Here is a 115,343-nt window from a genome sequence, read left to right as displayed (position 1 = left end):
ATGCCGAACACATGTTATTGTATGCATCTGCGTAATCGGGTCGAAGTTCAATGGCCTTTTGGCAAAGGACCACACACTCCGAAAACCGACCTGCGTGATAATACTGCAAACTTAATGCAACGTATTTCTCCGCAGCTTCTTGAATGCTTTTTTGTTCTGCCCGCTTGGTCATTTCCGCTTCAAGGGCATCGCGGATTCGTTTAGCGTCACCATGCGAAGGACTGATCTGCAACAACTTTGATATTTGCTGATGCGCCATTTGAAGATCGCCCTGCGCGGCCAACCAGATGGCATAGTGATAATGACATTCCGGAAAATTATCGCCCCCCGTCAAACTGAGTTCAAAATACTGCTTGGCAAGGTCATTCTGTCCCAAAGCAGCATAGCATCGGGCCAAATTTGCAACCAGATACGGATGTGTTCCAAAAGAGGTCTTGCTGGCTTTTTCAAGGTATTTCAACGCGCCTTCATTATCTCCTTTTTGCAGCAGTTGCATGCCGTAAGCCATCAAACCACGCCCATTATTCGGGCTTTTTTCCGCTACATCTTTCCACAGCGATTCTTCGTTGTCCCAAACCTCGTTGCGTTCATAGGTTCCAAAGGCATTTGCACCGATCACAATAAAAACCGTGGTAGCCAATACAGATCGTGCTAAAGCAGAGGGTAGGTTGTCGGTGAGCTTGGCGAAAACCAGACGCACGCTCCAGCCCAACGCAATTGTCAGTCCGAGATAGGGAAAGAATGTGCGATGGTGGTTCATTACATCATCCTGTGGAACAATGCTTGAGGTGGGCGCAAGCGCAATAAAGAACCAAAGAATGCCAAATGAAATCGGCAGGGTTTCTTTTTTCCGTGCGGCAAGGTACCCCACAAGAATTAGCGAAAGGATGATCAGAACACCTACAATGACAGTAGCATCGACCGAATGCAGCAGTTTCATATCAGAATCGGCCGAAAGGCCAGTAGGGATGAGAAATATCCGAAGGTAAAATGCAATAACGGCCATCTGTGTAATGAGGTAATCTGTGGCAGATGCATGAGACATGGATAGAGCCGTTTCGGAGGCCATAGACTGCGTGAAAAAGTACATGCAGATTCCGATCAGAAAATAAACACCTGTCTTCTTGAACGCGTCCGTCTCTTTGGAAACCAAAGTGGTTTTTTCGTTTCGGACCAGAACGGGGGGTTGCTCCATCAACAGTTCGTAAACGAAGAGCAGCGGAGCCAGCATCAGGGCAGTCGGTTTGGCCAAACAGCCAAGCACAAACGGAATCAATCCCAAAGTCTTTTTCCATCTGCTGGCAGAAACGTAAATGAGCATTCCTGCCAGCACCATCAGCGTGCTGAATCCATCGGAGCGGGCAATGATGTAATTGATGGTTTCGGCCGTGGCCGCGTGGAACGCGAAAAAGGCCGTGGAAAGCAACGCCACCAATCGGTGTTTCCTGCCATCGGCCATCGAAAAAAGCTTTACCAGCAAGAAGTAGAACAACATCAATAAGAGAAGAAACTCCAGGAAGATGTGCTGATGGAATACCCTCGGTTCCATCGCGCCAGCAAGCCAAAGATCAATGGCGTTCAAGCAAGTGACCATCGGTCGATATGCCTGATTGGGAGGTAACGTGCTGGTGGTTCGTGCATCTTGAAAAAAGAGCGAAATATTGCTCAAATCTCGAATGTAGCTGTTGCTGATGATGGTATGACTGTCATCAAAATGAAAGCCATTATCGAAATGATTCCAGTAAACGGCCGTCAATGCAACCATCAGCATTGCTGCAGATCCGAGCAGTTGTTTTTGAGGTAGTTCCATTATCGATCGGCCCTTGAAACGCGTTGCAGCAGACCTTTGAGGCTATGCGAATCGAAATATTTGAGATTAGCGTAAAGAGCTGGCAGTCCGATCATGGCAGACCAAAAAACCGATATCAGTCGTGTAATAACTCCGATCATCAGACCTTCTTCCATCTGAAAACCCGCTGTGGCGAAAACCACCCCGATCATCAGTTCCTGCACGCCCAAATTCCCTGGCAGGACGCGAACCAGCAGAATGATTCGAAGGATCAGTACCACCAGAAGCACAGGTGCAAACGCACATGGAAAATCCAATGCCAAAGCCGTTTGCCAAAACCAGAATGCCTGTATGATCACCGAAACCAATGTGGTGATCAACAGTCCGAAGAACAGTCGGATATTCTTGAACTGCTCCATCAACTGCACACGGACGTTGATCAGAAAGTTTAGGAATCGGTTCAGCAGACCTTCTCCCACGATGTTTGCAGACGGAAGAAAACCCATTGAAACCACCATACCGACCAATCCTGCGCCCATTGCCCAAATGATGAGTTTCAGTCGCAATGAATCCACAGGAAGAAGATAGATCATGGCCAGACCAAGGAAAATGGTGAGCAGCAAGCTGTTCAGAAAGACCATCAATCCTAACGAAAAGCCTTTGCTCATATCGAGGTGATACTTGTGTTTGGAATAGAACACTTGGAAAAGCATTCCTCCTTTCATTGGCATGAGATAGAGGAAAAGGTGCATCATCAACGGGAGGGTGAGAATTTCGATGGCTGGCAACCGTAGTTTGTAATGCAGCCAGAACGCCACCCACATGATGACACCGAACGAAAGGTGAAAAATGAGCCCCAGACCGAAAAGTTTGAGCACGTCTGACAAAGCCGTATTCTGTACGAATTGCCCCAGATTCACATCCTTGAACGTGAACCAAACCACCAAAAAGAAGATCGCGGCAGCAAGTGCAAAAATGAATCCCGAACCGAGCTTGTTCATACCGACTTTCGTTCGTGCACAAAATAGGAAGAACACACCGACATTACTGCGGCCGGGGTCTTACATTTGCAGCCCATGAGCAAAGAGCTTCCCGAAGCAGATCTGCCCGAAGAAGGCGAAATGTCGTTTCTCGAACATCTTGAGGTGCTGCGCTGGCATCTCATCCGTTCGGCTGCGGCCATTTTCATTGTGGCCATTGCTGCATTCATTGCCAAAGGCTTCATCTTCGATACGCTGCTGCTCGGTCCAAAAAACCCTGATTTCTGGACCTATCGGATGCTGTGCGAACTGTCTGAGAAATTCAACCTCTCGGATCTGCTCTGCATCACCGAGATCCCGTTCGACCTCATCAATATTTCGATGGCTGGTCAATTCAGCACGCACATCTTCGTGTCCATTATTGCAGGAGTAGTCGTGGCATTCCCATACATCATATTCGAAATGTGGCGGTTCATCAAACCCGGTCTTTATAATAAGGAGCGCAAATATGCTTCTGGAATGGTGTTCTACACATCCGTGCTTTTCATCATGGGCGTGCTGTTCGGTTACTACATCATCGCACCGCTTTCGGTCAACTTCCTCGGCTCTTATCGTGTGAGTGAGGCCATTCATAACCAGATCGATCTGAACAGTTATTTCAGCACCATTGCCACGTTGGTTTTGGCCAGCGGTGGCGTGTTCGAACTGCCTGTACTCATCTATTTCCTCACCAAGATCGGACTGGTAACTCCCGAACTTCTCAGACAATATCGTAGGCATGCCGTAGTTGGTATTCTCATTCTGGCCGCTGTCATCACACCACCGGATGTGTCGAGCCAGATATTGGTATTCGTTCCGCTGATGCTCCTCTACGAGGTCAGCATTTGGGTATCAGCAATTGTACTTAGAAACGAAGCGAAAGCAAATACCGATATTTGACGCCTCAATGACGGGAGGGCAAGCCAGCTTTTGATGACTTACGTGAGATATTACCTTTCTGTCGCCCTGCTTTTCGTTATCGGGTTTACCTACGGTCAGGAAAAGACCAAGGTGAAGGGCACCATTACCGATGCCCAAACGGGCGAGCCATTGCCATTCGTGAATGTGTCGTTTGTGGGGAAGGCCGTTGGAACGACCACTGATTTCAGCGGGAAATACCAACTCGATACCAAGTGGGGCTCCGATCAGCTTCAGGCCTCATTCATGGGTTACGACCCCTTGATAAAATCGGTGATTCAGGGAGAGAATCAGACCATTGACTTTGCATTGGAACCCACGCAGATCAAACTGCAGGAAGTAACGGTAAAAGCCGAAAAAGGTCGCTACAAGAACCGGGAGAATCCGGCCGTTCAGTTGATTCAGAAAGTGGTCGATCACCGCGAGCAGAACCGTAAGGAAGGTTTCGACCATTACGAGTTCGACAAATACGAGAAACTGGAGATCGACCTCAACAACATCACCGATAAGTTCATGGACCGGAAGATGTTCAAGAAGTTCGAGTTCATGTGGCAGTATGTCGATACTTCGGAGGTGAACGGAAAACCTTACCTGCCGCTGTATTTCACCGAAACCAAATCGAAGGTCTATCTGCGGAAATCTCCACAGGATAAAAAAGAGATCATCTACGGCATGAAAACCGTTGGTTTCGAGGATTTCATGGATGAGCAGGGCATCGACTACTTCATGGAGAAGATCTATCAGGACATCGACATCTACGACAATACCATCTTGTTGATGGAGAAGCAGTTCAAGAGTCCGATCTCCAATATTGCGCCCGTCTCTTACAAATACTTCATACTCGACACGGTGGATGTGAGCGGCATTCAGTGTGTGAAGATGGCCTTCCAGCCGCGCAATAGTGCCGACCTCGCTTTCCGTGGCGACCTGTGGGTGGCGCTCGATTCATCCTATGCTGTGAAAAAGGTGAAGATGGGCATCACGCGAAGCGCCAACATCAACTTCGTAAGTGCTTTGGAAATTGAGCAGGAATTCGATTATTCGGATGAGTTGAAATGGCACATAGTGAAGGATCAGATGACCATTGACTACAACCTGCTGACCAACAACATGGGCATGTACGGCACCAAAACGGTCACTTACCGCGATATTGTGGTCAATCAGCCCGCACCCGATTCCATTTGGTCCGACCCGGCACGATTTGTTGTGAATGAGGATGCGAAACTGAAACCGGACACATTCTGGACGGAAACGCGCCACGAGGAACTGACCAAGAACGAACAGGGCGTGTACGACATGACCAAGGAAATGAAGGATCTGCCCGCCTTCAAACGCGCCATGAACATCCTTTTCCTCGTCATTTCTGGATATTACGAGGTCGGTCCGGTTGATATTGGACCGCTTTACCAAATTGTGAGTTTGAATGCCGTGGAGCATTGGCGCTTCCGGATGAGTGTGCGGACCAACAAGAAATTCAGTGAGCGTTGGCGACTTTCAACCTATTTGGCCTACGGCCTGGATGACAGGAAAGACAAACGCTTGAAAGGAGGCGCGGGTGTCACCTTCTTCATAAAGCAGCGGCCGTATCATCAGATCACAGCCGAGTTTCAGCGCGACATCCAAATGCCTGGACAGGCATTACTGTTAGCAAGCGATGACAACATCTTCCTTTCATTCAGACGTGGTCTGGCCAACCTCATGATCTACTACGATTCGTACCGGCTCAACTACCTGAAAGAATGGAATTTCGGGCTTGGTGTTGGGCTTCACCTCGAACACAGAAGACGACAGGCGGCCGGGGCTCTGACCTTCGACCCGATAGACCCATCGGTTAAAGATCCAAGCCATGTGATCACCAACGAGGTGGGTGTTTCGCTCCGCTATTCGCCCAATTTGCGCTACTACGAAGGCCGTTCTTCGCGCGTGCCGATGCTCAACAAGTATCCGATCCTTGATGTGAGTTATTCATACGCCATCCCAAATCTTTTGGGCGCACAGTACCAATATCACAAATTCGGGGTGCGCGTATTCAAGCGTTTCTACATGAGTCCGTTCGGTTTTTCCGACACGCAATGGGAAGGCGGCTACATGCTGGGGCGCGTTCCGTTCCCACTATTGTTCATCCATCGTGGTAACCAAACCTATTTCCACGACCCGAACACATTCAACATGATGAACTGGTTCGAGTTCGTGAGCGACAAGTACATTTCGCTCGACTGGTATCACCATTTCAATGGATTCGTGTTCAATAAGATTCCGTTCCTGAAGAAATTGAAATGGCGTATGACCGCAGGCGCCAAAGCTGTTTGGGGTGGTGTTTCGGTGCAGAACACGCCCGGAATGACCAATGACAGCCGCATTTTCCAGTTCCCTACGCGCAGGTTGCAAGACAAGAACGGAGACCCGATCCTCGATCAGTACGGCAACGAACAATACAAGCAGGTTACCTTTACGCTTGAACGCATGCCTTATGTGGAAGCAAGTGTGGGGATAGAAAATATTTTCAAGATCGTGAGCGTTGACCTCGTCAAACGCTTCACATATCTCGACAATCCAAACGTGTCCAAACTCGGTTCGGCACGCGGATGGGGCTTCCGGGTAAGAGCAGGAATCCGTTTCTGATGAAACTACGCGCAGAACATATCAAGAAGAAATACGGCACCCGAACGGTGGTAAAAGGTGTTTCCATTGAGGTGAGCCAAGGCGAAATTGTGGGACTTCTCGGCCCCAACGGAGCAGGGAAAACCACTTCGTTCTACATGATCGTGGGGCTCATCCGCCCGAACGAAGGCCACATCTATCTTGACAAAAAGGACATTACTGCACTACCGATGTACAAGCGCGCACAGTTGGGCATCGGTTACCTGCCGCAGGAAGCCTCCATTTTCAGAAAATTGAGCGTGGAGGACAACATTCTGGCCGTGCTGGAAATGGTAGGAGCGAACAAGCAGGAACAGCACCGCAAACTCGAATCGCTCTTGGATGAGTTCGGTCTGCAGCACGTGCGTACCAACCGTGGAGACCTGCTTTCGGGCGGAGAAAGAAGACGAACGGAAATTGCCCGTTGCCTGGCCGTGGATCCGCATTTCATTCTACTGGATGAGCCATTTGCCGGTGTTGACCCGATTGCGGTGGAAGACATTCAGGAAATTGTGGCGCGACTCAAAACCAAGAACATCGGCATTCTCATTACCGACCACAACGTTCACGAAACGCTTCGCATCACCGACCGCGCCTACCTGCTTTTTGAAGGCGACATTTTAAAGGCTGGCACAGCCGAAGACCTCGCCAATGACGAGCAAGTGAGAAGGGTTTATCTGGGGCAGAACTTCGAATTAAGAAAGACATCAGGTAAGTCCGCAGATGGAATAGAGGCACAACTTGAAAGATATGAGCCATACGAGCTGGCCATCATGTACCATTACATGTATCCCACTTATTCGTCAGCTACTCAAGAAAAAATCGACCTGTTCCTGAAAAGAAAGAACTTAAATCAATCCGCGTTAGCAGCGATTTACAAGGAGGGTTCTTCAAATCCAATCCCAATATCAGACAAAAACTGTCCTCGTTGTGGTTCAACCAAACTAATAATTGAGAAAGTTCAGTTTTACAGAACCAAGAAATATGACAGCATGGATGGCTATTTATCAGGCGAATTACCGTTAGCTGACAAAGTCATTTGTCAGGTATGTGGCCTAACGATTTCAGACCCTAATGAGTAACCTTTAAGCCTCGCTCAGCTCAAACTCAAAGTTTTCCATGATCTGATTGGAAAGAAGCTCCTTGCAGGCCTTTTCCACTTTGACTTTGGCCGCAGCCTCATCATCCGCTTCCACCTCCAAAGAGATGTGCTTCCCGATACGCACATTGCCGATCTCTGGCAATCCGAGGTTCTTCATGCTCGAACTCACCGCTTTTCCCTGTGGGTCAAGCAGTTCTTTTTTGGGCATCACATCGATCTCAGCTATGTACTTCATTTTTGGATAGAAACAGGTTATTGATGATTGAAATAAGCACGTACAAAGATAGGATGATGGGAATGGCAACCGGCCGCAGAATTATCAACAGAACCGCAGAAATTATCAAGAACACGTAACGCACCCCGTTTCCTTTCCACCCAAAGTGCTTGAACTTCATGGCCATCAGCGGAATATCGCTCACCATTATTACCGAGAGGCCAATGGCCGAAACGATCACAAACCACGGTGCAACGATCACATTGCTTGGATCCCACCAGATATGGTAAGGCATGTATTCGATCATCAGGGGAATGGAAACCACCCACATGGCGCTGGCAGGTGTCGGCAGGCCGCGAAAACTGTCCGTCTGCCGCGTATCCACATTGAATTTGGCCAAGCGTAAGGCCGAAAACACGGGAACAAGAAAAGGGATCAACAGCACAGGGTGCTCCAAGAACGAATTCAATCCGGTGATATGGTTGCCCAAGCCACCTTCCAAGTAATGCAGCAACATCAACCCTGGCACAGCACCAAAGGTGACCATATCGGCCAATGAGTCGAGGTCGCCACCAATGGGAGTTGAGACCTTCAGCATCCGCGCAGCGAAACCATCGAAGAAGTCAAATATTGCAGCAGCAATGACAAGGAATGCGGCCGTTAGCGGGTCGCCTACCGAAAGCATGACAATGGCCAAACAACCGCTGAGCAGATTAAGGCTTGTGAGCGCGTTCGGAATGTGTTTCAATGGATTCATTTGCCGAAGGTAGCAAAGCAGCTTTGATGCATTTTTCGCGAAATGCAATATTTCCTTTCCATTGCTGAAACCTTTTGCCAGCTACTTCATAAAACGTGACCGAAACCGGAATGACAGCAGAGATAAACAGATTGGAACGTTCGCTTGAGGAAGCGAAGGATGATGCCGAACGATTGGAAATTCTTCTCCAATTGCTGAAGCACCACAACAACGATGATTTTGTGGAGGGATGGAAACGTGCCGATGAGGCATTGGAACTTTCCGAAAAACTGAACGACCGGGCCGCCAATGCGCGTACGCGCGAAAGCTTCGCCAACATTCTTTGGAAGCTGGCCGAATACTCGCAGAGCATCGAGTACTTTGAACAGGCCTTGGATAAATACCTCGGGCTGGGCGACCTGTACGGAGTGGCGCGCTGCTACAGCGGTATGGGCATCATTTCGGGAACAATGGAACAATACAGGGTGGCATTGGATCATTTCGATGAGGGACTTTCTGCTGCCAGAAGGGCGGGCAATCACCATCTGGCTGCTACCATCACAGGAAACATCGGACACGTCTACTTCAATCTGGGGCGATACCAAGATGCAATGAGCTGTTTCCAGCACGGCTTGGAATTTTACAGCGAATCCAACGACATGGAAGGCACGGCCAACATGTTGGGTGGCATGGCCGGTGTACACGTTTTTCAAGGCGAGTTCAGTAAAGGGTTGGAGCTGGTGAGGCGCGCCCTTGTATTGCATCGACAGGCCAAGCACAAGCGAGGTGTTGCAACTTCCATGATGAACATCGGAATTTCGTTGCACCGCATGGGAAAATCGGAACAGGCAAAGGCCGAACTGAAAAGCGCCCTGAACTACTCCCGTTCCATTGGACTGAAGTTCATGGAATATGAAATTCTGAAGCATCTGAGCCAAGTTTGTTCCGATCTTGGAGAGGAGGAACAGTCCAGCGAATACCTCAGATTGTATATGGACGGGCAGAAAGAGCAAAATCAGCTGAATGTGAAGCGGAAGAATGAACAGTTCCGCCAGCGGCAGATGATCCGCGAACTGCAACGCAAGTAACTTTTTACTTGGTGTAGAAATACCGCTTCAATCCCAACAGCGGCTTCTCGAAATAATGCCAGCTCAAAGCGGCAAATGGGGCGATCAATGCAAACGCTACCAACGGTTTCAGAATAAGGAACGCCCAAACCTTCTCCTCCAACCCGAAATGCAACAGAAAACGATTGCCTGCCAGCAATCCTATCTCGTGGAAGCAGAAAAGTCCGTAGCTGATCATACCCAAGTAAGTAATGGTCTTCAACCTTCCAAACTTATAGAAGCTGTTCTCGCAGAAATTCTGCTCAAAGATGAAGAAGGAGAGAATCACGGCATAGAACAGCTTTTCTACAATGAGGTTGATGGCACCCGGAAGCATGTCGCTATCGAACAGAAAATGGTAGAACAGCAGCGAAAAAATGAAGCTCGTGTAAATGGCAATGATGGCTTTGCGGCTCAACCTCTGCAAAGAGGAAAATCCCCAATTCCTATTGAAGGAAATGAACGCGAACAGTACTCCGAGTGCGATGTCTCCAAGTAGGAAAAGCGTGTGGAACCACAGGTTCACATCCGTTCCGTAATAATGCCAAGTGGTGATACCGAAAATGAGCAACAGCAGCGCAAACAGCCATTTTTCACTCCTCCTGAAAAGAATGAGCAGAAACGGCCAGAAGATGTAAAACTGTTCCTCCACCGAAACACTCCACAGCACGCTGATGATGGGTGAATGCGTCCAACCGTGTTCGATGAGGTAGAAGTTACCCACGAAAAGAATGAAATACCATGGGTTTCCAACCTCTTGGTATGGTTCGCCCATGCATTGCATGAACAGCGGCAGAAGCACAAACCCAATGAAAAGCACCAGAAAATACAGCGGCCAAATGCGAATGGCGCGCCTCACGTAGTAAAGCCATGGCTTGAAGTGCCCTGCCTGCTGGCGTTCCTCCAAAATGACCCATGTGTTAATGTAACTCGACAGGACGAAGGCAAAGCTGAAACCTGTTTTCCCAAAGATGTAAACGTAATTCTTTACCCAACCATACGCGGCAGATTGGCGGATGATGTCGCTATCCGTATCGAGCGCATGTCCGAGAAAAATGAACAGAAACGCCACGAAACGAAGCGCATCCAGATTTTTGAAGAAAACTTTCTGTCCCATTTTTATTGACCACTAAGTTGTGTACAAATTGGAAACATCTGCCCAATAGCTTTGCTTCGAAGCATTACATTCGACACAATTTTCAGAAACGTCTTCCGTTGGCAGGGTCGGCAAGTATTACAAAAGCCGTTTTTGATAACTTTAACACGCTTGAAACAACATGACCGGATTCCGTCTCGTCTCCTTCCTTTTCATTTCGCTGCTTTTTGTTGGGAATACAGCTCTGGCCCAGGCGCCAAAGTACAGTAACGAATTCCTCTCTATTGGTGTGGGCGCACGCGGCATGGGCATGGCCAATGCCATGGTGGCAAGCGTTAATGATGTAACGGGCGGTTACTGGAACCCTGCCGCGCTTCCGCTGGCCGACCAGAAATGGCAGGTATCGCTGATGCACTCCGAGTATTTTGCAGGAATTGCCAAGTACGATTATGCGGCTGTTTCCGCACCTATTGTGGATCAATACACGCAGGCTGCTGTCAGTTTTATCCGCTTTGGCGTGGATGATATTCCGAACACCACGCAACTCATCGATGACGAAGGCAACATCAATTACGATAAGGTAACCTCATTTACTGCTGCGGATTACGGTTTCCTTTTCAGCGTAGGTCGTAAAAGCCCGAAAATTCCCGGTTTGCGTTATGGTGGAACGGTGAAAGTGGTGTACCGACACGTAGGAAGTTTCGCGCATTCGTGGGGTTTTGGCCTCGATGGTGGTGTGCAGTACGATCGCAAGAACTGGAAATTCGGGTTGATGGCGCGAGATGTGACCTCCACCTTCAATGCGTGGAATTTCACATTGAACGATGAGACCAAAACCGTTTGGCAACAGACAGGTAACGATATTCCAAAAAACTCATTGGAGGTCACACTTCCAAAGGTCATCCTTGCCGCTGGCAGAAAATTCAACGTGTACAAGAAATTCGGTCTCTATACAGAATTCGACTTCGATTTCACGTTCGATGGCAAGCGTTCGGTACTCATAAAAGGAGACCCGATAAGCATTGAGCCGCATTGGGGCTTGGAGCTTTTCTACTCCAATATCGTGTATGTGCGCTTCGGTGTCACCAACATTCAGGATTACACCGATGACAACGGCAAACACATTTGGACATGGCAGCCGAACGTGGGCATCGGTGTCCGCATCAAAGATTTTTACATCGATTATGCGCTGACGGATGTCGGCAACCAATCCGTGGCGCTGTTCAGCAACGTTTTCTCGCTGAAGGTTGACATCTACAAAGACATGTTCAAGAAGAAAGCGAAAACAGATGCGGGAGCAAGCAATTGATAATGACCCGTTAAGTCTTCCAATGGCGGAAATTCCTAACTTATCGTTCTCAATTCCTAACTGAATTCTGAATGGGGAGATTTTTACTTTTCGCGCTTCTTCTCCAAACTTTTACTGCATTCTCGCAGCCGTACGGCAATGAGTGGGTGAGTGCTTCTCAGCCGTATTTCAAATTTCAGATACTTAATGAAGGCATCTACCGCATCAACTATCAGGTACTGAACGATGCGCTGGCCTCGCAGGGCATCAGCCTTGCTACCATCGACCCGCGAAGCCTACAGATCTTTGCCCGAGGGCAGGAACAGTATATCTACGTGGAGGGAGAACTGGACGGCAGTTTCGACCCCACCGATTTCATTGAATTCTATGCGCGCGGCAACGATGGCGAGTTCGATTCGGATGTGTATATCGAGAACCCGCTGGACAATGCCAATCCGTATTACAGTCTGATCAACGACACCATCCGTTACTTCCTTACATGGAACAGTTCCACCACCAACCTGCGGATGGCCTTGGAGACCGATGTCAACTTTTCGGCCTACACCGCATCGCCCTACATTCTTAAAGATGTGGTGAAGGAAGATCACAGCACGTACCGCTATGGCCCCACCTACGTGCAGACCGAAAGCACAAGCCCCATGTATTCGGGTGGAGAAGGGTATTATGGCAACGGCAATGGCGATTTTAGCCCATCGGCCGCCAAGACCTGGAACGTGAATACCCCGAACAGGTATATGAACGGACCCGATGCGGAGGTGGAGATCGCTGTTGTGGGGCAGACCTTTGACGACAAGAACATCAGCATTCAGGGACCCTCCATCAGTTACAGCGATGTAATGTCGGGGCTGAACGGTTACCGCTACAACCTCACCACCCCCACTTCGGCCTTGGGAAACAACAGTTCGAGCTTCACGTTCTCCATGTCGAACACGCCTGCGGCAGGTGCTTACCGGGCAACCATCGGTTTCATCCGCATCCGCTATCCGCAAACACCCACCAGCGGCAATGTGGCGGCTTTCAAATTCCTGTTGGATGATAATCCGGGTTATCCAACGCAGACCAAAAGCCGTATTCAGATGGGTGGTTTTGCTGCTGCCTCACCTCTGCTTTACGATTTGACCAATGGCAAAAGGATAACGGTGGGCGGCTCTTCGGGCAACTACGAATTTCTGGTGCCCGACAACGGCAACGTGAAGGAATGTTACCTCACCAGCGAATCGCAGGTGGCGAGTGTTTCCGAGATCACTCCGGCAGGGCCGAACGGTTCGTTATACTTCACCGATTTCAATGCACTCGACCCGAGCACCGATTATTTCGCCATTGGACCGAAAGCCTTTTACACCGAGGTGCAACAGTACGCTTCGTATCGGAATATTTCGGGTCACAACGCCATCGGAATTGATGTGGATGAGCTCTACAACCAGTTCGGTTGGGGCATTAACAAGCATCCGCTGGCCATTCGCAAGTTTGCCGCTTGGGCGCTGGCCAACCTTGATGCCCCAAAGCATATTTTCCTCATCGGCAAGGCCGTGAATCATGTTTCTGCACGGAACAATCCCGCGCTTTTCGCGGAGATACTGGTGCCATCGTTCGGTTATCCACCAAGCGATAATATGCTAACCGCTTTCCTCGGACAAGGAACCTACTTGGAGGAAACGGGAATTCCTGTTGGGCGCTTGGCCGCTAAAACCCCGCAACAGGTGAGCGGTTACATGCAGAAAGTGCAGGAATTTGAGGCATTGGGCAATGAGTTCTGGATGAAGAAGATCCTGCATTTCTCGGGCGGAAGCCCTGGTGTGGAACTGTTGCAGATCCGAGCGTTCATGGATTCGTACAAGTACATTATTGAAGACACGCTTTACGGTGGAAGCGTGCAGACCTTCCAGAAAACGAGTTCGGAACCGTTCCAGATCACGCAGGTCGATTCCATCACCGAGCTGATCAATTCTGGTGTGCAGCTCATCAATTTCTTCGGTCATGGTTCGGCTGTCGGGTTCGATGTGCAGATCGATCAGCCTTCATTCTTCAGTAACGATAACGGAAAGTATCCGGTAATGATGGCCAACTCGTGCTACGCGGGAGACATCCATCAGCCATCAAGCGTCCCGTCTTCCATTTCGGAGAACTGGGTGCTGGAGCCGCAGGGAGGTGCTTTGGCCTTTTTGGCCACCATCGGTCCTGGCAGCAAGTTCTATCTCAACAATTACTGCACGAATTTCTACCACAGCCTGAGTCATTTGGCTTACGGGAATACGATCGGCTGGCAAATGAAACGGGCCATTCGCGAGAATGCGCAACCGCAGAACGACATCACGCGGATGCACGATCTGGAATACACGCTTCATGGCGACCCTGCCATCAACATCACCAACAGGCCGCTGCCCGATCTGATGGTAAACCAGCAGAGCGTGTGGTTCGAACCCGAGGAGATCACCACCGAGATGAGTGAGTTTGAGATGGACATCCAGATCACCAACCTTGGGGCGGCATTCACCGATACATTCGTGATCGAGATCGCGCGGCAATTGCCCACGGGCGAAATTGATACGACCATCAGCATTTATCATCCGCCCGTGAACTATTTGGACACGGCCGTGGTCTTCATTCCCATCGACCTGATCGATGGACTTGGCATCAACACGCTCTGCATCTCGTTGGACAATACGCAGATCATTGACGAGATGCTGGAAACGAACAACGATGTGTGTGTGGATGTGAATGTGCTTTCGCCCGACATCGTTCCGATATGGCCCTACGAGTTTGCGGTCATCCCCGATCAGGGACCGACCTTGAAATGCTCGACCGGAAACCCGTTTGCGCCTGTAAAAACGTATCGGATCGAAGTGGACACCACCGACCGTTTCAACAGTCCGCTCAAAGAATTTACCACCATTACGCAAGGTGGTGGCGTGGTGAATTGGACTCCGAACCTCCTTGCAAATATGGCCGACAGCACGGTGTATTTCTGGCGGGCAAGTGTGGATTCGGCCACGTACGGCTACTACAAATGGCGCGAAACTTCGTTCCAGTACATCATTGACAAGTACGGCTGGGGGCAGGCGCATTATTTCCAGTACAAGAACGACCGATACACGGACATCATCTACGACCGTCCTGAGCGCGATTGGGATTTCGTGCAGACACTGAAGCAGTTGGAACTCCACACGTTCGGAAACCCGACCACATTGGCCGAGGCCGAGGCCATCAATTACTTCATTGACAACGGGCGTGAGGAATATCTCGGCTGTACGGGCGGAAACGTGTACACGCCACAGTTGCTTACGGCTGTGATGGACGGCTGCACCTTGGAGCCATGGAAAACCCCAGGCTATGATGTGGTAACAGGCGAATTCCTTCCTGGCGGAGGCGCGCAAGGACAACTGGAACCCTGCCGAACCCGACCCGAAGGCTGGTATCAATGGGCCACGCCCAACAGCACATCCATGAGCAACATGGTGACTTTCCTTTCCTCCACCGTTCCCGACAGCAATTATATAGGCGTGGTCACGTGGCTGAATGTGAACCTGGCGGGACTGCCTCAATCTGTCCTTGACGTGTTCCACGACCTCGGTGCCACGGCCATCGACACGCTTTCTGGCGTACCGTACGCCTTCTTCTGCAAGAAAGGCGACCCAAGCACGGCCATCGAAGTGTTCGGTTCGCAGCTCAGCGACCACATTACGCTTACCGCCACCATGACGGGCTGCTACAATCAGGGAACCATTACCACCAAGTACATCGGACCCACTTCGCAATGGAAATCCTTACACGTACGTTCGCATCCGAAAGAAACGCCCACGTTGGACAGCATTGCCATCAACGTGATAGGCATACGCCCAAGCGGTGTGGAAGAAGTGGTGATGAGTGGCATTGATGGCAACAGCACCGACATTCTCGACCTCTACAATTCCATCGATGCTTCCATCTATCCGCGTTTAAAACTCAACGCCTTCTGCCTTGATGACAGCTCGGCCAGCACACCTCCGCAGATGGACCGCTGGCAAGTACTGTTCGCTGGCGTGCCCGAGGCCGCCCTCAACCCGCACATCTCTTATCATTTTGAGAGCGATACCATCCACGATGGCCAACTGCTGAAATTCGTGGTGGCCATTGAGAACGTCTCCGATTTCGATATGGACAGCCTGCTGGTGCATTACTGGATCCAGGACGCGGCCGGAAACAAGAACTACATTCCGTATCCGAGGCAGGCTCCGCTCCTATCGGGAGACATCCTCATCGATACCATCACCACCAACCCCATCGATTTTCTTGGTGGCAACGTATTTTGGGTGGAGGTGAACCCCCGCAGGCCCGACCAGACCTTCGGTTACGACCAGCTGGAACAGTACCACTTCAACAACCTCGCAAGTGTGAAATTCGATGTGAGCGGAGAGAGCGTCAACCCCATCATGGATGTGACCTTCGATGGCATTCATATTCTCGATGGCGACATCGTTTCGGCCAAGCCGATGATCGTTATTGAATTGGATGACGAGAGCCAGTTCCGATTGCTGAACGATACGTCCGATTTCCAGGTGTTCCTCAAAGAACCGAACAGCCAGAACCTCCAACGCATCTGGTTCCAGAACTTCACCAACATGCAGTTCTATCCGGGGCAGGCGCCCACCAATAAGGCGCGCATCGAATGGCCTGCCAAATTCCCGGTCGATGGCATACACGAACTGTGGGTGCAGGGCTACGACAAGTCGAACAACGCGGCCGGGGACCAGTTCTTCCGCATCAGCTTTGAGGTGATCAACGAGGCCACGGTCACCAATGTGCTCAACTATCCGAACCCGTTCTCCACGGCCACGCATTTCGTCTTCACGCTTACAGGAGGCGACCAACCCGATTACTTCAAGATCCAGATCATGACCATCTCAGGCAAGGTGGTGAAGGAGATCACCAGCGATGAACTCGGCCCCATGAACATTGGTCGCAACATGACGCAGTACGCGTGGGATGGCAAAGACACATACGGGGATCAACTGGCCAATGGCGTATACCTCTACCGCGTGGTGGCCAAACTCAATGGCGACTACATCAAACATCGCGATAGCGGAGCCGACAAATGGATCGAAAGCGGCTTTGGGAAGATGATGTTGATCAGGTGATCAATCCCCGCGCCAGCTCTCAACTCTTCCGCTTGTCGTGCTGACGAAGGAAGCATCTCAAAGATTCCTCGCACACTCGGAATGACAAACAGCGATTACAGGTCGATAAAAAACCGTTTCCGTATGGCGTACTAAATGGATTGTAGCAGTGGGTGAGTTCATATCGCCTGCTTCTTGGTGTCTGATAATCTTCCAGCACCTCCCCAAACCAAACCTGCGAGGTTTTGAAAACAGGGGCGTCTGAAAAACAGAATCACACTCGCCATTGATAGACCTGTCTTCAAAACCATTAAAACGGCTGGTGCCTTGCCGTCCATCATAGCCCACGATTTAAATCGTGGGCTATGATGGAATCAACATGTTCGGGAATGGTTTCAACCATTTTCCACATCTTCTTCTTTTTAATAAGAAGCAATGGATTCATTCACAGAACCGGCATTTCAACACCTTGTTTTTTAACCCTTGCAGGTTTTATGGGGCCTTGTCCATGCACCAAGCGGCCTTGTCCATGAATTTCGCGGTCTTGTACGGGAACTGAACCGTCTTGTCCGAGAACCGAGCCGTCTTGTCCGAGAACCAAGCCGTCTTGTCCGAGAACCAAGCCGTCTTGTCCGGGAATTGAACGGGCTTGTCCGAGAATTTCACCGTCTTGTCCATAAATTTCACCGACCGTAACGAGTCGTAGAAGGGAGCTATCGAGCCGTAGAAGGGAGGTAACCTTCCGTAGAAGAGCCGATACGAGCCATAGAAGGAGTGGAAATGACCGTGGAAACAGGCATCGCCTCCCAAGAGCTCTTTGAAATGGTTGACATTGTCCATTCATTAAATTCGTAACCTCCCATGGTAGCAAACCCAGCAATACGAACGGTCGTCTTACTGTGCTCTCAGCTTCTGTTGGGGCTGTTATCGGCACAAGGGCAGACCACGGCCATCAGGGGAACCGTATTGGACGGTGGCAGCGGAGCCCCACTTCCGTTTGCCAACATCTACGCGGCCCGAACCGAGACGGGCACCATTGCCGATGTGGAAGGGCAATTCCGCATTTCGGGAATCGGTTCGGATGAGAAGCTCCAGTTCTCGTTCATAGGGTATGAGACCATCACGCTTACAGCGTATGACAGTATGGTGGTGAACCTGAAACCGAAGCAGAATCTCCTATCTGAAGTGGTGGTGATGGCCAATAACGAACTGCTCTACACCCTGCTTTGGAAGGTGCGGGAAACGGCATCGCGCCAGACCGATACCCTTCCGTCCTATCTCTTTCTCGAAACCTTTGTTGACAGCGTTCGCACCGAACTTCTCGAACTCTATTACAATGGCGTTTACCGAGGCTATGACGTGGCCGAACTGCGTATGAAAACAGGCAGGCTGGGGTTGCAAAAATGGAACAACGGCTACTTCATTTCCACCGACATCTCCAAGGCCATCAACGGGCAATTACTGTTCGTTCCGCAGGCGGCCTTTCCGACCAATCCGTTCCAATTGGGACGCCAGAAATTGAAGCGGTCGTACGATCTGAGTCTCGATGGCATCAATCGGTCTGCTGATGGTGGCAACGTTTACATCATCTCGTTCTCGCCCCGCGACCAACGCAACGACATGTTTGCTGGCAAGGCTTGGATAGATTCGGCCAGCAATGCGCTCATCAAAGTGAAGTTCGAGGTGGAGAATGCCTCGGTGTACCCGTTTGTACCCTTGTGGCCCGATGATGGTCTGGAGAAGGTGAACCTTTCCATTACGCGGACATTCGATGTGCGCGATGGGAATTACAGACTCAATAGCATCGACTTTGCCTACGATTTCAGCTATCTGAGCATTCGCGATTCGGTACAACGCAAACAATCGGTTGTCTCATACGCGGTTCTGAAACCAAGTTGGAAGCGACAACCGTTTCTCATGCCTTTTCCGACCGAAGGGTTGAAGCATCTTTCCGACTATCGCAATCTGAGTGCCTTGCCAAAAAATGAAGGGTTCTGGCAACAATCCAGGCCGTTTTCGTTGGTAGATCAGAATGCGGAACGGTCACGCTTCCTCCAAACGTCTATGAATGAACTGAATGATGTGGCCAAAGACCACCATGCATTTGATGATGGCCGATTCTTCGAAGCATCGCACATGTTCTGGAGCGGAGAAAAACGCATCCGTTTTGCCGAATTCTCGCCTGATAAGCGCAGCCGAAAACTGAGCGAAATGCCCAACGAAAAGTTCCATCTCAATGCCTTCATCCTGATGGATCCATGGCGGATCAATGACTCCATCCAGTTCCGCACATTCGCCATGTTCGACCCCTACGAGAGTTTCTTCCATCTACCTGTTACCTGCAGCGCACAGATTTTCATCAACATGTATTTCGATCTGGTGGAGATTCAAAGGCGGGAACTTGACCAAGAATTGCGCTCGAAAAGATTATCGATGGATGATGCCAGATCGCTCCATCGGCAGCATCAGACCATGCTACAGAAAACACTCCATCAATTTGTAAGTGAAACAGCGCATGGAACAAACAAAGAGGCCATGGTAAGATGGAATCAGTCCGTGCTTGAAAAACTTGGCGTGGATAACCTCGGTTCATTCAATTGCCCAGAGTTGGAACAGCAATAGTCTCCCTCATCACTTCACATCTTCGTAAGCAAAACCTACCTTTGCGGCCGTTCAAAAAAGAAGAGCTATGGCAAAGTATGATGTAACGATTATCGGTTCGGGCCCAGGTGGCTATGTGGCAGCCATCCGATGTGCGCAATTGGGTATGAAAACAGCCATTATTGAGAAGTATCCGACCCTTGGCGGAACGTGTCTCAACGTGGGTTGCATCCCGTCAAAGGCACTGCTCGATTCATCCGAGCATTTTCACAACGCCAAGCATACTTTCAAGACCCACGGCATAGACATCCCGGAACCGAAGGTCAACATCAAACAGATGATCGATCGCAAGGCTGATGTGGTGAAGCAGAATGTGGACGGCATCAGTTTTCTGATGAAGAAGAACAAGATCGAGGTGTATGAAGGCGTGGGAAGTTTCGAGACCAAGAACAAGATCACGGTGACCAAAGCCGATGGCAAGACAGAAAGCATTGACACCGACAAGGTGATCATTGCCACGGGTTCCAAGCCGTCATCATTGCCGTTCATCACCATTGATAAGAAGCGTGTGATCACCTCCACCGAAGCGTTGAACCTTACCGAAGTACCGAAGCACCTGATCGTGGTCGGTGGTGGCGTTATCGGCCTCGAATTGGGTTCGGTGTATGCCCGTTTGGGTGCCGAAGTTTCGGTGGTGGAATACATGGACAGCATCATCCCGACCATGGACAAGACCTTGGGCAAGGAGTTGCTGAAAGTGCTGAAGAAGGAAGGCATGAAGTTCTACCTGAGCCACAAGGTGAAGGAAGTTTCTGCCAAAGGCAAGACCGTAACGCTGAAGGCCGATGACGCTAAGGGCAAGGAGTTGGTGTTGGAAGGCGATTACTGCCTTGTTTCGGTGGGTCGTAAGCCATACACCGAAGGGCTTGGTTTGGATAAGATCGGTCTGAAAACCGATGACCGCGGCCGCATTGAAGTGGACAACCACCTACAGACAAAAGTGCCGGGCATTTACGCCATTGGCGATGTCATTAAAGGCGCGATGCTTGCACACAAAGCCGAGGAAGAAGGCGTTTTCGTTGCTGAGACCATGGCTGGTCAGAAACCGCATGTGGATTACAACCTGATTCCTGGCGTGGTTTACACGTGGCCAGAAGTTGCCGCTGTCGGTAAAACCGAAGAGCAACTGAAGGAAGAAGGTGTTGAATACAAAGTTGGTTCGTTCCCGATGCGCGCGTTGGGCCGTTCTCGCGCCAGTATGGACCTTGATGGATTGGTAAAGGTTCTTGCCGATAAGAACACCGATGAGATTTTGGGTGTACACATGATCGGAGCACGAGCTGCAGATATGATCGCGGAAGCGGTTGTTGCCATGGAATTCCGTGCGTCTGCTGAGGATGTTTCGCGCATCTCGCACGCTCACCCAACATATACAGAAGCCATTAAAGAAGCCTGTTTGGCTGCTACGGACAACCGTTCGTTGCACATGTGATCGGAACAAATGGTCCTGTCCACGGTTTCCTGTCAGTTATTGAGTTATTAGTTATTGGCATATGACGGTTTACTCAATAACCCAATAACCAAGAACCAGTCTCCATGAAGCCAGAAATAGGAGTTCTCCTCATGAATGTCGGAACGCCCGACTCACCCAAAGTGGGTGATGTTCGGAAGTACCTATCCGAGTTCCTCAATGACCCTCGTGTCATTGATATTCCTTGGTTGGCGCGGAAGATTCTGGTGAATGCCATCATCGTTCCTTTTCGCGCACCGAAATCGGCCAAGATCTATCAGCAGATGTGGACGCCTGAAGGTTCTCCGCTGCTCATTCACTCCGAGAATTTCAAGAATGGATTGCAGGCAGATCTTGGCGAGAAGTATCAAGTAGAGATAGCCATGCGTTACCAATCTCCTTCGGTGGAAGAAGGTTTGGAGAAGCTTCGCAAGAATAACCCGAAGAAGATCATTGTGGTGCCGATGTATCCGCAGTATGCGTCTTCATCTACGGGAACGTGCATTGAGGAAGTGATGCGCATCGCCTCCAAATGGTGGGTTATTCCAGAAATGGTTTTTGTGAGCCAGTTCTATGAATTGGATGGATACATTGATGGTTTCGTGAAACGCGCCAAGCAGTTCGACCTCGATTCATACGATCATATTCTGTTCAGTTATCACGGGCTTCCAATCCGACAGTTGGATAAGGTTTATGACGAAGGCCTGTGCGATGACCGCAATTGCGAGCATGGCGTAACGGGCGAAAACCAGTATTGCTACAAGGCCGCGTGCTATGAGTCTACCAAGCGAATTGCTGAGAAACTGGGGCTATCGGAAGACAGATATACAACCTCATTCCAATCCCGTTTGGATGATAAGTGGATCAAGCCTTATTCAGACAAAGTAGTAGCTGAAAAAGCAAAAGGCGGTGCCAAGCGCATGCTCATCTTCTCCCCTGCTTTTGTGGCCGATTGCCTCGAAACACTGATTGAGATCGGTCATGAGTACGATGAGATTTTCAAGGAGCACGGAGGCGAGAAGGTCGATCTGGTTCCAAGCTTGAATGACGACCCAGATTGGGTTGCTTTCTTCGCAAACTACATCCGCACCAAATAAAAAAAGGGAGAACCGAAGTCCTCCCCCATTTACAGCTGCCACCGAGGTGGATTATTTCAGCATTACTCGTTTGCTGAATTTCTTTGTCGAATTTGACAGGTTAATAATATAAATTCCTTGGGAAAGATCTCGTGTTGCAAGATTGACCTTGTTCATACCTTCATAAGCAACACCTGCATGATCCAATACCAAACGTCCACTTCCATCAAACAACTGGATAACGAAATCCTCACCATCAACGGCCGTGAACTGAACCACCACGGATGTATGATCGACATCATACGCATTCACAAAATCGAACTCATTGGCATTCTCACCGCAGGTAACCGCGATGACCTCCGAGTAAGATGATTTTCCTGAAAAATCCGTGTCCTTCAAACGGTAATAGGAAGTCCCACCATTGGCATCCATGTCGGTCACATGATAATTCAGCGGTTCGTTGCTGTTACCGGCACCATCCACAACATCTACCTTCTCGAAATCCGTTCCGTTACTACTGCGTTCCAGCGTAAAGAAATCGTTGTTCGTCTCTGTCCAAGTTGTCCAACTCACTTCCACTTCACCGTTCATACAAGTTCCCGCAAAACGGGTGATCTCGATCGGAAGCGGATCACTGTTATCTACAAGTGTCCAAACCGGATACATGTCCTCTGTCCAAGTACCCGCATCCTGCGCGATCTGTATAGTTGTTTTGTTCGTAGATGTATTGGTAATGGCAGATGGCACACCATAGAGCCAATCGCCCCATTTGTCTAACGTATGATTATAACGCTGTGGCACAAGATTGGCCTCTGTAATGTGGTTTGGAGAAGCAATCTCTGAATCCAGATACTTGAACACATATTCCATTCGAGGCTTAACCGTATAACCGCCTTGTCCTTCACCGATGTTTTCAGCATCAATGATCCAGAATCGGTCAACGGTCCAGTAGTGTGCCGCTTGAATGTAATCATCAGTAAGGTTATTTACGGTATAAGGAAGATCCGTCCATTGAGATGGAAGTGGATTGACCGTAATGTTTGTTCCAGTAAATGAGTTTTGAGGATCCGTTTCGTAGGTAGAGAAGGTCTTGTACATGGATGTTGGACCTCCGGCCGTTGTAATGTTGTATCCGAAAGAAAGGTCTGCCGGACTGGCCACATCTGTACCGAATGGAATGGTGTAATTACCTGTGTTCGTTCCGATCTTCCAACGGAGCACACCATAACCACCTTCCGCTGGGCCGGTCTCAGAAATGATCTTGCCCGTACCTGTAATGGCCGCAGTGGCCGAGTTCTCAATATTCAAGGTATTGGTGTTCAGCCGAAGGCTCTTGCCGGTCAAGGTCAGAACGTCATATACGTTGGCATCAACCCCGTTCAAGGTCTTATGGTCGCTACCTTTTACTGTAAGGTCATGAAAATCGGTAAGTTGGCTACCGGTAATGTCTTGGGCCGCACCGTCAAGTTCAACCACTCCGTCATTGGTATCAAAAACACCTCCGGCATCATTGTTTTCCCAGTCACCTTCCACCTGCATGGTGCCAGCGTTGGTAACGCCTCCGCCACTTTGGTTCGTAAACCCACCATTATCAATGTTGAGGTAGGTGCCAGCGGCAATGTTCATCTTGGCTCCATTGTTGACCACGCCCTGCGCATTTGCATCAATGGTTCCCAAAACCAATGCGGTCGTCAGCAGGAATCCGAACTCAGCGTAGATAAACTTCTTCATTTAAGTCGTGTTTTCAATTTCCGTTTCAAAACTACTTGAAGCGAACCTTAAAGCTAATGCTTTTGCTTTGTAAAGGTCGCTAAAATTCCATTCTCAATTAATTTTCAACCTTGAAGTGCAGCCTTCAAACAGACATATTTACGTCAACTGACGTGCTGCGTTGTGTCGTTTATCGAAATTTGCAACCATGGCCTGGACTGACAGAATACTGCGGAAATTGGACGGAGATGAGCAGCCGAATCGAGTTCCGAGGTACTCCGAATTTCAAATATGCCTTGATTGGCAAGGCGAACTGTCGATCGGTTCAAACAAAGACTCGCTTAAGTTCTCAAGACTTGTTTGCAATGGAAGCCACTCAGAAATAACAGGTCACAATAAAGAAGACATCGTAAAGCTGAGAGCCTGGTTATCGAAACAGAATGACCTTATTGTAGGCTACTTCAGCTATGACACCAAGAACGTGTTGGAGGATGTGACAAGCAGAAATACTGATGTCATCAGGTTTCCAATGTTTCATTTTTTCGTTCCTGACGAGGTTTTTCTATTGACAGAAGACGGTTGGATGAACTATTCACATTCCAATTCCAAATGTGAGACCGAACGTCAAAACAAACCTGCTTGTCTTGGAAACGAGATGCGGCCGATCTCCAAAGAAATGTACTGCCACCAGATAGAGAACCTTCAGCAGCACATTCAGTTCGGAGATATTTACGAAGTGAATTACTGCGTGCAGCACGGATTTGAGAACACGGTTGTGGAACCGTATCGCTTGTATCAGGAACTTCAGGAAAATTCTCCCGCTCCATTCTCGTGCTACGTTGCCGACAACGGTAACTATCTGATTAGTTCGAGCCCTGAGCGTTTTATGAAGAAAGATGGGAATCGCATCGTTTCACAACCGATGAAAGGCACCAACCGAAGAACTTCCGACAATGAGAAACAGAAAGAGGAACTTCGGAACAATGCCAAGGAGATGGCTGAGAACGTAATGATCACCGACCTTGTACGCAATGATCTTTCGCGAAGCGCAAAAAAAGGAACCGTGAAGGTGGACGAACTCTGTGGCGTGTATTCGTTTGAACATGTGAACACGATGATCTCAACGGTTTCGGCTGAGTTGCGCGAAGATGTTCACCCGCTGGATGCATTGCTCAATGCGTTTCCGATGGGTTCGATGACGGGCGCACCGAAGATCCGCGCCATGGAACTTATCGATCAGTTTGAGGATTTTTCGCGCGGACTGTATTCGGGCGCGGTCGGTTATTTCACACCCGATCTGGATTTCGACTTCAACGTGGTCATCCGCAGCATTCTTTACAACGAGGAAAAGAAGGTGGTGACGTTTCCAACAGGCGGTGCCATTACCATTCAGTCCGACCCCGAAAAGGAATACGAAGAATGCATGTTGAAAGCCGAGGCCATGCGAAACGTGCTGCTCAACCATGCAAAATAGATTCTCCGAATCGATGCAGAAATTTGGTTTCCCGAATAGCGGAAACCCGATTCTGGTGGGCGTAAGCGGTGGTGTGGATTCGATGGTTTTGGCCTCCATGCTGTTGGAAAACGGTTACGCCATTGCCGTGGCGCATTGCAATTATCAGTTGCGTGGCGAGGCTTCAGATGCGGATGAGACCTTGGTAAAAAATTGGTGCGCGCAGAGAAATGTCCCATTCCATTCCAAACGAATTGAAACCCAGAAACTGGCAGAGGAATCCAAGGCATCCATTCAGATGGTGGCGCGGGAAGAACGCTACCGTTTTTTCCAGAAATTGACGGATGAGTACGGTTACGCGGCCACGGCTTTGGCGCATCATGCCAACGACCGCGTGGAATCGTTGATCCTGAACGTGTTGCGCGGCACGGGTTTCCGTGGATTGCAAGGCATGCCGTCCAAACGTGTCGGTTACATCCGTCCGTTGCTTGGATTGACGAAGGATGAGATCCGCGATTATGCTAAGGAGAAAGGAGTTCCGTTCCGAGAAGATGCCTCGAACGCCCAAACCTATTATCAGCGCAATTGGGTGCGGCTGCGATTGCTTCCCATGCTTGCGGCAAAGGATGAAACGGCTTTCAGCAAGTTGCTGCAACTCTGCGAACGGGCGGAGAATCAACTTCCGAACTACGAACGGTGGGTTCAAATGAACCTTTCGGAATTGGAATCGGACAACGGAATTTCCATCCACAAGCTGAAAGAATCCAATGCGCCTTTCACATTACTGAAGGAACTGTTGGAGCCAAATGGTTTTTCGTCCGATCAGGTGTTTGAGGTTTTGGATATTCTCAATTCAATGTCGGGTAGTGAGGTTTGTTCCGATACGCATCGTGTACTGAAAGACCGCGAAACGCTGATCATTTCGGAGCTCAACACACACGAAAACCCACCAAAACTTCAGTTCGAGGTTCTGGACAGAAGCGAAGTCAAATCGCTGAATACCGAACCGAATGTGGCGTTGATCGATGCAGCAACCATCAAACAGGAAAACTTTAAACTTCGCCATTGGCAGCAGGGCGACCGCTTCAAACCGCTTGGCATGAAAGGGTGGAAACTGCTGAGCGATTTTTTCATTGATGAAAAACTTTCCGTTACGGAGAAAGGAAATGTTTGGCTCCTCACCCATCGAAACGAAATTGTCTGGGTGGTTGGAATGCGATTGGACGACCGATTTAAGGTCACTGATTCAACACAAAAAATTCTCCGTGTCCACATTTCCGATACGTAGAGACGCGATTCATCGCGTCTCAAAATGACCAGACCGCATCTGACCAGACGCGATGAATCGCGTCTCTACCAACACCAAATCCATCACAGATTCTGAACAAAGGTCGAACAGCTTAGTTACATTTGCCTAAACATCAACTGAAAATGAAACGACTATTCTATTTATTTCTGATTGCGGGCGCGATGAGTTTGCAAAGCTGTCAGTACAACTCCATGGTTGAAAAACAGGAGGCTGTCACCGCGCAATGGTCGCAGGTGGAGAACGTGTATCAGCGCAGAGCGGACCTTATTCCGAACCTCGTTGCCACCGTTAAAGGCTATGCCGACCACGAAGAAGGAACACTCACCGCTGTGGTGGAAGCCCGCGCCAAGGCCACCAGCGTGAATATCGACCCATCCAAACTGGATGCCAGCAGCATTCAGAAGTTTCAGCAGGCACAGGATGGACTGACCTCCGCGCTATCGAAGCTGATGGTGGTTGTGGAAAAATATCCTGACCTGAAGGCAAATCAGAACTTCTTGGAACTTCAGGCGCAGCTGGAAGGAACCGAAAACCGCATTGCCGTGGAGCGCAAGAAGTTCAATGAAGCGGCTCAGGAATACAACACCTACATCCGCAAGTTTCCGAACAACATGATTGCTGGCATGTTCGATTTCGAGAAAATGGACTACTTCGAAGCCAAAGAAGGAGCTGACGAAGCACCAAAAGTGGAATTCTGATTTGAAGGCTTCCGAATACTTTACCGAAGCACGACTGACCGCCATCGGCAGCGCCATCAAAGCAGCCGAGAAAGCGACATCGGGCGAAATACGCCTGTATGTGGAAGACAGATGCAAGGAAGATGTGCTCGACCGCGCGGCTTTCCTGTTCGGTGAACTCGAAATGCACAAGACCGAACTCCGAAATGGCGTGCTGTTCTACCTCGCCATGCAGGATCGGAAATTCGCCATTCTGGGAGATGGCGGCATCAACGCCAAAGTGGAAAAGGATTTCTGGGATGGAATAAAGGCTGAGATGCTCAATTCCTTCAAGCAAGGAGAATTCGCCCAAGGTTTGGAAAAAGGAATTCTGATGGCGGGAAAAGCATTGGCCGAACATTTTCCTTATCAGGATGATGACGTGAACGAACTACCCGATGACATCATTGTGAAATGAGAAATCTGTTGTTCATATGGCTGTTGGCGGTTCCGTTCGTTTCGTTCGCGCAGGATTTTCCTGAAAAACCCGACCGACTTGTAAACGATTACGCTGGAGCGCTTTCCAGTTCTGAGGAAAACGCGCTGGAGACAAAACTGGTCACTTTGGATAACGAGACCTCCATTCAGATCGCGGTCGTTATCCTTAAAACGTTGGACGGTTATCCGATCGATGATTACACCGTTACACTTTTCAATAAATGGAAAGTAGGAGATGCAAAGTATGACAATGGCGTCATGATCCTCATGTCCTACAAGGAGCACAAACTGTGGATCACTTCAGGATATGGCGTTGAAGGCAGTCTGCCTGATGCGATCATCAAGCGGATCATCGAGAATGAGATCGTTCCTCGCTTTAAGCAAGGAGATTATTCTGGTGGACTGGACGCAGGTGTAGACGCGATCATTCAGGCCACACGAGGCGAATATGAAGGGAAAGGCCATGGTGGGAAGCAAGAGGCTCCCGTAGGAAGTTTTTTCATCATCCTGGCCATCTTTGGCATTATCTGGTTTTTCAAAGCCATGCAGGTCAGACGGTACGCTCGCCTCAATAACATGGGTTTTTGGGCAGCTTGGATGCTGCTCAATGCCTCGAGGAGAAGCCATGGGGGCTCGTGGTCAAACTTCTCTGGTGGCGGTGGCTTTGGAGGCGGTGGCGGCTTCGGTGGTTTCGGTGGTGGAAGTTCTGGAGGCGGTGGCGCTGGCGGAAGCTGGTAGGTTACAAATGACATACGAATATGAAAAAGGTGAACTCACTCCCCTTTGGAGATGCCGAAGGTAGAGGGCTTCTGAGCAATAAATCCTCCGCGTAACTTCCCGAAATGCAACTTTCCGCTGAACACCAGAAAAAGGCCGAACGCATCTATTTGATCCTTGCGGGGATCTTCATCGCTTCGTTGGTCTCCTGCAATCTCATCTTCCAGAAGTTCTTCACATGGAGTCCATTCGGTTGGTACACGTTCGAGATCTCTGTCGGAATTCTGCCCTATCCAGTTACTTTTCTGGTTACCGATCTTATCTCCGAGATTTTCGGCAAGAAACGCGCTGACCGTGTGGTAATGGCGGGACTCTTTGCCAGCATTTTCGTGCTGGGTGTGGTCAGCTTGGCCGATATGGTCCCAGCAACTTCGTGGTCGCCCGTACAGAACGAAGAGTTCAGCAAGGTCTTCGGACTCACCTCTGTTTCCGTAGGTGCTTCCATGGCCGCGTACTTGGCAGCACAATACATCGACATCCGTCTGTATCATTTCTGGAAAAGGGTGACCAAAGGCGAACACCTGTGGGTTCGGAACAACTTCTCTACCATGACCTCGCAATTGGCAGACACGGCCTTGGTGGTCGGTCTGCTGTGCTCGGTCGGTGCCATCGACTGGAGCCGTTTTTGGGATCTGCTCATTGCGGGCTGGCTGTTCAAAGTAATAGTGGCTGCATTCGATACACCGTTCATGTATCTTGGCACGTGGGGAATTCGAAAACATCTGGGAATAACTGGCGTTGAAGAAATCGAATTCTGACCTTGGGTCGGTAGTGAGACAGATCACATTCCAACAGATCACAATTTTGTATCCTCGTACTCCGAAATTTGACGCAGACGGAAAGATGATGAGATCAATGATGATGACGGTGCTGATGGCATTGTCAATTTCCAGTTCCATTGCCCAGATATTCGACCCAGTAAAGTGGTCGTTCGAAGCGGAGCGTACCAGTGCGACTGAAGCTGAACTAATCTTTACCGCAGCCATTGAAGATACGTGGCATCTCTACTCGCAGCATTTGGACGAAGGCGGTCCCGTTGCCACATCTTTCACATTCACCGAACTGGAAACAGCGAAGTTGAAAGGCGAGGTTTCGGAAGACAAGGGACACACGGAAATGGATCCGAACTTCCAAATGGAAGTGAAATATTTTGAGAAGAAGGCCAAATTCGTTCAGAAAGTTGCGGTTGATGCTTCGACCACCACGATAAAAGGTGAGTTGGAATTCATGGTCTGCAATAATGAACGCTGTCTGCCACCGAGCTTGGAGGAATTTGAGTTCAAGATTCCTGAATCCAAACCGACAAACACACAAGAGATTGAACCCGTGCCAGCCGAAACAGAGCCGATCGAACAGGGTTCTGATGCGCCACAACTGCTTGAACCTGTAACATGGACATTCTCCAAGAAAGAACTTGGAGACGGAGAATATGAACTTCAGTTCAAAGCGTCCATTGAGGAGCATTGGCATGTCTATTCCATGCATCTGCCCGATGAAACGATGACGCTTCCAACGGAGTTCCAGTTCGATTCGTTGAAGGGAATTGAACTGGTTGGGGGAGTGACAGAACACGAACCGATCATTCAGTTTGACCCTGTGAATGAAGAAGAACTCGCTTGGTTCGAGAATGAGGTGACTTTCACACAAAAAGTGAAGCTGACTGAACCAAGTGGATCAGTGAAAGGTGCGGTCAATTTCATGGCCTGTGATGATAAACAATGCCTTGCACCCGAATGGGTGGAATTCGAGTTCAGTTTGCAGGATGCGTCCGCAGATGCTGCCTTTGATAAATCGTGGATCGGAATTTTCATCGCAGGTTTTCTTGGCGGATTTCTCGCATTGCTCACACCTTGCGTTTTCCCGATGATCCCGTTGACAGTTTCATTCTTCACCAAACGGAGTAAAGACCGCGCAAAGGGAATCAGCAACGCGATTCTTTATGGCCTGTTTATCATCTTCATTTATGTCGTACTTGGTTTTGCCGTAACGGTCACATTCGGTGCCGATGCGCTGAATGCGCTGAGTACCAACGTCTGGTTCAACCTGTTCTTCTTTGTGCTACTCGTGGTGTTCGCCATTTCATTCTTGGGAGCATTTGAGATCACGCTGCCCAGTTCGTGGGTCAACAAGGCCGATCAAGCATCAGACAAAGGCGGGCTCATCGGCATCTTCTTTATGGCGTTCACGCTTTCGTTGGTCTCATTCTCCTGCACAGGACCGATCATCGGAACTCTGCTTGTGGAAGCTGCGGTGAACGGTGGCGTCATGGGGCCGATCATGGGAATGACAGGCTTCTCCTTGGCGCTGGCGCTGCCTTTCGGGCTGTTTGCCGCGTTCCCAGGATGGCTGAATTCCATGCCGAAATCGGGCGGATGGCTGAACTCTGTGAAAGTGGTTCTTGGACTACTGGAATTGGCACTCGCGCTGAAGTTCCTCAGCAATGCCGATCTCGTTGTTCAGGCAGGTTTGCTGAAGCGCGAATTGTTTTTGGCACTTTGGATCGGCATTTTCGGAACACTTGCGCTTTATCTCTTCGGATTTATCCGCTTCCCGCACGATTCTCCATCCGATACCATTTCCATTCCGCGTTATCTGTTCGGGCTGGTGGTACTGGTTTTCACCATCTACCTTGTACCTGGACTTTGGGGCGCACCTTTGAAAATTATTAGCGGTTTCCCGCCTCCGAAATTTTACAGCGAAAGTCCGAACGGCTTTGGTGCCAGTTCATCCGTACCATCAACGGTTGCTCTTTCCGCCAAAGGCGATGTGATCGGTGAGCCAGAGCATTGCCCGCACGGATTGCCTTGTTTCCACGATTATGAAGAAGGGCTTGCTTACGCGAAAGAATCGGACAAACCGATCATGCTCGATTTTACGGGTTGGGCATGTGTCAATTGCAGAAAAATGGAGGAACAGGTTTGGAGCGACCCTGCCGTATTAAAGCGACTTCGGGAAGATTTCGTTCTTATTTCGCTGTATGTGGACGAGAAGCTTGAGCTTCCGAAAGAACAGCAGGTGGACGTGGAGATCGGTGGGAAGACCAAGAAGCTGAAAACCGTTGGCAACAAGTGGAGCTACATGCAGGCCGACCGTTTCGGCACCAACTCTCAACCGTACTATGTCATCCTTGATCACGGAGAGGAACAGCTTGGACCGCATGCCGCGTACGACCCCGACATTGAGAAATTCATCAACTGGCTGGATTCAGGCAAGAAAGCCTTCGAAGCAGGCAAATGATTCGCATCGGCCACTTGTTTTGTTGCCGAGTTCCCCGTTACTTTGCGCTTGTTTAGAATCTGTCTAAATAATGAGCGAGATACGTGTAGGAATAGCTGATGCCCACTTTGTGGTGAGAGAAGGCTTGAAGTACGTTTTCTCACATGATAAGCAGATAAAAGTGGCGGGCGAATGTGCCGATGGAAAGGACATTCCAAAGCTCCTGAAGGAAAAACTGGACGTGCTGGTCTTTGATTACGACCACGCGGATTACATCTCATTCGAGGATCTTCAGAAGGTTTTTCGCGTAGCTCCGGACACCAAGGTCTTGGTTATTTCCGCACACACAGACGCGACCACCATAAACCGCATCATCCGCCAACCTGTTAAAGGACTGCTTTCCAAAGAGTGCAGCGAAGCCGAGATTCTGGATGCGATACATGCCACAGCCAAAGGCGACAAGTTCTACTGCAACCGCATTTTGGATGTGGTCACCGAATCTGAAAAGGAGGGCGCAGGTCAGGATTGTTCCCCTACCTCGCTCTCGCAGCGCGAAATTGAAGTGGTGGAATACATCGCGCAAGGGTTGACCGCTGCCGAAGTGGCCGATAAGATGTGCCTGTCTGTTCACACCATCAACACGCATCGCAAGAACATCTTCAAGAAACTCGGTGTCAATTCCACCACCGAACTGGTGCGTTACGCGCTCAAAACTGCGCTCATCTGAACCGATACCCTATTCTGGGTATTCCTTTCAATTTACATCCAAAGCACTTTCTATACCTCATGTTGGGTATTGACACGAAACAGGTCCGCACCATACGTTTGCGGCACTATTTAAACCAATTCTAAATAAGACGTATGAAACACTTCCTGAAACCATCCATTCTGATAATCACCCTTGCTATGGCCATTGTCGGTTGTAAGAAAGACGATGATACCAATCCGCTGGCAGACCAAAAAGCACAGTTCATAGCCAACTACGCAGACATTGTACTTGCTGGCTACGAAGACAGCCACGCAAAGGCTGCGGAACTTCAAACAGCTGTCAACGATTTCTTGGCAGCACCTTCCGAAGCGGGTTTCACCGCAGCCAAGAACGCCTGGTTGGCCGCTCGCGAGCCTTACGGACAGACCGAAGCGTTCCGTTTTTCGGGTGGCCCGATCGATGATGAGGATGGCCCCGAAGGTGAATTGAACTCTTGGCCGCTGGATGAGAATTACATCGATTACGTGCAGGGCGCGCCCAACTCAGGCATCATCAACGACCCGATAAATTATCCGACCATCACAGCCGAAGTTCTTCGAACACTGAACGAGGTAGGTGGTGAAACCAACATCAGTCTGGGCTACCACGCCATCGAATTTCTGCTTTGGGGACAGGATCTGAGTGCCAGCTCTGCGGGCATGCGCCCATACACCGACTATGTGACAAGCGGTGGCACAGCCGACAATCAGGATAGACGCGGAGATTACCTCGCAGCCTGCGCACAATTACTGGAGGAAGACCTTTCCGGTCTGGTGGACGAGTGGCAGGCGGGTGGTTCCTACCGCACAACTTTTTTGGCCACGGACAATGATGTGGCGATTACGCATATTCTCACCGGACTGGGTACATTGAGTAAGAGTGAGTTGGCCGGAGAGCGCATGTTCACCGCGCTCGACAACCAGGATCAGGAAGATGAGCAGTCTTGCTTCTCTGACAACACCGACCGCGACATTGTAACAGATGCAATGGGAATTCACAATGTGATCCAAGGTACATACACGCGCACCGATGGAAGCGTGGTTTCGGGCTATTCGCTCATCCAATTGCTTGCCGAGAAAGATGCCACGCTGAGTGCTGAATTGGACGCGCTTTCGGATGATGTCATCGCCAAGGTGAACTTGATCTCCGACCCGTTTGATCAGGCCATTATGGCCGAAACGGCCGGTGGTAACGGACCGATCATGCAAGCGATCCGTGCCTTGCAGGACCAAGGCGACCTGATAACGGAAGCGGCAGATGCACTCGGACTGACCGTAAGCACAACGCTGCCCGAATAAATGACACTTTTACAGACCAATTTCAACTGAATTGAAACGGACATTACTCCTCCTTTCGGTCATCGGACTCTTCTCGTCCTGCCGCCCAGACGAAGAAAGCTTTTGGGAATACCTCGATGAGAAAGAGGAACTCTCTGGAGGCGAAGCATCGGTTTACGATGCTTCGCCTTTGGCGTTCTCCAAACCCATACCCGGATTGAGCAATTCCGACCAGCTGCTGTTTGCGGTCGGCAACTCATTTTTCCGTTCCAATTGGGTGGTGGCACCTTCCAGCACCACCGCACGCGATGGTATGGGACCGCTTTTCAATGCACGTTCCTGTTCTGGATGTCACTTCCAAGATGGCCGCGGTCGCGCACCGGAATACACAGGCGAACTTTCCTCCGGTCTCCTCATCCGCTTGAGTGTTGCGGGCGTTGGGCCGCATGGCGAACCGCTGCCGCACCCGACCTACGGAGGCCAGCTACAGGATCAATCCATCCCCAACGTTACCACCGAAGGAAACTTCAGCATCTCCTATACTGAGGTTTCCGGTCAGTTTGCCGATGGCACTTCCTACTCGCTACGGAAACCCGATTACTTCCTTGATCTTTCAGGTTATGGTGATGGTTCAGGCGTGCTGTTCTCGCCACGCGTGGCCAACCAGATAATCGGCCTTGGCCTGTTGGAAGCCCTTTCAGAATCCACTATTCTGGAACGGGTCGATGAGATGGATGCCAACGGAGATGGCATTTCGGGCCGTGCCAATTATGTGTGGGATCAGATCGGTCAAACCAACGAGATTGGCCGTTTCGGCTGGAAAGCCAATCAACCGACCTTGTTGCAGCAATCGGCCGGGGCATTCCATGGCGACATGGGAATCACGTCCTTCATGTTTCCAAGCGAGAACTGTAGCGCAATGGAATTCGATTGCCAAAATGCACCCAATGGCGGCACCCCCGAAATTGAAGATGACGACCTCTACAAGGTGGAACTTTATTCCTCGACATTGGCCGTTCCAACCCGAAGGAATTACAAGGCCGAGAACGTGCTTCGAGGCAAAGAGGTCTTCTTCCAAATAGGTTGCGAGAACTGCCATCGCTCCAAAATGGTGACGGGAAACCACCCGAAGGTGCCAGCACTTTCCAGTCAGACCATTTTCCCGTACACCGACATGCTACTGCACGATATGGGCGATGATCTGGCCGATGGCCGCCCTGATTTTCTGGCAAGTGGAAACGAATGGCGAACCCCTCCGCTTTGGGGCATCGGCCTGTTCCAAACCGTGAACAACCACACGAATTACCTACACGATGGCCGCGCCCGGAACATCGAAGAAGCTGTGCTGTGGCACGGGGGCGAGGCCGAATCATCGCGCGAGCAATACAAACAGCTTTCCTCCACGCAACGTCAGGAACTTCTTGACTTTCTAAACTCACTCTGATGAAACGAATCCTACCCGTTCTGTTCATTCTCTCCATGCTGCTCAACGTGTGCAACGTGGCAGATGAAGACCCGTTCGACCGAAAACTGCTCATGTCGCAGCTGACTGAAAAGGTCATTCTGCCACGCCACCAACAATTGCAGGATACGGCCAACGCATTCTACCAATCTGTTCAGAATTTTCATGCGCAGCCAACGCTTACCAATTTCCAGCAAGTGCGGTCGAAGTGGCTTTCGGCAAAGCAGGCATACAAGCATACTTCGGTGTTCAATTTTGGGCAGATTGCCGAATCGGTCGTTCACAATAAGATGAACAAATGGCCATGCAACACCGATTTTATCGATGGGTTCTTGGCCGATACCGTCACACTTGATCAAGTGTATGTGGATAGCAAAGGTTCCACCTCCAAAGGATTGGCCGCCATGGAATATTTGCTTTTTGATCCCGCACGGGCGGAAAGCGATATGCTGAATGATTTTACCATGGCAACCGATGCCCAGCGCAGGCTCGATCTGTTGCTCGCTTACGCGGAAGACCTCTATTTCAAAGCATATTTCCTCAATGATCTTTGGCTCCCAAGCGGAGATGATTACGCCAACTTTTTGGCCACCACCGAACCCACAAATGGAATTGGAAGTCCTGTAGAGATGCTGCTGAATGAAATGATCGCGCAGACCGAACGCATCGTTCATACCGAACTGGGTGCTCCGCTTGGCGCGGAAGGTTCGGGTGTTGCCAATGTCGAACTGGCCGAAGCATTCCGAAGCCAGCGGTCGTTGCAATGCGTGCGCGAGGGCGTGGCCTCACTTCGCGAAACGTTTGTGGGAAATGTGGAGAATGGCGCAGGAAGTTCATCAGCCTCCTTGGAGAATCACCTCATTTACAACGATGCTGCGGAGGCCGCGCAGAACATCAAAAACGGCTTGGACAATACACTTCAACTTATCGATGCCTTCAACGGAACGCTGGAAGATGGCATCACCTCCCAGCCGCAGCAGTTGGAAGCCATCCGCACAGAACTCCAAACCGTATTGGGCCTGCTGAAAGTAGATGCCATTTACGCGCTTTCCGCCACACTTACCTTCAATGAGAATGATGGGGATTGATTGGACGGTTGCCCTTCGATTTCTGACAAGAGATCTTCAAGGTTTCCACAACCTTGAGGGTCTTATGGTATCAACTGCCTTACTATCACAAGCATTTGATTTCGCAGGTGTCTCTACTCCAATATTCCGGTTAATTCATTCCCCAGGAGTTCTCCACCGTTCAAATACACCGTAATTGTACCTGCCAGCAGTAGCAGCGTTAAAGGTGTCAGAACAACTATTAGGTAAAGTAGAGCTTTATTCAATTTTACTCCCTCGTACCTTTCCAATAACCGGAATATTCGTTCGTATTTAATGTATACCAGATAAACAGATGACAGGATAAAAGCCATGAGTCCGAATACAAGAATCATTATTGTAGACTTTTCATATTCTATTTGTCCATCTAATAATTTCTTGTCGATGAATATTTTAATTGGTAACAGAATCACAAATGACAGGAAGAAGTAAACCACACTGATGTAAATTGTAATACTGTACTTCGGTAAATCATTCTTTCGCCTATATTCCTCGAAAAGTTTTGCAAAAATTAGATTCATACAATTTTGGGCTTCCTTGAATACTTACTGCGGTTTCCGCTAAAGATAATGCGTTAGAAACTGCCGTCCTTTCGCCATGCACGGACAGCGCAGAACAGAACTGAGACCGACTGACGCACCGTCACAAGCATTTGATTTTAGCGGGTGTTGTAAGCAGGTTTTCTTTTATTTCCAGAATTGCCACCATGACTTTGGCTCAATTGGCTTGACCTCCTCATCAATTTTCCAAAAGTCTTGGTCGAAAGGTTGCTTAATGCTATTCTCAGCGAGTTTGTGTCCATACGGATAGATGCCGTCCTCAAGTCCATTTTGAATTCGCTTGATCATTCGTTGCGCAGGCCAGCATGTCGTTCCGTCTCCCAGTTTCACCGCGATGTTTATTTCTCCCATCGGGTCTTTGTCGTCCGTTACCCACTTTGACTTAGGTACGTTTTTAATGAGTGTTTCGCCAACGTAAGCCGACAGGGAAAAAATTATTCCTCCGTAATTCTTGGAAAGTCGTCCACCTTTAACTGGCTGTCCGTCCTTCGTATGCCGCTGAATAAAGCGGTCAATTTCTAAGAGGCTTTCTATTGAGTAGTCCAGTTCATAACCGTCTGCTTCAAAAGCTCTTACAGCCCACTTCGATTGCTGTTTAATGTCTTGTATCAGTGTCCCCATTTTAACTTGCTTACAACTACTGGCTAAAGATACCATTATCGTTATCCAACGCTGTCTTACATTCGTTAATGAACTGAAGTACAATCAATTACACGAACAACAAGGCAGAACCCATAAGCAGTTTGCTACTTTCGTACTAATGGGTGGAAGCGGGTGGGTGACCGAAAGAGTGAAGTGAGGGGTTTGAAGATACTTTTCGATGAAATTGAGTTCATGACATTGAACTTATGTTTATGTTGCAGACAATAGGACAAGTTTGAAACAATTCCAATAAACCAATATGAAACAACAGATTTCACTTTTAGCTTTTCTGCTATCGATTGCCGGCACTACTGACCTTATGGCTCAGAGAGTTCTTGCAGAAGTATCAGGTGTCAAAGTAACGGCAACAGATGTTAAGCCTCGCGAAGCCAAGGAGACCGTGTTCAATATCAGTGACTTAAACAGTTCATCGTTTAACATTTACATTAAATCGGATACAGATTCGAAGGTAGAGACGTACGATGGCAACCTTAAACTGACGAATTCTGAATCGGTTAAACTTGGAACGTCCAAATCTGAAGAACGAAAAGACGCTGACTACTTTCGATACTTGAGTGTTAATGGTCAGAAGTATGCACTGAGTATATATGTAGACAATGGAGAGAACATTTTTACAATTGCCGAAGTGGGAAATGATGGATTGAACAAGTCTGAACCAACTGAATTTCTCAGACTCCCAAAAGAGAATGCATTCAAAGATTTCAAGTACCAAAGGCCTAGCATTCTCATTTCTGATAATGGGTCTTATGCCTTGCTGGCTATGAAATTGCCAGAACCTGATAATTCCGACCCAGCTGTTTTTACCCATCAGTACGTGATGTTTGGGCCAGATATGCAAGTGGTTTGGAACAGGCAGATGAAATATGATCATTCTGAAGGCATTCAAAGGTTAGAGAATGAAATTCCGCTGAATGACGGGGCCATGCTTTCTTTGACAAGAATAGATAAAGGGCGAGGATTCGGAGAAGAACAACGGTTTGAACAACGATTATATCATATTAATGCCGAAAGAATTGAGAAGACGGGATTTCCATCATCGGGGAAAGTTCTGCTTGCACTTGCCGAAAATCAAGAACGGGGAATATTGGCCATCTGCACATATGGCCTTCGGTCTTCAGAGGGTTTACTGATTGTCGATTGGAATCTCGAGCAGGAGCCAAACGTTAAAAAAGTTGCATACGGAATTGACCATTTGACAAAAAAGGTTGTCGAATCAAAGGCAAAAAAACTGAACAAGGACAATGAGAAAGGGAAGCCGCTGGTAATCGATGAACTGAAAATCCGCGGGGTAAAAAAACTACCTGATGGAAGATTGATCATACATGGCCAAGAGCGGTGGTTAGCAGATGATTTCAATGCTGGACCAATTCACTTTTTCTGCTTGGACAAGGACATGAACATGGTCTGGAGTCAAGTAATCCCTGTAAGACAGATTCATGGAGGCACGGATGAGGGATTGGGGTATTTCCTCCAAGTTATTGGAGATGACGTTTATGTTGTCTTCAATGATAACTACAAGAACGTATCCTGGGATGAAAAATCCTCCGATCCGAGTGTATTCTCTGGACCAGACAATCCTGTGGTATTGGTTCATTTTGACATCAATGACCCCGAAGGAACTTATTCACGGAAACAACTTTGGGACTCTAAAGATGTTGGAGGAATGTTCTCTCTATCAAAGTACTTTCACAACGATAACGATCATTTTGGAGTGGCTTACATTCAAGGCGGACACCTAAAGGAATGCCTAATTAAGATTGAATTTGGCGTGAATTAGATAATATTGGAGGGTGCAATCAGCATTTCCAAAACTCATACATCCGATGCTAACGTGCGCCTGAAGGGTCTAGGTCAGGAGTTATGCTGTCCGTTGCATGGAGAGAAGGATGTAGTTGCCTAACGTACATCTTACGCAGAAACCGTTAAACAAAAAAGCCTCGCCACCCTTCGACATGCTTCGGGATCAGCGGGGCTTTCTGTGAAATTGGCATTCTTCAGCCGGTCAATCTTTGAGTTTAACCTCTACCACACGTTCCTTATTTCCGTTGTCGGAAACATACACGTAAAAACTATTTCTCACCTGTACGGTGTGATCCATTGGAGACACGGTACCTCCAACATCCTTCGGGGTCCAGGCCATTTGGCGAATGACGTTTCCATCATCATTCATATCGCAAACAGCTATGGTTGCCACGTGGTCCTTTACGTTGGCAAACTGGTCGAATGTGTAAAGCTTCTCCCGGTTCCAATTGGGGTCGGCATTCTTTTTCTCGTCATTGAAGAGGAAGTAGAGGTAGCGCTCACTCTGGGCCAGGGCAAATCCCATGTACTGGTCTCCAACACCCGTTTGTGCCACGGGCACCTTATTCATCCAGTTCACATTCCCTTCTTTATCAATATTGATGAGCACAATATTGCCAACACTTCTAAAAGGCGAGCTGTTCTGTCCCACCATGGTGAAGCCCCCATCATCATGCATGGCAATATTCTTCATGATCAAGAAGGTAAATCCTGCAGGCTTTCCCATCGCCATTTCCATATCGGACATCTGTATCTCATCAACCGTCCACCAATATTTGATGAACTCATCTGAGAATTGACCTGACCTCAATGTTGTGCTTCCACCATCAAAATTGAGCACACCATAACTGACCCCATTTTGTTTGATCTCTTTGTCGCCCGCATTAGAATCGAAAAAGCCCATTACCATTGGAACTCCCTTTTTTGACAGTGACAGGTATAGATAAGGTGTCAGCATATCCTCCTTAGGTGACTCTATGAAACTGTAATTGATCGTTCCGTTTTCTAAGCGTACTCCATAGTACACTTTTTGCTCTTTCCCATCCGTGGAACTATAGCTTCCTCCAAGACAATAGGCCACCCCTTGATCATCTACCTGTAAATTGACAAGGTCGCTTCCATAAGCACCTGTTAGATTTAGTGAAAGACTATTGCCGTCCACAGTCAGTTGAGGCACACCTTCCCAAAGGAGGTTGAAATTCTGGTCAAAAACTGAAAATTGGTAACCATCGCCATTGTCTGGGGCATCCGTTACCACAAGCAGTTTTGTTCTATTGGGAGAATAGGCAGCCAATACCTGAAACCCTCCACTTTTATAGCTTTTGCCAGACCTCGTGAGAACTTTTGTCTTCTCCTTGGATGGTGTCAACGTTTTTGCGTCCAACTCCCGGTAGTAAAGGGTCTGTTTCTTTTCTCTACCATCAAACACATTGATGTATTCTCTGAAAAACCCACCGATGGCCACGGTTTTCTCAACACTCATTTCCGAGCCGTCAAAATCATGATCCGTCACCTTGTATTCAGTACGTTTCAGGGTATTGTCAAAGGTTCCGTAAACACTTTTCTTGCGGTCAGCCTCGTGATAGGAAAAACCATTTTCGCCCGCACCGAAAATCTGGAACGGTGAACCACCGGATACCATCGAATAGGGGAACTTCTCCTTTTTGTATTCTTCGGAAACGGTAACCGTGAAATACTTGTTGTCAGTGAGTTTGGTCTGTGCCGAAACCAATGATGATATGCCAATAAAAGCGAGGATCAATCTGTACGCCTTGAACATGAAGCAGGTAATTAGTTTAGGCGGACAATATCGCAATTTTTGGTAGTTACAGAGTATAACCTCCTCACACCGACAACACCATATGACTTAGTGTTGAACATCTCTGATGGCACACCCGAAACGACCGTCCTCTGAATGGGATTTTGAAACAAAAAAAGCCCCGCCACCCTTCGAAATGCTCAGGGATCAGCGGGGCCTTCTGTAATCAGTAACGGGGGAGGCTTACATCATGCCGCCCATGCCACCCATTCCTCCCGGAGGCATTCCTGCCATTGGGTTGCCTTCTTCCGGCTCATCAGCCAATACACACTCGGTGGTAAGAAGCATTCCTGCAATAGAGGCTGCGTTCTCCAACGCTACACGTGTAACCTTGGTTGGGTCGATAACTCCGAATTTGTACATGCTTCCGTACTCATCTGTACGTGCGTTGTAACCGAAGTCATCCTTGCCTTCCTTCACTTTCTGCACTACGATGCTGCCTTCCAAACCTGCGTTGGCAACGATCTGACGCAATGGCTCTTCGATCGCTCGTAGAACGATATCGATACCTGTCTTCTCGTCTGCATTCTCTGGCTTGATCTTGCCGATAGCAGCCACAGTACGTAGGTAGGCTACACCACCACCAGGAACGATTCCTTCCTCAACCGCAGCGCGGGTTGCATGAAGCGCATCATCCACACGGTCTTTCTTCTCTTTCATCTCTACCTCAGTTGCAGCACCTACATAAAGTACAGCCACACCTCCGGCCAACTTGGCCAAACGCTCCTGAAGTTTCTCACGGTCGTAATCAGAAGTTGTAGACTCAATTTGCGCCTTGATCTGATTTACACGGGCTTTGATGGCATCAGCCTCGCCAGCACCGTTCACCACAGTGGTGTTGTCTTTATCGATGGTGATCTTCTCAGCAGTACCAAGGTCGGCCAACGTTGCATCTTCCAACTTCAGACCTTTCTCTTCGCTGATCACGGTTCCGCCAGTAAGGATGGCGATGTCTTCCAACATGGCCTTTCTTCTGTCTCCGAAACCCGGAGCCTTCACCGCAGCAATTTTCAGTGAACCACGGATCTTGTTCACAACAAGCGTAGCCAAAGCTTCACCTTCCACCTCTTCAGAAATGATCAACAACGGACGACCGCTCTGTGCCGCTTTCTCCAACACAGGAAGCATATCCTTCATGTTGCTGATCTTCTTATCGTGGATAAGGATGAACGGATTGTCCAATACCGCCTCCATTTTCTCAGCATCGGTAACGAAGTATGGCGACTGATACCCGCGGTCGAACTGCATACCTTCCACAACTTCAACCGTTGTTTCGGTTCCTTTTGCCTCTTCTACCGTGATCACACCTTCCTTACCTACTTTCCCCATCGCCTCAGCGATCAATCTTCCGATAGTGGCATCGCTGTTCGCAGAGATGGCAGCCACCTGCTCAATTTTGGCGATGTCGTCACCTACAGACTTCGATACTTTCTTAAGCTCGGTAACAACAGCCTCAACAGCTTTGTCGATACCTCTCTTAAGGTCCATTGGGTTAGCACCTGCTGCCACGTTCTTCAAGCCAGTAGTTACGATAGCCTGAGCAAGAACAGTAGCGGTAGTGGTTCCGTCTCCGGCCACATCGTTGGTCTTGGAAGCAACTTCCTTCACCATCTGTGCTCCCATGTTCTCGATCGCGTCTTTCAACTCGATCTCTTTCGCTACAGAAACACCATCCTTAGTTACAGTTGGTGCTCCGAACTTCTTATCAATGATCACATTGCGACCTTTTGGTCCCAAGGTCACTTTTACTGCGTTTGCAAGGGCATCAACCCCTTTTTTCAATCTGTCGCGTGCGTCCAGATCGAACTCAATTTGCTTTGCCATTTTGTTTGATTTTTAAAGGTTTGATGATTAAACGATTGCGAAAATGTCAGACTCACGCATGATGAGCACGTCAGTTCCATCAACGTTAACCTCCGTGCCAGAGTACTTACCGTACAGCACGGTGTCTCCTACTTTTACGGTCATCGGTTCGTCTTTCTTTCCGGTTCCTACAGCAACCACGGTTCCTTTCTGTGGCTTTTCCTTTGCCGTGTCTGGAATATAGATTCCTGAAGCTGTCTTCTCTTCGGCCGCAGCAGCCTGAACAACTACTCTATCAGCCAATGGTTTGATGTTTAAAGCTCCCATTTTTGATTATTTATTGATTAGTGAATTTTAGTTTGATGCTTCCCGCCTGTCGAATTCTGTGCCAACGCACGTTTGGCATAACTGTGACTGAAAGGTTGACATTCGGGCAAAAAAAATGTCAGGATGAAGTGACATCCTGACATTTTCTTCAATGCCTTTTCCGAATTACTGTGCTGGCTCCTCCACAGGAAGTGGCTCTCCAACGCTTTCTGCTCCAGGCAGAGCCGCGTTATCGATCTGCTCCTGAATGGCCGATTCCTCTTTGGCAACTTCACCTCTGTTGATGAAGAAGTTGGAACCGAGCGTCAATACGATCAGTCCGATGCTGAGGTACCATGTGGCCTTCTCCAAGAAATCGCCCGTTCTCTGAACACCGATAATTTGGTTCGATGATGAGAAATCGGATGCAAGACCACCACCTTTACTGTTCTGCACCATCACCACAGCAATGAGCAACAGACACACAAGGATGATCAATATGATGATGAGTGTGTAAATCATTTCAGTCTGAATTCAGTTTGTCGTCTATTTCTTTTAAACGGGCGGCAAAGTAAGTGCTTTTCTCTGGATTTTTCAACATCAGCGATTCATACGCCTGCTTAGCCAATTCGTACTTCTCCTGCTGGAAATAAATGCTTGCCAGCGTTTCCGAAACCACCGTAAAATCCTCCTGCGAACTCTTGGCAGCCGCTTTCTGCGGATTGAAGAATTCTGCACGCTTTTTCGGCACTTCCTCGGCCTGCGTCAAAAAGTGGTCGATGAGGTCGATGGTACTGCGCTTTTCCTGCGGTGTCTGCTTTTTCGGTTCGACTGCGGGCTTCTTCTCCAACTTGCCCGATTCGGTAAAGGCCAACCACTCGCTGAAACTCAGTTCCTCAGGTTCGGCAACTTCTTCAGTTTCTTCGACACGCGGTGGAAGTTCTGGCAGATCGGCCGTTTCCAGTTGGTACATGATCGGTTCAGGAATCAATTCATCAGGCAACAGATGCTCGATCTTGGCCGATTGTTCCTGTTCCTGCATTTCTTCCTCAGCAACGGTTTCCTGCGGTGCAATCTCTTCAACAATTGAAGTTTCCTCAACCACTTCTTCAGCCGTTGGTTCTTCTTCCACAACCGCCACTTTCGGTTTACGCCTGTCATGCAAATAATCGTGCAGCACTTTGCGGTCTGGAACCATCACGGCCGCCAGTTGCAATTGCTTCAGTTGATCGATGTGATTCTCCTGCCGAAGATTCTTGGCAAGCATCATCTGTGCCACTTGGAAATACGGGTAGCGCTGAATCACTTCGCGAAGCTGAGACGCGCTTGCAATATCCATGGTTGACGGATCGTCCATCCACGTATGGAATTGGTCGCGCGTCATTACCAATTCACTACGGCTTCGTTGAAAATATCGAGCACCAGCTGGTCATCGATCTCCGAGATCAATCCCTGTTCCACATCCGAAAGGTTCTGCGTGGCATCGAAATCGGCAAATCGGGTAAAACTCTTCTCAAAGCTTTTGGTGTCATCTTTCGTGTCGGTGTAGGTCACGCTCACGGTAATCGTCAAACGGTTTTTGGCGGCCGTCTGGTTTCCTTGAATCGCCACGGGTTTGGTCCCGTAATCCGAAATGTAGCCTTCCAGACGGATGTCCCCATTCTTGGTCAACAGATCAAGGTTGGTACGGGTGATGAACAGTTGACGCAATGTTTCCGTAAACGCCTGCGGCATATTGGCCGGGGCCAACGGTGCATACGATGGAAAGAAATCGATACTCACGGATTTCACCTCAGGCGAGATGCTCGCTCCTGTGAAGGAGTAAACGCCACATCCCGCGAAAAGCGGGAAAATCAGAAATACGAAATACTTTAAACACGAAACACTGGGCCGTGAGAACAAAGCTGGCACATTAATTTTGTTTCGAATTTCGAATTTCATACTTCGAATTTCCATTCTAACCGAGGTTGTACTCCTTGATCTTGCGGTAAAGCGTACGTTCGGAGATTCCCAATTCCTGCGAAGCCGCCTTGCGCTTTCCGCGATGCTTCTCCAACGCCTTTCGGATGAGTTCTATTTCACGGTCTTCCAGAGAAAGTGACTCTTCCACTTCTTCGTGTTCTTCGTACGGTTGTTCACCGGGTCGGTGGATCTGTACTTCGTGAACACCTGAACTGAAATCGGATGCTCCCACAGGGTCCACATCCTGATGCAACCTACGAATGGTAGAAGCGTGATGCTCGCTGATCTCCACGTCATTCTGACCTGAGACCACGTCCAACACCAATTTTTTCAGATCGTTGATGTCGCGCTTCATATCAAACAGCACCTTGTACATCAGCTCGCGCTCCGAAAAATCGGTCTGCGATTCTCCACTTCCTGAACTATTATTTGCAGTTCTGATGGCGGGCAAATTCGGCTTGCCGTGGTCTGGCAGATAATGCCGCAATGCATCTGCACCGATCTCGCGTTCCTGCTCAATAATGGATATCTGCTCGGTCACGTTCCGCAACTGACGAATGTTGCCTGGCCAGCGGTAGTTCATCAAAAGCTCACGTGCACTATCATCCAAACGGACGGTCGGCATGCGGTATTTCTCTGCAAAATCGCCCGCGAATTTTCTGAACAACAACGGAATATCATCGTGTCTTTCACGCAATGGCGGAATGATGATCGGCACCGTATTCAAACGGTAGTAAAGGTCTTCTCGGAACTTGCCTTTGCTGATGGCTTCAGGAATGTTGACGTTGGTGGCGGCAACCGTTCGCACATTCGTTTTCAACGGCTTGGATGAACCCACTTTGATGAATTCGCCTGTTTCCAAAACCCGAAGCAGACGCACCTGCGTTGACATGGGCAATTCGGCCACTTCATCCAAGAAGATGGTTCCGCCATCGGCCACTTCGAAGTAACCTTTTCGCGCTTCATGCGCTCCGGTAAATGACCCTTTCTCGTGACCGAAAAGTTCCGAATCGATGGTACCTTCCGGGATGGCTCCACAGTTCACCGCGATGTATTGTCCGTGCTTGCGCGAACTCAGTTGGTGGATGATCTGCGGAAACACCTCCTTACCTGTTCCACTCTCTCCTGTTACCAGCACCGAAATATCGGTTGGTGCCACCTGCATGGCCGTGTTGATGGCATGGTTGAGCAATGGCGAATGGCCAATGATCCCGAAGCGCTGCTTTATCTGATCGACTGTCATTTATTCTTCCAAATTACAATTCAACGATTTCTGGTCGCGGCCAGATATTCATCTGCCGTCATTTGTTGAATCTTTCCATCCATCATCACAACCAACTTTTGTCCTTTAAGGCGTTTCTCTTCCAATAACTGAGAAGACACAAGCTTCAGTCCTTCTACAACTTTCTTTAAACGGTCATCTGACCACGAATTTTCATTTTTCATCGGCAGTAGTTTTTAGTTGTGACCATTTATCAGGATTCACGATTGCTAAAGGGCGACCCGATACTTTCTCAGCGATTACTTCCATGTTAGGAACGGCATTGTCCACAACCACCAACTGGTCACAAATATCCAGATATATGGTCAGAAGATTCTTTATTCCACGCGTGTATCGTCTTCGTATCACATCTTCAGGTATGTCGTGTCCTCCTTCCAGAACCCGTTCGGCAACCCGCTGAACAGCCAGCTCCTTACTTGGAAGCCAAAGAAAAACCAGCGTTACCATGTAACCGAGCTTCTGGGCCCGTTCAACTCGGTGCCTGTAACTCTTGGTCGAAAGGGTGGTTTCGAACGCAAAATCGACCTTCGTTTCGAGCAGTTCATCAATGCGATGAAGCATGATCCTACCTGCTTCAAACGCCACTTTTTCAGGCCTGAAAGGCGAAAGTCCAGCAGCAATACTATCCGCATTTACAAACTCATCGCAGTCCAGAATCTCTGGCAGCAAGGTCATGGAAGCGGTTGTTTTTCCCGCACCGTTGCAACCTGCAATGATGTAAAGATTCGGTTTCAAGCTATTTGACCGCGGTTCCTATCAGCGTGGCCGAAGTGCAATCTTCCACGAAAACGTTCACATAATCGCCCACTTTGTAGTTCTCACGCGGGAACACGATCACCTTGTTCTGTGGGTTTCTTCCCTGCAATTTCTCTTCGGATTTGCGTGAAGTTCCTTCGACCAACACGCGATGTACTTTCCCAACATCCTTGCGGTTGCTTTCCAGCGAATTGTCCATCTGAATGTCGATGACCTCCGACAAGCGTCTTCCTTTCACTTCCTCTGGAATATCATCCTCAAACTTTCGTGCGGCCAACGTTCCCGGCCGTTCCGAATACTTGAACATGTAGGCAAAATCGTACTTCACCTGCTGCATCAACGTCAATGTATCCTTATGCTCTTCTTCGGTTTCGGTGCAGAAACCAGTGATAATGTCAGTTGAAATGCCACAATCGGGCACGATCTCGCGGATTGTGTCGATGCGCTTCAAGTACCACTCGCGTGAATAGCCACGGTTCATGATGTCCAGCACTCGCGTATTGCCCGATTGTACCGGCAAATGGATGTAACTGCAGATGTTCTCGTACTTGGCCATGGCGTACAGCACTTCGTCTGTCATGTCCTTCGGGTGCGAGGTGGAAAAACGTACGCGCAGATCGGGATTTATCTCCGCCACCATCACCAACAGCTCCGCGAAATTCACGGTTCCTTCAAGGTCGCCTTTGGCAAGAATATCTTTTTTGAGACCACCACCGCCCCATAGGTAGCTGTCCACATTCTGACCGAGAAGCGTTACCTCGCGGTAACCGTTCTCGAACAATTGACGTGCTTCCTCAACGATCGTTTTCGGATCGCGGCTTCTTTCACGGCCACGTGTAAACGGAACCACACAGAAACTGCACATGTTGTCGCAACCACGAGTGATAGAGATGAACGCGGTCACCCCGTTTCCACCCAAACGAACGGGATTAATGTCCGCATACGTTTCTTCTCGCGACAGCAACACATTCACAGCCTTCTGCCCTGTTTCGGCCACTTTCACCAAGTTCGGCAGATCGCGGTAGCTGTCGGGGCCGACCACGATGTCAACGATCTTCTCCTCTTCCAAAAGTTGGGTTTTGAGACGCTCGGCCATGCAGCCCATCACGCCTATCACCATGTCTGGGTTCGCTTTCTTGGCCTGACGGAAAACATCCAATCGGCCGCGCACACGCTGCTCCGCGTTATCGCGAATGGCACAGGTGTTCACGAATACCACATCGGCCTCTTCAAGATTCTTAGTGGTCTCGAAACCCTCATCGATCAGCACGGATGCAATGATCTCGCTGTCCGAAAAGTTCATCTGACAGCCATACGATTCGATGTAAAGCTTCTTGCCTTCACCGCCTTTGGCAGCCATTTCCAACGCCTCGCCCTGGCGGGTTTCGTCTATGTCTTTGGTAAGAATATCCTGATTCTGCATCTCAAAAAATTGGAGCGCAAAGGTACAGAATATATACAGAAACTGTCAGTTTGGCAGCGTTTGCCAACGGAAAACTACCGCACCAAGCTGAACGTACCGCGATACTTGTGCGGTTCGCCAAGAATATCGATGACGCTAATGCTGTAGATGTAAACGCCAAGCGGCACTTTACGCCCGTGGAACGTGCCATCCCAGCCGTTATCGAGACTTGCCGAATAGAAAAGTTCCTGATCCCAACGGTTGTAAATGGTCATCTCAAACGAGCGGATGCTCTCACCCTGCGGGATCCAAACTTCGTTCAGGCCATCATTACCGGGCGTAAACGCATTCGGAATGTAAAATGTGTAGTGCGGATCGACCTCCACCGTACCAGAGATCGTGTCCATGCAACCATGTTCGGTGGTCACGATCTGCGTGATGGAATAAACTCCGGTATCTGGATATTGGAACTGTACTTCCATACCGCTTAGCGTCTGATTGAACGGGTAGAAAGTAAAATCGCTGGTGACAACGCCTTGCGCCAAGTTGGTGAAGGTGATGTTCGGGTCGATGATGTCTGCCACCTGCGGTTCTGCCGCAAAAAGTGCGGTCGGTTTTGCGTAGGATTCGATGTAACTGTTCTTGGTCAAATGGTCGGCACAGCCCTCTGCCGTTACCACATCCAACCGCACTGTGTAAACACCTGCGGCATACACGTGCGAAGGACTCGCGCCATTGGCAGAACCTCCATCTCCGAACGACCATGTTCTGTAAAGCGAACTACCTGCATTGTCGGACTGATCGAGAAAATTGATGCCAAGCGGTTCGCAGCCGGTTAGCGTGTCGGCAACAAACTGCGCATCAGGCATTTCGTAGACATCGATCATACCTACAAACGGTTCGCTAACGCATGAATTATCGGTAATGATCAGCGTTACGGGCTGTAAACCAGGCTCGTTGAAAATAAAGCCGTGCGGTTGCCGGTCAGTTGATGATGCAGGATATCCAACAGGGCCAAAATCCCAGCTGAAGGTTGCATTGGGACCGAAATAGCCGCCCGCCTCCAGATCAAAGGAATTCATGGCAAAACACTTGCCATCGGGAATCTGAAATTCTGCGGTCGGTAGCGGCAAAACAGTGACCTGAACCGTATCGTAGTTCTTACAGCCCTGCTGATCGGCCATCAACACATAATCCAATTGCTGAACAGCATGCGTTGAATTGATCGGTTGGACGATGGTTTGCGATGCTGTGGGATCGGCAACCCCGTTAGATGGAATCCAAGTATAACTGATACCTGCGGCAGAGGAAGAACCAATGACCGCAGAATCGCCCGAACAGAAGGAAACATCGCTTCCCGCATTGACCGCTGGCGGCCCAATGATCTCGATCTGGTTGGTGTCGGTTGTAGAGATGCAACCGCCCCAAGCCACCGTAAGCTGCACATCATAACTACCAGGCTGCATCCATTTGACCGCCAACGGACCGATGCCACTCCCGTTGGTGACAATGCCACCATCAAAATCCCATTGATACTGCGCAGCCGCATTGGCATTGCCCGTGTAATGGACCAGCAATGGCGTACCCGCACAACCGAATGCAGGAAGGTTGAAGTCTGCGGTTGGCGGGGGCGTGATCGTCACATTCACCGTATCATCGTTCGAGCAGCCATCTTGCCGCGTAACTGTCACGATATACTGACGGTCCACCTGTGGCGTGCACAACGGATTGTAGATGTTCGGGTTCGAAAGGTCGATGGCCGGATTCCACTCAAATGTGGAGTTCGGTGCATTGGAAGACGCATTGAGAAGCACACTCCCACCAATACAAACGGAAACGTCATTTCCTGCAAACGGAATCGGGCCGCTATCCTTGATGACCGTCACCGAATCTTCAGCCGCCACAGAGCCGCAATTGTCCGTTACCGAAACATGATATGTGGTTGTCTGGGCGGGGGCTGGCAAAATGGTGTCCGCCACACCAAAACCGCTATCCCATGTATAGGTGTACAGACCTCCTCCACCGGAAGCCTCACACCACGAAATAGCATTTCCCGTACAAATGGTCGTATCGTTGCTGGTAGTGGTTGTGATCGGGGCCAGGTCGCTGATGTAGATCCGGAACGTGTCCGTCAATCCACAGGTAGATGTGATCACAATGAACTCAATGTACTCAACTCCTTCGGGAATATTGTCGTTGATGGGTGTGATGGTAAACGTTGCCGTGTTCTGTCCGGCAGGGATAATGATGCTGCTGTCGGCCAGATTCAACTGCGGGATCGGGTCGTAATCCACGCCCCAATCGGCTGTGGAATTCGATATCCAGATCGGCACCGGGAAATCCTGAGCGATGGGCGGTCCGTTCAATGTCAATGAAACCGTGGCATCATTGCAACCCTCGTAAGCCGTGGAGTCTGCCGCAGCAGTGGCCGTTTCAACGATCACACTTCCCGTTGTCAAACTGTTCTCTTTCACAAAGCAACCTGTATCGTAAGATGAGTCGCCACCATCCGAGATCATGAACCGTAGATGATAGGTCTCGCCACAGATCACCGCCATTTCGGCCCTCAAAAGCGTGGTGAATCCACCGAACACCACGTACTGGCTGTTCTGAACCGTATTGTCTACAAAATAGTTCGGGTTGCCGCAGCCGCCATCATTGATGCTTCCGATAGAAACCGGAGTGCTCGTTCCCGGCACCAGCGTAATGAGTGTTTCTGTAAGTGGAACGGAAACTCCTTGAACCGTAATGGCAAAAATGTCATTGAACGTGGGGTTGCACGAAAACGTTGGATGCTCCTCCGAACCGAACACGTAATCGAATGAGACCCAATCGGCATTCGGTACGAAATCGAATTCCAAGGTCAACGCATCGTACGATGTGATTCCGGCAAGATTGGCCAGGTACGGATTTCCGGGCTGTCCCAGCGGGGAAGATGAAAAACTGGTCTGAGGCTGCGCGAAATCGTTCACGTCACCCGTTCCGAAAACAACTCCCGAAGCAACACCAAGCCCCGTGGTGTTAACACCTGTGGTAAAGGCCCCGATCGCCTGTGGCGAACCTGTAATACTTGCGTTGGAAACAACCACGCCCGGCCCTGCAATGATGTTGGCCAATGCCTGCGCTGTCTGACCCGTGGTCACAACCAATTGGGCGTAACTCTTCTGCGAAAGAAAGGCCACACTCAACAAAATGATTGTAAATAGTTTTCTCAAACTCAAATTTTTCGGGGGCGCAAAATTACCTAATTGCTATCGGAACATAAAGATGCACGAATTCTTACGTTATTGAACTGTTTCGGTTTGTGGTGAAAGACGGCAATCACTCAGCCGAGGTTGCCGCTATCTGTCAAATAACTGACAAACACGTCTTAGGCTGACATCATTTGCCCGGCAACACATACAGCACATCCGATTCTTTGTGCTCGATACCGATGGGTGGCTGCACCCAGACCCGGTAAACGTACATGCCCTGTGGTGCCTTATTGCCGTGTATCGTTCCATCCCAAGCATTCTCGTCCGTAAATCTTCCGCTCAGTATCTTGTTTCCCCAACGGTCAAAAATCTCCAGGTCGTAATACAGATAGCCTTCTCCCATCACCCCGAATGTCTCGTTGATGCCATCTTCATTGGGTGTGAACGCGTTCGGAATGTAAACATGCAATGGTGGGTAAACGGTCACATCCTGAATGACGCTGTCCACGCATCCATTCGTGTTCACCACGACCATAGTGACCGTGTAGGTTCCAGCGGTATCATAATAGTGCGTTATCATTTCCTCATCGGATGTCAGCGTATCACCAAAATCCCAATAGACCGACTGCGTATTGGGGGTTGTGTTGGTAAACTCAATGGCATTATGACGGACCAATTGCTGCGTGAATAAGGCCATGGCATCATCCACCTGAACACTCGCTGTGGTTGAAGTGCTCAACCCACAATCGTCTGTAACAGTTACGGCAACATCTGTGCTTTGCGTGGCCTGAAACGTGTACGTGCCCGACCCGGAGGCACCGTTCCATGTAAACGTTCGGTTTCCTTGGCCACCTTCGACATTTGCCACCAGTTGGGCCAGTTCGCCATCGCATACCACCACATCAGCCACTTCCAATTGCAAGGGTTCATACCCTGATGTGTTCACAACCGTTGTTGCCGTTTCTGAGAAACCACATTCGTCCGTGACCGTGACCGTGTAAGCCGTGGACTCCAGCGGAAAAACCGTGATGGATGAACCTGTTTCTCCCGAAACGGACCAATCATAGGTAAGCGTGCCATACCCTCCGCTGGCCGTTGCATCGATCTGATATTCCTGAGGGCACGTGAATACCACATCGGGTGAGGTCTGGACAGTAAATGGCTCCGCGTCTTCAATTGTTACGGTTACCGAAGCACTTGGATTAGAAGAACATTGACTGTTGAGCACAACTTCTATTGTCAGGTCTTCCGTTCCTTCTGTGAGACCATCTTCCAGAACATCAAAACTGACCGTGACCGTTGAATCTCCAGGAGCAAAGGTCAGGGAGTTGGGGATATTGGAAACATCCACCCCATTGGTTGCTGACCCCGATACGTCCAGTGCAACGGTCAGTGCATTGGAATATGGGGCTGAACGCTCGAAAGTGAGCGACATGGTACTGCATCCTTCGATCAGGTCGAAACCACTTTGGGAATTGGTGTAATTGGTCTGCGGATCGATGCTTACCGTAGGGCTCGAAAAGCTTCTTGCCTCTAAAAAGACCGCGCTATCGTATTCGCCATTTCCACCATCAGCAATTACCAAACGAATGTGATATTGTTGACAGGCAGTGACGATCGCGGTAGCGGTGAACACGGAAGTGAATCCATTGTACTCCACCGAGGTTCCCGGTGGATTCTCATTCGAGATGTAGTACTGTGAATTGGAATTGGCGTTGACGTTATCGATGGTCACGGGAGTACTCGTTCCCGGAATCAAGGCAATGTTCTGCTCTCCTGTTATTGTCGGGCCGCTGATAAAGAAGGCGAACACATCCGTAAATCCCTGCCCTACCCAGTACATGTATTCGTTGGATGCGAAAACGTACCGGAAACTGACGGTATCGGAAGAAGGAATGAAGTCAAACTCCAGATTTGCCGCATCGAATGTGGATGTAGCTGAGATGCTGGTCAACTGAGGGTCCCCGTTGCCATGAAAATCCGTTCCCTCATCTCCAAAGGGACTCTGCCCATTGTTCGGGCCAACTGCGTCAATTGCCTTTCCGGTACAGAGAATCACGCCTTCGCTAATGCCGAGATTGGCGTTGCTTCCATCAAAATATCCCTTGGAGGCATTGTTGCCAGAATACTGAACGTTGCTTACCTGAACTCCCTGACCCACCAGAACGTCCTGAACCAGCTGCTGAGGCGTGTAGTTGGGATCGACCACCAATTGCGCAGTGGCCTGTCCAGATAGCAAGACCGAAAACAGGTATGGGAGAATTCTTCTCATTCGAAATCAGAAACAAAGATAACTACACTCCATTCGGAGTTTGAACTCCATTCTGCCACAGATGTTTCGCAGTTTTTAAAAACTAATTTTGGCCGGATCAAAACGAGAATGATGGATTTACAGACAGTTGACAGCTATATTGAATCGAACAAGGACCGCTTTCTTCAGGAACTCATCGACCTGCTCAGAATTCCCTCGGTAAGTGCCGACCCAGCGTTCAGCAAAGACGTGCATAGTACGGCCAAGTTGCTGGCCGACCGCTTGAGGGAGATCGGTGTGGAGAAGGTGGAGATCTGCCCAACAGCAGGTTTCCCCATTGTTTATGGCGAGAAGATCGTGGATCCGAAGCTGCCAACCGTGCTGGTTTACGGTCATTATGATGTGCAACCGCCCGACCCGTTGGACCTGTGGGATTCTCCCGCATTTGAACCCGTGATAAAAGACGGCAAGATCTACGCGCGCGGTGCCTGCGATGACAAAGGCCAGATGTACATGCACGTGAAAGCGGCCGAACTGATGATGAAAACCGATGGGCTTCCGTGCAACGTCAAGTTTATGATTGAAGGTGAGGAAGAGGTAGGTTCGGACAACCTCGGGATCTTTGTAAAAGCGAACAAGGAACGACTGACGTCTGACCTTGTGCTCATTTCAGACACGGCCATGATCGCCAATGATGTCCCGTCCATTACGGTGGGATTGCGCGGCCTCAGCTACATTGAGGTGGAAGTGACCGGCCCCAAACGCGACCTGCATTCGGGTATTTACGGTGGCGCGGTGGCCAACCCGATCAATGTGCTGTGCGACATGATCGACTCGTTGCACGATGAGAACGGCAAGATCACCATTCCCGGTTTTTACGATGACGTGCTGGAAGTAAGTGCGGCCGACCGGGCCGAAATGGCCAAGGCACCATTTGATGAGAAGGAATACATGGCCGACCTCGACATTGATGCCGTGCAAGGCGAGAAAGGTTATTCCACCATGGAGCGTTGTACCATTCGCCCAACATTGGATGTGAACGGAATTTGGGGCGGTTACATCGGCAAGGGTGCCAAAACGGTCCTTCCGTCCAAGGCTTACGCCAAGATATCGTGCCGATTGGTTCCGGGACAGAACCCCGATAAAGTGACCGATATGCTTTTGAAGCACTTGGTGGCCATTGCGCCCGCTTCGATAAAGGTGAAGGCCACACCGCACCACGGTGGCGACCCATTTCTGACACCGACCGATTTTACAGGATATCAAGCGGCTTACAAAGCCATGGAGACCACTTTTGGCAAGGCACCCATTCCGATGCGTGGCGGTGGCAGCATTCCCATCGTGGCCATGTTTGAAGCGGAGCTTGGCGTAAAATCGGTGCTGATGGGTTTCGGACTGGATTCGGATGCCATCCACTCGCCCAACGAGCATTACGGGGTTTTCAATTACCTCAAAGGCATTCAGACCATCCCATTCTTCTACAAGTATCTGGCGGAGCTGAGCTAAGAAGGCGAGTACGGTTCCTCATTCCATTCTTATTGACCGTTTGTGAAAGGTGCTGCTGCGGTATGCACCTCCACGGACCGTGCGCCATAGACCGCTACAGACCGCAATAAGGAGCAATGTTGCTTTGCAGAGCTTTTAGGTTGCTTTGCAATGCTCTTCCGTTGCTTTGCAATGCCGTTCGGTTGCTTTATCGTTCTGCTTCGTTGCTTTTTCATTCCGCTATATTCCGTAGTAATGCCGTAAGGTTCCGTTGCAGACCGCTTTGTTTCCATGGCAATCCGCTTCGTTTCCATGGCAGACCGCCTTGTTGCCATGGTAGTCCGCTTCGTTTCCATAGAAGTGCCTTTCGGGTCGCCAAAAAATGCTGCCAGAGTTGCTGACCGACCTTCCGATTCTGAAATACATGTGGCAAGAACACCGCCAGCGGCTGCCGGCATTGTGAAACAGGTTTTGACAGAGTCAACGGGTAGCGCTAAAGATAATGCGTTAGAAACTGCTGTCCTACAAACTCACCCCGTCATGTTCGCGATGCAATTGTCCGACACAGTAGGCGCCAAAAATTTTGACTTCGTCATCAAATACTTTCAATGAGGTGTATGCCGTGTCGATGTTTGGAACAAACCCTCGGGACCGATTGGTTTTCAGTCGATCAATGATTTGTTCCCAAGTAAGAAGTGAGTTGTAGGTTTTCATACTTGTTGCCAACGGTTTAGCTGTGAGCAGTAGCGTCCCGCAGGGCGCTATTGCTTATAGGTTTTGTTGGCGGCAGTATTTTTTTTAATTCCATTCTTCCAAGTCTTTGTCATATGTCCTTTCCTTATTCAACAAATTGATAGTCCGTAATTCGTAGTTGTTGTCGTTTACTTCGTATTGCACTCTATTTGCAAAAATCCCTTCTACCAGGTTCAAGTCTGAATTTTCTTTAATTGCGTTGAAGTCAGTTGGATAAGAAGAGTTAACTTTTTTGAAGTGGTCAATTTGCTGTGACAATTTTCTTCCTGCACTTTCGGAAACATAGTCGTAAGTTTTTAAAGTCGCTAAACACAAGACCATATTTACCAAACCAAACCAAGTAATTATTCCTGCATATTTTCTTATTAGAGATTTCTCAGTGCTTCCCCAATACCAACGAGCTGTTATGGCACCTAAACCCATAATTATCATTATTGTCATAAAAGCAGCAATGCCTGTCAAGGACAATAAGAGTAAAGCAACCGAGATTGAGATATAAAGTAGGATTTTGGTAAAACTTTTAAAGGATAAACCACTTTTTCTAATCTTAAACGACTGAAGAATTTTTTTTCTGTCTCCCTTTTCGGCTTTCGCCAAACTTTTAATCAGTTCAGTCAGTTTGTGCTCGTCAATATTGATTTGTCCTAAATGAAGGTTTAGATTTTGAGCACCGATTTCTTTGTTAATCTTAGAAGCCCAGTTGTAGGGCTTTTTCTTAAAAACGAAAGTGTCGTCTGATACTATTGAGATAAATTTCTGTCCAAATATGTCGAGAGGATACGCGTCTATAATCTGTTCCCATTTAATTTGGTCTTGGTTTGTCGTCCTGTCCCAAATCCCGATTTCATTTAGGATAATTTGCGGTCGTCTATCAAATGATTGGAAAATTCCCACTGGTATTCCGAGTCCAAAAAAAGAAGTACAAAGCCAACCCATTATGTAATTCGTTGTCCCTGCTGGCTCTTGTGTTATCATCCAAACCCCGATAACAACAAATGGAATAGAAATCCCGATAATTTTCAGTCCTTTCGTTGTTGTCTTATGTAGTTTAAGTTCTGTCACTTGATGAGAAATACTATCTGTCGTTTTGGTTTTTCATATTGCCGCCAACGGTAGATAAAGATAATGCGTTAGAAACTGCCCTCCTGCCGCCATGCACGGACAGCGCAGAACGAAACTGAGACCGACTGACGCACCGTCACAAGAATTAGATTTAGCGGGTGTTGGCACCAGTTTTTCTTTCTTTTCAGGACGCTGACCATGCCATATGCATTAAGTCGTCAAACCATTCTTTTGGGCTTTCTTCAAGGAAGGACGTGTCCCTTTTTTCAACCTTTACCGACAGTGGTTGAATCGTTTTCCCTGTCAGCAATTTAAAGGCTTCGGAATTGTCAATTTCCAAGGTCATGTCAAGGGTAGGGTTTGTCAGAAAGTTACCAGCAAATCGGATGTCGGTTACCTTTTTGATTTTCAGTATCTCTTTGTTTGAATTCACCTTCAGTTCGTAGTCAGAATGTGGCTTCAGCGTCTCTTTTGGTTTGAGAAGCAAACTTGTCAGCGCAACAAGAACTGTTACACCGATAGCACCAAAACTCAAAATCATCAGAGTTGTCGTCAGGTCATTTCCGTTGTCAGTAACATGAGTGTCGGGAAAATAACGAGCCAAGGCCCCAATGATAGTAGGATACCAATTATCAGAACTGCGTTCAGCTTTTTCCGATTTCATGACAGATAAGTGACGGTCATTTCAAATTGGTGCCAACGGTGCGCCTAAAAGTATGGCGTTTTGAAACTACTTAGTTTTCGAGATACGGTAACGTTACAGAACGAAACTGAGACTGACTGACGTACTGTCGCAAGCATTAGATTTTAGCGGGTGTTGGCGTGTCGTGGTTTCTTTCTTTTTCAATTCGTTCCAGTCGTGTCGTTTCCAGAAAGTCTGTCGATGAGCTTTAAGGCCAGACTTCTCATCACCTTCACAAGTTTCCATATCAAATATGTCAATGCGAGAAGGATAAACGTTCCCGCCATCAGATTCCAATTTCGCGGATAAATTGTCGTGTGCCAACCAGGGATTAGGGATATCCCGAAGTCAGACGTCAAAAACCGAAGAGTTTCCTCAATGATTAGGAAACTAACAGCTATTCCGATAAGGTCGGCTATGAGTTTTCGATGCTTCATTTTCAATGCACGCCAACGGTAGATAAAGATACAATGAAGGGTTACTCCTCCTTTCGGAAAGGATGCATGCGGAAATAGACATCGACCTTGACCAGCTTGGCGATGTTGTCGAACACGGCTCCGGGTACTTTCACTTCGTGATCGGCCAGCACCAGTTCAAAACCTGATGTGAGTTGGGCAATGCTGTCCTGACAGACGATCTTCCCAACGAATGTGTGTGCCCTGTCCAAGCCATGCAAGCTCAACATTCCCGTTGCCTGAACCATGTAAACCGTGTCGATGGAAAGGTCGAGCGAATCGGAAAGTTTCCCACGGAAAGTGGCGTACTGAAATTTCTGCGGCTCCAGATAACCTTCGTTGAAATGCTCCTGCATCAAATGATTCTCAAATTGGAATGCGGCCACAGGAACCTGGATCTTCACCACCTGCGACATCATCTCAATCATGGCCGTGGAGGCATGGTTCACCGCCTTGATGTCTTCCAACGGTGTGTGCGAAAAGAACGAGACCGAACTGCTGTCGCTGCTGTAAACCGTTTGCGCCTCCAACTGTTGCGAAGCTGCGAAACCGAGCAATGCCACAGCACCGAAAAACCAACGTTTTAGAGAGGAAACCAAGCTTGAGGAAGCCATTTGGGTCATGCCGCTAAAAAACAAAAAAGGTGCCGTTAAGCACCTTCTTCGTTTTGCAATTTCTATCACTTATTTCACCATCAGTTTCTTGACGGTGGTGTTGCCGCCTGCTTCCAAACGCATCAGGTAAACACCTGTGTTCAGGCTCTTGGCACGGACATCGATCTTGATGTCAGCAACTCCTTTATGCTTCTCCTCGATCACTTTTCTTCCCTGCACATCATACAAGGTGATCATGATCTCCTCATCCACATCCTTTGCTGCCACATGGATCTCGTCCACTACCGGGTTCGGGTAAACTGAGAGTGCTTCCAGCTGCGCTTCGCTGATGCCAACGGAACTTTCGCTGAAAGTGAACGTCTGCGGCAGAATCACGTCTCCGCTGCTACTCCCGTTACCGTTTGCAAAGTTGAACGAACCGTAGAAGGTCACATCACCTGTTCCGGCCTGTGGTGCGGTCCAATCGAACGTGTAGGTCTTTGTACCTCCAGAACCGAATGTTCCGGTAATGAGCTGGGTAAGATATTTGGAACCACCGTTGAGGGTTGTTCCTGACATGGACGCGGTCAATGTACCCACCAAAGCACCCTGCTGCGTTTGCGGAGAAAGTGAAAACCCGAAAATGCTACCTCCGTTGGACATCGTGATGGTCATGTTGTAGGTCTGCTCGGCCACGTAACCTGTTGTAGGAATACCGGTCAAGGTAACGGTCTGATTTGTTGCAGCCGGTCCACCTGAGTGACATCCACTTCTGGCACAGGTATTTCCACCATCTCCGGGCGAACCGGTATTTCCTGCGGGAGCCGCATTGGGGTTTGTGTGTGCCGATCTGAAACTGTAGTCATAGACCATTCCGGTCATCAACAAGATCGAGAGAGCAAGGGTAAATTTCTTCTTCATGCAATTATGAGGTTTTGATTTTGGGCTAAAATAAATGTCAGCTTTAATTGGAAAGGCCGCATTACGGACAAATCAACCAAAGGTTCACCTGCCAAACAGGTTCAATCGGTAAGGGTTGCCTTCTTATTGACAGATTTTCCCCATCGGCTTTTTCTAATTTTGGCCACCTGATCATAAATAACATGGCTGACGACAGATATCAAGGACACGACTATTATTTGGTGGATGAACTGCTTACAGATGAGCACAAACTCATCCGCGAAACGGTGCGCTCGTGGGTAAAGCAGAACGTTTCTCCCATTATTGAGGAATATGCGCAGAAAGCGGAGTTCCCGCGACATCTGCTTCCCGGTTTGGGAGAGATCGGGGCGTTCGGGCCTTACATCCCGCACGAATATGGTGGCCCTGGATTGGACCAGATCAGCTACGGCATCATTATGCAGGAACTGGAACGCTGCGATAGCGGATTACGCAGCACCGCTTCCGTACAGAGTTCGTTGGTGATGTTCCCTATTTGGAGCTACGCCACCGAAAGCCAGAAGCAGAAATGGCTACCGCGATTGGCCACGGGAGAATTGCTCGGATGTTTCGGATTGACCGAACCGGACCACGGTTCGAACCCGGCAGGAATGGTGACGAATTTCAAGGATGCGGGCGACCACGTGATCCTGAACGGAGCCAAAATGTGGATCAGCAACGCCCCATTTGCCGACATCGCAGTGGTTTGGGCAAAAGATGAGGAAGGAACCATTCGCGGTCTGGTCGTAGAGCGCGGCATGGAAGGTTTCTCAACCCCAACAACCCACGGAAAGTGGAGCTTGCGCGCCTCAGCCACAGGCGAACTGGTGTTCGATAATGTGAAGGTTCCGAAGGAAAATGTGTTCCCAGAGATACGTGGACTGAAAGGTCCGTTGAGCTGCCTGAATTCTGCGCGCTACGGCATTGCATGGGGTGCGTTGGGTGCCGCACTCGATTGCTACGATACGGCCTTGCGCTATTCGAAAGAGCGTATTCAGTTCGGAAAACCGATCGGAAGTTTCCAATTGCAGCAGAAGAAATTGGCCGAGATGATCACCGAGATCACCAAAGCACAACTGTTGGTTTGGCGGTTGGGCGTTCTGAAAAACGAGCATCGCGCTTCGCCACAGCAGATCTCCATGGCCAAACGGAATAACGTGGAAATTGCGTTGCGAACAGCTCGCGAAGCACGCCAAATGCTGGGCGGAATGGGCATCACGGGCGAGTACCCGATCATGCGCCACATGATGAACTTGGAAAGCGTGGTGACCTACGAAGGCACGCACGACATCCATCTGCTCATTACTGGCATGGATGTTACAGGATTCAACGCGTTTGGAGGATGAAAAACCTGCTGCTGGCCATATTGATGCTCGTCCCATTTTGGGGTCGGTCGCAGCACAAGGAAGTTTCGTACGAACTCATCAACGAGATCGGCACCTTCAAACTCACTTCGCTCACGTTCTCGCACGAAAAGGACAACCGCGAAGGAATCACCTTCGTAACCGACAAGACGGGAAAGGATACGCTCTACCATTTGGATGAATTCCTGAACGGTTGGGTGGCAGTGAGCAACGATGGCCGCACGCTTGCGCATCTCATCACCGAGAAAAATGGCAAGCCGCTGGACGGTTGCCAACTTTCGTTTTTCCGTGATGGAAAGCATTTTGACACAGCATCACTTTTCCGATTTCTGAAATATGAACTTGACGATGTAGTGCAGCGTGACCGATTGCCCGAAAGCGGCTGGCTGAGGAACGACAGCCTGCTTCACAAAATGGCCTCGAACCCGTTTTACATCACAGACGACAAGCTCTATATTTCGATGGATGGCCCGAAGCTGATGGTGTTCGATATGAACGCCATGTTCCACATTTACACGGGCAACGGTGCCAACCATTTCTTTCAGAATTACTACTCCATTCCAAACGCTCCACTACGGAAAGAATTCACCTCGGAAGAATATTTCCCGATAGGTTTCCCAAAAACCGAGGATGGAAAAATGGTTGAAACCGCTGTTGCATCCGTCTTGAACGATAAGACCGCCATTCCGGAAGAAGCAAAATTCAGGGCAGAAGTTTCCTTGAAATTGAATGCAGATGGTTCGGCTGACATTCGGAAAGCCGCTGTTTTCAGCACCAAAACGAATGAGGAAGTAGCTTCAGAAAGCGAAAAACTGAAAAAAGGGCTGAACGGCTTGAAATTCGAAACTTCCTTGCTTCCGCCCGATCATCCTGCTTGGATCTTCAGCGACAACTTTTGGTTGAAGTGATCGATTTTTTGAGTTTAAGATGAAAGTCCTGTTAGACATCAAAGATCAAAAGGCTTTGCACCTGTTGGAAGTGCTTAAAAGCCTCCCGTACGTCAAAGTAAAACAGCTTACGGAGGAAAAAGCACTACTTCTGGCAGAGATAAAAGAAGCGGTTGACAACCTGAACCGAGTGAAAAAGGGAAAGTTGAAAGCGCGTTCTGCGAAAGACCTGCTGAATGAGCTTTGAGTATCGCCCCAATGGGGCTTAGACCGTGAGCGTCTACATCGATTCTACCAAAATTCCGTTCCTACAGGAACTGCGCAAATCCCAGCGGGACGATATGATGGTAGCTTGGAACAAGCATATTTAACCAAGCCCCATCGGGGCGATACGAATCACTCGGTACGAATTCGCATCGCTTCCAACCTTCCCAAAATCATCATCAAAGGAATTACCGAAACAAGGATGAAACTTCCGCTGATCACGTACGCCCAAATGATGTTGTTGGAGGCTGAGAAAAACGGTAATGCAAACAAGGTCAGCAGCAACCCGCGACCGGTGATATTGTACACGTAGAAAATGCTGTTGGCGCGGCCGATGATGTTATTCGGCACGTGATTGAAAAGGAATGTGACCCGCGTAATCCGCGTTCCCGCATTGGTGAAGCCGATGAGAGCCGAGAAGAGATAAAAACCAATAATGCTTTTGCTGAAAGCCACCAGCACAAATGAGCTTCCCGCCACCAGCATCATCATCAGAATGGTTTTGGCGGGCGCGAAATTCCGTGTCAGTTTCTGAATAAGAAATCCAGCGGCCAAGCTGCCCAGCGCGAAATACACCTCGCTGCTGGCATACACATCAGCACCCGCTTCCAGTTGGTTGTCTACGAAAATGGGCAGCAGGTACTGCACTTCTACCAACAGCACCACAAAAATGGAGTATGTGGCCAGTCCGAAAATCAGCAATTCCCTGTTCAATAGCAGAAAGCGCCAACCGCGCTTGAAACGTTCTACGACACGTTCCATATCGATGGGCAGCGGGTTCGCATCCACATACTTGATGAACGGAATGATGCACGCAGCGATCGCATAGGTTGAAGCATCCAACAGGAAGATCTCCCAGATGCGCCATCGCGCTATTTCAAACGGAAACACCACTTGAAATCCGAGGATGTCCAAGCTCCCGCCATCCGTTCCGGTAAGCAGAATGGCACCGAGCGCGCCCGAAAGCACATTGGTGCTCTGGCCCAGAACCTCGATCATTGAGTTGACACGACCATAATCGCCACGCGCGGCCAATTGCTGCGAGAACGCGTACAGATTCGGATAATGGATATTGAACCCGAAAAACGTGAAAACAAATACGAAACCGACCAGCCACAGAGGCATTTCCTGCATTTGCTGGCCGTACATTCCCGCACCGCCAAGCACCACAAAACCGACAATGGATGCGATCCAAAAGATGTTCTTGCGTGGGTAACGGTCGATCAACGTTCCAGCAAAAAGGCTCCAGAAAATGCTGATGAAGGTGGCCACGGCCAGCACTTTCCCGAACACCACGGATTCATGAACGATGGTGGCGAAATACCACGGAATGGCCATCATGGTGATACCTTGCGCAAAGCTGCTGATGACATGCGAAGCAAAAAGAAGCGAAAGGGCACGTTTGTTTTCCATTGGAGCGCGGCAAAGCTATGTGTAGTCCATGGTCGATAGACGATAGACCACGGAAAAACACGAAACAATTCTCATCCATTTTATTCTGACCGCATCTTTGAGACCATAACCCGAATGCTATTGACCATGGTCAATGGACTGTGGACCATCGACTAAACTCTACCTTCGAAGCATGGAAACGGAACGTTCTACACTTCTTGAAAAACTGCGCAAATACTGCGCGTATCAGGAGCGTAGCCACGCAGATGTGACACAGAAAATGTGGGATCTGAAAGTTCCGATGGAATGGCGAGACGAGTTCATCTTGTCTTTGATGAAGGAGAATTTCCTGAATGAAGAACGGTTTGCACGAGCCTTCGTGCGTGGTAAGTTCAACATCAAAAAATGGGGGCGCATCAAAATCATTCAAGGACTGAAACAGCATCAGGTCGGCAGCAAGTGTATTCAACTGGCACTGACCGAAATAGATGAAGACCGTTACTTGCAAACACTTCAGGAAACAATTGAACTGAAGAGATCTGATTTGAAAGAAAAGAATCCGTGGAAGCGGAAATCGGCCATTTATCGCTTCGCAACGCAGCGGGGTTTTGAGCCTTCGTTGATCAACGAGATATTGAGTCAATAGTCCACGGTCGACAGTCCATAGCGCTTTACATATCTGTTGACCATGGTCTATCAACCGTGGACTAATTCTCCAATCGTACATTTGCGCCCCCAATCAAACATCCGCATGGTCACAACCGATCAACTGAACGACCTTAAAAAACGCCTTACCGCTCTTCGCGGCTACTTGGACATTGACCGTAAACTACGTGAAATTGAAGAGGAAACGCAGACCACCCTATCGCCTGGTTTTTGGGACGATCCAGCGCAGGCCGAAGCATTGATGAAGAAGATCAACGGTAAAAAGGAGTGGACAAAAGCGTTTGCGGAAGCAGAATCGGCCTTGGAAGATCTGGTTGTACTTTTTGAGTTCAATAAAGAAGGCGAGGCCAGCGAAGAAGAGGTTGAAGCGCAGGAAGAGACGTTTACCGAATTGCTCGAAGACCTGGAATTTCGAAACATGTTGGGTGATGAAGGTGATGAGTTGAGTGCCGTGCTGGAGATCAACTCGGGTGCAGGTGGAACCGAAAGTTGCGACTGGGCCGGCATGCTGATGCGGATGTACATCATGTGGGCCGAGAAGAACGGTTTCAAGGTCACTGAGAATGATATTCAGGAAGACGATATTGCTGGAATTCGTTCATGCTCGCTTCAAATTGAAGGAGAATACGCTTACGGAAACTTGAAAGGCGAGAATGGTGTGCATCGATTGGTGCGTATTTCGCCATTTGACAGCAATGCCCGAAGACATACCTCTTTCGCTTCCGTTTTCGTTTATCCTGTGGTGGATGATTCCATCAATATTGAGATCAATCCCGCAGATATTTCGTGGGACACGTTCCGATCGGGCGGTGCAGGTGGACAGAACGTGAACAAGGTTGAAACGGGAGTGCGCGTTACGCACCATCCGAGTGGTATCATCATCCGAAACACCGAAAGCCGTTCTCAGTTGGCAAACCGAGAAGCTGCGCTGAAACTCCTCAAGTCTCAGCTGTACGACATTGAGCTTAGAAAGCGATTAGCGAAGCGTGCAGAGGTGGAAGGCTCGAAGATGAAAGTGGAGTTCGGAGCACAGATCCGTAACTACGTTTTTCATCCGTACAAATTGGTAAAAGACCTCCGTTCGGGAATTGAAACATCGGACGTACAAGGAGTAATGGACGGTGACCTGAACAAGTTCATTAAAGGGTATCTGCTGCAATTCGGAAACGAGGAAAAGACCTCCTAAATCCCCCAAAGGGGGACTTTTTATGAATATTGCACAGAGAACATCATGAGTTTGAGAGATTCACAGAGAAAAATGCTTGGTGAACTCTGTGCATCTTCTCTGTGTTCTCCGCGGTTAAATTGAATTCGTCATATTATCTCATTTTATTCGATGAGAACGCTTCACTAAGTTCGTAACCCATGAAAATCTACCACAACCCACGCTGTACAAAGTCCAGACAAACGCTTCAATTGATCCGCGAGGCAGGCATTGAACCAGAGATCATTGAGTATCTGAATGATGTACCTACCGAGGCTGAATTGAAGGAATTAATTGAAATGCTCGGCATCAAACCTTACGACCTGCTGAGACGTGGCGAAGCTGATTTCAAAGACAACTTCAAGGGCAAGGAGCTTTCGGATGATGAGTGGATCGCTGCCATGGTGAAATACCCCAAACTGATTGAGCGACCGATCGTTGTAAAACAAAAGAAGGCCGTCCTTGGACGACCTCCCGAAAACGTTAAAACGCTTTTATAAGTCTTAGTCGCGTGGCGCGATAAAAGCCGCCAGCTTCTCGCCCAATTCTGGGCTGAAACGCTCCATGAAAAGCAACGTTGCCATCAACGGAATCCACAGACCCAAGAAGGTCAACATCCAGAATCCAAGAAGCATATAAGCGAAAATTACAACGATACCAACTGTCATTTCTGTAGAATTTGATGGCGAAAGTAATGCTTGCGGTCAATATGCGCAAAATGAATTGATCAATTACGGATCAACTTTTCTGTGAATATCCCGTGGCCCGTTTCGACCTGTAAAAAGTAGATTCCAGAACTTGGCAATTCCAGACGTACAGTTTTCGATCGAGAAGTTTCATTCAGCACCAATTTACCGACCGCATCGAATACGCGGATTTTAGCCGAAACCGTGTTCTTAAATCGCAGCGAGAACTGTCCTTCTGAAGGATTCGGATAGACCGAAAATGGTTGTTCCACATTTGTGGCCTCCTCAACAGAAACCAGTTGATCCAATGTGTACTGACTGAAAAACCTCCAGATCTCCACGGAGGCTGAAAAATCGTGGCTCGTTACACCAATATCAATTGGAGCACCTGGCCACGTATGACCACCACCGTTTACTCTGTAGTGTTCCACGGTTGCACCATTATCACCTCCTGTATATAAGAAATGGTCCGTGGTGCAGCCATCAGTGGTACTTGTATTTGGCACAGCCGTCTGTACCGCTGTAGAATTGCAATTGTTGAAGTTGACCCAGTAGTCTACCACATCCACGATTGGCTGCGAACCAAGCGTTCCACTCCCTGTGTACGGAACCGTGGGGTCGGCCGTCCCATGGATTTCCATGACGGGCATCGGATGGGTCGGTGAGCAGGATGCAATTTGAGTGGTGACCATCGATCCTGTTACCGATGCCATAGCTGCAATTCTGTAGCTCAGATCGCACGCAAGTTTGTAGCTCATAAAACCACCATTGCTCATGCCTGTGGTGTAAACACGGTTCAGATCAATGTTGTATTCCGCGTTCAACGAATCGATCAGCGCAGAGAGAAAACCTACATCATCTACGGTTTCGGTCGGTACATCAAACGCATTCCAGAACGTGGTTCCTGTTCCATCCAACGTGCCGTTGGGATGCACCACCAAGAAATTGGCCGTGTCCGCGATGGCTCTGAAATCTCCATAAAGTTCCTGTTGCATCGCGTTGGATGTATAACCATGAAGGTTGAAGACCAACGGCACCGCTACCGAACCATTGTAACTGGCGGGAACATACAAACGGTAGTTGCGCTCAATATTGTCGTGGATGATGCTATCAACAATTGTGGTCTGCGCAAACAGCCCTGCAACAGGAAGCATCAGCAGTAGGTTAGTTAGAAGTTTCTTCATATTCAATTTCAGTATTTCGAATAAAGGTAAGGATATGTCAAAGCTCATTTGTTCGCGTGGGTTCAGACAATAAATTTGCGGCCGATTCAAACGAAAAAATTCATCATGTCAGATTTCAGAATAGAGAAAGACACCATGGGCGAGGTGCAAGTACCTGCCGATAAATATTGGGGAGCACAGACGGAGCGTTCGCGCAACAATTTCAAGATCGGGCCATCGGCCAGCATGCCGCTGGAAGTGATCTACGGATTCGCTTACCTGAAGAAAGCTGCAGCCCACACCAACTGCGAACTGGGAGTGTTGGATGAGAAGAAACGTGATCTGATCTCTGCCGTTTGTGATGAGATCCTTGAAGGAAAACATGATGACCAATTTCCGTTGGTGATCTGGCAAACAGGTTCTGGAACCCAGAGCAACATGAACTGCAACGAGGTAATTGCCAACCGTGCGCATGTGATCAGCGGTGGGAAATTGGATGACAAGGACAAGGTGCTGAAACCGAACGATGACGTGAACAAGAGTCAGTCATCGAACGACACCTACCCAACTGGCATGCACATCGCGTGTTACAAGATGGTGATGGAAACAACCATTCCAGGAGTGGAAATTCTTCGCGATACGCTGAAAAGGAAATCCGTTGAGTTCAAGGATGTGGTGAAGATCGGTCGTACGCACCTGATGGATGCTACACCATTGACACTTGGACAGGAGTTCAGCGGTTACGTTTCGCAATTGGATCACGGATTGAAAGCGTTGAAGAATACGCTTCCGCATTTGAGCGAATTGGCACTTGGAGGAACTGCTGTCGGAACTGGCATCAACACGCCAAAAGGTTATGCTGAGTTGGTAGCGAAGAAGATCGCAGAATTCTCTGGACTTCCATTCGTTTCTGCCGAGAACAAGTTTGAAGCATTGGCCGCGCACGATGCATTGGTGGAAACCCACGGAGCTTTGAAGCAATTGGCTGTTTCGTTGAACAAGATTGCCAACGACATCCGAATGATGGCGTCTGGTCCGCGTTCAGGAATCGGTGAATTGATCATTCCTGCCAACGAACCCGGTTCTTCCATCATGCCAGGAAAAGTGAACCCAACTCAGGCTGAGGCCATGACCATGGTTTGCGCACAGGTGATCGGTAACGACACAACGGTTTCCGTTGCTGGAACACAAGGACACTACGAGTTGAACGTATTCAAACCCGTAATGGCTTACAACGTGCTTCAATCAGCACGATTGATCGGAGATGCATGTGTTTCTTTCGATGAGCACTGTGCGCAAGGCATTGAACCGAACCACGCTCGCATCACCGAATTGGTGAACAACAGTTTGATGTTGGTAACGGCCCTCAACACCAAAATTGGTTACTACAAGGCTGCTGAAATTGCAGGAAAGGCGCACGCTGAAGGAACAACCTTGAAGGCTGCCGCTCTGGCATTGGGTTATCTTACTTCAGAAGAATACGATGAGTGGGTTGACCCGAAGAAGATGATCGGCAGTTTGGATTGATCCGAACGGAACACTTTGAAAAAGCCGCGTTTCAATGTTGGAACGCGGCTTTTTTGTACCTTCCAACATGGGTTACATGGGAGATGGGTTACCAAAGTGGCACTTTGACCGCCAGCGAAGAGTCAAACTCTTTGAACAACTGAAAAAGTATCAACCTGGCAGAAAACCCAAGAAACCCGATCCGTCCGAGAAAACTGACAGAACCGGTCGGCCCAAAAAGCGATATGATTGGATCATTCCTTTGCTTGGCGCCATCCTCAAGATCATCGCATTTCTGGCTATTTTCTATTCGTTCGCCATGATTCTTTCGCATGGCAAATATTGGCCAGAATAGCTACACGAACTTCTCGCCCTTGGTGGCTTTTACATCGTTGACGATACGCTTGATCTGCTGCTCGTCCTGCTGACGGCACACAAGAAGAATGTCATCATTCTCCACCACGATCATGTCTTTCATTCCCTGAAGCACCACCAATTTGTTCTTCGGAACATTGACAATGCAATTCTTCGAATCGTATGTAAGAACGTTACGTCCTTGGATCACATGACCATCTTCGTCCTTGTCTGAGTAGGAATACAACGAGCCCCACGTACCAAGGTCACTCCAACCGATATCCGCTGCAATGGTGTAAACATTCTTGGCCTTTTCCATCACGGCATAGTCGATGGAAATACTCTTGCATTGCATGTATGCCGTTTCGATGAATTTCTTCTCCTCACGCGTGTTGTACAAACCTTCACCATCTTGAAACAACTGAAATTCTTCGGGAACATGTGCTTCCAACGCTTTCAAGATGCTTTTCACCGACCAGATGAAAATACCCGCATTCCACAGGAACTCTCCGCTTTTCACCAGTTGCTTGGCCATTTCAAGGTCTGGCTTTTCGGTAAAACTCTTCACTTTATGAATGCCGTCATCACCTTCCTTCTCCTCAAACTGAATATAACCGTAACCTGTGTCGGGGCGCGTTGGTGTTATTCCCAATGTCAGCAGCGAATCGCTCGAACACGCCTCGGTCAGCGCTTTATTGATGAGGTCTGCATATTCCTTATCCTTCAGAATCAGATGATCGGAAGGGGCAACCACCATGCACGCATCTGGATTGATGGCCTTGATGCGGAAAGCCGCATAAGCAATGCATGGTGCCGTGTTTCTTCTTGATGGTTCCAGAAGAATCTGCGATGGGCGAATGCCTTTCAATTGCTCTTTCACCAAACCGCGATATTGGGCGTTGGTTACGATGTAAATATTCTTGGCAGGAACAACCTTTTTCGACCGCTCGTACGTCTGTTGCAGCAGCGATTTGCCTGTTCCAAGAATGTCGAGAAATTGTTTGGGGTGCGGTGTTCGGCTCATTGGCCAGAATCGGGAGCCGATTCCGCCTGCCATGATCACCACGTAGTGGTTGGGGTTTTTATTGCTCATTTTCTGAACGGAGCTAAAGCTTCGCGAAGGTTGTCTATCACAACCGAAATGGATTCTGTTTTCAATGTTCCAACGGAGATTCTGAACCAAGGACTTTGGCGCGAATCACCGAAACAGTAGAATGGTACGATGCCCACTTTTGCCTGACTGATGAGGAACATCGTCACGTCCTGCGCATCTGTGAATAACGTTCCATCTGGAGCGGTCTTGCCGATAAGATCGATCTTCACCGTCAGGTACATGGCACCTTCCGCTTGAATGGCATCTACTGGATATCCGACCTCGCGCAACGCGGAAAAGCCATTGTAAAGCTTGTTCACACGCTCCGAGATCATGTCTTTATGCTTCTGGATGGTTGCTTCCACAGCTCCTGTCTGGCCAAGGAATGCGGCCGTTGCGATCTGCTCTGGTTTTGGCGACCAAGCTCCCACGTGGCTCAGAAGCGCGCGCATTTTAGCGATCACTTTTGTTGGGCCGAAAGACCACCCTACACGCACACCTGTTGCGGCAAACGTCTTGGAAATTCCATCAACATAGATGGTGTACTCACGCATTTCTGGCCGAAGCGAAACGGGGTCGTAGTGCTTTGTATTTCCAAGCGTGAGCGCAGAGTAGATCTGATCGTACAACAGGTAAAGTGGCTTCTGCCCTACCCGCTTACGATTCTCCTCGATGATCAGGTCACATATCTCGGTAAGTCCAGCCTTTGTGAAAGACGTTCCTGTAGGGTTCAATGGCGAACACAGCGCGATCAGCGAAGCCCCCGACACATGCGGACGAATATCATCGGCCGTTGGCAAAAACTTATTCTCTGCCGTTGAGTTGACGACAACAGGCTCCGCGAAATTCAGATATGTGTAGTGGTTATTGTTCCAACTCGGAACTGGGAAGATCACCTTCTCACCACGATTCACGATGGCGCGATAGATCGCATAGATCAATGGACGCGCACCACCAGAGATGAGAACATCTTCCTTATCGTATTTCAACCCCTGACGCGACTCGATGAACTCACTCACCGCCTTTCGCAGCACTTCCATTCCGTTTGCCTGTGGGTAATTGGTCTGGCCGTCCTCGTAGGCCTGAATAATCTCATTCAAAAGTGCCTTGGGCAATGAATATATTTTCGGGTCGAAATCACCGATGGTCAAATTGGTGATCTGCTCTCCGTTGGCAATACGCGCATTGATCTCGCTTGCGATCTTGATGATCTCTGAACCGACCAAGTTCTCCGCAAGATCCGATACTGTAGTTGCCGTCTGTGTAAGTGATTCTGACATACTTCGTCTGAAAAGGGACGCGAAGATAACGATTAATCAGGGATCGGGAGTTGGCTCAAACCTCCACCTCCGCAATGGCACTTACAAGATACGTTTTGCCTGTTCCGACCTGCTCGCAGCGGAACCGTTTTCGCATGCGTTCTCCCTTCACGAAGCTGCGGTTACCGAGTTTGAATTCCGTTCCTTCGGGAATGTCCTCCAAAAGCACCGAATCTGTGCGTTCATCATAGCTGCGCAGCACACGCATCAGATCGAGGTCGCGCACGGTGGCTGATTTCGGATTGCGCATGTGCTTGCGAAGCTGCGTGAGGACATCTTTCGGAAACACACCTTCCACAAGAAAAGGTGCCATTTCCTCTTTGAATGCCTCTTTCCATTCCTTTCCGTGCGGCAACACTTTTCTACCATGACGTTCCCAATTGATGAGATGCGCCATTTCATGCACCAACGTGATGAGAAATGCGTACTGATTCAGGCTTCCATTCACCGAAATGCGATGGCCGCTGTTTCCCCACGGATGGCGATAATCGCCCGCTTTGGTCTTGCGGTCGCGAGTAATGGTGAGTTGGCAACGGTATTTTACGATCCGCGCAGCCAACGGAATTTCCGTCCCTTCGGGAACGAACGGACTGATGGCCTTTCTGATGCGCTCTTCGCGATCCATGCGCTAAAGTAAACTCGCCAAGCTGTAAACCGCAAGGCTCGAAACGTAGGCAACGCCCGTCATCATCACCAACTGGATCAGCGGCCATTTCCACGTGCCTGTTTCCGTCTTCACCACGGCCAACGTGCTCATGCACTGCATCGCGAAAGCATAAAATACAAGGAGTGAAAGCCCGAAGGGAAGACCGTAGAGCGGCTCGCCCGTTTTCGGGTCTTTCTGCGCGGCCATTTTCTCTCGGATAGAGGTCATTTCGTCTGCCGAACCCACGCTGTAGATCGTGGCCATCGTTCCTACAAATACTTCGCGCGCAGCGAAAGATGTGATCAGCGCAATCCCGATCTTCCAGTCGTAACCCAATGGAGCAATAACGGGATGAATGGTCTTTCCCAAAATTCCGATGTAGGAATTCTCCAAGAGTTCGGCATTCTTCTGCTGTTCAGCGTGTTCAACGCCCGCGTATTTCTTTTCGATGGTTTCGAAGCGGTCACTCGGACCAAAGGAAGCCCCCAACCACAGCAGCACCGAAACCAACACAATGATGCTTCCCGCACTTTTGACGAACTGCGTCACTTTCCTTGTGATCTCCATCAGCACATTGCTCAATTTGGGAAGCCGATAATCGGGGAGTTCCAAGATGAAATGGCTGTCTTCTGTATTCGGAATAGTGCGTTTCAGAACCAAAGCCGCAACCAGCGCCATGGCAACACCAAGAAGGTACATGAACAGCAGCGCCAAACCCTGAAAACCTATTGGAATGACCAACGCAATAAGCAATGCATAAACGGGTAAACGTGCCGAACAGCTCATAAATGGCGTGACCATAATGGTGATGAGCCTTTCCTTCCTGTTTGAGATAGTGCGTGCCGCCAGAATCGCTGGGACCGCGCAGGCCACGCCACCGATCAGCGGCACAATGGACCTTCCCTGCAACCCGAATTTCCGAAGCCAACCATCTGCAATAAAACTCACACGGGCCATGTAGCCCGTTTCTTCCAACAGGATCACAAACAGGAAAAGGATGGCGATCTGCGGTATGAAGATGATCACACCGCCCAATCCAGCCCAAATTCCTTCAACCAATAATCTTGAGAGAAAATTTTTGGGCAGAACCTCGGAAAGGAAATTCCCACCCACGGCAAACAGGTTCTCGATCCATTCCATGGGATAGGATGCCCAGGAATAGATTCCTTGGAACATCAGTCCCAACATGGAAAGGAAGATAATCAATCCCCAGATAGGATGTGTCAGTACATCATCCAGTTTTTTGGTGATCTCGTGCGCTGCAACAGGACTGTCTGCTTTAGCTCTTCCCAAGATTCGCTTGATGATAAAATGACGTTCTTCCTTCTCGCCATTCCAACCGACAACAGGTGTGTTGAGCGGATGTTGCAGGACCGCAGCTTTCAGTTCATGGATGCCGATCCCTTCCCGCGCGACTGTTTTCAGCACAGGCACTCCAAGTTCGGTGGAAAGCACTTCCAGATCGAGCTCGGCCGCTACGCGAGGCAGTTGATCGGCCATATTTAGAACCAGAATTGCTGGGATTTTCTGCTCAAGCACCTGAAGCGCCAGATACATGCTGGTTTTCAAATGCGAAGCATCGACAACGATCAATACAAGTTCAGGATGGTCTGGATTTGCAGCGTCCAAAAGTGCTTCGGCAGCAACTTTCTCATCCACAGAACGCGGTTGCAAACTGTACGTTCCAGGCAGGTCGACAACCTCCACCAATGTTCCGTTCTGTTTGAACGAACCCGACTTTTTCTCAACCGTTATGCCTGGAAAGTTCCCGACCTTCTGATGAAGACCTGTGAGTTTGTTGAAGAGGGACGTTTTGCCGCTGTTTGGATTGCCGACCAAAGCGACCTTCAACGTCTCTTTCCCTTCTATCATCCGTAAAATGGAGGTTTAGCTCAGAATGATTCTGGCTGAACTTGAATAAACGAAGCCTCTTTCCTTCTCAGGCAAAGTACGTGGTCAGAAACTCTGATCGCGATCGGATCGCCAAATGGAGCAATGCGCTCAATGGACAACCGTTCGCCTGCTACCACACCACGCTCGGCCAAGTACCCAGCCAACGTCTCATCCGAAAAGGAGGAAACGATTGCCTGTTGTCCGAGTGTAAGATCTTTAGCCGTCACGTTATTTAGAATGATTCTTCGCAGGACGAAAGTAGCTACAAAATCAACCGAATGAAGTACCAGAAATCACTTATACCCTAATCAGGGTATTGGGCGAGTGAGCCGTAGAATCGAGTTGCATTTGACCGAAATGCGGGCAATCGCAGTTCTTACCCTGCCTCTTTCGGGCGCAGCCGCCAAAAGCGAGAGCCGTTAACAGCAGGAAAATGAAGATGTGGTGACGTTTCATCGTTCGGCAAAGGTACATCTTGTGTTAACATCAAAACTGGAAACTTATTTCCGTGTGTAGGCAGATTATCTAATTTTAGGCGCGACACATGGGCTTATTCTATCACATCGGGCAGTACGTACTTTGGATGGGTCGCGTATTCAGGAGACCCGAAAAATGGAGCATCTATCGGCAACGGGTCTTTGAAGAAGTTCAAAATGTTGGATATGCTTCGTTGGGATTGGTAGCTATCGTCAGCACTTTCATGGGTGCGGTTCTCACCATTCAGTTGGCCTATAATATCGACAGTCCGCTCATTCCCATGTACACGGTCGGTCTCGGTGTGCGGGATTCACTTATTCTGGAATTCTCTCCTACCATCATCAGTATTATCCTTGCTGGTAAAGTGGGTTCGAGCATTGCTGGAGAGATCGGGACCATGCGCGTAACCGACCAAATTGATGCATTGGACATCATGGGCGTGAACTCAACGGGCTATCTGGTAGGACCAAAAATGGTGGCCGCCATCATCTGCAATCCTTTCATTGTGGTCATTAGTATGATCTTAGGGATGATCGGAGGTTATGCCGCTGGCATTCTTACAGGAGAGGTTGCGGGAAGCACTTTCATCTACGGAATCCAATATTGGTTTCAACCGTTTTACGTGACCTATGCACTTATCAAAACAGTGGTATTTGCAGTTATTATCACCACAGTTCCTGCTTACTTCGGCTATCATGCATCAGGAGGTGCCTTGGAGGTTGGCCGCGCAAGTACGGTATCGGTGGTTTACAGCATCGTTATCGTACTTACATTCAACCTTATTCTCACCCAAATGATCCTTCAATGATAGAAGTAAAGGGGCTGAATAAGAGTTTTGGTGATCACCATGTGCTGAAAGGAATTGATGCTCAGTTCATCAAAGGACAGGTCAACATCATTATCGGACAAAGTGGCTCTGGAAAGACCGTGCTTACCAAATGCATGGTCGGGCTGTTTGATGTAGATTCTGGAACCATCGAATATGATGGACGGGATTTCGCCTCCATGAGTTTTAAGGAAAAGAAGTCCATTAGAAAAGATATTGGGATGCTTTTCCAAGGTGGTGCGCTTTTCGATTCGATGACCGTGGAAGCAAATGTGATGTTCCCTTTGTCGATGTTTACCGATCAATCGATGGCTGAAAGACGTGAACGTGCTCTTTTTTGTCTTGAGAGAGTGAACCTTCCGAATGCCGCCAAATTGTTTCCATCCGAATTGAGCGGTGGTATGAAGAAGCGTGTGGCCATTGCACGTGCCATTGCCACCAATCCGAATTACCTGTTCTGTGATGAACCGAACTCAGGTCTTGACCCCAAGACGGGTCTTGTTATCGATCAGCTGATAAAAGAGATCACAGACGAATACAATATCACAACCATCGTCATCACCCACGATATGAACTCTGTGATCGAGATCGGTGACAACATCCATTTCATTTATAAGGGCGAGAAATGGTGGGAAGGCTCCAAGGAAGAGATCCTGAAAACGAATAATCAGGAAGTTGTGGATTTCGTGTATGCTTCAAAATTTATGAAGCGTGTGCGGGCCGACCTGGCGAAATGATTCCCACACTTTTCAATTCATGCCAAAAGAAAGGGCGGCCAATTGGCCGCCCTTCTATTTTCAGTCAGAGAGTGTTCTTATTTCAGAACCTCCATTCTCTTAGCCATTCTCTTTCCATCAGCATCAATCGTGTAGATGTAAGAACCAGCGCTCAATGTTCCAGCAGGAACATTCAAACGGTAAACTCCGCTGGCCTTAGCACCCTGAGCTGCATTGTAAACCAACTGTCCAGTTGTTGAATAGATGTTCACATCCACACGCTTTGCAGCAGTTTCCAAACCGTACTGGATAGTAATGTTGTCTGACGCCAAAGACGGGTTTGGATAAGTGGTCATTTTCACACCGTTCAAGAAACCTTGCTCTTCAATGCCAGTTCCGCTTTCAGCTACAACGGCAAAGATGGCCAAGTTAACATCCAAACCGCCTTGCAGCATGGCTGTACTTTGAAACCACAATGATTGTGAAGGACCAGCAGTTGGACTCAGCCCAATGCGCGTCCAAGTGTACAGGCCATCAGAATCACCATCGGAGTCAGCAAGAAGAACCAGTGTGTCCGCTGGTGTTCCGTACAAAGGAGAAATATCAAGACCAATTGCAAAATCGGATCCTACCCAAGCCTCAGAATCAAAATTCACCCAGGTCATGGATGGAAAGTTCGTATCTGCATCAGCGAAGGCAACATCAGCACTTGTCAACATAGTGGCAGATGGGCCATCAGCAGTTGCCGAGGTTGCCTGCACATCGTCAAATGCTCTGTTCGCAGCAATATTATAAAGCTTGGCTTTAGCCGCAGCCGGAGAACCACTGACGTCTTCTTTAGAACCGAAAATGAATCCGGCACCGATCACGGTATAAGCACTGTTTGCGAGGAAGCCTCTGGCGTACTCAAGATTGTATTGAACTTGGCTTGGGTTCTGTGGATTGGTAAGTGCATTGGTACCGAATACGTAACCGCTGGCAGAGCTATACTGGATAAGTGAGCCACCCAACTCATCCCAACCCAACGTATCGGTTGCCGTAGCAGCAGCATTTCCGTCAGTGGTTGGCAGTTCGATCTGGCGGGCGACAACTTTTGTCACTTCCTGCTGAACGAATGATTGCGCCATGGCCCCGCCTGTTACAGCAACAGCCAATAAAGACATGTAGATTTTTTTCATTTGTTAAAGATTAAGGTTGTGTTAATAGGGCGCTGAAAGTAAGTAATATCTGAGAACGAAAATGTTAAAATTGCTTATCAATATGCATTTTCTCCCAGAGCACATCTTTCAGTTCCTGTATTCCAGTTTGAGCAACCGATGAGATGTAGACAACGGGGATATCCAAGTTGATGGTGGAAGCCAACTCCTTTTTCAATTCCTCATCCAACATATCGCATTTGGAAACGGCCAGTACCCGCTCCTTGTCCAAAAGCTCTGGATTGTACTGCTCCAGTTCATTCAGTAGCACATGATATTCGCTTACCACATCATCCGCATCTGCGGGTACAAGAAACAGCAGAATTGAGTTACGCTCAATGTGGCGCAGGAAACGCAATCCGAGTCCTTTGCCCTCATGAGCACCTTCAATGATCCCCGGAATGTCTGCCATCACGAACGACTGATGATCGCGATAGCTGACGATACCCAAATTAGGAACCAACGTGGTGAATGCGTAATCCGCAATTTCCGGTTTGGCTGCCGAAACAACCGAAAGCAAGGTCGACTTTCCCGCATTGGGAAAACCTACCAATCCGACATCGGCCAGAATTTTCAATTCGAGAATTCTCCATTCTTCCTGTCCGGGCTCGCCCGGTTGCGCATAACGTGGTGTTTGATTGGTGGATGATTTGAAGTGGACATTTCCTCTTCCACCGCGACCTCCCGCAACAAGGATCTGCTCCTCGCCATCTTCGGTTATTTCAAAGAGGACTTCTCCCGTTTCGGCATCCTTGGCCACTGTTCCCAAAGGAACCTCGATGACCTCATCTTTTCCGCTGGCACCGGTTGCTTCCGATTTGCCGCCATTCTCACCACCCCCTGCAATGATGTGTTTGCGATAACGCAGGTGAAGAAGCGTCCACATTTGCTTGTTGCCGCGCATAATGACATGACCACCGCGGCCGCCATCACCGCCATCGGGCCCGCCCAACGGGTTACCTCGCGAACGGAACAGATGCGATGAACCTGCACCTCCTTTGCCGCTGCGACAACAGATTCGGACGTGGTCTATGAAATTGCTTTTCATAATCGGTAGGGGTTAGTGTAAGGGCGTATGGCCATACGCCCCTACCGCGGTTCAATCAGGCTTTGCAATGGCACTACAGATACGGCCAAAAATCTCCTCAATGGAACCAACGCCATTCACCAATCGGAGTTTTCCTTGCGATTTGTAGAACTCTGCAACCGGAGCGGTCTGTGCATTATAGACGTCAATTCTGTTTTGGATAACGGCTGGGTCGGCATCATCTGCACGGCCCGAAACCTCGGCTCTTTTGAGAAGACGCGTTTTCAATTCCTCTTCCGGCACATCCAACGCTACCATCATGCTTACGGAAGTGTTCTTCCCTTCAAGAAGTTTATCCAATGCAGCTGCTTGGGCAGAGGTTCGTGGGAAACCATCAAAGATGAAACCCTTGGCGTTGGGATTCTTCTCAACCTCAGCACCCAACATATTGATGGTCACTTCATCTGGTACCAACTCGCCTTCGTCCATATAGCTTTTGGCCAATTTTCCGAGGTCAGTTTCATTTTTGATATTGAAACGGAACACGTCTCCGGTTGAAATGTGAACGAGCCCATAGTGGCTGATCAATTTTTCTGACTGGGTTCCCTTTCCAGCTCCCGGAGGGCCGAACAGCACAATATTCAACATGGCTTAATTATTTGGTTTTATCTGGTAAATAGCTGGCAGATTGCGACCAAGACCGTCATAGTCCAACCCGTAACCCACCACAAATCTGTCTGGTATTTCCTGCCCGATGAAATCGATGCGATAGCTTCCTTGAAATGCATCTGGCTTGAACAGAAGCGTGCAAATGCTCACCGAACTGGCTCCAGCATCCAACATCTTCTGTTTGATCTCACCCATGGTTTTTCCCGTGTCCACAATATCTTCTAAAAAGACAACATCTCTTCCAGCAACATCAGTTCCTATCGGCATCATCTCCTTCACTTCTCCCGTGGATGACGTTCCACGATAAGAACTCACGCGTAGAAAGCTCACTTCGCAATTCACCGTGATCTGCTTAATAAGATCAGAACCGAACATGAAGGCTCCATTCAGCACAACAACAAAAAGAGGTGATTTTCCCTGAAACCGCTGATTGACCTTAACGGCCATTTCAGCCACGGTTTTTCGAACCTCATCTTCCGAGAAGTAAGGCACAAATTCGAGGTCGTGAAGTTGAATGGTATCTGCCATGAATAAGACCTGCAAATGTAGCAAACAACAAGGACTGAATGCTGCTTACTTACCGCCTTTGGCTTTCAGGATATTGTCTCGCAGATTCTCCGTTTCTTGAACGTTCTCCCCGCTCGCCTTTCCAACGGCAATGGCGCTGTCTGCCCATTTAAGCGCAGAATTATAGTCGCCCGATCTGTAGAGTAGCGCAGCATACGTGTCGAGATACATGTACTGCGGATCCAAGTCCACCACCTTCGACATCCAGCCGATGGCTTTGGCGATCACTTCCTTGTTCTCCGCGTTCAAGTAAATGGTCCAACTGTAATTGTTGATATCGATGAGGAAATTCTCGAACCCGTAGAAGTCGATCAATTTCTGAACGCACTCGGCAAAGCCGCTCCAATCTCCTTTTCCTTCACAGAATTTCAATTGATACATGGATTTCGAGGCTTCCAGATCGTCTTCAATAAACGTATCAGCGAAATCCAAAACCGTCTGTAGGTCGGATTCATCCTGGCTTTTCATCGCTTTCTGCAGCATTCCGTAAGCAATTCCTGAAACCTTCTCGTCTACCTCTACTTTTCCGTAAAGATCAGTGTATGCTTTTCGGTTTTTCAGGAATTCCTCAACGTACTTTTCTGTCAGCGGGAACTTGTACATCACCGACCATGCAGCTTCGCTCATCCGATCTTTCTGTGCCGAAAGCCACTTTTCCACTTCGCCTTCTTCTGGGTTTTGACGCTTTTCCTCCTTGTCCTTGTTGGTGAATGAATTCACATAGAAATCAGGAAATTCGACCTTGTCCGTGACCTTCGATGGGTAATTCGGTTGGTTCGACTCATCAAGGGCCGCCTTCACCGCATCCACAAAATCACTCGGATTCTCCTTGTAACCGAACATCTTCCCCGCAAGCTTTCCATCGGGCGTGAACATCAGGTAACTCGGATAGCCCAGCACACGATATTTTGCACCGAGCACAACGCCATCGCCACGCTCCATGTCAACCTTCACGGAAATGAAATTCTGGTTCAACACATTTGCAACCACATCTGTTGGAAATGTCTTTTCATCCGCGACTTTGCACCATCCGCACCAATCGGTGTAGCAGTCAATAAACAAGTATTTGTTCTGCTTTTTCGCCTCATCAAACGCTTCTTTCCAAGTTCCCTCAAACCATTTGGTCTGCGCAAATCCAAGCGTGTTCAGAAGTAGAAATCCAGCAATAAGAAATGTCGTTCTCATGAAATTCGATTTGTGTTCAAATGTAGTTGAAATTGGTCTGAGAATTCGGTCTCAACAAGACGTTTAATCAACACCTGATTGCTTGGCGGAAGGTTTTACTTTTGCGGCATGAGTTACCGACCGAAGACAAAGCTGGGTATTTTGGGTGGCGGACAGTTGGGCCGTATGATGATCCAAGAGACCATCAACATTGATGTGGATGTTCATGTTTTGGATCCTGATCCGGATGCGCCTTGCCGCGATATTTCACACTCTTTTACCAACGGAAGTTTCAAGGATTACGATACGGTTCTCGCATTCGGAAAAGACATGGACGTGGTGACCATTGAGATCGAGCACGTGAATGTGGATGCGCTGGAGGAATTGGAGAAGCAAGGCGTAAAAGTTTATCCGCAACCGAATGTGATCCGGCTCATACAGGATAAAGGAGCCCAGAAAGAGTTTTATGCAGAACATGGAATTCCGACTTCGGATTACCGGTTGATAGGAGAAAATGAGGCTGAAAACCACACCGATTTCTTCCCTGTTTTTCAAAAATTGAGAAAAGGCGGTTACGATGGAAAAGGTGTTCAATCGCTGAAATCTGAGGAACATCTTGAAAAAGCATTCTCAGAACCAAGCGTGCTTGAAAAAGCGGTTGATCTTGAAAAGGAACTTTCAGTTATCGTTGCCAGAAACGCTTCAGGCGAAGTGAAAACCTTCCCAACGGTTGAGTTGGAGTTCAACCCAGTTGCCAATTTGGTGGAGTTTCTTTTCAGTCCAGCGAATGTTTCGGACGAAGTCGAAAGAACGGCTCAGGAAATTGCGCGAACCATCGCGGAAAAACTGGAGATCGTTGGTCTTCTGGCAGTAGAACTTTTCCTTGATAAAGAAGGGAATGTGCTGGTAAATGAAATTGCTCCGCGGCCACACAACAGCGGCCATCAGAGCATTGAAGGCAATTACACTTCGCAGTTCATGCAGCACGTTCGGGCCATTCTCAATATCAGTTTGGGAAACACGGAAATAGTGAAACCTTCGGTGATGGTGAATCTCCTTGGCGAAGACGGTTTTTCGGGCGAAGCCCAATACGAAGGCTTGGAAGATGTGCTTGCCCTGAAAGGTGTGAATGTGCATCTTTACGGAAAGCGGTTCACCAAACCGTTCCGCAAAATGGGCCACGTGACCATTATTGCAGATACATTGGAAGAGGCGAAAAGCACCGCCAAAAAAGTGCAACAAACCTTGAAAGTGAAAGCATGAGCAAACCACAAGTAGGCATAATCATGGGCAGCAGCTCGGATCTGAAAGTGATGAAAGACGCTGCCGATGTTCTCAAAGAACTGGGCATTGAATTCGAAATGACGGTTGTTTCGGCCCACCGAACCCCAGACCGAATGTTCGATTACGCCAAAAGTGCTGCAGACCGCGGCCTGAAAGTGATCATCGCTGGTGCTGGTGGTGCTGCACATTTGCCAGGAATGGTGGCTTCGTTGACACCGCTTCCTGTAATCGGTGTTCCTGTGAAAAGTTCCAACTCCATTGACGGTTGGGATAGCATTCTTTCCATCCTTCAAATGCCAAATGGTGTTCCTGTGGCGACTGTTGCCTTGAATGCCGCCAAAAATGCAGGCATTCTTGCTGCTCAGATCATTGGCGCTTCAGACAAAGAAGTGCTTCAGCGCATGGCCGATTACAAAGAAAGCCTGAAAGACAAGGTGATGCAAAGCAAGGACGAGGTTGAGGGGTATTCATCCTAAGTGCCTCATCTCATATAATTGTTGATTATATTTACAATTCATAAATATGATTAGCAATGGCAACCTTCACCACCACTCTCCCGAACGATCTTCTCGATCTTCTTTCTCAGAAGGCAGATGAATATCATCTTGCCAAGAACAAACTCATAGAAAAGGCACTTCGTGTTTATCTCGAACAGCTGACGCGAGCCGAATATGTGAAATCGTATAAGCGTGCGGCCAATGATTCGGATGCGCTGTTGATGGCCGAAGAAGGAATGGCGGATTATCTGCGTCAATTGAATGACGAATGAAACAGCGCGAGATCTGGCAGGCAAATCTGAATCCGACAAAAGGCAGCGAACAGGCTGGTTTCCGACCTGTTGTGATCATTAGCGGAAATCTGATGAACGAGTACTTGAATGTGGTGATCGCCTGTCCGCTCACTTCCAAATTGAAGAACTACAAAGGGCACGTCATCCTGCATCCGTCTGACCAAAATGGATTATCGGAACCTTCAGAGATATTGAATTTCCATGTCCGCTCCATCTCAAAAGACCGCCTCATGAAGCGGCTCGGCACCATCAGCGAAAAAGAACTGGAACTGACCAAGAAGGGTTTGAATGAGATCATGACCTTTTAGTGCCGTCAACTTTGAACAATTGAAGCATCAATTCTCCCCTTTGGGGAGATGCCGAAGGCAGAGGGGTTCACTTAACCCAACTTTAACCTCAGCAGTAAGGCTTTAGTTGTAAATTCGGCAAGGTCAAGTTGCTGCATGAAACAACTTCTACTTTCCATTTTCACCATCTCGTTTGCGTTGAGTTCCATGGCCCAAACGAGCGATTTCCCTGTTGGCGCGCGCTCTGCGGGAATGGCCAACGCCAGCGTTTGTCTTACCGACATTTGGGCAATTCACCATAACCAAGCGGCCATGGTGGGAATGGAGCAGGCAGGCGTTGCAGCGTATTACGAAAACCGCTTCCTTATTTCGAACCTCAATCTGCAAGGAGCAACGGCAGTCCTTCCAACACCCAAATTGGGCGTTTTCGGTCTGAGCTACGAGCGATTCGGAAACAACCTTTTCAACCAAAGCCGAGTTGGTTTGGCCTACGGAAAACGACTTTGGAAATTCCTCTCGGTAGGTTTGCAGATCAGTTACCTGAACACGCACATTGCCGAGAATTATGGCAACCGCCACAGCTTTATTGCCGAGATCGGCATCCTGTCGCAAGTGACCCCGAAGTTGAGAATCGGTTTCCACGCCTTCAACCTGACGAGAACAAAACTGGCGGACGCGTATGACGAGCGCGTGCCGATGAACTTCCGATTGGGCATGCAGTACGATTTCTCGAAAAAAGTGCGCATGGCCGTGGAAGGTGAAAAAGACCTGAATCTGCCGCCCGTTTTCAAAGCAGGTGTAGAGTATTTTCCTGCTGATGTTTTTGCCATACGTGTCGGTGTCGGAACCGCGCCATTTCACGCGGATTTCGGTTTCGGACTCCGCCTGAAATACTTGCATTTTGATATTGCCGGATCGATACATCCAGTACTCGGATTCTCACCAAAAGCCTCGCTGGCCTACCGTTTCAACGCCTTCAACAAGAAGAAGAAAAAGTGAAAAGCGGTCTGAAATACGGTCTGCTGGTGATGCTCCTTTTCGGGAGCATTTTTGCCTATGGGCAGGATACCGAGGCCGAACAGGAACAGCTCATCCAGACACGTATTGAGACCATTGCGGAGCAGTTGAGCGACACCGATCCGAACTTGGATTACAACACACTGCTGGACGACCTCCTCTATTTTGCGGAACATCCGATCAATCTCAATTCGACCAACACAACGGAACTTGAACAGCTTCCGATGTTGGATGATATTGAGGTGGCCAACCTCCTGAGTCACATCGATGCGAATGGCAAGCTGCTGAACATTTACGAGCTACAGGCGGTGGACGGTTTTACCATTCCGCTTATCCGCCAAATTGAGCCGTTTGTGAAAGTTTCGGACGATCCAGATGCCACCAAATTCTCTTTTAAAGAGATGATGAAAGAAGGCACGCACGAACTTGTTCTGCGCTACCAGCAAGTAGTGGAGCAGCAGCAAGGTTACGCGCCCATCGAAGACAGTCTTTTGGAGCAAAGCCCGAACAGTCGCTACCTCGGTTCGCCTCAGAAATACTACGCGAGATACCGTTTCAACTACGGCAATAAAGTGCTTTGGGGACTTACGATGGAGAAAGATCCAGGCGAGCAGTTCTTCAAAGGCAGTATGAAGCAAGGCTTCGATTTCTACAGCGGACACATCTTCATTCGGAATATCGGCAAGGTGAAGGCGGCTGCGTTGGGAGATTTTCAGGCGCAGTTCGGTCAAGGCTTGACGCTTTGGACAGGTCTTGCCTTCGGGAAATCGGCCAGCGGCACCAACATCAAGCGCAGCGCACGCGGACTGCGACCTTACACTTCCGTGGATGAGAACCGATTTCTGCGCGGTGCGGGAGCCACACTTCAGTTCGGGAAGATCGAAGTGACCGCATTCGGTTCGTACAAATTGCTTGATGCGAACATCACCACATCCAACGATACACTTACCGAAACGCAAGAATCTGTCAGTTCCATTTTCAGCAGCGGTTTTCACCGAACCCCGAACGAACTGGTTGACCGACAGTCCATTACGGCAGCCGTTTATGGTGGAAATGTGAGTTACAAAGGACGAAGGCTTTCGGTCGGCCTGACCGCTGTGAGCTACAATTTTTCGAAGCCTGTTCAGCGCAGTGATGACCTTTACAACATCTACGAGTTCTCGGGCAAGCAGAACAGCAACTATGGCCTCGATTACAGTTACGTGTGGAAGAACTTTCACTTTTTCGGTGAGTTCGCGCTGAGCCAGAATTTGGGCTTCGCCACGATAAATGGTGTTTTCATGACGTTGGATCCGCGCGTTACGCTCACCGCCATGGTGCGCCACTTGCAACCGCAGTATCAGGCACTTTACGCCAACGCAGTTACCGAGAATTCGCGGGTGAACAACGAGACGGGCTACTATCTCGGTTTCAGCCTCAACCCGTTCAAAAGCTGGTTTCTGAACGGTTATTTCGACATTTTCAAATTTCCATGGTTGCGTTACCAAGTGAACGGACCTTCGTTCGGGTACGAAACCTTGGCACAGTTGATCTATCGACCATCCAAAACCTTTGAGGTCTATTTCCGATTCCGACAGAAGAACAAACAGCTGAATCAATCATCTGCGTATACCGAAGCACCGATCACGGGAATCGAAAACGGGCTGCGCACCAATTACCGACTCAACCTGCAATTCAGTCTGAGCAAGACGATAAAATTGCGCAACCGACTGGAATACACGCGCTACAAACGAGGCGATCAGGCCGCACAGCAAGGCTTCATCATCTATCAGGATTTCATCTTCTCACCTGTCAATTTTCCTGTGTCGTTCAATGCGCGTTTGGCCTATTTCGATACCGACAGCTACGATTCGCGCATCTACGTTTACGAGAACAACGTTCTTTACGCCTACTCCTTCCCAGCGTACTATTATCGCGGCATGAAAGCCTACCTGACGCTGCATGCACGACTTCAGCGGCACATTGACGCGTGGGTGCGCGTTTCGAACATCTTTTACAACAACCGCGACCACGTTGGATCGGGTTTGGAACAGATCAATGGCAAGCACCGAACGGACGTGACGGTTCAGCTGCGTTTCAAGTTCTGAAAACCTGTCGGGAATCATTCAGAACGGGCAACTCCGAAACCTATATTTACCGCGATTTTCAGACCCACGAATGGTATCATTTGACAATACGGAAACCGCCTTTGCCGATCGAACAGACCGTGAGTTGAACCGCGCGCATCTGCTGTTCAAATTGGTGGGAAGTCCTGCGCTGGTCAAATTCGGAGAATCGGCTTTGAACCTGGCGTTGGCGCTCAAATTGCCCGTCAAGGGAATTATCCGTGCCACGGTTTTCAACCACTTCTGTGGTGGAGAGCACATTACAGATTGTGAGACCACCATCGAGCGATTGCATTCTTCGGGCATTTACACGCTCCTCGATTATTCTGCCGAAGGCAAGGAAACAACGGCCGATTTTGAGCATGCGGCCACCGAGACCATCGCCACCATCCGCATGGCGCATCAGGATCCGCGGGTTCCGTTCTCGGTTTTCAAACCGACAGGTATCATTCCACATCGCCTTTTGGCAAAGAAGAATGCAAAGGCCAAATTCAACCAGGAGGAAGAATTGGAGTGGAAACTGGCCATGGAGCGCATTACCATGATCTGTGAGGCTGGAAAGGAGAATAACGTTCCGATCTTTATTGATGCCGAGGAAACGTGGTTTCAGGATGCGATAGATGAGCTTGCGGAAGAGCTGATGCAGACCTACAATCGCGAACGCGCCATGATCTATAATACCGCTCAACTCTATCGGAAAGACCGTTTGCAGTTTCTGAAGGACAGCTTCGCGAAAGCGCAGAAAGACGGCTACAAACTGGGCGTGAAACTGGTGCGCGGTGCGTACATGGAAAAGGAGCGCGCCCGTGCCAAAGAGCAAGGTTATCCGTCACCGATACATGCCACCAAAGCAGATACCGACCGCGATTATGACCTGGCGCTTCGCTTCTGCGTTGAAAATCACCCGCATATTGAAGTGCTGGCGGGAACACACAACGAGAAAAGTTCGAAATACTTGGCAGAGCTGATGGTTGAAAAAGGACTGCAACCCAACGATGGTCACATCTTTTTCTCGCAGTTGTATGGCATGAGCGACAACATCAGTTTCAACTTGGCGGCAGAGCACTACAATGTGGTGAAATACGTTCCTTACGGCCCCATTCTGGAAGTGATGCCCTACCTGATCCGCAGGGCCGAGGAGAACACTTCCATCGCGGGTCAAACTGGGCGGGAATTGTCTCTTATCATCAAAGAAAAGGCGCGCAGACGGGCTTCGTGAGCCTGTTATCGGCATTGGTCGAAAACTTGAACATTTGACCCCGACCAACGTACACTAAAAGTTAATAAACGGTGTTCGTTGTAGTATGGGAGAATCGGTAGGGAACGGAAATCCTCAATTTGAGTCCTTGGCACCAAGTGCCGAAATGAAGTCGCTGTTGGACCATTCCGACCGCAGCATCATTTTCATCGACAAAGAGTTCCGGATCCTTTGGTTCAATGCGCGCGCTTCGCGCGATATGTATTCGTTCTTCAAGGAAGAGCTGAAAACAGGCAATTCGTACTGGGATTATGTGGATCAGAATCAGAACAAACGGTTCATCCGCAACTTCCAAACGGCTCTCAAAGGCCGAACCATCAGTACAGAACAGAAGATCACCAAACCTTCTTCCAGCAGCGAAATGTGGATCGAAGGCCGTTTCAGTCCCATGTATGGAAAGAGCGGTGACATTGATGGCGTGATCTATTCGTACATCAACATTTCCGACCGTAAACGACTGGAACTCGAAAATCAGGAGAACGAGCTGGTGCTTCAGGCCATTGACCACAACAACTCGCACGGATTTGTGCTGGTGGATGAGGACAATCGCATCATCAGCGCCAACATGCTGGCTGCTATGCTTTTGGCAACCGTACAAGAGAATCTCGATTACTACAGCCAGAACATCATCGACAGCATTCACCCTTATTGGAGAGAAGAATTTGAGGGTGGGTTGAAAGTGGCGCGGCATGGAGGAACTGTGGCCATTGAGTTTGATAAACCTGCACCCGAATCGAGCACGATAGAGATTCGCTTTACGCCTGTAAAACACCGTTTGGGAAACCTGCATCTGGTTTCCATCTGGATGTTCGACATCACGGACAAGAAGCAGGCGGAGCGGGCGGTGGTCCGTTCGGAGGAAAACTTGCGTGCGGTGTTCAACAGCAGTTCGCAAACGTTCTATCTGCTTGATAGAAAACTGAACATTCTCGCCTTTAACCAACCTGCTGCCGACCTTATCCGCGAACAGTACAATATTGAGTTGAAAACAGGAATGAACGTGGTGGACATCACCCCGAAAGAAAATCTGGTTCAATTCAAGGTTGAGGTCGAGCGCGCCTTTTCGGGAAGAAGAGTGCAGGTGGAAAAGCATTTTGCGTTCGGAGGAAAGGAATATTGGTTCGACCGCCACATCAATCCCGTCAAGAATTCCAAAGGAGAAATTGACCGTGTCACGCTTTGGTCCATCGACATCACCGATAGGAAAAAGGCGGAGAAAGCCCTGAAAGAGAATGAATCGAAATTCAGGAAACTGGCCAGTCTGCTTCCTGTCGGGATCTATCAGGTTGACGCCAATGGCAACGCCACATACATCAATGAAAGTCTGCAATTGATCATCGGTTGCGACATGGTCTCCATCCTTGATGGCAGCTGGACCAAGCAGATCCATACGGATGATGTGAAAGCCGTGAAAGCTGCTTGGAATACGGTTTCGAAACGGAAAGAAGCGTTTTCGATGGAGTATCGGTTCAGGACCCAAATGGGCAAAACGGTGCACGTGCTGGAGCAGGCGCAACCGCTCTTCAGTCATTTGGGCGAATACAGAGGTTACCTCGGCACCATCATCGACATTACCGAGCAGAAGCAGGCGCAACAGCTGCTTCAGGAAAAGCAGGTGGCGGAAAATTCGCTGAAGTTCCGCTCAGATTTCTTGGCAAGTATGAGCCATGAGATACGAACGCCTCTGAACGGCATCATGGGATTGAGCGAGATCCTGCTCGACACAAAACTGACAGACGACCAGAAATCCAAGGTTCAGAACATTCTGGGTGCCAGCAAAGACCTGCGTTCCATCGTAAACGATGTGCTCAACCTCTCTGAACTGGAAGCGGGGAAAGTGGCCTTGCAGAAGGAGGCTTTCACGGTTGCCCAGTTGATCGAGACGATCGCGGAGCGGTACGAACCCGAAGCCAAGGCCAAGAAACTGAAGCTTTCGTTCGATATTCCGAAGGAGGAGATTCCGCTGAACACCGACAGACGAAGACTGACACAGGTGCTTTCGAATCTGGTCCGCAACGCCATCAAGTTCACCGAAAGAGGATCGGTTTCCGTTACGGTTATAGCCGAAACGGCCGATAAGCTCCGCTTTAAAGTGACCGACACGGGACCTGGAATTCCGAAAAAGGATCAGAAGAAGTTGTTTCAGGATTTCTCGCAACTACAGCACACCACCGCACAGAATTTGGAAGGAACAGGACTTGGACTTTCCATCAGCAAGAAGTTGATGCAGTTGCTCGGAGGCGAGATCGGAGTGGAAAGTACCCCAAGCGTTGGCAGCACTTTTTGGATCACATTGCCTGTAACGGGCAAGCTGAAAGAAGTTCCGAAGTCGAAAAAATTGCCCGAACCAAAGCCCATCAAACGGAACGTGGAAGGCATCAAAGTACTTCTTGTAGAGGACAACCTGATCAATCAGCAGGCCTTCAAGATCATGCTACAGAAAATGGGCTGCAAAGTGGATGTGCTTTCGAATGGGAAACAGGCCGTGGAGAACTTCGACAAGAGCAAGTACGACATCGTTTTCATGGACATACAGATGCCAGAAATGGACGGACTTCAGGCAACATCAGAGATCAAGAAACGCTACGAGCACGTGCCTCCTGTTATCGGCCTGAGCGGTAATATTCTTCAGCGCGATGAGGATGGAAATCTGAAATCGGATATGGACGACCTGCTACTGAAACCCGTTGTGGCCAACGACATTGAGCGCATGATCAAAAAGTGGGTGGCCTGATCACATCATTGTTTCGCCTTCCAACTTTGCAGGAATTCTGAGCCAACTCTTCGGAACCGTGTGGCGCGTTTCCACCCAATGTCCGAATTTTTCCTGATGAACTTTTGAATCATCCGTGATCCATAGATCGGGAGCAATGACCGTTTTCGGTTGCGAAAGCCACGCGCCCCACCACGAGAAAGTGCTGTTCGGGATGATGTGATGCTGGCACAGGCTCATCAACCGCATGTGATCCATGTGGTCTTCCATACTTGGCACAAACTGGTGAGGCACATCGAATTTCAGGTTCGATTCGATCCAATCGATCTCATCGGAGAAAACAAGCAGGTTGAGTTCGGGAACGATTTCCTTCATCCGTTCAACAGCCCGTTTAAAGTATTCGATGGAGCAGATATTGTGCAGCGGATTTCCCAGAAAATCGCCTCTTCGGATGCTGAAAGCAACTGTGTTCCCGTTGATCGCGTCAGCAATTTGCTGAACATTTGCGGGCATCGGTCTTACAAACCGAAATGCATTCCGCACTTCATTTTCGGCATCAGCAAAGAACTGCTCGGTGCTGAAATATCCTTCGATGTAGCTGTTCCTGTAAGGCCGCTTCAGTTCCTCATCAAACTTGGAAAGGTCTTCCTTCACAATTACTTTCCGATGCCTTGGCGCCCAACTGTCACGCAGAAGATTGAAACGGTATTCCAAGAAGTTCTTGCCGTTTTTGCTTCGGACGAATTCAATTTCTTGGTTGGAAGCGATCGGAGTTCGGATATGGAAACGGTCCAAGATGAACGAACGGTGGCCTGAGTTCTTCTCAAACCAGGAAAGATCCAGTTTCAGTTCGGTGCCTACACGTTTGGCAGCGGCCAAACCATAGGCGTATTGAAACATCTGGTTTCCAGGACCCTGAAATATCTTGACGATAATCATCGCTGCGTGATTCCTTGCAGCAAACTTAGGATTATACGCTCTTGCTGAACATCTGCTCGGCCGAAGTTCCGTTCCAAACAAAATCATCCAAGGCCATGCAGATGGTGCGGATGAACGCGCGGCCCTGTGGTTTCACGTCAATGCCGTCTTCAGTAATGGTGAGCAGATCGTCCGCCAAATGTTCCGAAAGCCGACCGACCACGATCTCACGCTCCTTTCGGTCTTTCAACATATCGAGTTCGCAATGGAAACCACACATCAGATCGAGGATTGCTCTGCGTATAACGAGGTCGCGTTCGGTGTGAAGATGCCCTTTCACCAATGGTATCTCACCTGCATCTATACGTTCCAAATACGCTTCCACCACCAACGGATTCTGCGCCAGCGAACTCCATGCATCGCTGATGGCAGAAACTCCCAGACCGATCAATGTGTTGTTGTGATTGGTGGTGTAACCCATAAAATTGCGGTGAATGGTTCCTTTCTGCGCAGCAATGGCCAATCCATCGTCAGGTTTCGCAAAGTGATCCATGCCTATCTCCACATAACCGTTCTCCAGCAGCTTCTCGCGCCCCGCGTTGTACAGCGCCAATTTTTCCAATTCCTTCGGAAGGTCATTCTCATCGTACCCGCGCTGCGAAGGACTTTTCCATGGAACGTGGGCATAACTGTAAAATGCAATGCGGTCTGGCTGCAATACTGAAACCTTCTCGAAGGTGTCCATCAAGCCTGTCAAAGTCTGCTTCGGAAGCCCGTAGATCAGGTCGAAATTCACCGATCTGTATCCCCATCTTCGCGCATCTTCCGTAACCTGACGAACCTGCGCGAACGTCTGCACACGGTTGATGGTCTGCTGCACCACGGGATCAAAATCCTGAATGCCGAGACTGATGCGTGTGAATCCACGCTTGCGCAATTCGCGCAGATGTTCTTCGGTGGTATTGTGCGGATGCGCTTCAAAACTGAACTCCGACCTTTCGGTCGTTTCGGTCAATTCCAAAATGCCGTCCATCATCATTCCCAAATTGGCAGCTGAGAAAAATGTGGGTGTTCCGCCACCCAAATGCACTTCGGCCAAACGTGGTTTTTCGCCAAGCAGATCAACATACATGCGCCACTCTTTCAGAATGGCATTGATGTACGGTAATTCCACCGTATGATTGACCGTGATCCGCTTGTTGCAGCCGCAATAGGTGCACAGGCTTTCGCAGTAAGGCAGATGGATGTAGAGCGAAAGCCCCTCTTCCCTGTCCTTCGCGTAGCTGGCTTTTAGACGCCTCAGGTGTTCATCCTTCGTAAACCCGGCCGTGTTCCAATGCGGAACGGTCGGGTAACTGGTGTACCGCGGACTCGGAATGTTGTATTTTCTGATAAGATCCGTGTTCATGGCGTGTGACATTCTGTGGTCTGTCCCGCTGGCGTCATTTCCATTTTCGGGCTCACATAAGGTATTCCCAGGTTCATTCCCCTCAGTATGAAAAGCACTCCCATCACAGCAAACATTACTGGGAGCAATTTTCGGACTTTTGTGCGCCATTGAACTGAGATGAGGTCACCCGCAAGAATGACAGTTATCATCATCGGCACGGTTCCAAGTCCGAAAGCAGCCATAAAAGCAGCACTTTGAAGTGGTGCGCTCATGGCCAAAGCACCTGCCAGACCAACGTATACCAATCCGCAAGGAAGCAATCCGTTTACCAGGCCAAGGGCCAACGGCCCAACTGGACTTTTGCTCTTGAAAACACCTTGAAATGTTCCTTTCAATCTTAGAAACAGCTGCGCGAACTTGGATGTCGGGTCAACCTTTTTGGTGATGCTTTTTGGCAAAATGAGAAACGCCAGAATCAGCACACCGACAGCAATGGAAAGTCCTTGCTGAAAGTTTCCGAACGAAAGCTGTTTACCAAGAAAACCGACAATGAGACCAAGTAAAGCGTAAGTAGAAACGCGACCGAAATTGTAGGCCAATCCACGAATGATCCCTGCCCAGCCATGTTTGCCGCCCATTGGCACCGAAAGCGCAATGGGGCCGCACATGCCAATGCAATGGAAACTGCCCAAGGCTCCGATGGCAAATGCGGTAAGAAACATCAGTTTACGAACAGGTCATCCTGCTGGAAGTAGGTTTTTCCGTTCGCCTTCCACTCCACTTTCACCAAGTATTTTCCTGCAATAAGTTGGCTGGACGGAACCGCAAGAACCGATTCAACCGCATCTTTCACAAGAAGAATATCCTTGGTGTCATCAGAAGGGCGGAAAAATTGAATTTTCACATCCTCGGCCTTCTCAGAAAAAGCAAGCTGATACGCATCAGCAGCTTTGGTAATGGTCACCTTCTGACCATCGCTGTTGGCGTTGTTCATTTGATCGATGCGCTCCTGATAGGCAATTTCCTGCTCGTAGTAATCATCTGCCACAAGGTCAAAATCCTGATTGACAGCCATGTAGACCATGAACAGCATGAAGGCCACGAACGAGCCATAAAACAATGCAATACGTGTTCCCCAACCCATTTTAATTTGGTTTTTGAATCCCCCGTCTCGATTTGCTTCGCCATCGAGCCACCCCCTTAAAAGGGGGAATGAGCCCCATCCTCCTTTCAAAGGAGGTGCCGAAGTACGAGGCGGAGGATTGAATCATTTCTTTTCAACTTGTCAACTATTCTTCTTGTCAACTATCTACTTAACCCAGGTGCAGGGCCGATGAAGTTGGTCTTCACTTTCTTCAGCAGCTTGTCACCACTATAAATTCCTACCACAACTTTTGTCTTGCGGTCTTTGACCTGATCGCGTGGAACCTCCACAAACATAACGCCTTCGGTGGTTCCCTGTGCTTTGAGCGTTACTGAATCGCCTACCATTTTAATGGTTCCGAATCCGTTGATCACACGTAGATCGAGCGGCATGTCTTCAGCCGTTTTGTTGATCACTTTGAAGTTGTACAAATTCGTTATTGTGTTGTTCTCACCTTCCTGATAAAGCATGCCAGGTGTGCGGAGAACGGTGGCACCAATGTCAGAACGCGTAACGATCAATCCCACCATCACAATCATCAGAATGCTCAACACGGCCGTGTATGCTTTCAGCCGAAGTGTGAACTGAAACGGCTTTCCAGTAGAAATGGTCTCTTCGCTCTTGTAACCGATCAAAGCTTTTTCAAATCCGACCTTTTCCATCACCGTATCGCACGCATCCATACAGGCCGTGCAATTGATGCATTCCAGCTGCGTACCGTTTCGGATGTCGATGCCCGTTGGACACACATCCACACATTGATGACAATCGATGCAATCGCCTTTCCCTTCGGCTGCGCGGTCTTCGCCTTTGCGCCACTTGCTGCGGCCTTCGCCCCGTTTGTGGTCGTAGGCCACGATCATGGAGTTACGGTCAAGCATCACGCCCTGCAATCGTCCGTACGGACAGATGTTGGTGCAGACCTGTTCGCGCATTCTGGCAAACACTCCGTAGAAGACCAAGGTGAAAACAATGATCAGCACCAGACCAACGATGTGCTCCGCAGGCGGATCGGTGATGATGCTTATCAACTCATCTGAGCCGATGATGTATGCCAAAAACGTGTTGGAAATGAGAAACGAAACCGCCAAAAACAAGAAGTGCTTCAAGCCTTTCTTGCGGATCTTCTCTGCATTCCATGGCATGGCATCCAACCGCTGTTGGTGCTTCCAATCCCCTTCTATCCAATACTCAATTCTGCGGAAAAGCATTTCCATGAAGATGGTCTGCGGACAGAACCAACCACAGAAAATACGACCGAAGGCCACCGTGAACAGTACAATGAAAAGTACCGCAACGATCATGGCAAGACCGAAGATGTAGAAATCCTGCGGCCAGAAGACCTGTCCGAAGATGACGAACTTCCTTTGCAGGATGTTCACCATCAAAAGCGGCTCACCACCGATCTTGATGAACGGTGCCCCGAAGAGCACCGCAAGCAGAAAGTAGCTCAGCCATTTGCGGTAGTTGTAATACCTGCCAGCTGGTTTCTTGGGATAGATCCATTTTCTGTTACCTGTCTCATCAAGCGTTGACAGGTGATCTCTAAATGACCCTTCTTCGTCTTTCGTCTCCATTTCTCAGTCAATTGGGTCGGACATGCCGATGGTTTTTTCAATCTTTTTTGACCTCCTTTCCGCTTCGCGGTTCCCTCTTGCAAGGGAGACGTTGGGAGAGGTCCATTTCACTCCCCAGCATTGGCCGTGGCCGCTGCATCGGGAGCTTCCTGTACATCTGTAGAATCTGCTGGAGCAGCAGCTGGTTCAACAACTTCGCCCGACCACAGATCACCTTGCGGTTCTTTCGCATTTGGCGGATTAGAGCCTTGCAATGAAAGAACATAAGATGCCACCTCTTGGATCTGCCGTGGCGTAAGTTGCGATTCCCACGAGATCATACCCTTTGCAGGAACACCATATTTGATGGTCTTGAACACGTTTTTGATACCACCGCCATGCAACCAGTATTGATCTGTGAGGTTTGGTCCCACACCGCCTGGCATACTTCCGCCCGTGGCACCGTGGCAGGCAATACAAAGCGTTTGGAATTTCTCTTTGCCATTGGCGATAGAGGTGGCATCGGTGAGCAACTCTACGCTGCTTTCATCCACATTATTGGCCGAACTTGCCAAGAAGGCTGCCTTCTGTTCTTCGGCCACGGCCATTTCTGCCAAGTACTCTTCCTCTTGCGAAAGACCTCCTCCAAAGTGGTAATACGCAATGTAAACCACACCGAACACAATGGTGAAGTAGAACATGTACAACCACCAAGGCGGAAGCTTGTTGTCCAACTCGCGGATGCCATCATATTCGTGATCGAGCATGATGTCGCCTTCCTGCTCAACAGGAACGGCACCCGAAAGACTGCCCGTCCAGATGCTTTCGGCAACGGACTCTTCCACCGCCTCTTCTTGTTTTGATGTTCGCAAAGATCTGATGAGACTGTTCAGGTTGAACAGCATTCCCAACAGCACGACCAGTAGGAAGAGGTCAACGATGACCATGATCCAGAAAAGGCCGTCCGACATTTCGAACATGGGTTTCGCAGCGCTGGCATCGCCTTGGGCAAATGCCGATGCAGAAGTGAACAACAGACCTGTTCCAACAACTGCCGCCACGTTTTTGGCTGCTCCTTCCCACTTTCCTTTCCACAGTTCTTTATCAGAAAGCAATCCTTTGGTAACGCCTGCCACCACCCAAATGAGGATGAGCATGAGTATTGCGAATGACGCAAGCACCCAGAATACGGCCGTATCATTGGCCGAGACGATGTTCTCCCATGGAACAGGCACTTTCGATTCCTGCGCGTTTGCGCTGGTTGCCAACAGCGTTAAAAGAGCCGCTACAGGCAACTTGTATTTGTTTGTGAACCAACGTGTTTTCATATCTCAGTTTTTATTGGTTGAATCCTGACTGTCTTCCAATGGCAGCATGCTTACCTCATCGAAGTAGGACTTGCTTTGCTTGAACACATAAGCGGCAACCACCAAAAAGAAGGTGAAGAAGATGATGAAGGAGAGAACAGGATAGATGTCGATCCCAGCGATCGTCTCCATATGATGTTTGATGAACTTTAACATGACCTTTATTCTTTATTGAGTTACCATGGCCGCTTGTGCGTCCTTCACTTTAATGTCTGTTCCAAGGCGCTGGAGATACGCGATCAACGCCACGATCTCGGTCTGCGGAAGCACCTCAATGTTGTCCTTCTTCAAGTTGTCAGAGATCTTTTGTGCTTGTGCCATCAGGTCGTCAACCGCCACTTGGTCGTAGCCTTCATCGTAGGGTACACCCAAGGTCTGCATGACCCTGATCTTATTCGGAGTTAGCGATGTGCTCAACTCATTCTCAAACAACCAAGGATAGGATGGCATAATGGTTCCTGGCGACATGGAGGATGGATCCCACATGTGGTTGTAATGCCAGCTGTCGCCATACTTACCACCAATACGGTGCAGGTCAGGCCCTGTTCGTTTAGAACCCCACTGGAACGGGTGATCGTAAACGAATTCCCCTGCTTTGGAGTATTCTCCGTAGCGCTCGGTCTCGCTGCGGAAAGGGCGTACCATCTGCGAATGACAGTTGTAGCATCCTTCGCGGATGTAGATGTCACGGCCTTCCAACTCAAGCGGTGTGTAAGGTTTCACGCTGGCAATGGTTGGAACGTTGCTTTTCACAAGCATGGTGGGAATGATCTCAATAATTCCACCGATGGCAACGGCCACCAAACTGAACACTAACATCTGTACGGGTCTGCGCTCAATAACGCGGTGCCAACCCTCATTGCCATGAGAAGTGTATTCTTTGGTCAACGGTACTGCTGATGCCTCTTCCTCGGCCTGGAAAGTACCTTGGCGCATGGTGGCGACCAGGTTGTAGAGCATGGTAATTACCCCAATGATGTAGATACCACCACCGAATGCTCTTGCCGCATACATCGGTTTGATCTGCGTAACGGTTTCCAAGAAGTTAGGGTACTGAAGAAACCCTTCGGCCGTAAACTGCTTCCACATCAAACTCTGGGTAAAACCTGCCCAATACATTGGCAACGCATAGAACAGAATCCCAAGCGTACCGATCCAGAAGTGGAAATTGGCCAGTTTGTCAGAATAGAGCTTGGTGTTCCAAAGTCTTGGGATGAGATAGTAAAGGATGCCGAACGTGAGGAATCCGTTCCATCCCAGACCTCCAATGTGCACGTGGGCGATGGTCCAATCGGTAAAGTGACTGATGGCGTTCACATTTTTCAGCGAAAGCATCGGACCCTCAAAGGTGCTCATACCATAAGCGGTCACCGCCACCACCATGAACTTCAGCACGGCACTTTCGCGGACTCTGTCCCACGCACCACGCAGGGTAAGCAGACCGTTGAGCATACCGCCCCAGCTCGGAGCGATCAGCATCAGCGAGAAAACCGTTCCGAGGGTCTGTGCCCAATTTGGCAATGAACTGTACAACAGGTGGTGCGGGCCCGCCCAGATGTAAATGAAGATCAGCGCCCAAAAGTGAATAATGGAAAGTCTATATGAATACACAGGTCGACCTGATGCCTTCGGAATGAAGTAATACATCAACCCCAGATAAGGCGTGGTCAGGAAGAATGCCACCGCATTGTGGCCATACCACCACTGCACCAGCGCATCCTGAACACCTGCGTACCAGCTGTAGCTTTTCAAGAAAGAAACAGGAAGCTCAAAGCTGTTCACGATGTGCAGCATGGCCACCGTGACAAACGTGGCGATGTAGAACCAGATGGCCACATACAAGTGGCGTTCCCTTCTTTTGAGAATGGTCATGAACATGTTCAGACCGAACACCACCCAAACCAGCGCAATCGCGATATCGATCCACCATTCCAACTCCGCATATTCTTTACCAGTGGTGATTCCGAACGGAAGCGTGGCCACGGCCGAAAGAATGATCAGCTGCCAACCCCAGAAGTTGATGTTGCTCAGCGCATCGCTCCACATTCTCGTTTTCAGCAGTCGCTGCAATGAGTAGTAAACGCCCATGAAGATGCCATTCCCTACAAAGGCAAAGATCACCGCGTTGGTGTGCAACGGTCGTATCCTACCGAAAGTGAGGAACGGTGTCAAAAAATTGAACATGGGATCCACCATCTGCAAGGCAGCGGTAAGACCCACCAGCATACCGATGATGCCGAACGCCATAGTAGCGAAGGCAAACTTTCGGACGATGCCATTGTCATACTGGAAGGTTTCCTTTTCCATCTTGATCATTTATTGGTTTCTGAAGATTTTTTGTCGTCAAATAGAATGCGCATGGCCGGTGTCTCATCATCATCGAACTGCCCATTGCGCACAGCCCACAGAAATGCTCCCAAGAAGCCTGCTGCGGCCACAATACTTACAGCTATTAGTAGATAGATCACACTCATTGCAGGCACAAAAATGCCCAGTGTCCGTTAGGCACCTGCTGAGTGCGGTCACAGATGAAACTGATCGATGTCAGAAACCTGAAAATGAGGTTGAAATATTCAAACACAATTAATGAGAATCTTCAAAAAGTCCCTTCCAACGAGGTCTTATCAAAGCGATTTTGATGCTAACTTCAAGTCCTCATGTTTCCGTTGGGGTCACTTGTTCTTTGTGCTTGCCAAGATTCCTCCGTACGCGCATGGCAAGGGAGAGTTTAGCCGCCCCTACAACAGTACTAATGGAGTGCCCGAAAGTGTTGGACTGATGATTCTTATCGCCTGCATCGTCTTTTTCGGCTATGTGGCCTTTCGGGTCAACAAAGGCTTAAAGAAAAAACCCTCCAAAAAAATTCAAAAGCACAGGAAGAAGAACCTAAGAAACTAAGAATTACCCGCTCTAAACTTCCCTTTATCTATCCGAAAAGGCAGCCTACCATTTTTCAAAGACATCTTTCCGTTTATCCTCGGCTGCTTTCCTTTTTTCTAAGGCTTACTTTCCATTTTAACGGGCAGATTACAATTTTTCAATGGCATACACTCGTTAAAAAAAGGCGGATTACCATTTTTCAAGGGCGTCTCATCGTTACTCAAGGTCATCTTTTCGCTAAACAAAGGCTGCTTTTGTCGTTGATGACAGCTCCAACCGAAAAGTATGGGCTATAGAACCTTCTCCTCACCCCAATTTCCGCTTCGCCATCAAAGCCGTGGTCACCGTTGTAAACAGCACCACCGAAACGGAACTCAACGGCATGAGAATAGCAGCCATTACGGGCGAAAGCATTCCTTGTACGGCAAAAGAAAGTCCCACCAAGTTGTAAAGAAGAGACAGTACAAAAGCCCCAAGAACCACATTGCGCGATCGTTTGGCCAGCTTGATCAACTGCGGAAGTTTTTGGAACGAATCTGCGGTCAGAATTCCATCCGAAGCGGGCGTAAACTGACTATTATCCTCAGCAATGGAAATACCGAAATGCGCTTCGCGAAGTGCACCTGCATCGTTCAGTCCGTCACCGATCATCAGCACTTTTTCGTGACCATCTTCCTGCTCATGCTCAACCCATTCACGCTTCTGGTGCGGGTCCATCTCAAAATGCATGTGCGATGGATCAATACCTGCGATAACTTCATTACTCAAAGCAGCCGCTTCCGAATCGTTATCACCTGATAAGAGCGAGATACCGTACTCCGCTCCAATAGCATGCACCGTTTCCTTCAATCCAGGTCGGTAACTGGTGGTAAAATCAACCCGTGCCCAAAGCACGCCATCTATCAGAACGGCCGTTTGTCCCATTCCGTGATGTTCCGATTTCCATGAGTTGAACTTCTTCCGCTGTTTCTCCTCCAAACGGTTCGGGTTCTTCAGTTCCACCAATGTTCCGTTCACCATTCCGTAGATGCCGACACCCGCATTTTCGGCAAAACCGACCACCTGCTGCTGTGGTGCGTTCGGAAACGCAGCCGCAAACGTTTTGCTGAGCGGATGCAGCGACTGCCGCGCGATATTCACCAGTGCCTCCAACTGGTCCTCGGTCAATTTCCGTCCAGAGAAATTCACGCTCCCTTTTTGGCGGATGGTAATCGTTCCTGTCTTATCGAAAACCACCTGGGTTATCTCTCCAAGCTTCGCGATAGCTTCTACCGAACGAACAAAGAATCCATTTCTACCGAAGTGCCGCATCATACTTCCGTAGGTGAACGGAATACTCAACGCCAATGCACACGGGCAGGCCACAATTAAAACCGCAGTTGTTGTGTTGACCCAATTGACCGGATCCACAATCCACCAATAAATGGCCGTAATGGCTGCAATGGCAAGCACCGCTGCGCTGAACCATGAGGCCACCTTGTCCGAGAAACGGATCAATGGCGAAAGATCTTCCTTTTTGGTCGTCTCCGAACTGTTCCAAAGCGAAGTGAGATAACTGGACGAAACGGGTTTGAGCACACGCAAGCGGATGACCGAACCACGGTTCTTACCTCCCGCATAAATGCGATTTCCCTCCGCTTTCGAAGCTGGCGCAGCCTCGCCCGTCACAAAACTGTAATCGATGGAAGCCTTATCTGAAAGCAACTCGCAATCGCACGGGATCAGCTCATCATTGTGTATCTGGATCTCATCTCCTTTCAGCAGATGCTTGATCATGATGGCATCCACGGTTCCATCTTCGCCAATTCGATTTACGGCAATTGGAAAGAACGAACGGTAATCGCGCTCGAACGAAAGTCCCGAATATGTTTTGGCCTGATACCATTTTCCGACCAACAGAAAGAAGATGAATCCCGCCAGCGAATCAAAGAATCCAGGACCGAGACCCATTACGATATCGTACGAACTACGGAAGAAAATGGCCAAGATGCCGATGGAAACAGGCACGTCCATGTTCACATGACCGGCCTTCAGACCTTTGTAGGCCGAAACCAGATAATCGCGCCCCGCGAAAAGCACCAGCGGCAACGCCAGCACCAGATTCAAGTAATTGAACAGCTGCGACCAGTTCTCTTCCAATTCCTTCCCGCCCAAAAGGTATTCGGGAAAGCTGAGCAGCATGATATTTCCGAAGCAGAAACCAGCCACACCCAAACGATAAAGCAATGCCTTATCTGTCGTTGGCCTGTCGTCTTTCTCTGTCGACTTCTGAAGATTGAGATTGGGCGCATAGCCGATGGAATGCAGCAGTTGCACCAATTCACGAAGCGAAACCTCACTCCTATTAAAAAGTATGTTCGCCCGCTTCTTTGGGAAGTTGACCTCACAGTTCTTTACACCAGCGTTCAGTTTTTCCAACCGCTCCAGCAGATACACGCAGGCACTGCAATGGATGGCGGGCAACTCAAACGTGATGCGCGCCATGTTGCCATCCGAGAAATCGAGCAGACTTTCCTGCACTTCCTCATTGTCCAAATAGGCCAGTTCTTGATCCTTTGCCACATCAGGCCGAATGCCCAACGGCCCGTTGGCGTACGCCTCATCCAACCCCACATCTTGTAGCAGCTGGTAGACCGTACTGCAACCGTTGCAGCAGAATTCGTGACCATCGTGATGGATGATCTCATCCACGCAAGGTTCGCTACAATGGTAGCACGTAGCAGTTTGGGTAACTGTTGACATGGATGGGTTTTACGGCAACAAAGGTTAAGCTAAGTTACCGCATCCGCTTGATGGCCATCAAACGGAAAACTGAGGTTTGTCAGGATGACCTCCCCCAACCCCTCCTTACCAGGAGGGGAGCGAGCCCCTCTGCCTTCGGCATCTCCCCAAAGGGGAGAATGGACTCTCCGAACAAACGCTTTATACAGTGGAGGAACGAGACGGATTCCTAAGAATCAATCTCCAGAAGCTTCTTCCATCTACCACTTTCCGAAAATTCCTTGATTGTCTGATTCCGAATTTCCAGTAGGTTTCTCATATAGTTTTCCAAGAACAAATCATCCACAATCCTGCCGAGAAACCCCAACGGACTTTCATATTCAAAGACATCTTTCATGATTGTTTTTCCTGAAGTTTGGGAGAAAGAAAAATGATGGTCATGCCTGAACCATTTAAAAGCTCCATGAACCATCTCATCAACAAAAGAATTTGGTCGATTGAACTCGGTAATTACCGATGTCAACTTTTGGTAAATACCAAAATGCTTGGCTCGCCAAGTAACTGTTTCACCCAGCTCAATCAAACCAGAAGTCCGTCCAGCGATGGCTTCTTCGTTTGTGTGTTTCGTTGAGATTTTGTGTAAGTCTATGCTTCGAGACAAATCGAAAACCACATTGATATCTGCTTCGATAATTGTGGTCAATTCGATTCTGGGCATTCCTAAAACCGATAATTCTTCAGCGCCTGAATGTTCAGGACCTTAATGTCGCGGCCTTTGGAACTGATGTAACCGTCTTCTTTGAACTCTGAAAGGGCGCGGATAACGGTTTCGGTGGCCGTTCCAACAATGCTTGCAATATCCTCGCGCCCGAGGCTGATGGTGAAATCATCGCGATGCTCTGCATTGTACTTCTCATACACTTGAACCAATGCATTGGCCACGCGCTTGCGCACCGAACTGTATGCCAGCTCGATGAGTTGTTCCTCTTTCTGTAAAATATTGTCTGCCAGCAACTTGATGAAATTGCTGATGACCTCTGGGTTGGAACCCATCAGATGGTAAAAGTCATCCTTCGGAATGAGCAGCACTTCTGCATCATCGATCACTTGGGCCGAATCGGTGTAATTGTCGTGTTCTAAAAGGGCCGTGTAACCAAAGAAATCGCCAGCGTTGTAAAGCCCAGTGATGTATTCCTTCCCGTCCTCATTCATCTTAAAGGTCTTCACCTTTCCCTTGTTGAGGAAATAGAGAAAAATGGGGGCATCGCCTTCTCTGAAAACATGCTCGCGGAGTGCATAATGCTTTACACGATGGTTCTTGGTGATCTGCTCCACCACTTTGCCCGTGGCCGTGGCCATGAACCCTTGAACGCCCAAGATGGTTCGTTCGGAACCTGCTTTCATGGCCGCACTCTTCTTCAGTCGCATTTCCACTGCATCCAACAGGTCGGTCTCCTCAAAAGGCTTGGTAATGTAGTCGTCAGCACCCAAGCTCATGCCTTTGCGCATATCCACGGTTTCAGACTTTGCCGTTAGGAAAATGAACGGAATTCCGAGCGTCTTCGGGTCTTTGCTCAGAATGTGAAGCACTCCGTAGCCATCCAATTCGGGCATCATCACATCGCAAATAATCAGGTCGGGCGATTCGCTCTTCGCTGCCGCCACGCCCTTCTTGCCATCTTCGGCAGTTACCACATCGTAATTGGCCAATTCAAGAATCTCCGCAATGTTCTCGCGCATCTCTAAATTGTCATCGATCACAAGTATTTTCTTTCCCATTATTCTGCTGCTGGATTATTCCTCGGTAAGGTGATCATAAAAGTAGTTCCTTCATTCAATTTACTGGTAAAATCAATGCTCCCGCCCATCAATTCCACGTGTTTAGAAACGATGTTCAATCCGAGACCCGTTCCTTGAATATTCGTTGCGTTTTTGGCGCGGAAGAACCGCTCGAACAAGTGTTTCTGTTCCTCTTCTGGAATGCCGATCCCTTTATCGGAAACCCGAATGGTCAACTGCGAATCCGCCAGTTCCACGGTCAGGCCGATCTCTGCATTTTCCTTGCTGTATTTTACCGCATTTGACAGCAGATTGAAAAGGATGTTGCGGAGCAGCTGCGGATCGAGCACTACCACCGACCCTTCACCACAGTCGAGCTGAATGGTCTGACCAGATTTGGTCATCGCCCCGATGTCCTCTACCACTGAGCGCACCACGTCACACATCTCAAATTCTTCGGGCCGATATTGGACCTTTCCTGCTTCGAGTTTTTCCAACGAAAGGAAATCGTTGAGGATGGATGTCAGGTTTCGGATGGAATTCTTGATACGGCCAACGTGCTTGCTCACCGATTCCATATTGCCTGCCTCGGCATGTCGGCTTACCAGATTGACCGAACTGAGCACCGTGGCCAACGGTGTACGGAACTCGTGTGAGGCCATCGACACAAACCTTGATTTGAGTTCGTTCAGTTCGCGTTCTTTTTTCAACGCGTTGATCATATCCTGCTCGGCTTGTTTCTGCTCGGTGATGTTCTTTTCAACCAACAGCACGCGGTTCACGCCTTCTTCCTCATCGTACAGCGGAACGGCCGACATGATGTAGGTATGGCCTCGCGATACGATCTCGAAACTGCGTGGCAGTCCTTCAAAAACGCGGTTCAGTTCGGTCTGCACCTTTTCGCGGAATTCTTTGGGCAGCAACGAAATGTAATTGAGACCGATGACCTTCTTTCGGTCAATTCCACTTCGTACAAACTCTCTTCCCTCCGCGAAGATGTAATTCAGTTCTCTGTTCAGCACATTGATGGTCCCATCTGGAAAATTCTGTGCGATGAGCGTGTAGAGATGCTGACTTTCTTCCAATGCTCTTACGGCCGCATTCAGCTCCTGCGTGCGTTGGCGCACACCTTCCTCCAGCTCTCTGTTAATCTGTAGGATCTTGTCCTCGGCTTCTTTTCGGGTGGTGATGTCAGAAATGAGCGCAACCACGCGCAGCTCGCCATCAAACTGGGCATGATTCAATGAAACTTCGACAGGAATTAAATTGCCTTCCGCGTCTTGCGCGCTAAGCTCCATTCCACTCCCCATTGTCCGTTTCTGTGGGTGTTTCACATAATTTTGCCGATGGTTCGCATGGATTTTCCGAAGCGCGGAAGGAAGCAGTTCATCCACATTCATTCCTATCAATTGCTCCATGGGATATTTAAAGAGCTTGACGGCAGAAGGATTTGCCTCCACAATGACCCCGTGTCTATTGGCCACGATCATCGCTTCGGTAACGATCTCGTAGACCAGTTTGTATAGGTCGTTCTCGTGAATTTTTTTCATCAGCCTGCCCAGTTCTGTCGGTCCAAACTTCGGTATTGTATGGCCTCGGCCAAATGTTCAGGTCGAATATCATCCGAATTTTCAAGGTCTGCAATGGTTCTTGAAACCTTAAGAATCCGATCGAATGCGCGGGCAGAAAGTCCCAATCTGTCGGTGGCCTTCTTCAGCATCTCTTTTCCCGAATCATCGATCTTGCAGACCTCTTTCAACAATTTCGTCCCCATCATGGCATTGCTGTGCACCTGTGGGTTGTTCTTGAACCGTTCGATCTGCTTTTCGCGTGCTTGTATCACGCGCGCTCGTACTTTCTCACTTTTCTCCGCAGGGCGAAAATCTGCCAACTCATTGATCGGCACGGGCGTCACTTCCACATGAATGTCGATGCGGTCCAGAAGTGGCCCCGAGATCTTGTTGAGGTACTTCTGCACCACGCCTGGAGCGCAGACACAATCCTTCTCAGGATGGTTGTAATACCCGCACGGACACGGATTCATCGAAGCGACCAGCATCAAACTGCTCGGATACTCTACCGAAAGCCGTGCACGCGAAATGGTCACCATCCGATCCTCCAAAGGCTGGCGCATTACTTCAAGTACAGAACGCTGAAATTCTGGCAGCTCATCTAAGAACAGTACACCATTATGTGCAAGAGATATTTCTCCAGGTTGCGGAATCTGCCCGCCACCGACCAAAGCCGCATCGGAGATCGTATGGTGCGGACTTCTGAACGGCCTTGTGGTCATTAAAGATGTGCTCGAACCCAGATTGCCAGATACAGAATGGATCTTGGTTGTTTCCAAGGCTTCTTTCAGCGAGAGCGGAGGAAGAATCGATGGCAGTCGCTTGGCAAGCATGGTCTTTCCCGCCCCTGGCGGACCGATAAGCAGCAGATTGTGGCCTCCCGCAGCCGCAATTTCCATGGCGCGTTTGATGTTCTCTTGCCCTTTTACATCGGAAAAGTCGAGGTCGGAATCGTTCAGTTGCCTGTAAAATTCCTCGCGTGTGTTCACAACCGTTTTATCCAACGGCATCTTGCCATCGAAGAAGTGGATCAGTTCCTGAATGTTCTCAATCCCATACACATCCAGATCATCTACAATCGCAGCTTCGCGCGCATTCTGCTTTGGCAGGATGAATCCTTTAAAGCCTTCTTCGCGAGCCTTGATGGCAATGGGCAACGCGCCTTTGATGGGTTGCAACCCACCATCGAGCGACAGCTCTCCCATGATGATGTAATCGGACATGCCGTTCGATTTTATCTGCCCCGAAGCAGCGAGAATTCCTGCGGCAATGGTCAGGTCGTATGCGGAACCTTCCTTCCGCAGATCGGCAGGTGCCATGTTGATGGTGATGGTCTTGCCAGGAACATGATAACCTACATTCTTCAGCGCAGCGCGAATACGCGATTGGCTTTCCTTTACGGCATTATCTGGCAGGCCGACCATGTAAAAATTAACGCCTTGACCTGCCACATTGCTCTCTACGGTGATGATGTGAGCATCGACCCCATAAACAGCACTTCCGTAGGTTTTGACAAGCATTGGTATTAGGTTTCCTGTTCAATCAGCATCACCAGAATGTGAATGACCTTGATATGAATTTCCTGGATTCTGTCTGAGTAGTTGGAATGGGGTGCACGGATCTCCACATCGCAGATTTTTGCCAATTCGCCACCGTCTTTTCCTGTTAGTGCGATAACATGCATTCCTTTCTCCTTGGCCGCCTTTGCCGCGTTGATCACATTGGCCGAATTGCCCGATGTGCTGATGGCCAAAAGCGCATCATACTGCTTTCCGAAACCTTCCACAAAACGGGAGAAAACGTGCTCGTAACCGTAATCGTTGGCGGCACACGAAATGTAACCCGGATCGGAAATGGCCATGGCGGGAATCGGTTTGCGCTCATCGCGGAAACGACCGCTGAGTTCTTCGGCAAAATGCATGGCATCGCTCATGGAGCCACCGTTGCCGCACGAATAGATACGTCCTCCCAACTTCACGGAATTGACCAACAGGTTGGCCGCTTTGCGAATGGCCTGAAGGTTTGCAGCATCGCTCATGAACTCTTCCAGCACACGTGCAGCTTCCTGCAACTCCTTATCTATCTTCTCCAACGACATGGCGTTGAAAGTAAGAAAACAGCGGTAATCTTTTGTTAGAAAAATGCGCTACAATTGTATCAAGCGCTTCTGCGTTTCGATATCGAACGAGCGCAACAGCAGTTCTTCTTCGGTGAATTCGGCAGGGCGACCGTCTTCCACCACATGCCTATCGCTTTCAGGTTTCAGAATTTCGAGTGCCAACCCTTTGAATTTGGTCTGCACGGCTCCGAGAAAATGTTGTCCGAAAACGGTGTGACCTCCTTCATACAGCTGTAGCTGGTACTCTTCATAAGTGGTGATGTAACCGCAATACGCGTTGGTGTAAGTGGAACAGACAACCTCTGTCACACCACGGTCGGCAAGGATCTCAAGCAGCGAATTCTCCAGGCGCTGGCCTGCAATGGTTGTGATCTCTGCGGGAATTCCTGCCAAGGCCAAGTTTCCGATAATGACCAACTGGATTGGCAGCACCTGCGGAATCCACGGTTTTTCGCCCAAGCTTCCGTTGGCGTGGAACCGCTTGAACTGACCGACCGCTGGATCGGCCCACGCTGGAACGACCAAATTCTTGATGTCGCGTGTACCGAGAATTCTTCGGTCATCCGCCTCTACAAGAATATCTTTTGGGCCTTGCGTAAGGTACTTGAGGTGAATCCGTTCAGCCTTGTCTTTCGGTTTGAACGGAGCCGCTGCCAATTCATACGCTTTCTGCGCTCTGCACAGCGTTCTTGCCAACGCACCTACTGCTGGTGGCATGCCAGGACCTTCCTTGGTTCCTTCGAAAAACGAAACTCCATGACATGCAGGACCCGTGCGGGCATCTTCCTGTCCGCGGGCGAATTCCCTGTCAACGATCACCTTTCTGAAATCGACATAGGTAAGTGCATAATCGATCTGTAGCGGAAGTTCTTCTTGCTTCTTGGCCGACTTGAAAAGATCGTGCGCGTGCTCAAACTGAATGTTCCCATTGAATTTGGCACTTTCGAAATCGTCCTCAAACTTGCCACGCGTCCACTTTTTTTTGCGGTCCCATTTGTAGTTGGGAGTTACATCGCCCGTCTTCCGCTGCGCAAAAACAGAAATGAATTTGTCTTTCTTGCGTTTGCGCACCTTGTTCTCATGATACTTGGCCGCATAGCCTTTATTGTCGGAGCAAATGCGATGATTGTCATTGCTCAAACTGGTGGTATGCACCCCGAACCAGTTCCATGATGCGATCGGGTTTCCTTCCAGATCATCCACGCGCATCAGCAACATGTTGCGGTCCACCGCTTGGTTGGTTTCTTCCTTTTTGAGTTTCGTTTTTACTTCAGGATTGGCATTGTACGCATCCAACGAACGGTTGTAGGCCACTTCCTTATCGGCCGCCACTTCGCCCCGCGAAAGTTTAATGGCGGCAGGTTGGAGATTTTCCGCAGCGGTAACGATCGCCTCCACAATTCCATCCACCACCTTTTGGTAAACCTCTGGCACAAACCCAGGAATGGACATGTTGTAGAGCCCGAAGTGCGAATAACCGCCAGGTGCGCTGTGCGTGTGCTGCGCGGTCAGCATCACCGCATCTTCGGTAAAACCCAGATGCTCGTGCTTTCGGTTCAGTTTTTTCATCACGCCACGCTTAATGGCAATGGTGATGAAGCATATCTCGGCATTGACCAACGCCACCTTCTTTCCCGTAGTGGTATCGCGAATAACCATGGCCCGAGCAAACAGGTCGGTTTCCACTCCTTTGACAATGTTGTAATACATGCCATACCCCATCATCCCTACACCGAGCTTGAACGCGGTGATGTCGGCTTTTGCAACGCCTACTTCGTACATGTTCCTTAAAGTGTTTTTGTAGATCTGCGCGTAATGCGAAGACTGCTAAAAGTAGAAACTATGCATGCATCTGATAAATGTCAATTGAAATTTTTCGGTCTTTTGACGATAACCTGCAACAAATGCAACAGAATCGGCATCTCATCGTCTTTGTGAAGAACCCCGTTCTCGGAAACGTGAAGACGCGTTTGGCCACCGATATTGGAAATGCGAAGGCCTTGGAGGTTTATATGCAACTGTTGAAGGTCACTCGAAATTCAGCCGAAAAGGCCAATTGCACGCGGCATGTTTTTTATTCGGATGAAATTGAAAGCGATGCATGGGATGATGATGCCTTCAACAAATTTGTGCAGGAAGGGAACGACCTTGGCAAACGGATGAAGAATGCCTTTGAGCAGATCTTTGCGCTGGGCGCGGAAAAAGCTGTGATCATTGGAAGCGACTGCCCTGAACTTACCACTGAGATCATTGAAGAGGCATTCAATATCTTGGAGCTGAAAGATGTTGTTCTTGGCCCAGCAAAGGATGGCGGTTACTACCTGTTTGGGATGAAAAGGCTGCTACCCTTTCTGTTTGAAGGCAAAGAATGGAGTACCGATTCGGTTCTATCGGAAACCATTCAAGACCTGAAAGAAAACCGACTTTCATACGGAATGCTGACCGAACTTTCCGATCTGGACACAGCAGAAGACCTTTACCTGCTGGCCGAAACATGAACCTATCAGTTTTCGCTTACCCGTTGAATGAACGTGTAGATCGCGCCCCACAAGAGGCCGATGAGTGCCAATGCCAGCGAAACAATCCCTGAGATCATTCCTGCCAAGGCAAAACCACGGCCGCGTTTTTCGCCACGTCCCGTTTCGCGCAGCCCAATAATTCCTGTGACCATGGCAGCGATGCCGAAGAAAAGACCAACGAGGGCAAATATCCACCAGAAGGCGATTCCGCCAGAGAAGATGAACGAGGTAAGGAAAGCAAGGCCCGTTATTACCAGACTCAGCCCAATAACTCCCAATCCCGTTGAAACAATACCAAGCACCGACCATCCGAACTTCTCATCTTCCACACCTTGAAAAACCGCTCTGCGCAACTCTCCATTCAACTTTTCCTTCTTCAGTTCTTTGAATGGATGAAGCAACGCCTCACTCACGTTGGAAGGGTCCGATTTTCTGGTCTTCACCACAGGCTCCTCTTCTACGCTTGCCACAAGAACATCCGATGCAGCGGGCTCGTCATTCTGCTTCGTTGCATTAACCTGTTCCACAGGTTTCGTTTCCAATGGTTCCACCGAGAGGTTCTGTTGCTTCACTTCGGCAACTTCTGTTACCGTTCGGTGATTCTTTTTATTCAAAACCTCGACATGGAAACCAGGTCGGTATCTGCGTTTCACAATATCAATATTGCCACAGGACGAAACCAGCAATCCAACGAGGACGATCAAAACCAGTTTACCGCTAATATGTTGAGCTTTCATATTTCAGATCTGATACTCAAAAATACACCAAATAAAAAGCCCGCTCCATGGAGCGGGCTTTGCAATAACTGATTTTCACTATTTCCTAATTCAGAACGAAAATCGCAAAGAATATCGCTCCCACAATGATAGCAAGCACGCCCAGTCCAGCCCCGATTATTCCGAACAACATTCCCATTTTAGACTGAGAGGAAGACCCGCTGTTTTTCTTGTAAAGAATGGAGAATGTAATGGCCGCTCCGCCAAGCAGGATGGCAAGAACAGCAGCTCCCCAAACAAAACCCGTAAAGAACACAGCGGTAAGGAATGCAAACAGCAATGCCATGGCTCCGAACGCCAATGAACCGATCCCTGTTCCGAACGAGACCCACTTCATCCACTCTGTGCTTGCCACAGGCGAAGGTTTCTTCATCTCGTGCTCAATGGTTCTCATTCTGTCCTTGAAACTCATTTCCTTGAACTCAGGCGAATGAAGCTGTTTCTTCATGCTCTCCTTTTTCTCCGCTACCGCACTGAAGTTGTCAGAAGGGGTGTTTTCCGTGCTTGCAGTAAGTTCTTCCGAAGGCTTTTCTGAGGCAAGCGTTGGCTGCTTCGATTCCATCGGTTCAACTTTTTCCGCATGCCGAGCATCTGCAACTTCAGGTTCTTCCACCTCATGCGATTTTTTCTGCTTCTTCGAAATATCTACATGAAATCCAGGACGGTATCTGCGTTTTACGATGTCGATGTTGCCACATGATGAGAACATCAGCCCAGCAGAAAGTACTGCCAAGAGCATTTGCAATTGAAGATTTCTTTTCATGACCAAGTGATTTTTCTGATTTGAGAGCGAAGTTACCAAAGTGCTGTTGCCAGCAATTGACGAATGACAGGATTTTTCAACCGCAGGTTATTGATTACTCAACTCGTCCCAACTGTGCAAAGCACTCTCCCACTCGGTCATCTTGGCGTCCAACTCGCTTTGCTTCTGCTGATATTCCTTAAAGACATCACGTTCTTCCAACGCTTCTTTGTAAGCTGCCGCATCCAGCATCAGTTCATCCAGATCGGCAATCTGCTGCTCGATAATGGCAATTTCCTTTTCCAGCCGTTCGGCCTTGTTCTTTGCGTTGCGAAGTTCCTTTTCCTTGGCCTTGCGCTCCTTATAATCCTCCTTGCTCTGCGTTCTGGATTCTTCCTTTTTAGGAACTTCCACCTTTGGTTTTGAACTGAATTCCTGAATACTTTCTGCCTTCACTTTGGCCAAGAACTCGTACACATCGCCAATATGTTCCCGCACGTTCTTGTCTTTGAACTCGTAGACCTTGGAGGTCAGTCCGCTGAGGAAATCACGGTCGTGCGAAACGATGAGCATCGCTCCGTCATATTTCTGCAGCGCCTGTTTCAGCACATCTTTGGAATGCATATCGAGATGATTGGTCGGTTCGTCCAACACCAACAGGTTCACAGGTTCGAGCAGAAGTTTGGCCAATGCCAATCGGCCGCGCTCACCACCCGAAAGCACGCTTACTTTCTTATCCACGTCCTCACCGCTGAACAGGAATGAGCCGAGAATATCGCGCAATTTTGTGCGGATGTCGCCCCGTGCCACATCATCCAATGTTTCCAGAACGGTTTTGGAACCGTCCAGCGTTTCGGCCTGATCCTGCGCGTAATAGCCCATCGTGACGTTGTGGCCCAATTCAAGCTTTCCTGTGTGGTCCAATTCTCCTACAACGATTTTTGAGAATGTGGTCTTGCCCTCACCGTTCTTGCCGAGCAAGGCCACTTTTTCACCACGGTTAAGCATCAGATCAACGTTGCGCAGCACTTCCTTATCTCCATAACTCTTGCTTACGCCTTCCGAAAGAACCACCACTTTACCTGAGCGTGGCGCTGGCGGAAATCGCAGTCGCATCACCGAAGTATCCACCTCCTCCACTTCTATCCTATCCACTTTCTCCAACGCCTTGATGCGGCTCTGGACCTGTGTTGCTTTTGATGCCTTATAGCGGAAACGCTCAATGAACTTCTCGGTGTCGGCAATGAACTTCTGCTGATTCTCGTAAGAGGCCTTCTGCAGTTCAATGCGCTCAGCGCGCTGCTTCACATATTTGGAATATGGAACCTTGTAATCGTTAATTCGCCCAAGTGTGATCTCAATGGTCCGATTGGTCACGTTATCCAAAAATGCGCGGTCGTGCGAAACCAGAAGAACGGTTCCGTTGTGATCCTTCAGAAACTCCTCCAACCATTGGATGGAAAGGATGTCCAAGTGGTTGGTCGGCTCATCCAGCAGCAGAACATCTGGCCGTTGCACAAGAATTTTGGCCAACTCCACACGCATCTGCCAGCCACCGCTGAATTCTTCCACTTTACGGGTAAGGTCACTTCTTAGGAAACCGAGGCCAAGTAGGATCTTCTCGACCTCTGCATCGGCCGTGTCGCCACCCAACAGGCTGAAACGCTCGGTAGCCACCGTCATGTCGTGGATCAGATCCATGTACGAATCGGTCTCGTAATCCGTCCGTTCTTCCAATTCTTTGGTGAGCCTTTTCACCTTGGCGTCAAGTTCTTTCAACTCTTGAAGCGCACCGTACGTTTCCTCAAAAATGGACTTGCCCAATTTCGGTTTGATGTCCTGAGAAAGGTAACCGATGGTTGTCCCGCTGGGTTTGGAAACGTTGCCCGATTCGGGTTCCAATTGCCCCGAAATAACCTTGAGCATGGTCGATTTTCCTGCACCGTTCTTCCCAACAAGACCGATCCTGTCTTTGGGATTGGCAAGAAAAGAGATGTTATTGAACAGGAATTTCCCGTTGAATTGAACTGAAACCTGGTTGAGTGAGATCATGCCGCAAAAGTGCGGAATTGCTTTGGGTTAAGTGACCTGAATCGCAGTTGAAATTTGTAGGAATGAGTTCCTTTGTCGCCTCAATCCACTAAGAATGAAAACTTCCATCCTATCAAGCGTTTTCAAGAACAAATGTCCACGCTGTCATGAAGGTGATCTTTTCCTTACCAAGAATCCTTACAGCTTCACCAATTTGGACAAGATGCCCGACAAGTGCCCTGTCTGTGGACAGAAATATTGGATCGAGCCAGGATTCTATTACGGAGCCATGTATATCAGCTACGCGCTCACAATCGCATTGAGCGTGGCCATCTTCGTGGCCATGATCGTGCTCTGGCACTTCGACATTAAGTGGTACTTAGGTCTGAACTTTACCTCCATGCTCATTCTGTTCCCGCTGATCTTCAGACTATCGAGATCCATTTGGGCGCATATTTATATTAAATCAAATGTGAAAAATCGTTAATCCCTCTATATCCGCTGGCAGTAGGCACTAGCATGTTCCAAGCGTTGTACTTCCATACAGTTTCCTGTCAATATTGATTCTCGGCAAATGCTTTGCACTCATTTCCAAAATGCATAACCTACTAATTTGAAAATTAATTTTCTTTCAACCGAAGACAAAGACTGGCGAAGCACATTAGAATGTTACATACAAGGAGGTGATTCTTAAAATCATTTTCACCAATCCTCACTCGTCAATCTTAGTCTTAATTTGAAGCCCATAAAACTTCATACTATCACCGTTTTTTCTATAACTTTTGTCTCAGAAAAATTCATATTTGTTGAGACGTTGACAAAATATTCGGACAGTCTTCATGAATCTCCCCTTCGGTATACTTTTAAAAATTTGGGCACTATGAAAAATATTTACCTCTTACCCTTAGCATTATTTCTGGCAATGACCGCTCATAGCCAAAACGTAGGCGTGGACGTATCGACCCCCTTACAGAAGCTTGATGTCGCGGGCGGTCTGCGTATCGGCAGCACCTCCAACGGGGTGGCAGGTTCCATGCGATGGGACGGTACCAACTTCCAGGTGCATGACGGTTCCCAATGGATCACCTTCGGGGCGGGGACAGACCATG

At 49.0% G+C, this 115,343-nt stretch carries 99 protein-coding genes (1 of these 99 running past the window's edge); 43 read left to right on the top strand and 56 right to left on the bottom strand.

The genetic code is table 11. From position 1 onward, the window contains the following. Together GC178_07595 and GC178_07590 are read right to left on the bottom strand one after the other, a co-directional pair. A protein-coding gene (locus GC178_07595) for a hypothetical protein (GenBank protein MBI1287431.1) crosses the window boundary here: on the bottom strand, positions 1-1,810 show its 5' portion. 122 nt of this gene lie to the left of the window's left edge; 1,810 of the gene's 1,932 nt are visible here — the first part of the coding sequence; it begins with the start codon at positions 1,808-1,810; its stop codon lies beyond the left edge, outside the window. Further along, positions 1,810-2,790 carry a hypothetical protein gene (locus tag GC178_07590; GenBank protein MBI1287430.1) on the bottom strand — a complete coding sequence of 327 codons (981 nt, stop codon included), beginning with the start codon at positions 2,788-2,790 and terminating at the stop codon, positions 1,810-1,812. The genes GC178_07595 and GC178_07590 overlap by 1 nt, the downstream gene beginning before the upstream one ends. 75 nt (positions 2,791-2,865) lie before the next feature. Here GC178_07590 and tatC point away from each other — a divergent pair, with 75 nt between their 5' ends. The 3 genes from tatC to lptB are packed head-to-tail and all read left to right on the top strand — an operon-like array spanning position 2,866 to position 7,448. Beyond that, positions 2,866-3,708 carry a twin-arginine translocase subunit TatC gene (gene tatC, locus GC178_07585; protein MBI1287429.1) on the top strand — a complete coding sequence of 281 codons (843 nt, stop codon included), beginning with the start codon at positions 2,866-2,868 and terminating at the stop codon, positions 3,706-3,708. Between the two features lie 33 nt (positions 3,709-3,741). After that, positions 3,742-6,348, top strand: a complete 2,607-nt coding sequence (locus tag GC178_07580; protein MBI1287428.1) for a hypothetical protein — start codon at positions 3,742-3,744, stop codon at positions 6,346-6,348. Beyond that, complete coding sequence (lptB, locus tag GC178_07575) at positions 6,348-7,448, top strand: LPS export ABC transporter ATP-binding protein (GenBank protein MBI1287427.1); 1,101 nt, start codon at positions 6,348-6,350, stop codon at positions 7,446-7,448. The genes GC178_07580 and lptB overlap by 1 nt, the downstream gene beginning before the upstream one ends. A gap of 3 nt (positions 7,449-7,451) precedes the next feature. Here lptB and purS read toward each other — a convergent pair whose 3' ends face one another. Both purS and GC178_07565 read right to left on the bottom strand, forming a co-directional pair. Then, entirely contained in the window at positions 7,452-7,703 is a 252-nt protein-coding gene (purS, locus tag GC178_07570) for a phosphoribosylformylglycinamidine synthase subunit PurS (protein ID MBI1287426.1), read from the bottom strand. After that, positions 7,687-8,439, bottom strand: coding sequence for a CDP-diacylglycerol--serine O-phosphatidyltransferase (locus tag GC178_07565; GenBank protein MBI1287425.1), 753 nt, complete (start codon positions 8,437-8,439; stop codon positions 7,687-7,689). Before GC178_07565 ends, purS begins: the two co-directional genes overlap by 17 nt. 95 nt (positions 8,440-8,534) lie before the next feature. Here GC178_07565 and GC178_07560 point away from each other — a divergent pair, with 95 nt between their 5' ends. Next, positions 8,535-9,506 (top strand): tetratricopeptide repeat protein, encoded by a 972-nt coding sequence (locus tag GC178_07560; protein ID MBI1287424.1) that lies wholly within the window; start codon positions 8,535-8,537, stop codon positions 9,504-9,506. Between the two features lie 4 nt (positions 9,507-9,510). Here the strand turns inward: GC178_07560 and GC178_07555 are convergent, their stop codons facing one another. Continuing rightward, entirely contained in the window at positions 9,511-10,641 is a 1,131-nt protein-coding gene (locus GC178_07555) for an acyltransferase family protein (protein MBI1287423.1), read from the bottom strand. Between the two features lie 160 nt (positions 10,642-10,801). On the opposite strand from GC178_07555, the gene GC178_07550 reads away from it, so the two are divergent. Next, entirely contained in the window at positions 10,802-11,929 is a 1,128-nt protein-coding gene (locus GC178_07550; protein MBI1287422.1) for a hypothetical protein, read from the top strand. A gap of 71 nt (positions 11,930-12,000) precedes the next feature. Beyond that, complete coding sequence (locus GC178_07545) at positions 12,001-17,043, top strand: hypothetical protein (GenBank protein MBI1287421.1); 5,043 nt, start codon at positions 12,001-12,003, stop codon at positions 17,041-17,043. Positions 17,044-17,514: 471 nt separating this feature from the next. Here the strand turns inward: GC178_07545 and GC178_07540 are convergent, their stop codons facing one another. Beyond that, the gene (locus GC178_07540; protein MBI1287420.1) at positions 17,515-17,862 is read right to left on the bottom strand and encodes a hypothetical protein; all 348 of its coding nucleotides are present in this window, start codon (positions 17,860-17,862) and stop codon (positions 17,515-17,517) included. 21 nt (positions 17,863-17,883) lie between these two features. Here GC178_07540 and GC178_07535 point away from each other — a divergent pair, with 21 nt between their 5' ends. The 3 genes from GC178_07535 to GC178_07525 all read left to right on the top strand — a co-directional run bounded on the left by GC178_07535 (position 17,884) and on the right by GC178_07525 (position 22,230). After that, entirely contained in the window at positions 17,884-19,644 is a 1,761-nt protein-coding gene (locus GC178_07535; protein ID MBI1287419.1) for a hypothetical protein, read from the top strand. A gap of 67 nt (positions 19,645-19,711) precedes the next feature. Continuing rightward, complete coding sequence (gene lpdA, locus GC178_07530; GenBank protein MBI1287418.1) at positions 19,712-21,115, top strand: dihydrolipoyl dehydrogenase; 1,404 nt, start codon at positions 19,712-19,714, stop codon at positions 21,113-21,115. A gap of 104 nt (positions 21,116-21,219) precedes the next feature. Next, entirely contained in the window at positions 21,220-22,230 is a 1,011-nt protein-coding gene (locus GC178_07525; protein ID MBI1287417.1) for a ferrochelatase, read from the top strand. Between the two features lie 51 nt (positions 22,231-22,281). On the opposite strand, the gene GC178_07520 is transcribed toward GC178_07525, so the two are convergent. Further along, the gene (locus GC178_07520; protein ID MBI1287416.1) at positions 22,282-23,940 is read right to left on the bottom strand and encodes a T9SS type A sorting domain-containing protein; all 1,659 of its coding nucleotides are present in this window, start codon (positions 23,938-23,940) and stop codon (positions 22,282-22,284) included. 187 nt (positions 23,941-24,127) lie between these two features. Between GC178_07520 and GC178_07515 the strand changes: the two genes are divergently transcribed. The 11 genes from GC178_07515 to GC178_07465 all read left to right on the top strand — a co-directional run bounded on the left by GC178_07515 (position 24,128) and on the right by GC178_07465 (position 36,403). Continuing rightward, positions 24,128-25,393 (top strand): aminodeoxychorismate synthase component I, encoded by a 1,266-nt coding sequence (locus GC178_07515; protein MBI1287415.1) that lies wholly within the window; start codon positions 24,128-24,130, stop codon positions 25,391-25,393. Continuing rightward, complete coding sequence (gene tilS, locus GC178_07510; protein MBI1287414.1) at positions 25,383-26,660, top strand: tRNA lysidine(34) synthetase TilS; 1,278 nt, start codon at positions 25,383-25,385, stop codon at positions 26,658-26,660. The genes GC178_07515 and tilS overlap by 11 nt, the downstream gene beginning before the upstream one ends. Before the next feature lie 143 nt (positions 26,661-26,803). Beyond that, positions 26,804-27,379 (top strand): LemA family protein, encoded by a 576-nt coding sequence (locus GC178_07505; GenBank protein ID MBI1287413.1) that lies wholly within the window; start codon positions 26,804-26,806, stop codon positions 27,377-27,379. Position 27,380: 1 nt separating this feature from the next. Beyond that, entirely contained in the window at positions 27,381-27,815 is a 435-nt protein-coding gene (locus tag GC178_07500; GenBank protein MBI1287412.1) for a TPM domain-containing protein, read from the top strand. Then, positions 27,812-28,573: a TPM domain-containing protein gene (locus GC178_07495; GenBank protein MBI1287411.1), complete on the top strand. Its 762-nt coding sequence runs from the start codon at positions 27,812-27,814 to the stop codon at positions 28,571-28,573. The genes GC178_07500 and GC178_07495 overlap by 4 nt, the downstream gene beginning before the upstream one ends. Before the next feature lie 104 nt (positions 28,574-28,677). Next, a complete protein-coding gene (locus GC178_07490; GenBank protein ID MBI1287410.1) occupies positions 28,678-29,370 on the top strand; it encodes a queuosine precursor transporter in 693 nt (230 codons plus the stop codon). A gap of 469 nt (positions 29,371-29,839) precedes the next feature. Then, complete coding sequence (locus GC178_07485; GenBank protein MBI1287409.1) at positions 29,840-31,849, top strand: DUF255 domain-containing protein; 2,010 nt, start codon at positions 29,840-29,842, stop codon at positions 31,847-31,849. A 70-nt stretch (positions 31,850-31,919) separates the two neighbouring features. After that, positions 31,920-32,555 (top strand): response regulator, encoded by a 636-nt coding sequence (locus GC178_07480; GenBank protein ID MBI1287408.1) that lies wholly within the window; start codon positions 31,920-31,922, stop codon positions 32,553-32,555. A gap of 146 nt (positions 32,556-32,701) precedes the next feature. Then, positions 32,702-33,874, top strand: a complete 1,173-nt coding sequence (locus GC178_07475; GenBank protein ID MBI1287407.1) for a peptidase M75 — start codon at positions 32,702-32,704, stop codon at positions 33,872-33,874. A gap of 61 nt (positions 33,875-33,935) precedes the next feature. Next, positions 33,936-35,297, top strand: coding sequence for a c-type cytochrome (locus tag GC178_07470; protein ID MBI1287406.1), 1,362 nt, complete (start codon positions 33,936-33,938; stop codon positions 35,295-35,297). Continuing rightward, positions 35,297-36,403, top strand: a complete 1,107-nt coding sequence (locus GC178_07465; GenBank protein MBI1287405.1) for a hypothetical protein — start codon at positions 35,297-35,299, stop codon at positions 36,401-36,403. The genes GC178_07470 and GC178_07465 overlap by 1 nt, the downstream gene beginning before the upstream one ends. A 704-nt stretch (positions 36,404-37,107) precedes the next feature. Here GC178_07465 and GC178_07460 read toward each other — a convergent pair. Continuing rightward, entirely contained in the window at positions 37,108-37,602 is a 495-nt protein-coding gene (locus tag GC178_07460) for a hypothetical protein (GenBank protein ID MBI1287404.1), read from the bottom strand. 280 nt (positions 37,603-37,882) lie between these two features. Here GC178_07460 and GC178_07455 point away from each other — a divergent pair, with 280 nt between their 5' ends. Then, positions 37,883-39,421 (top strand): hypothetical protein, encoded by a 1,539-nt coding sequence (locus GC178_07455; protein ID MBI1287403.1) that lies wholly within the window; start codon positions 37,883-37,885, stop codon positions 39,419-39,421. A 225-nt stretch (positions 39,422-39,646) separates the two neighbouring features. Here the strand turns inward: GC178_07455 and GC178_07450 are convergent, their stop codons facing one another. The 12 genes from GC178_07450 to GC178_07395 form a co-directional block, all read right to left on the bottom strand. Continuing rightward, complete coding sequence (locus GC178_07450) at positions 39,647-41,224, bottom strand: hypothetical protein (protein ID MBI1287402.1); 1,578 nt, start codon at positions 41,222-41,224, stop codon at positions 39,647-39,649. A gap of 222 nt (positions 41,225-41,446) precedes the next feature. Further along, a complete protein-coding gene (gene groL / locus GC178_07445; GenBank protein MBI1287401.1) occupies positions 41,447-43,087 on the bottom strand; it encodes a chaperonin GroEL in 1,641 nt (546 codons plus the stop codon). A 27-nt stretch (positions 43,088-43,114) separates the two neighbouring features. After that, positions 43,115-43,393, bottom strand: a complete 279-nt coding sequence (locus GC178_07440; GenBank protein MBI1287400.1) for a co-chaperone GroES — start codon at positions 43,391-43,393, stop codon at positions 43,115-43,117. Positions 43,394-43,558: 165 nt separating this feature from the next. Next, positions 43,559-43,891 carry a preprotein translocase subunit SecG gene (secG, locus tag GC178_07435; protein MBI1287399.1) on the bottom strand — a complete coding sequence of 111 codons (333 nt, stop codon included), beginning with the start codon at positions 43,889-43,891 and terminating at the stop codon, positions 43,559-43,561. A 4-nt stretch (positions 43,892-43,895) separates the two neighbouring features. Continuing rightward, the gene (locus tag GC178_07430) at positions 43,896-44,756 is read right to left on the bottom strand and encodes a hypothetical protein (GenBank protein MBI1287398.1); all 861 of its coding nucleotides are present in this window, start codon (positions 44,754-44,756) and stop codon (positions 43,896-43,898) included. Further along, positions 44,756-45,313 carry a hypothetical protein gene (locus tag GC178_07425; GenBank protein MBI1287397.1) on the bottom strand — a complete coding sequence of 186 codons (558 nt, stop codon included), beginning with the start codon at positions 45,311-45,313 and terminating at the stop codon, positions 44,756-44,758. The genes GC178_07430 and GC178_07425 overlap by 1 nt, the downstream gene beginning before the upstream one ends. A gap of 16 nt (positions 45,314-45,329) precedes the next feature. Continuing rightward, positions 45,330-46,577, bottom strand: coding sequence for a sigma-54-dependent Fis family transcriptional regulator (locus GC178_07420; GenBank protein MBI1287396.1), 1,248 nt, complete (start codon positions 46,575-46,577; stop codon positions 45,330-45,332). Between the two features lie 20 nt (positions 46,578-46,597). Beyond that, entirely contained in the window at positions 46,598-46,780 is a 183-nt protein-coding gene (locus GC178_07415) for a hypothetical protein (GenBank protein MBI1287395.1), read from the bottom strand. Next, on the bottom strand, positions 46,770-47,351 hold the full coding sequence (locus GC178_07410) for an AAA family ATPase (protein MBI1287394.1): 582 nt from the start codon (positions 47,349-47,351) through the stop codon (positions 46,770-46,772). The genes GC178_07415 and GC178_07410 overlap by 11 nt, the downstream gene beginning before the upstream one ends. Position 47,352: 1 nt before the next feature. After that, positions 47,353-48,795: a tRNA (N6-isopentenyl adenosine(37)-C2)-methylthiotransferase MiaB gene (miaB, locus tag GC178_07405; protein MBI1287393.1), complete on the bottom strand. Its 1,443-nt coding sequence runs from the start codon at positions 48,793-48,795 to the stop codon at positions 47,353-47,355. Positions 48,796-48,869: 74 nt separating this feature from the next. Further along, positions 48,870-51,989 carry a T9SS type B sorting domain-containing protein gene (locus GC178_07400; GenBank protein MBI1287392.1) on the bottom strand — a complete coding sequence of 1,040 codons (3,120 nt, stop codon included), beginning with the start codon at positions 51,987-51,989 and terminating at the stop codon, positions 48,870-48,872. A 166-nt stretch (positions 51,990-52,155) separates the two neighbouring features. Further along, positions 52,156-54,240, bottom strand: coding sequence for a T9SS type B sorting domain-containing protein (locus tag GC178_07395; GenBank protein MBI1287391.1), 2,085 nt, complete (start codon positions 54,238-54,240; stop codon positions 52,156-52,158). A gap of 111 nt (positions 54,241-54,351) precedes the next feature. On the opposite strand from GC178_07395, the gene GC178_07390 reads away from it, so the two are divergent. Continuing rightward, positions 54,352-55,725, top strand: a complete 1,374-nt coding sequence (locus tag GC178_07390) for a dipeptidase (GenBank protein MBI1287390.1) — start codon at positions 54,352-54,354, stop codon at positions 55,723-55,725. 29 nt (positions 55,726-55,754) lie between these two features. On the opposite strand, the gene GC178_07385 is transcribed toward GC178_07390, so the two are convergent. The 5 genes from GC178_07385 to GC178_07365 form a co-directional block, all read right to left on the bottom strand. Further along, positions 55,755-56,162, bottom strand: coding sequence for a hypothetical protein (locus GC178_07385; GenBank protein ID MBI1287389.1), 408 nt, complete (start codon positions 56,160-56,162; stop codon positions 55,755-55,757). A 340-nt stretch (positions 56,163-56,502) separates the two neighbouring features. Further along, a complete protein-coding gene (locus tag GC178_07380) occupies positions 56,503-57,519 on the bottom strand; it encodes a hypothetical protein (GenBank protein ID MBI1287388.1) in 1,017 nt (338 codons plus the stop codon). A gap of 184 nt (positions 57,520-57,703) precedes the next feature. Then, a complete protein-coding gene (locus GC178_07375; protein ID MBI1287387.1) occupies positions 57,704-58,183 on the bottom strand; it encodes a hypothetical protein in 480 nt (159 codons plus the stop codon). A 496-nt stretch (positions 58,184-58,679) separates the two neighbouring features. Beyond that, the gene (locus GC178_07370) at positions 58,680-59,270 is read right to left on the bottom strand and encodes a YceI family protein (protein ID MBI1287386.1); all 591 of its coding nucleotides are present in this window, start codon (positions 59,268-59,270) and stop codon (positions 58,680-58,682) included. Between the two features lie 69 nt (positions 59,271-59,339). After that, the gene (locus GC178_07365) at positions 59,340-60,170 is read right to left on the bottom strand and encodes a T9SS type A sorting domain-containing protein (GenBank protein ID MBI1287385.1); all 831 of its coding nucleotides are present in this window, start codon (positions 60,168-60,170) and stop codon (positions 59,340-59,342) included. Between the two features lie 182 nt (positions 60,171-60,352). Between GC178_07365 and GC178_07360 the strand changes: the two genes are divergently transcribed. The 3 genes from GC178_07360 to GC178_07350 are packed head-to-tail and all read left to right on the top strand — an operon-like array spanning position 60,353 to position 62,686. Next, positions 60,353-61,534, top strand: coding sequence for an acyl-CoA dehydrogenase (locus GC178_07360; protein MBI1287384.1), 1,182 nt, complete (start codon positions 60,353-60,355; stop codon positions 61,532-61,534). Next, on the top strand, positions 61,531-62,460 hold the full coding sequence (locus GC178_07355; GenBank protein ID MBI1287383.1) for a hypothetical protein: 930 nt from the start codon (positions 61,531-61,533) through the stop codon (positions 62,458-62,460). The genes GC178_07360 and GC178_07355 overlap by 4 nt, the downstream gene beginning before the upstream one ends. A 19-nt stretch (positions 62,461-62,479) precedes the next feature. Further along, complete coding sequence (locus GC178_07350; GenBank protein MBI1287382.1) at positions 62,480-62,686, top strand: hypothetical protein; 207 nt, start codon at positions 62,480-62,482, stop codon at positions 62,684-62,686. 149 nt (positions 62,687-62,835) lie between these two features. Here the strand turns inward: GC178_07350 and GC178_07345 are convergent, their stop codons facing one another. Further along, positions 62,836-64,116, bottom strand: coding sequence for an MFS transporter (locus GC178_07345; protein ID MBI1287381.1), 1,281 nt, complete (start codon positions 64,114-64,116; stop codon positions 62,836-62,838). Between the two features lie 172 nt (positions 64,117-64,288). Here GC178_07345 and GC178_07340 point away from each other — a divergent pair, with 172 nt between their 5' ends. The 3 genes from GC178_07340 (at position 64,289) to arsC (ending at position 66,465) form a co-directional block, all read left to right on the top strand. Next, positions 64,289-64,741 (top strand): RecX family transcriptional regulator, encoded by a 453-nt coding sequence (locus tag GC178_07340; protein ID MBI1287380.1) that lies wholly within the window; start codon positions 64,289-64,291, stop codon positions 64,739-64,741. 105 nt (positions 64,742-64,846) lie between these two features. Beyond that, positions 64,847-65,947: a peptide chain release factor 2 gene (locus GC178_07335; protein MBI1287379.1), complete on the top strand. Its 1,101-nt coding sequence runs from the start codon at positions 64,847-64,849 to the stop codon at positions 65,945-65,947. Between the two features lie 179 nt (positions 65,948-66,126). Next, positions 66,127-66,465 (top strand): arsenate reductase (glutaredoxin), encoded by a 339-nt coding sequence (gene arsC / locus GC178_07330; GenBank protein MBI1287378.1) that lies wholly within the window; start codon positions 66,127-66,129, stop codon positions 66,463-66,465. A gap of 227 nt (positions 66,466-66,692) precedes the next feature. On the opposite strand, the gene GC178_07325 is transcribed toward arsC, so the two are convergent. Further along, positions 66,693-67,883: a T9SS type A sorting domain-containing protein gene (locus tag GC178_07325; protein ID MBI1287377.1), complete on the bottom strand. Its 1,191-nt coding sequence runs from the start codon at positions 67,881-67,883 to the stop codon at positions 66,693-66,695. Positions 67,884-67,940: 57 nt separating this feature from the next. Between GC178_07325 and fumC the strand changes: the two genes are divergently transcribed. Both fumC and GC178_07315 read left to right on the top strand, forming a co-directional pair. Next, complete coding sequence (gene fumC, locus GC178_07320; GenBank protein ID MBI1287376.1) at positions 67,941-69,341, top strand: class II fumarate hydratase; 1,401 nt, start codon at positions 67,941-67,943, stop codon at positions 69,339-69,341. A 76-nt stretch (positions 69,342-69,417) separates the two neighbouring features. Continuing rightward, a complete protein-coding gene (locus GC178_07315) occupies positions 69,418-69,675 on the top strand; it encodes a hypothetical protein (protein ID MBI1287375.1) in 258 nt (85 codons plus the stop codon). On the opposite strand, the gene GC178_07310 is transcribed toward GC178_07315, so the two are convergent. Genes GC178_07310 through GC178_07290 form a run of 5 tightly spaced genes read right to left on the bottom strand, consistent with a single transcriptional unit; the run spans position 69,676 to position 74,915 of the window. Further along, positions 69,676-70,767: an NTP transferase domain-containing protein gene (locus GC178_07310; protein MBI1287374.1), complete on the bottom strand. Its 1,092-nt coding sequence runs from the start codon at positions 70,765-70,767 to the stop codon at positions 69,676-69,678. Continuing rightward, on the bottom strand, positions 70,764-72,047 hold the full coding sequence (locus GC178_07305; protein ID MBI1287373.1) for an aminotransferase class I/II-fold pyridoxal phosphate-dependent enzyme: 1,284 nt from the start codon (positions 72,045-72,047) through the stop codon (positions 70,764-70,766). Before GC178_07305 ends, GC178_07310 begins: the two co-directional genes overlap by 4 nt. A gap of 55 nt (positions 72,048-72,102) precedes the next feature. Next, positions 72,103-72,711 carry a sprT domain-containing protein gene (locus GC178_07300; protein MBI1287372.1) on the bottom strand — a complete coding sequence of 203 codons (609 nt, stop codon included), beginning with the start codon at positions 72,709-72,711 and terminating at the stop codon, positions 72,103-72,105. Between the two features lie 3 nt (positions 72,712-72,714). After that, a complete protein-coding gene (gene feoB, locus GC178_07295; protein MBI1287371.1) occupies positions 72,715-74,604 on the bottom strand; it encodes a ferrous iron transport protein B in 1,890 nt (629 codons plus the stop codon). Between the two features lie 20 nt (positions 74,605-74,624). Further along, entirely contained in the window at positions 74,625-74,915 is a 291-nt protein-coding gene (locus tag GC178_07290; GenBank protein MBI1287370.1) for a ferrous iron transport protein A, read from the bottom strand. Positions 74,916-75,169: 254 nt separating this feature from the next. On the opposite strand from GC178_07290, the gene GC178_07285 reads away from it, so the two are divergent. Then, positions 75,170-75,910 (top strand): ABC transporter permease, encoded by a 741-nt coding sequence (locus GC178_07285; protein MBI1287369.1) that lies wholly within the window; start codon positions 75,170-75,172, stop codon positions 75,908-75,910. Beyond that, positions 75,907-76,665, top strand: coding sequence for an ATP-binding cassette domain-containing protein (locus GC178_07280; GenBank protein ID MBI1287368.1), 759 nt, complete (start codon positions 75,907-75,909; stop codon positions 76,663-76,665). Before GC178_07285 ends, GC178_07280 begins: the two co-directional genes overlap by 4 nt. Before the next feature lie 77 nt (positions 76,666-76,742). On the opposite strand, the gene GC178_07275 is transcribed toward GC178_07280, so the two are convergent. From GC178_07275 to GC178_07255, 5 genes are all read right to left on the bottom strand, one after another. Beyond that, positions 76,743-77,822, bottom strand: coding sequence for a T9SS type A sorting domain-containing protein (locus GC178_07275; GenBank protein ID MBI1287367.1), 1,080 nt, complete (start codon positions 77,820-77,822; stop codon positions 76,743-76,745). A 64-nt stretch (positions 77,823-77,886) separates the two neighbouring features. Further along, entirely contained in the window at positions 77,887-78,891 is a 1,005-nt protein-coding gene (obgE, locus tag GC178_07270) for a GTPase ObgE (GenBank protein MBI1287366.1), read from the bottom strand. Between the two features lie 48 nt (positions 78,892-78,939). Then, positions 78,940-79,515 (bottom strand): adenylate kinase, encoded by a 576-nt coding sequence (locus tag GC178_07265; GenBank protein MBI1287365.1) that lies wholly within the window; start codon positions 79,513-79,515, stop codon positions 78,940-78,942. 3 nt (positions 79,516-79,518) lie between these two features. After that, positions 79,519-80,064 carry a hypoxanthine phosphoribosyltransferase gene (gene hpt, locus GC178_07260; protein MBI1287364.1) on the bottom strand — a complete coding sequence of 182 codons (546 nt, stop codon included), beginning with the start codon at positions 80,062-80,064 and terminating at the stop codon, positions 79,519-79,521. Positions 80,065-80,109: 45 nt separating this feature from the next. Next, entirely contained in the window at positions 80,110-81,288 is a 1,179-nt protein-coding gene (locus GC178_07255) for a DUF255 domain-containing protein (GenBank protein ID MBI1287363.1), read from the bottom strand. A 108-nt stretch (positions 81,289-81,396) separates the two neighbouring features. Between GC178_07255 and GC178_07250 the strand changes: the two genes are divergently transcribed. The 8 genes from GC178_07250 to GC178_07215 all read left to right on the top strand — a co-directional run bounded on the left by GC178_07250 (position 81,397) and on the right by GC178_07215 (position 90,742). Then, complete coding sequence (locus GC178_07250) at positions 81,397-82,530, top strand: 5-(carboxyamino)imidazole ribonucleotide synthase (protein MBI1287362.1); 1,134 nt, start codon at positions 81,397-81,399, stop codon at positions 82,528-82,530. Beyond that, on the top strand, positions 82,527-83,027 hold the full coding sequence (gene purE / locus GC178_07245) for a 5-(carboxyamino)imidazole ribonucleotide mutase (protein ID MBI1287361.1): 501 nt from the start codon (positions 82,527-82,529) through the stop codon (positions 83,025-83,027). Before GC178_07250 ends, purE begins: the two co-directional genes overlap by 4 nt. A 56-nt stretch (positions 83,028-83,083) precedes the next feature. After that, positions 83,084-83,320, top strand: coding sequence for a CopG family transcriptional regulator (locus tag GC178_07240; GenBank protein MBI1287360.1), 237 nt, complete (start codon positions 83,084-83,086; stop codon positions 83,318-83,320). Continuing rightward, positions 83,317-83,649 (top strand): type II toxin-antitoxin system PemK/MazF family toxin, encoded by a 333-nt coding sequence (locus GC178_07235; protein ID MBI1287359.1) that lies wholly within the window; start codon positions 83,317-83,319, stop codon positions 83,647-83,649. The genes GC178_07240 and GC178_07235 overlap by 4 nt, the downstream gene beginning before the upstream one ends. A gap of 135 nt (positions 83,650-83,784) precedes the next feature. Further along, complete coding sequence (locus GC178_07230) at positions 83,785-84,627, top strand: hypothetical protein (GenBank protein ID MBI1287358.1); 843 nt, start codon at positions 83,785-83,787, stop codon at positions 84,625-84,627. Continuing rightward, positions 84,624-86,732: a hypothetical protein gene (locus tag GC178_07225; GenBank protein MBI1287357.1), complete on the top strand. Its 2,109-nt coding sequence runs from the start codon at positions 84,624-84,626 to the stop codon at positions 86,730-86,732. Before GC178_07230 ends, GC178_07225 begins: the two co-directional genes overlap by 4 nt. 70 nt (positions 86,733-86,802) lie before the next feature. Beyond that, complete coding sequence (locus GC178_07220) at positions 86,803-87,969, top strand: proline dehydrogenase (GenBank protein MBI1287356.1); 1,167 nt, start codon at positions 86,803-86,805, stop codon at positions 87,967-87,969. An 85-nt stretch (positions 87,970-88,054) separates the two neighbouring features. Continuing rightward, positions 88,055-90,742, top strand: coding sequence for a PAS domain S-box protein (locus tag GC178_07215; GenBank protein MBI1287355.1), 2,688 nt, complete (start codon positions 88,055-88,057; stop codon positions 90,740-90,742). On the opposite strand, the gene GC178_07210 is transcribed toward GC178_07215, so the two are convergent. From GC178_07210 to ccoS, 9 genes are all read right to left on the bottom strand, one after another. Next, positions 90,743-91,747 (bottom strand): hypothetical protein, encoded by a 1,005-nt coding sequence (locus GC178_07210; GenBank protein ID MBI1287354.1) that lies wholly within the window; start codon positions 91,745-91,747, stop codon positions 90,743-90,745. It lies immediately after the preceding gene. Continuing rightward, positions 91,692-93,047 carry an oxygen-independent coproporphyrinogen III oxidase gene (gene hemN, locus GC178_07205; GenBank protein ID MBI1287353.1) on the bottom strand — a complete coding sequence of 452 codons (1,356 nt, stop codon included), beginning with the start codon at positions 93,045-93,047 and terminating at the stop codon, positions 91,692-91,694. Before hemN ends, GC178_07210 begins: the two co-directional genes overlap by 56 nt. Further along, a complete protein-coding gene (locus GC178_07200) occupies positions 93,044-93,751 on the bottom strand; it encodes a sulfite exporter TauE/SafE family protein (protein MBI1287352.1) in 708 nt (235 codons plus the stop codon). The genes hemN and GC178_07200 overlap by 4 nt, the downstream gene beginning before the upstream one ends. Then, complete coding sequence (locus GC178_07195; protein MBI1287351.1) at positions 93,751-94,173, bottom strand: hypothetical protein; 423 nt, start codon at positions 94,171-94,173, stop codon at positions 93,751-93,753. The genes GC178_07200 and GC178_07195 overlap by 1 nt, the downstream gene beginning before the upstream one ends. Before the next feature lie 161 nt (positions 94,174-94,334). Beyond that, on the bottom strand, positions 94,335-95,750 hold the full coding sequence (gene ccoG, locus GC178_07190) for a cytochrome c oxidase accessory protein CcoG (GenBank protein ID MBI1287350.1): 1,416 nt from the start codon (positions 95,748-95,750) through the stop codon (positions 94,335-94,337). 107 nt (positions 95,751-95,857) lie between these two features. Then, positions 95,858-96,709, bottom strand: coding sequence for a c-type cytochrome (locus tag GC178_07185; GenBank protein ID MBI1287349.1), 852 nt, complete (start codon positions 96,707-96,709; stop codon positions 95,858-95,860). A gap of 351 nt (positions 96,710-97,060) precedes the next feature. After that, positions 97,061-97,252, bottom strand: coding sequence for a CcoQ/FixQ family Cbb3-type cytochrome c oxidase assembly chaperone (locus GC178_07180; GenBank protein ID MBI1287348.1), 192 nt, complete (start codon positions 97,250-97,252; stop codon positions 97,061-97,063). Between the two features lie 12 nt (positions 97,253-97,264). Beyond that, entirely contained in the window at positions 97,265-99,403 is a 2,139-nt protein-coding gene (gene ccoN / locus GC178_07175; protein ID MBI1287347.1) for a cytochrome-c oxidase, cbb3-type subunit I, read from the bottom strand. A gap of 5 nt (positions 99,404-99,408) precedes the next feature. Further along, the gene (gene ccoS / locus GC178_07170) at positions 99,409-99,570 is read right to left on the bottom strand and encodes a cbb3-type cytochrome oxidase assembly protein CcoS (GenBank protein ID MBI1287346.1); all 162 of its coding nucleotides are present in this window, start codon (positions 99,568-99,570) and stop codon (positions 99,409-99,411) included. A gap of 112 nt (positions 99,571-99,682) precedes the next feature. Between ccoS and GC178_07165 the strand changes: the two genes are divergently transcribed. After that, positions 99,683-99,994, top strand: coding sequence for a hypothetical protein (locus GC178_07165; GenBank protein MBI1287345.1), 312 nt, complete (start codon positions 99,683-99,685; stop codon positions 99,992-99,994). A 288-nt stretch (positions 99,995-100,282) separates the two neighbouring features. Here GC178_07165 and GC178_07160 read toward each other — a convergent pair whose 3' ends face one another. The 7 genes from GC178_07160 to GC178_07130 form a co-directional block, all read right to left on the bottom strand. Continuing rightward, positions 100,283-102,718: an HAD-IC family P-type ATPase gene (locus GC178_07160; GenBank protein MBI1287344.1), complete on the bottom strand. Its 2,436-nt coding sequence runs from the start codon at positions 102,716-102,718 to the stop codon at positions 100,283-100,285. A gap of 208 nt (positions 102,719-102,926) precedes the next feature. Next, positions 102,927-103,415 (bottom strand): cell division protein, encoded by a 489-nt coding sequence (locus tag GC178_07155; protein ID MBI1287343.1) that lies wholly within the window; start codon positions 103,413-103,415, stop codon positions 102,927-102,929. A 2-nt stretch (positions 103,416-103,417) separates the two neighbouring features. Beyond that, positions 103,418-104,476, bottom strand: a complete 1,059-nt coding sequence (locus GC178_07150) for a response regulator (GenBank protein MBI1287342.1) — start codon at positions 104,474-104,476, stop codon at positions 103,418-103,420. After that, entirely contained in the window at positions 104,476-106,026 is a 1,551-nt protein-coding gene (locus GC178_07145) for a PAS domain S-box protein (GenBank protein MBI1287341.1), read from the bottom strand. Before GC178_07145 ends, GC178_07150 begins: the two co-directional genes overlap by 1 nt. Then, positions 106,026-107,567: a YifB family Mg chelatase-like AAA ATPase gene (locus GC178_07140; GenBank protein ID MBI1287340.1), complete on the bottom strand. Its 1,542-nt coding sequence runs from the start codon at positions 107,565-107,567 to the stop codon at positions 106,026-106,028. Before GC178_07140 ends, GC178_07145 begins: the two co-directional genes overlap by 1 nt. 5 nt (positions 107,568-107,572) lie before the next feature. Next, a complete protein-coding gene (lpcA, locus tag GC178_07135) occupies positions 107,573-108,145 on the bottom strand; it encodes a D-sedoheptulose 7-phosphate isomerase (protein MBI1287339.1) in 573 nt (190 codons plus the stop codon). A gap of 48 nt (positions 108,146-108,193) precedes the next feature. Next, positions 108,194-109,948 (bottom strand): hypothetical protein, encoded by a 1,755-nt coding sequence (locus GC178_07130; GenBank protein MBI1287338.1) that lies wholly within the window; start codon positions 109,946-109,948, stop codon positions 108,194-108,196. 122 nt (positions 109,949-110,070) lie between these two features. Here GC178_07130 and GC178_07125 point away from each other — a divergent pair, with 122 nt between their 5' ends. Then, on the top strand, positions 110,071-110,664 hold the full coding sequence (locus GC178_07125; protein ID MBI1287337.1) for a DUF2064 domain-containing protein: 594 nt from the start codon (positions 110,071-110,073) through the stop codon (positions 110,662-110,664). Between the two features lie 5 nt (positions 110,665-110,669). Here GC178_07125 and GC178_07120 read toward each other — a convergent pair whose 3' ends face one another. From GC178_07120 to GC178_07110, 3 genes are all read right to left on the bottom strand, one after another. Further along, on the bottom strand, positions 110,670-111,422 hold the full coding sequence (locus GC178_07120) for a hypothetical protein (GenBank protein ID MBI1287336.1): 753 nt from the start codon (positions 111,420-111,422) through the stop codon (positions 110,670-110,672). 85 nt (positions 111,423-111,507) lie between these two features. Then, positions 111,508-112,224 carry a hypothetical protein gene (locus tag GC178_07115; protein ID MBI1287335.1) on the bottom strand — a complete coding sequence of 239 codons (717 nt, stop codon included), beginning with the start codon at positions 112,222-112,224 and terminating at the stop codon, positions 111,508-111,510. Between the two features lie 87 nt (positions 112,225-112,311). Then, positions 112,312-114,255 (bottom strand): ATP-binding cassette domain-containing protein, encoded by a 1,944-nt coding sequence (locus GC178_07110; protein MBI1287334.1) that lies wholly within the window; start codon positions 114,253-114,255, stop codon positions 112,312-112,314. Positions 114,256-114,349: 94 nt separating this feature from the next. On the opposite strand from GC178_07110, the gene GC178_07105 reads away from it, so the two are divergent. Continuing rightward, on the top strand, positions 114,350-114,721 hold the full coding sequence (locus GC178_07105; protein ID MBI1287333.1) for a DUF983 domain-containing protein: 372 nt from the start codon (positions 114,350-114,352) through the stop codon (positions 114,719-114,721). The last annotated feature ends 622 nt before the right edge of the window (positions 114,722-115,343 follow it).

It is taken from the genome of Flavobacteriales bacterium (assembly GCA_016124845.1).
Lineage (GTDB): Bacteria > Bacteroidota > Bacteroidia > UBA10329 > UBA10329 > UBA10329.
This window is presented reverse-complemented; position numbering and strand designations above follow the sequence as displayed.

What these genes read in the sequence shown, in the direction of transcription:
- GC178_07450 (MBI1287402.1), bottom strand. Translation starts at nt 41,224, where the DNA reads ATGTTCAAGGCGTACAGATTGATCCTCGCTTTTATTGGCATATCATCA.
- GC178_07275 (MBI1287367.1), bottom strand. Translation starts at nt 77,822, where the DNA reads ATGAAAAAAATCTACATGTCTTTATTGGCTGTTGCTGTAACAGGCGGG.
- GC178_07120 (MBI1287336.1), bottom strand. Translation starts at nt 111,422, where the DNA reads ATGAAAGCTCAACATATTAGCGGTAAACTGGTTTTGATCGTCCTCGTT.
- GC178_07110 (MBI1287334.1), bottom strand. Translation starts at nt 114,255, where the DNA reads ATGATCTCACTCAACCAGGTTTCAGTTCAATTCAACGGGAAATTCCTG.
- tilS (MBI1287414.1), top strand. Translation starts at nt 25,383, where the DNA reads ATGCAAAATAGATTCTCCGAATCGATGCAGAAATTTGGTTTCCCGAAT.
- arsC (MBI1287378.1), top strand. Translation starts at nt 66,127, where the DNA reads ATGAAAATCTACCACAACCCACGCTGTACAAAGTCCAGACAAACGCTT.
- GC178_07385 (MBI1287389.1), bottom strand. Translation starts at nt 56,162, where the DNA reads ATGCCGGCAGCCGCTGGCGGTGTTCTTGCCACATGTATTTCAGAATCG.
- hemN (MBI1287353.1), bottom strand. Translation starts at nt 93,047, where the DNA reads ATGAACACGGATCTTATCAGAAAATACAACATTCCGAGTCCGCGGTAC.
- GC178_07285 (MBI1287369.1), top strand. Translation starts at nt 75,170, where the DNA reads ATGGGCTTATTCTATCACATCGGGCAGTACGTACTTTGGATGGGTCGC.
- GC178_07440 (MBI1287400.1), bottom strand. Translation starts at nt 43,393, where the DNA reads ATGGGAGCTTTAAACATCAAACCATTGGCTGATAGAGTAGTTGTTCAG.
- GC178_07115 (MBI1287335.1), bottom strand. Translation starts at nt 112,224, where the DNA reads ATGAAAAGAAATCTTCAATTGCAAATGCTCTTGGCAGTACTTTCTGCT.
- GC178_07305 (MBI1287373.1), bottom strand. Translation starts at nt 72,047, where the DNA reads ATGTCAGAATCACTTACACAGACGGCAACTACAGTATCGGATCTTGCG.
- GC178_07165 (MBI1287345.1), top strand. Translation starts at nt 99,683, where the DNA reads ATGAGAATCTTCAAAAAGTCCCTTCCAACGAGGTCTTATCAAAGCGAT.
- GC178_07265 (MBI1287365.1), bottom strand. Translation starts at nt 79,515, where the DNA reads ATGTTGAATATTGTGCTGTTCGGCCCTCCGGGAGCTGGAAAGGGAACC.
- lptB (MBI1287427.1), top strand. Translation starts at nt 6,348, where the DNA reads ATGAAACTACGCGCAGAACATATCAAGAAGAAATACGGCACCCGAACG.
- GC178_07300 (MBI1287372.1), bottom strand. Translation starts at nt 72,711, where the DNA reads ATGGATCGCGAAGAGCGCATCAGAAAGGCCATCAGTCCGTTCGTTCCC.
- GC178_07355 (MBI1287383.1), top strand. Translation starts at nt 61,531, where the DNA reads ATGAAAAACCTGCTGCTGGCCATATTGATGCTCGTCCCATTTTGGGGT.
- purS (MBI1287426.1), bottom strand. Translation starts at nt 7,703, where the DNA reads ATGAAGTACATAGCTGAGATCGATGTGATGCCCAAAAAAGAACTGCTT.
- hpt (MBI1287364.1), bottom strand. Translation starts at nt 80,064, where the DNA reads ATGGCAGATACCATTCAACTTCACGACCTCGAATTTGTGCCTTACTTC.
- GC178_07505 (MBI1287413.1), top strand. Translation starts at nt 26,804, where the DNA reads ATGAAACGACTATTCTATTTATTTCTGATTGCGGGCGCGATGAGTTTG.
- GC178_07180 (MBI1287348.1), bottom strand. Translation starts at nt 97,252, where the DNA reads ATGTTAAAGTTCATCAAACATCATATGGAGACGATCGCTGGGATCGAC.
- GC178_07195 (MBI1287351.1), bottom strand. Translation starts at nt 94,173, where the DNA reads ATGGGTTGGGGAACACGTATTGCATTGTTTTATGGCTCGTTCGTGGCC.
- GC178_07130 (MBI1287338.1), bottom strand. Translation starts at nt 109,948, where the DNA reads ATGTACGAAGTAGGCGTTGCAAAAGCCGACATCACCGCGTTCAAGCTC.
- GC178_07150 (MBI1287342.1), bottom strand. Translation starts at nt 104,476, where the DNA reads ATGGGAAAGAAAATACTTGTGATCGATGACAATTTAGAGATGCGCGAG.
- GC178_07580 (MBI1287428.1), top strand. Translation starts at nt 3,742, where the DNA reads ATGACTTACGTGAGATATTACCTTTCTGTCGCCCTGCTTTTCGTTATC.
- GC178_07520 (MBI1287416.1), bottom strand. Translation starts at nt 23,940, where the DNA reads ATGAAGAAGTTTATCTACGCTGAGTTCGGATTCCTGCTGACGACCGCA.
- GC178_07360 (MBI1287384.1), top strand. Translation starts at nt 60,353, where the DNA reads ATGGCTGACGACAGATATCAAGGACACGACTATTATTTGGTGGATGAA.
- tatC (MBI1287429.1), top strand. Translation starts at nt 2,866, where the DNA reads ATGAGCAAAGAGCTTCCCGAAGCAGATCTGCCCGAAGAAGGCGAAATG.
- GC178_07335 (MBI1287379.1), top strand. Translation starts at nt 64,847, where the DNA reads ATGGTCACAACCGATCAACTGAACGACCTTAAAAAACGCCTTACCGCT.
- GC178_07240 (MBI1287360.1), top strand. Translation starts at nt 83,084, where the DNA reads ATGGCAACCTTCACCACCACTCTCCCGAACGATCTTCTCGATCTTCTT.
- GC178_07230 (MBI1287358.1), top strand. Translation starts at nt 83,785, where the DNA reads ATGAAACAACTTCTACTTTCCATTTTCACCATCTCGTTTGCGTTGAGT.
- GC178_07455 (MBI1287403.1), top strand. Translation starts at nt 37,883, where the DNA reads ATGAAACAACAGATTTCACTTTTAGCTTTTCTGCTATCGATTGCCGGC.
- GC178_07255 (MBI1287363.1), bottom strand. Translation starts at nt 81,288, where the DNA reads ATGAGAACGACATTTCTTATTGCTGGATTTCTACTTCTGAACACGCTT.
- GC178_07325 (MBI1287377.1), bottom strand. Translation starts at nt 67,883, where the DNA reads ATGAGCTTTGACATATCCTTACCTTTATTCGAAATACTGAAATTGAAT.
- fumC (MBI1287376.1), top strand. Translation starts at nt 67,941, where the DNA reads ATGTCAGATTTCAGAATAGAGAAAGACACCATGGGCGAGGTGCAAGTA.
- GC178_07495 (MBI1287411.1), top strand. Translation starts at nt 27,812, where the DNA reads ATGAGAAATCTGTTGTTCATATGGCTGTTGGCGGTTCCGTTCGTTTCG.
- GC178_07395 (MBI1287391.1), bottom strand. Translation starts at nt 54,240, where the DNA reads ATGAGAAGAATTCTCCCATACCTGTTTTCGGTCTTGCTATCTGGACAG.
- GC178_07555 (MBI1287423.1), bottom strand. Translation starts at nt 10,641, where the DNA reads ATGGGACAGAAAGTTTTCTTCAAAAATCTGGATGCGCTTCGTTTCGTG.
- GC178_07480 (MBI1287408.1), top strand. Translation starts at nt 31,920, where the DNA reads ATGAGCGAGATACGTGTAGGAATAGCTGATGCCCACTTTGTGGTGAGA.
- GC178_07375 (MBI1287387.1), bottom strand. Translation starts at nt 58,183, where the DNA reads ATGAAATCGGAAAAAGCTGAACGCAGTTCTGATAATTGGTATCCTACT.
- GC178_07250 (MBI1287362.1), top strand. Translation starts at nt 81,397, where the DNA reads ATGAGTTACCGACCGAAGACAAAGCTGGGTATTTTGGGTGGCGGACAG.
- GC178_07490 (MBI1287410.1), top strand. Translation starts at nt 28,678, where the DNA reads ATGCAACTTTCCGCTGAACACCAGAAAAAGGCCGAACGCATCTATTTG.
- groL (MBI1287401.1), bottom strand. Translation starts at nt 43,087, where the DNA reads ATGGCAAAGCAAATTGAGTTCGATCTGGACGCACGCGACAGATTGAAA.
- GC178_07200 (MBI1287352.1), bottom strand. Translation starts at nt 93,751, where the DNA reads ATGTTTCTTACCGCATTTGCCATCGGAGCCTTGGGCAGTTTCCATTGC.
- GC178_07310 (MBI1287374.1), bottom strand. Translation starts at nt 70,767, where the DNA reads ATGAGCAATAAAAACCCCAACCACTACGTGGTGATCATGGCAGGCGGA.
- GC178_07340 (MBI1287380.1), top strand. Translation starts at nt 64,289, where the DNA reads ATGGAAACGGAACGTTCTACACTTCTTGAAAAACTGCGCAAATACTGC.
- GC178_07370 (MBI1287386.1), bottom strand. Translation starts at nt 59,270, where the DNA reads ATGGCTTCCTCAAGCTTGGTTTCCTCTCTAAAACGTTGGTTTTTCGGT.
- GC178_07390 (MBI1287390.1), top strand. Translation starts at nt 54,352, where the DNA reads ATGGATTTACAGACAGTTGACAGCTATATTGAATCGAACAAGGACCGC.
- feoB (MBI1287371.1), bottom strand. Translation starts at nt 74,604, where the DNA reads ATGATAGAAGGGAAAGAGACGTTGAAGGTCGCTTTGGTCGGCAATCCA.
- GC178_07350 (MBI1287382.1), top strand. Translation starts at nt 62,480, where the DNA reads ATGAAAGTCCTGTTAGACATCAAAGATCAAAAGGCTTTGCACCTGTTG.
- ccoS (MBI1287346.1), bottom strand. Translation starts at nt 99,570, where the DNA reads ATGAGTGTGATCTATCTACTAATAGCTGTAAGTATTGTGGCCGCAGCA.
- GC178_07415 (MBI1287395.1), bottom strand. Translation starts at nt 46,780, where the DNA reads ATGAAAAATGAAAATTCGTGGTCAGATGACCGTTTAAAGAAAGTTGTA.
- GC178_07425 (MBI1287397.1), bottom strand. Translation starts at nt 45,313, where the DNA reads ATGAAATTCGAAATTCGAAACAAAATTAATGTGCCAGCTTTGTTCTCA.
- GC178_07515 (MBI1287415.1), top strand. Translation starts at nt 24,128, where the DNA reads ATGGCCTGGACTGACAGAATACTGCGGAAATTGGACGGAGATGAGCAG.
- GC178_07215 (MBI1287355.1), top strand. Translation starts at nt 88,055, where the DNA reads ATGGGAGAATCGGTAGGGAACGGAAATCCTCAATTTGAGTCCTTGGCA.
- ccoN (MBI1287347.1), bottom strand. Translation starts at nt 99,403, where the DNA reads ATGGAAAAGGAAACCTTCCAGTATGACAATGGCATCGTCCGAAAGTTT.
- lpdA (MBI1287418.1), top strand. Translation starts at nt 19,712, where the DNA reads ATGGCAAAGTATGATGTAACGATTATCGGTTCGGGCCCAGGTGGCTAT.
- GC178_07420 (MBI1287396.1), bottom strand. Translation starts at nt 46,577, where the DNA reads ATGACAGTCGATCAGATAAAGCAGCGCTTCGGGATCATTGGCCATTCG.
- GC178_07125 (MBI1287337.1), top strand. Translation starts at nt 110,071, where the DNA reads ATGCAACAGAATCGGCATCTCATCGTCTTTGTGAAGAACCCCGTTCTC.
- GC178_07430 (MBI1287398.1), bottom strand. Translation starts at nt 44,756, where the DNA reads ATGACGCGCGACCAATTCCATACGTGGATGGACGATCCGTCAACCATG.
- GC178_07140 (MBI1287340.1), bottom strand. Translation starts at nt 107,567, where the DNA reads ATGCTTGTCAAAACCTACGGAAGTGCTGTTTATGGGGTCGATGCTCAC.
- GC178_07235 (MBI1287359.1), top strand. Translation starts at nt 83,317, where the DNA reads ATGAAACAGCGCGAGATCTGGCAGGCAAATCTGAATCCGACAAAAGGC.
- GC178_07565 (MBI1287425.1), bottom strand. Translation starts at nt 8,439, where the DNA reads ATGAATCCATTGAAACACATTCCGAACGCGCTCACAAGCCTTAATCTG.
- GC178_07545 (MBI1287421.1), top strand. Translation starts at nt 12,001, where the DNA reads ATGGGGAGATTTTTACTTTTCGCGCTTCTTCTCCAAACTTTTACTGCA.
- GC178_07155 (MBI1287343.1), bottom strand. Translation starts at nt 103,415, where the DNA reads ATGCCCAGAATCGAATTGACCACAATTATCGAAGCAGATATCAATGTG.
- GC178_07210 (MBI1287354.1), bottom strand. Translation starts at nt 91,747, where the DNA reads ATGATTTTGTTTGGAACGGAACTTCGGCCGAGCAGATGTTCAGCAAGA.
- lpcA (MBI1287339.1), bottom strand. Translation starts at nt 108,145, where the DNA reads ATGTCGTTGGAGAAGATAGATAAGGAGTTGCAGGAAGCTGCACGTGTG.
- GC178_07145 (MBI1287341.1), bottom strand. Translation starts at nt 106,026, where the DNA reads ATGAAAAAAATTCACGAGAACGACCTATACAAACTGGTCTACGAGATC.
- GC178_07185 (MBI1287349.1), bottom strand. Translation starts at nt 96,709, where the DNA reads ATGTTCGAAATGTCGGACGGCCTTTTCTGGATCATGGTCATCGTTGAC.
- GC178_07465 (MBI1287405.1), top strand. Translation starts at nt 35,297, where the DNA reads ATGAAACGAATCCTACCCGTTCTGTTCATTCTCTCCATGCTGCTCAAC.
- GC178_07160 (MBI1287344.1), bottom strand. Translation starts at nt 102,718, where the DNA reads ATGTCAACAGTTACCCAAACTGCTACGTGCTACCATTGTAGCGAACCT.
- GC178_07105 (MBI1287333.1), top strand. Translation starts at nt 114,350, where the DNA reads ATGAAAACTTCCATCCTATCAAGCGTTTTCAAGAACAAATGTCCACGC.
- GC178_07345 (MBI1287381.1), bottom strand. Translation starts at nt 64,116, where the DNA reads ATGGAAAACAAACGTGCCCTTTCGCTTCTTTTTGCTTCGCATGTCATC.
- GC178_07525 (MBI1287417.1), top strand. Translation starts at nt 21,220, where the DNA reads ATGAAGCCAGAAATAGGAGTTCTCCTCATGAATGTCGGAACGCCCGAC.
- ccoG (MBI1287350.1), bottom strand. Translation starts at nt 95,750, where the DNA reads ATGGAGACGAAAGACGAAGAAGGGTCATTTAGAGATCACCTGTCAACG.
- GC178_07590 (MBI1287430.1), bottom strand. Translation starts at nt 2,790, where the DNA reads ATGAACAAGCTCGGTTCGGGATTCATTTTTGCACTTGCTGCCGCGATC.
- GC178_07365 (MBI1287385.1), bottom strand. Translation starts at nt 60,170, where the DNA reads ATGAAGAAGAAATTTACCCTTGCTCTCTCGATCTTGTTGATGACCGGA.
- GC178_07535 (MBI1287419.1), top strand. Translation starts at nt 17,884, where the DNA reads ATGGTAGCAAACCCAGCAATACGAACGGTCGTCTTACTGTGCTCTCAG.
- purE (MBI1287361.1), top strand. Translation starts at nt 82,527, where the DNA reads ATGAGCAAACCACAAGTAGGCATAATCATGGGCAGCAGCTCGGATCTG.
- GC178_07220 (MBI1287356.1), top strand. Translation starts at nt 86,803, where the DNA reads ATGGTATCATTTGACAATACGGAAACCGCCTTTGCCGATCGAACAGAC.
- GC178_07315 (MBI1287375.1), top strand. Translation starts at nt 69,418, where the DNA reads ATGGGAGATGGGTTACCAAAGTGGCACTTTGACCGCCAGCGAAGAGTC.
- GC178_07280 (MBI1287368.1), top strand. Translation starts at nt 75,907, where the DNA reads ATGATAGAAGTAAAGGGGCTGAATAAGAGTTTTGGTGATCACCATGTG.
- GC178_07485 (MBI1287409.1), top strand. Translation starts at nt 29,840, where the DNA reads ATGGTCTGCAATAATGAACGCTGTCTGCCACCGAGCTTGGAGGAATTT.
- miaB (MBI1287393.1), bottom strand. Translation starts at nt 48,795, where the DNA reads ATGCAGAATCAGGATATTCTTACCAAAGACATAGACGAAACCCGCCAG.
- GC178_07550 (MBI1287422.1), top strand. Translation starts at nt 10,802, where the DNA reads ATGACCGGATTCCGTCTCGTCTCCTTCCTTTTCATTTCGCTGCTTTTT.
- GC178_07540 (MBI1287420.1), bottom strand. Translation starts at nt 17,862, where the DNA reads ATGGACAATGTCAACCATTTCAAAGAGCTCTTGGGAGGCGATGCCTGT.
- GC178_07460 (MBI1287404.1), bottom strand. Translation starts at nt 37,602, where the DNA reads ATGGGGACACTGATACAAGACATTAAACAGCAATCGAAGTGGGCTGTA.